Source organism: Photobacterium sanctipauli (genome assembly GCF_003026495.1).
In the GTDB taxonomy this organism is placed as follows: domain Bacteria; phylum Pseudomonadota; class Gammaproteobacteria; order Enterobacterales; family Vibrionaceae; genus Photobacterium; species Photobacterium sanctipauli.
In genome coordinates, this window is sequence record NZ_PYMA01000017.1 from 1 (window position 1) to 115,343 (window position 115,343).

At 51.3% G+C, this 115,343-nt stretch carries 99 protein-coding genes and 3 tRNA genes (1 of these 102 running past the window's edge); 52 read left to right on the forward strand and 50 right to left on the reverse strand.

Features of this window, described 5'->3' with window-relative positions; translation table 11 throughout:
• Positions 1-297 precede the first annotated feature (297 nt).
• The 6 genes from C9I98_RS20745 to C9I98_RS20770 all read right to left on the reverse strand — a co-directional run bounded on the left by C9I98_RS20745 (position 298) and on the right by C9I98_RS20770 (position 3,325).
• Positions 298-549 (reverse strand): hypothetical protein, encoded by a 252-nt coding sequence (locus C9I98_RS20745; RefSeq protein WP_051902552.1) that lies wholly within the window; start codon positions 547-549, stop codon positions 298-300.
• 93 nt (positions 550-642) lie between these two features.
• Complete coding sequence (locus C9I98_RS20750; RefSeq protein WP_245907212.1) at positions 643-2,091, reverse strand: aminotransferase-like domain-containing protein; 1,449 nt, start codon at positions 2,089-2,091, stop codon at positions 643-645.
• 196 nt (positions 2,092-2,287) lie between these two features.
• Positions 2,288-2,372, reverse strand: a tRNA-Leu gene (locus tag C9I98_RS20755).
• A gap of 191 nt (positions 2,373-2,563) precedes the next feature.
• A tRNA-Leu gene (locus tag C9I98_RS20760) sits at positions 2,564-2,650 on the reverse strand.
• A 130-nt stretch (positions 2,651-2,780) separates the two neighbouring features.
• Positions 2,781-3,122, reverse strand: a complete 342-nt coding sequence (locus C9I98_RS20765; RefSeq protein WP_146153898.1) for a hypothetical protein — start codon at positions 3,120-3,122, stop codon at positions 2,781-2,783.
• A complete protein-coding gene (locus C9I98_RS20770; RefSeq protein ID WP_036828189.1) occupies positions 3,122-3,325 on the reverse strand; it encodes a hypothetical protein in 204 nt (67 codons plus the stop codon). The genes C9I98_RS20765 and C9I98_RS20770 overlap by 1 nt, the downstream gene beginning before the upstream one ends.
• A 175-nt stretch (positions 3,326-3,500) precedes the next feature.
• Between C9I98_RS20770 and C9I98_RS20775 the strand changes: the two genes are divergently transcribed.
• Entirely contained in the window at positions 3,501-3,995 is a 495-nt protein-coding gene (locus C9I98_RS20775) for an RDD family protein (protein WP_036828190.1), read from the forward strand.
• Between the two features lie 96 nt (positions 3,996-4,091).
• Here C9I98_RS20775 and lptG read toward each other — a convergent pair whose 3' ends face one another.
• Together lptG and lptF are read right to left on the reverse strand one after the other, a co-directional pair.
• On the reverse strand, positions 4,092-5,162 hold the full coding sequence (gene lptG, locus C9I98_RS20780) for an LPS export ABC transporter permease LptG (protein WP_036828192.1): 1,071 nt from the start codon (positions 5,160-5,162) through the stop codon (positions 4,092-4,094).
• Positions 5,162-6,262 carry an LPS export ABC transporter permease LptF gene (gene lptF, locus C9I98_RS20785; protein ID WP_036828194.1) on the reverse strand — a complete coding sequence of 367 codons (1,101 nt, stop codon included), beginning with the start codon at positions 6,260-6,262 and terminating at the stop codon, positions 5,162-5,164. Before lptF ends, lptG begins: the two co-directional genes overlap by 1 nt.
• 194 nt (positions 6,263-6,456) lie before the next feature.
• Between lptF and pepA the strand changes: the two genes are divergently transcribed.
• The 5 genes from pepA (at position 6,457) to C9I98_RS20810 (ending at position 12,993) form a co-directional block, all read left to right on the forward strand.
• Complete coding sequence (gene pepA / locus C9I98_RS20790; protein ID WP_036828196.1) at positions 6,457-7,965, forward strand: leucyl aminopeptidase; 1,509 nt, start codon at positions 6,457-6,459, stop codon at positions 7,963-7,965.
• A 51-nt stretch (positions 7,966-8,016) separates the two neighbouring features.
• Complete coding sequence (locus C9I98_RS20795; RefSeq protein ID WP_036828198.1) at positions 8,017-8,469, forward strand: DNA polymerase III subunit chi; 453 nt, start codon at positions 8,017-8,019, stop codon at positions 8,467-8,469.
• A gap of 27 nt (positions 8,470-8,496) precedes the next feature.
• Positions 8,497-11,358 (forward strand): valine--tRNA ligase, encoded by a 2,862-nt coding sequence (locus tag C9I98_RS20800; RefSeq protein WP_036828200.1) that lies wholly within the window; start codon positions 8,497-8,499, stop codon positions 11,356-11,358.
• Between the two features lie 218 nt (positions 11,359-11,576).
• Entirely contained in the window at positions 11,577-12,050 is a 474-nt protein-coding gene (locus C9I98_RS20805) for a DUF2061 domain-containing protein (protein ID WP_036828202.1), read from the forward strand.
• Between the two features lie 37 nt (positions 12,051-12,087).
• On the forward strand, positions 12,088-12,993 hold the full coding sequence (locus C9I98_RS20810; RefSeq protein WP_036828204.1) for a bifunctional helix-turn-helix transcriptional regulator/GNAT family N-acetyltransferase: 906 nt from the start codon (positions 12,088-12,090) through the stop codon (positions 12,991-12,993).
• 68 nt (positions 12,994-13,061) lie between these two features.
• Here C9I98_RS20810 and rraB read toward each other — a convergent pair whose 3' ends face one another.
• Positions 13,062-13,460 (reverse strand): ribonuclease E inhibitor RraB, encoded by a 399-nt coding sequence (gene rraB / locus C9I98_RS20815; RefSeq protein ID WP_036828206.1) that lies wholly within the window; start codon positions 13,458-13,460, stop codon positions 13,062-13,064.
• A 923-nt stretch (positions 13,461-14,383) separates the two neighbouring features.
• Here rraB and C9I98_RS20820 point away from each other — a divergent pair.
• From C9I98_RS20820 to C9I98_RS20860, 9 genes are all read left to right on the forward strand, one after another.
• Positions 14,384-15,832, forward strand: coding sequence for a YfcC family protein (locus C9I98_RS20820; RefSeq protein WP_036827841.1), 1,449 nt, complete (start codon positions 14,384-14,386; stop codon positions 15,830-15,832).
• Positions 15,833-16,475: 643 nt separating this feature from the next.
• Positions 16,476-17,696, forward strand: coding sequence for an arginine deiminase (gene arcA, locus C9I98_RS20825; RefSeq protein ID WP_036827578.1), 1,221 nt, complete (start codon positions 16,476-16,478; stop codon positions 17,694-17,696).
• 126 nt (positions 17,697-17,822) lie between these two features.
• Positions 17,823-18,734, forward strand: a complete 912-nt coding sequence (gene arcC, locus C9I98_RS20830; RefSeq protein ID WP_107272442.1) for a carbamate kinase — start codon at positions 17,823-17,825, stop codon at positions 18,732-18,734.
• A gap of 128 nt (positions 18,735-18,862) precedes the next feature.
• A complete protein-coding gene (locus tag C9I98_RS20835) occupies positions 18,863-19,873 on the forward strand; it encodes an ornithine carbamoyltransferase (RefSeq protein WP_036824250.1) in 1,011 nt (336 codons plus the stop codon).
• A 461-nt stretch (positions 19,874-20,334) separates the two neighbouring features.
• Complete coding sequence (gene pyrB, locus C9I98_RS20840) at positions 20,335-21,264, forward strand: aspartate carbamoyltransferase (protein WP_036824247.1); 930 nt, start codon at positions 20,335-20,337, stop codon at positions 21,262-21,264.
• Between the two features lie 15 nt (positions 21,265-21,279).
• Positions 21,280-21,744, forward strand: a complete 465-nt coding sequence (gene pyrI / locus C9I98_RS20845; RefSeq protein WP_107272443.1) for an aspartate carbamoyltransferase regulatory subunit — start codon at positions 21,280-21,282, stop codon at positions 21,742-21,744.
• A gap of 215 nt (positions 21,745-21,959) precedes the next feature.
• Positions 21,960-22,943 carry a S1C family serine protease gene (locus C9I98_RS26930; RefSeq protein ID WP_245907213.1) on the forward strand — a complete coding sequence of 328 codons (984 nt, stop codon included), beginning with the start codon at positions 21,960-21,962 and terminating at the stop codon, positions 22,941-22,943.
• A 242-nt stretch (positions 22,944-23,185) separates the two neighbouring features.
• The gene (locus C9I98_RS20855) at positions 23,186-23,665 is read left to right on the forward strand and encodes an arginine repressor (protein WP_036822874.1); all 480 of its coding nucleotides are present in this window, start codon (positions 23,186-23,188) and stop codon (positions 23,663-23,665) included.
• A gap of 77 nt (positions 23,666-23,742) precedes the next feature.
• A complete protein-coding gene (locus C9I98_RS20860) occupies positions 23,743-24,129 on the forward strand; it encodes a Rid family detoxifying hydrolase (protein WP_036822877.1) in 387 nt (128 codons plus the stop codon).
• A gap of 108 nt (positions 24,130-24,237) precedes the next feature.
• On the opposite strand, the gene idi is transcribed toward C9I98_RS20860, so the two are convergent.
• The 8 genes from idi to nudF all read right to left on the reverse strand — a co-directional run bounded on the left by idi (position 24,238) and on the right by nudF (position 32,659).
• The gene (gene idi, locus C9I98_RS20865; RefSeq protein WP_036822898.1) at positions 24,238-24,765 is read right to left on the reverse strand and encodes an isopentenyl-diphosphate Delta-isomerase; all 528 of its coding nucleotides are present in this window, start codon (positions 24,763-24,765) and stop codon (positions 24,238-24,240) included.
• A gap of 97 nt (positions 24,766-24,862) precedes the next feature.
• Positions 24,863-25,588, reverse strand: a complete 726-nt coding sequence (locus tag C9I98_RS20870) for a 1-acylglycerol-3-phosphate O-acyltransferase (protein ID WP_036822880.1) — start codon at positions 25,586-25,588, stop codon at positions 24,863-24,865.
• A 135-nt stretch (positions 25,589-25,723) separates the two neighbouring features.
• Positions 25,724-27,985 (reverse strand): DNA topoisomerase IV subunit A, encoded by a 2,262-nt coding sequence (gene parC / locus C9I98_RS20875; protein ID WP_036822900.1) that lies wholly within the window; start codon positions 27,983-27,985, stop codon positions 25,724-25,726.
• Between the two features lie 86 nt (positions 27,986-28,071).
• The gene (gene parE, locus C9I98_RS20880) at positions 28,072-29,955 is read right to left on the reverse strand and encodes a DNA topoisomerase IV subunit B (RefSeq protein WP_036822883.1); all 1,884 of its coding nucleotides are present in this window, start codon (positions 29,953-29,955) and stop codon (positions 28,072-28,074) included.
• Between the two features lie 178 nt (positions 29,956-30,133).
• Complete coding sequence (gene yqiA, locus C9I98_RS20885; RefSeq protein ID WP_036822886.1) at positions 30,134-30,712, reverse strand: esterase YqiA; 579 nt, start codon at positions 30,710-30,712, stop codon at positions 30,134-30,136.
• 3 nt (positions 30,713-30,715) lie between these two features.
• Positions 30,716-31,540: a 3',5'-cyclic-AMP phosphodiesterase gene (gene cpdA / locus C9I98_RS20890; protein WP_036822889.1), complete on the reverse strand. Its 825-nt coding sequence runs from the start codon at positions 31,538-31,540 to the stop codon at positions 30,716-30,718.
• Between the two features lie 29 nt (positions 31,541-31,569).
• Positions 31,570-31,998: a DUF1249 family protein gene (locus C9I98_RS20895; RefSeq protein ID WP_081878950.1), complete on the reverse strand. Its 429-nt coding sequence runs from the start codon at positions 31,996-31,998 to the stop codon at positions 31,570-31,572.
• Between the two features lie 25 nt (positions 31,999-32,023).
• Complete coding sequence (gene nudF, locus C9I98_RS20900) at positions 32,024-32,659, reverse strand: ADP-ribose diphosphatase (protein ID WP_036822892.1); 636 nt, start codon at positions 32,657-32,659, stop codon at positions 32,024-32,026.
• Positions 32,660-32,950: 291 nt separating this feature from the next.
• Between nudF and tolC the strand changes: the two genes are divergently transcribed.
• Positions 32,951-34,243 carry an outer membrane channel protein TolC gene (gene tolC / locus C9I98_RS20910; RefSeq protein ID WP_107272445.1) on the forward strand — a complete coding sequence of 431 codons (1,293 nt, stop codon included), beginning with the start codon at positions 32,951-32,953 and terminating at the stop codon, positions 34,241-34,243.
• Between the two features lie 92 nt (positions 34,244-34,335).
• Here the strand turns inward: tolC and hldE are convergent, their stop codons facing one another.
• From hldE to C9I98_RS20925, 3 genes are all read right to left on the reverse strand, one after another.
• Positions 34,336-35,766: a bifunctional D-glycero-beta-D-manno-heptose-7-phosphate kinase/D-glycero-beta-D-manno-heptose 1-phosphate adenylyltransferase HldE gene (gene hldE, locus C9I98_RS20915; protein ID WP_036821204.1), complete on the reverse strand. Its 1,431-nt coding sequence runs from the start codon at positions 35,764-35,766 to the stop codon at positions 34,336-34,338.
• 115 nt (positions 35,767-35,881) lie between these two features.
• Entirely contained in the window at positions 35,882-38,749 is a 2,868-nt protein-coding gene (glnE, locus tag C9I98_RS20920; protein WP_107272446.1) for a bifunctional [glutamate--ammonia ligase]-adenylyl-L-tyrosine phosphorylase/[glutamate--ammonia-ligase] adenylyltransferase, read from the reverse strand.
• A 111-nt stretch (positions 38,750-38,860) separates the two neighbouring features.
• The gene (locus tag C9I98_RS20925) at positions 38,861-40,462 is read right to left on the reverse strand and encodes a methyl-accepting chemotaxis protein (RefSeq protein ID WP_036824863.1); all 1,602 of its coding nucleotides are present in this window, start codon (positions 40,460-40,462) and stop codon (positions 38,861-38,863) included.
• 178 nt (positions 40,463-40,640) lie between these two features.
• Here C9I98_RS20925 and C9I98_RS20930 point away from each other — a divergent pair, with 178 nt between their 5' ends.
• The gene (locus C9I98_RS20930; RefSeq protein ID WP_051902331.1) at positions 40,641-41,417 is read left to right on the forward strand and encodes a potassium channel family protein; all 777 of its coding nucleotides are present in this window, start codon (positions 40,641-40,643) and stop codon (positions 41,415-41,417) included.
• 88 nt (positions 41,418-41,505) lie between these two features.
• Here C9I98_RS20930 and C9I98_RS20935 read toward each other — a convergent pair whose 3' ends face one another.
• Positions 41,506-43,023, reverse strand: coding sequence for a CYTH and CHAD domain-containing protein (locus C9I98_RS20935; protein ID WP_107272447.1), 1,518 nt, complete (start codon positions 43,021-43,023; stop codon positions 41,506-41,508).
• 184 nt (positions 43,024-43,207) lie between these two features.
• On the opposite strand from C9I98_RS20935, the gene C9I98_RS20940 reads away from it, so the two are divergent.
• The 3 genes from C9I98_RS20940 to C9I98_RS20950 all read left to right on the forward strand — a co-directional run bounded on the left by C9I98_RS20940 (position 43,208) and on the right by C9I98_RS20950 (position 45,935).
• Positions 43,208-43,888, forward strand: a complete 681-nt coding sequence (locus C9I98_RS20940; RefSeq protein ID WP_036817480.1) for a TIGR00153 family protein — start codon at positions 43,208-43,210, stop codon at positions 43,886-43,888.
• A 31-nt stretch (positions 43,889-43,919) separates the two neighbouring features.
• Complete coding sequence (locus C9I98_RS20945; protein ID WP_036817479.1) at positions 43,920-45,188, forward strand: inorganic phosphate transporter; 1,269 nt, start codon at positions 43,920-43,922, stop codon at positions 45,186-45,188.
• A 129-nt stretch (positions 45,189-45,317) separates the two neighbouring features.
• On the forward strand, positions 45,318-45,935 hold the full coding sequence (locus C9I98_RS20950) for a TIGR04211 family SH3 domain-containing protein (protein WP_036817478.1): 618 nt from the start codon (positions 45,318-45,320) through the stop codon (positions 45,933-45,935).
• An 84-nt stretch (positions 45,936-46,019) separates the two neighbouring features.
• Here C9I98_RS20950 and C9I98_RS20955 read toward each other — a convergent pair whose 3' ends face one another.
• Positions 46,020-46,910 (reverse strand): general secretion pathway protein GspB, encoded by an 891-nt coding sequence (locus tag C9I98_RS20955; RefSeq protein WP_081878836.1) that lies wholly within the window; start codon positions 46,908-46,910, stop codon positions 46,020-46,022.
• Complete coding sequence (locus C9I98_RS20960) at positions 46,910-48,610, reverse strand: ExeA family protein (protein ID WP_107272448.1); 1,701 nt, start codon at positions 48,608-48,610, stop codon at positions 46,910-46,912. The genes C9I98_RS20955 and C9I98_RS20960 overlap by 1 nt, the downstream gene beginning before the upstream one ends.
• Positions 48,611-48,796: 186 nt before the next feature.
• Here C9I98_RS20960 and C9I98_RS20965 point away from each other — a divergent pair, with 186 nt between their 5' ends.
• Entirely contained in the window at positions 48,797-50,023 is a 1,227-nt protein-coding gene (locus tag C9I98_RS20965; protein WP_036828402.1) for a multifunctional CCA addition/repair protein, read from the forward strand.
• Between the two features lie 78 nt (positions 50,024-50,101).
• Here the strand turns inward: C9I98_RS20965 and C9I98_RS20970 are convergent, their stop codons facing one another.
• From C9I98_RS20970 to folB, 3 genes are read right to left on the reverse strand one after another with little or no spacing between them, the layout of a single operon-like run.
• Positions 50,102-50,905 carry an undecaprenyl-diphosphate phosphatase gene (locus tag C9I98_RS20970; RefSeq protein WP_107272449.1) on the reverse strand — a complete coding sequence of 268 codons (804 nt, stop codon included), beginning with the start codon at positions 50,903-50,905 and terminating at the stop codon, positions 50,102-50,104.
• A 7-nt stretch (positions 50,906-50,912) separates the two neighbouring features.
• Positions 50,913-51,398 carry a 2-amino-4-hydroxy-6-hydroxymethyldihydropteridine diphosphokinase gene (gene folK / locus C9I98_RS20975; RefSeq protein WP_036816201.1) on the reverse strand — a complete coding sequence of 162 codons (486 nt, stop codon included), beginning with the start codon at positions 51,396-51,398 and terminating at the stop codon, positions 50,913-50,915.
• Entirely contained in the window at positions 51,395-51,748 is a 354-nt protein-coding gene (gene folB / locus C9I98_RS20980) for a dihydroneopterin aldolase (protein ID WP_036816198.1), read from the reverse strand. Before folB ends, folK begins: the two co-directional genes overlap by 4 nt.
• Positions 51,749-51,962: 214 nt before the next feature.
• Between folB and plsY the strand changes: the two genes are divergently transcribed.
• Positions 51,963-52,586, forward strand: coding sequence for a glycerol-3-phosphate 1-O-acyltransferase PlsY (plsY, locus tag C9I98_RS20985; RefSeq protein WP_036816205.1), 624 nt, complete (start codon positions 51,963-51,965; stop codon positions 52,584-52,586).
• Between the two features lie 23 nt (positions 52,587-52,609).
• Here plsY and tsaD read toward each other — a convergent pair whose 3' ends face one another.
• Complete coding sequence (gene tsaD, locus C9I98_RS20990) at positions 52,610-53,635, reverse strand: tRNA (adenosine(37)-N6)-threonylcarbamoyltransferase complex transferase subunit TsaD (RefSeq protein ID WP_036816195.1); 1,026 nt, start codon at positions 53,633-53,635, stop codon at positions 52,610-52,612.
• A gap of 184 nt (positions 53,636-53,819) precedes the next feature.
• Here tsaD and rpsU point away from each other — a divergent pair, with 184 nt between their 5' ends.
• The 7 genes from rpsU to C9I98_RS21025 all read left to right on the forward strand — a co-directional run bounded on the left by rpsU (position 53,820) and on the right by C9I98_RS21025 (position 61,561).
• Positions 53,820-54,035, forward strand: coding sequence for a 30S ribosomal protein S21 (gene rpsU / locus C9I98_RS20995; protein ID WP_005301411.1), 216 nt, complete (start codon positions 53,820-53,822; stop codon positions 54,033-54,035).
• Positions 54,036-54,062: 27 nt separating this feature from the next.
• On the forward strand, positions 54,063-54,506 hold the full coding sequence (locus C9I98_RS21000; RefSeq protein ID WP_036816192.1) for a GatB/YqeY domain-containing protein: 444 nt from the start codon (positions 54,063-54,065) through the stop codon (positions 54,504-54,506).
• A gap of 166 nt (positions 54,507-54,672) precedes the next feature.
• Positions 54,673-56,433: a DNA primase gene (gene dnaG / locus C9I98_RS21005; RefSeq protein WP_036816189.1), complete on the forward strand. Its 1,761-nt coding sequence runs from the start codon at positions 54,673-54,675 to the stop codon at positions 56,431-56,433.
• 92 nt (positions 56,434-56,525) lie between these two features.
• Positions 56,526-58,361: an RNA polymerase sigma factor RpoD gene (gene rpoD / locus C9I98_RS21010; protein WP_036816187.1), complete on the forward strand. Its 1,836-nt coding sequence runs from the start codon at positions 56,526-56,528 to the stop codon at positions 58,359-58,361.
• Positions 58,362-58,558: 197 nt separating this feature from the next.
• Positions 58,559-58,634: transfer RNA gene (locus C9I98_RS21015), tRNA-Ile, on the forward strand.
• A 641-nt stretch (positions 58,635-59,275) separates the two neighbouring features.
• Positions 59,276-60,688 (forward strand): pyruvate kinase PykF, encoded by a 1,413-nt coding sequence (gene pykF, locus C9I98_RS21020; RefSeq protein WP_036816184.1) that lies wholly within the window; start codon positions 59,276-59,278, stop codon positions 60,686-60,688.
• Positions 60,689-60,937: 249 nt separating this feature from the next.
• Positions 60,938-61,561, forward strand: a complete 624-nt coding sequence (locus tag C9I98_RS21025) for a GntR family transcriptional regulator (protein ID WP_107272462.1) — start codon at positions 60,938-60,940, stop codon at positions 61,559-61,561.
• A gap of 16 nt (positions 61,562-61,577) precedes the next feature.
• Here C9I98_RS21025 and C9I98_RS27055 read toward each other — a convergent pair whose 3' ends face one another.
• The 10 genes from C9I98_RS27055 to C9I98_RS21070 all read right to left on the reverse strand — a co-directional run bounded on the left by C9I98_RS27055 (position 61,578) and on the right by C9I98_RS21070 (position 74,936).
• Positions 61,578-61,706, reverse strand: coding sequence for a hypothetical protein (locus tag C9I98_RS27055; protein WP_281260965.1), 129 nt, complete (start codon positions 61,704-61,706; stop codon positions 61,578-61,580).
• A gap of 167 nt (positions 61,707-61,873) precedes the next feature.
• Entirely contained in the window at positions 61,874-62,371 is a 498-nt protein-coding gene (gene ilvN, locus C9I98_RS21030; protein WP_036827523.1) for an acetolactate synthase small subunit, read from the reverse strand.
• Entirely contained in the window at positions 62,371-64,089 is a 1,719-nt protein-coding gene (locus C9I98_RS21035) for an acetolactate synthase 3 large subunit (protein WP_107272450.1), read from the reverse strand. Before C9I98_RS21035 ends, ilvN begins: the two co-directional genes overlap by 1 nt.
• Before the next feature lie 563 nt (positions 64,090-64,652).
• The gene (locus C9I98_RS21040) at positions 64,653-66,464 is read right to left on the reverse strand and encodes an AMP-dependent synthetase/ligase (RefSeq protein ID WP_036818693.1); all 1,812 of its coding nucleotides are present in this window, start codon (positions 66,462-66,464) and stop codon (positions 64,653-64,655) included.
• A 315-nt stretch (positions 66,465-66,779) separates the two neighbouring features.
• On the reverse strand, positions 66,780-67,736 hold the full coding sequence (leuO, locus tag C9I98_RS21045) for a transcriptional regulator LeuO (RefSeq protein WP_036818698.1): 957 nt from the start codon (positions 67,734-67,736) through the stop codon (positions 66,780-66,782).
• Positions 67,737-68,081: 345 nt separating this feature from the next.
• On the reverse strand, positions 68,082-69,191 hold the full coding sequence (locus tag C9I98_RS21050; RefSeq protein WP_107272451.1) for an MJ1255/VC2487 family glycosyltransferase: 1,110 nt from the start codon (positions 69,189-69,191) through the stop codon (positions 68,082-68,084).
• A gap of 7 nt (positions 69,192-69,198) precedes the next feature.
• Positions 69,199-69,705, reverse strand: a complete 507-nt coding sequence (locus C9I98_RS21055; RefSeq protein WP_036823573.1) for a phosphatase PAP2 family protein — start codon at positions 69,703-69,705, stop codon at positions 69,199-69,201.
• 125 nt (positions 69,706-69,830) lie between these two features.
• Positions 69,831-72,941, reverse strand: a complete 3,111-nt coding sequence (locus C9I98_RS21060) for an efflux RND transporter permease subunit (protein WP_036823576.1) — start codon at positions 72,939-72,941, stop codon at positions 69,831-69,833.
• Positions 72,938-74,296 (reverse strand): efflux RND transporter periplasmic adaptor subunit, encoded by a 1,359-nt coding sequence (locus tag C9I98_RS21065; protein ID WP_107272452.1) that lies wholly within the window; start codon positions 74,294-74,296, stop codon positions 72,938-72,940. The genes C9I98_RS21060 and C9I98_RS21065 overlap by 4 nt, the downstream gene beginning before the upstream one ends.
• Positions 74,283-74,936, reverse strand: a complete 654-nt coding sequence (locus C9I98_RS21070; protein WP_036827445.1) for a TetR/AcrR family transcriptional regulator — start codon at positions 74,934-74,936, stop codon at positions 74,283-74,285. Before C9I98_RS21070 ends, C9I98_RS21065 begins: the two co-directional genes overlap by 14 nt.
• Before the next feature lie 580 nt (positions 74,937-75,516).
• On the opposite strand from C9I98_RS21070, the gene leuA reads away from it, so the two are divergent.
• The 8 genes from leuA (at position 75,517) to thiQ (ending at position 84,632) form a co-directional block, all read left to right on the forward strand.
• The gene (leuA, locus tag C9I98_RS21075; RefSeq protein ID WP_107272453.1) at positions 75,517-77,067 is read left to right on the forward strand and encodes a 2-isopropylmalate synthase; all 1,551 of its coding nucleotides are present in this window, start codon (positions 75,517-75,519) and stop codon (positions 77,065-77,067) included.
• Between the two features lie 2 nt (positions 77,068-77,069).
• Positions 77,070-78,158, forward strand: a complete 1,089-nt coding sequence (gene leuB, locus C9I98_RS21080; RefSeq protein WP_036820259.1) for a 3-isopropylmalate dehydrogenase — start codon at positions 77,070-77,072, stop codon at positions 78,156-78,158.
• A 23-nt stretch (positions 78,159-78,181) separates the two neighbouring features.
• Positions 78,182-79,615 carry a 3-isopropylmalate dehydratase large subunit gene (gene leuC, locus C9I98_RS21085; RefSeq protein WP_036820262.1) on the forward strand — a complete coding sequence of 478 codons (1,434 nt, stop codon included), beginning with the start codon at positions 78,182-78,184 and terminating at the stop codon, positions 79,613-79,615.
• Positions 79,616-79,631: 16 nt separating this feature from the next.
• The gene (leuD, locus tag C9I98_RS21090; RefSeq protein ID WP_036820265.1) at positions 79,632-80,234 is read left to right on the forward strand and encodes a 3-isopropylmalate dehydratase small subunit; all 603 of its coding nucleotides are present in this window, start codon (positions 79,632-79,634) and stop codon (positions 80,232-80,234) included.
• Positions 80,235-80,378: 144 nt separating this feature from the next.
• Entirely contained in the window at positions 80,379-81,161 is a 783-nt protein-coding gene (locus tag C9I98_RS21095) for a DUF547 domain-containing protein (RefSeq protein ID WP_036820268.1), read from the forward strand.
• 192 nt (positions 81,162-81,353) lie between these two features.
• Complete coding sequence (gene thiB / locus C9I98_RS21100; protein WP_425440730.1) at positions 81,354-82,307, forward strand: thiamine ABC transporter substrate binding subunit; 954 nt, start codon at positions 81,354-81,356, stop codon at positions 82,305-82,307.
• Positions 82,308-82,320: 13 nt separating this feature from the next.
• Positions 82,321-83,916, forward strand: a complete 1,596-nt coding sequence (gene thiP, locus C9I98_RS21105; RefSeq protein ID WP_036822079.1) for a thiamine/thiamine pyrophosphate ABC transporter permease ThiP — start codon at positions 82,321-82,323, stop codon at positions 83,914-83,916.
• Entirely contained in the window at positions 83,910-84,632 is a 723-nt protein-coding gene (thiQ, locus tag C9I98_RS21110) for a thiamine ABC transporter ATP-binding protein (RefSeq protein WP_036822076.1), read from the forward strand. Before thiP ends, thiQ begins: the two co-directional genes overlap by 7 nt.
• Positions 84,633-84,724: 92 nt before the next feature.
• Here thiQ and C9I98_RS21115 read toward each other — a convergent pair whose 3' ends face one another.
• Positions 84,725-86,101: a PhoH family protein gene (locus C9I98_RS21115; protein ID WP_036822073.1), complete on the reverse strand. Its 1,377-nt coding sequence runs from the start codon at positions 86,099-86,101 to the stop codon at positions 84,725-84,727.
• 348 nt (positions 86,102-86,449) lie between these two features.
• Between C9I98_RS21115 and rapA the strand changes: the two genes are divergently transcribed.
• The 3 genes from rapA (at position 86,450) to C9I98_RS21130 (ending at position 91,350) form a co-directional block, all read left to right on the forward strand.
• Complete coding sequence (rapA, locus tag C9I98_RS21120; protein WP_107272455.1) at positions 86,450-89,368, forward strand: RNA polymerase-associated protein RapA; 2,919 nt, start codon at positions 86,450-86,452, stop codon at positions 89,366-89,368.
• Positions 89,369-89,546: 178 nt separating this feature from the next.
• Positions 89,547-90,266 (forward strand): bifunctional tRNA pseudouridine(32) synthase/23S rRNA pseudouridine(746) synthase RluA, encoded by a 720-nt coding sequence (gene rluA, locus C9I98_RS21125; RefSeq protein WP_081878880.1) that lies wholly within the window; start codon positions 89,547-89,549, stop codon positions 90,264-90,266.
• A gap of 103 nt (positions 90,267-90,369) precedes the next feature.
• Positions 90,370-91,350, forward strand: a complete 981-nt coding sequence (locus C9I98_RS21130; RefSeq protein WP_036819164.1) for a D-2-hydroxyacid dehydrogenase — start codon at positions 90,370-90,372, stop codon at positions 91,348-91,350.
• A gap of 158 nt (positions 91,351-91,508) precedes the next feature.
• On the opposite strand, the gene djlA is transcribed toward C9I98_RS21130, so the two are convergent.
• Positions 91,509-92,351 carry a co-chaperone DjlA gene (gene djlA / locus C9I98_RS21135; RefSeq protein WP_036819161.1) on the reverse strand — a complete coding sequence of 281 codons (843 nt, stop codon included), beginning with the start codon at positions 92,349-92,351 and terminating at the stop codon, positions 91,509-91,511.
• 190 nt (positions 92,352-92,541) lie between these two features.
• Between djlA and lptD the strand changes: the two genes are divergently transcribed.
• The 6 genes from lptD to apaH all read left to right on the forward strand — a co-directional run bounded on the left by lptD (position 92,542) and on the right by apaH (position 99,339).
• The gene (gene lptD / locus C9I98_RS21140; RefSeq protein ID WP_036820579.1) at positions 92,542-94,893 is read left to right on the forward strand and encodes an LPS assembly protein LptD; all 2,352 of its coding nucleotides are present in this window, start codon (positions 92,542-92,544) and stop codon (positions 94,891-94,893) included.
• Between the two features lie 64 nt (positions 94,894-94,957).
• The gene (surA, locus tag C9I98_RS21145) at positions 94,958-96,262 is read left to right on the forward strand and encodes a peptidylprolyl isomerase SurA (RefSeq protein WP_036820592.1); all 1,305 of its coding nucleotides are present in this window, start codon (positions 94,958-94,960) and stop codon (positions 96,260-96,262) included.
• On the forward strand, positions 96,249-97,241 hold the full coding sequence (gene pdxA / locus C9I98_RS21150) for a 4-hydroxythreonine-4-phosphate dehydrogenase PdxA (RefSeq protein ID WP_036820581.1): 993 nt from the start codon (positions 96,249-96,251) through the stop codon (positions 97,239-97,241). The genes surA and pdxA overlap by 14 nt, the downstream gene beginning before the upstream one ends.
• Positions 97,238-98,053 (forward strand): 16S rRNA (adenine(1518)-N(6)/adenine(1519)-N(6))-dimethyltransferase RsmA, encoded by an 816-nt coding sequence (rsmA, locus tag C9I98_RS21155; protein WP_036820584.1) that lies wholly within the window; start codon positions 97,238-97,240, stop codon positions 98,051-98,053. The genes pdxA and rsmA overlap by 4 nt, the downstream gene beginning before the upstream one ends.
• Positions 98,054-98,131: 78 nt before the next feature.
• The gene (apaG, locus tag C9I98_RS21160) at positions 98,132-98,515 is read left to right on the forward strand and encodes a Co2+/Mg2+ efflux protein ApaG (protein WP_036820586.1); all 384 of its coding nucleotides are present in this window, start codon (positions 98,132-98,134) and stop codon (positions 98,513-98,515) included.
• An 8-nt stretch (positions 98,516-98,523) separates the two neighbouring features.
• Positions 98,524-99,339, forward strand: coding sequence for a bis(5'-nucleosyl)-tetraphosphatase (symmetrical) ApaH (gene apaH, locus C9I98_RS21165; protein WP_107272456.1), 816 nt, complete (start codon positions 98,524-98,526; stop codon positions 99,337-99,339).
• Positions 99,340-99,403: 64 nt separating this feature from the next.
• On the opposite strand, the gene folA is transcribed toward apaH, so the two are convergent.
• The 7 genes from folA to rplU all read right to left on the reverse strand — a co-directional run bounded on the left by folA (position 99,404) and on the right by rplU (position 104,199).
• Positions 99,404-99,886, reverse strand: coding sequence for a type 3 dihydrofolate reductase (folA, locus tag C9I98_RS21170; protein WP_036825733.1), 483 nt, complete (start codon positions 99,884-99,886; stop codon positions 99,404-99,406).
• A 21-nt stretch (positions 99,887-99,907) separates the two neighbouring features.
• On the reverse strand, positions 99,908-100,381 hold the full coding sequence (locus C9I98_RS21175; RefSeq protein ID WP_036825730.1) for a threonine/serine exporter family protein: 474 nt from the start codon (positions 100,379-100,381) through the stop codon (positions 99,908-99,910).
• Positions 100,378-101,169 (reverse strand): threonine/serine exporter family protein, encoded by a 792-nt coding sequence (locus C9I98_RS21180; protein ID WP_051902390.1) that lies wholly within the window; start codon positions 101,167-101,169, stop codon positions 100,378-100,380. Before C9I98_RS21180 ends, C9I98_RS21175 begins: the two co-directional genes overlap by 4 nt.
• A gap of 126 nt (positions 101,170-101,295) precedes the next feature.
• The gene (gene cgtA, locus C9I98_RS21185) at positions 101,296-102,474 is read right to left on the reverse strand and encodes an Obg family GTPase CgtA (RefSeq protein ID WP_036825727.1); all 1,179 of its coding nucleotides are present in this window, start codon (positions 102,472-102,474) and stop codon (positions 101,296-101,298) included.
• Between the two features lie 146 nt (positions 102,475-102,620).
• Positions 102,621-103,547, reverse strand: coding sequence for a DMT family transporter (locus C9I98_RS21190; RefSeq protein WP_036825725.1), 927 nt, complete (start codon positions 103,545-103,547; stop codon positions 102,621-102,623).
• Positions 103,548-103,611: 64 nt separating this feature from the next.
• Entirely contained in the window at positions 103,612-103,869 is a 258-nt protein-coding gene (gene rpmA, locus C9I98_RS21195; protein ID WP_007467532.1) for a 50S ribosomal protein L27, read from the reverse strand.
• 18 nt (positions 103,870-103,887) lie between these two features.
• A complete protein-coding gene (rplU, locus tag C9I98_RS21200) occupies positions 103,888-104,199 on the reverse strand; it encodes a 50S ribosomal protein L21 (protein ID WP_036825723.1) in 312 nt (103 codons plus the stop codon).
• A 414-nt stretch (positions 104,200-104,613) separates the two neighbouring features.
• Between rplU and ispB the strand changes: the two genes are divergently transcribed.
• Complete coding sequence (gene ispB / locus C9I98_RS21205) at positions 104,614-105,585, forward strand: octaprenyl diphosphate synthase (RefSeq protein ID WP_036825719.1); 972 nt, start codon at positions 104,614-104,616, stop codon at positions 105,583-105,585.
• A 102-nt stretch (positions 105,586-105,687) separates the two neighbouring features.
• Here the strand turns inward: ispB and C9I98_RS26595 are convergent, their stop codons facing one another.
• Positions 105,688-105,924, reverse strand: coding sequence for a hypothetical protein (locus C9I98_RS26595; protein WP_158262706.1), 237 nt, complete (start codon positions 105,922-105,924; stop codon positions 105,688-105,690).
• Positions 105,925-106,006: 82 nt separating this feature from the next.
• Complete coding sequence (mdh, locus tag C9I98_RS21215) at positions 106,007-106,942, reverse strand: malate dehydrogenase (protein WP_107272457.1); 936 nt, start codon at positions 106,940-106,942, stop codon at positions 106,007-106,009.
• Between the two features lie 372 nt (positions 106,943-107,314).
• Here mdh and argR point away from each other — a divergent pair, with 372 nt between their 5' ends.
• The 4 genes from argR (at position 107,315) to C9I98_RS21235 (ending at position 112,342) form a co-directional block, all read left to right on the forward strand.
• Positions 107,315-107,785 (forward strand): transcriptional regulator ArgR, encoded by a 471-nt coding sequence (gene argR / locus C9I98_RS21220; protein WP_036828703.1) that lies wholly within the window; start codon positions 107,315-107,317, stop codon positions 107,783-107,785.
• A gap of 340 nt (positions 107,786-108,125) precedes the next feature.
• Positions 108,126-109,100, forward strand: coding sequence for a TAXI family TRAP transporter solute-binding subunit (locus C9I98_RS21225; protein ID WP_036819275.1), 975 nt, complete (start codon positions 108,126-108,128; stop codon positions 109,098-109,100).
• A 120-nt stretch (positions 109,101-109,220) separates the two neighbouring features.
• Positions 109,221-111,800 carry a TRAP transporter permease gene (locus C9I98_RS21230; RefSeq protein ID WP_036819276.1) on the forward strand — a complete coding sequence of 860 codons (2,580 nt, stop codon included), beginning with the start codon at positions 109,221-109,223 and terminating at the stop codon, positions 111,798-111,800.
• Positions 111,801-111,892: 92 nt separating this feature from the next.
• Entirely contained in the window at positions 111,893-112,342 is a 450-nt protein-coding gene (locus tag C9I98_RS21235) for a universal stress protein (protein ID WP_036819277.1), read from the forward strand.
• Positions 112,343-112,400: 58 nt separating this feature from the next.
• Here the strand turns inward: C9I98_RS21235 and C9I98_RS21240 are convergent, their stop codons facing one another.
• On the reverse strand, positions 112,401-113,015 hold the full coding sequence (locus C9I98_RS21240) for a flavin prenyltransferase UbiX (RefSeq protein WP_036819278.1): 615 nt from the start codon (positions 113,013-113,015) through the stop codon (positions 112,401-112,403).
• Position 113,016: 1 nt separating this feature from the next.
• Positions 113,017-114,381, reverse strand: a complete 1,365-nt coding sequence (gene mpl, locus C9I98_RS21245) for a UDP-N-acetylmuramate:L-alanyl-gamma-D-glutamyl-meso-diaminopimelate ligase (protein ID WP_036819279.1) — start codon at positions 114,379-114,381, stop codon at positions 113,017-113,019.
• A gap of 210 nt (positions 114,382-114,591) precedes the next feature.
• Between mpl and fbp the strand changes: the two genes are divergently transcribed.
• Positions 114,592-115,343 carry the 5' portion of a class 1 fructose-bisphosphatase gene (fbp, locus tag C9I98_RS21250; RefSeq protein ID WP_036827513.1) on the forward strand. It continues 265 nt past the right edge of the window, so only the first 752 of its 1,017 coding nucleotides appear in the window; the start codon lies at positions 114,592-114,594; the stop codon falls past the right edge of the window.

Sequence of the window (115,343 nt, forward strand, 5' to 3'; positions counted from 1 at the left end):
GTAATGAATGAATTGACTGTGCCGAATCTTGCGATTCGATTTGGTCACTCAGTTTCATTGATAAATCTTTTGACTATCATTTCACGAGTGCCCACACAGATTGCATGGTCAAATTGTTAAAGAACAATCCGATACGTTGCTGGCTAAGTTGCCGTGCTCCGTGTCGGTGAGGTGGCATTATAGAGACTTCGATCACATTGGCAATAGCTAAAATGAAATAATTTCACCAAAAACCACCAAGCGCTCAATTATCGAACAACACCACCCGCAACCGTATAAATAAGCAGCCAATTCATATCAAGATTTATCTTGAGCATTCGCTTCTAGCCTTAATGTGAACCAAACAGCCCAAGCACCAATAGCAAATAAAACAAAAGGAATAGCCGCAACGGTATATTTCACCCAACCTTGATTGACCAACTCCTTGGCTAATAGCAAGTGACCCCCTATCAGCAACAAGGCGCAAAGAATGGCAACCATGATGAGTTTAGCGTCTGTGGTGATCCCCCCGCTCTTAATCTGAGCAACTCTGCTGTTAGTTTCCGTCATATCCAGCTCCGTCATTAACTAAAATAGGTATTCAGTAAATCATGCAGGATAAAGCCGGGTGTAATACAGTTGGTAGAATAAAGGGATGAACAGTTATCGCTCACATCCCTTTTTTGCTCGGTGCAAAATATCACCAAGCTGCTTTAAAGCCTTTCGCTTCTCATCATTCAATTCGAAACTCGCATTCAGCCTCATACAATGCTTAAACTGGCGACTGCTAGCAAACAGGGTGCCAGGAGCCACACTGATTCGGTACTGACCCAAAAGTTGCTCTAATAACTTGGATGTATCAATTTCAATGGGCAAAGTCACCCATAAGAAATAGCCACCTTCCGGCATGGTGACCGTTGTTCCAGCCGGGAAGTCATTTTGTATGGCTGTCATTGTGGCTGATACCCGCTTTTCCAGCACCCGCCGCAACTGCCTTAAATGGTTATCGTATCCCCCAGCTTTCACAAAAGCCGCTAGCGTTTGCTGATTCGGTACTGCCACAGACAAGGTTGACATGAACTGCAACTCTTCCACTTGCTTGCTAAAGCGCCCAGCCAATACCCAGCCCACCCGAAACCCCGGAGCGAGGCATTTCGAGAACGAAGAACAATGAAGAACAAGTCCATGCTCGTCGATAGACTTAAATGAGGGCGGCTTATCACTGCCGAAATACAGCTCGCTATATACGTCATCTTCAATGAGCGGTATTTGCTTTGCTGCTAGCAATTGATAGATAAGAGTGAGTTGCTCAATCGTCATCGTCGTTGCCGATGGGTTTTGAAACTTGCTCATAAACCAACAAGCTTTCACATCATGCTGCTCGACTATGTTTGCCAAGGCATCAATATCAACACCGCCCCCATCGCCTAGGGGCAGTTCAATCGCTTTGAGGTGAAAGCGTTCAATAGCCTGCAAGGCACCATAAAAGGCAGGGGATTCAATAACGACAGTGTCGCCCGGCTGAGTCACAGCCGCCAAGCTCACCCCCAATGCTTCCGTGGCCCCCGTTGTGATCACGATATCATCGGCACTGACACTTAGCCCCTCGTTGGCATAACGCTGGGCTATCACCCGCCTTAACTCTAAACACCCCGGAGGGAGATCGGTAACCCCACTATTTAGAGGCATCGATTTAATGACACGGCTAAGACGCCGGCCCAGTTCATCAACAGGAAACAATACGGGATCGGGAAATGCCGATCCGAACGGGATAACGTCGGGCTGCTTAATCGCTTTCAACACATCAAAAACATGGCGATTAATTGAAATTGCTTGGTTCGAAACTTGGGGCAGACCTGATGCCGAGGATGGTTCAAGCTGATTGAAATGCGCAGCCACATAATAGCCGCTTTGCGGTTTGGCATAAATCCAGCCTTCAACTTCTAATAGCTCATAAGCCTTTGTCACCGTTGCCGGACTGACTTTGGCCAAACGGCTCATCTTCCGTATCGACGGTACCCGCTCACCAGGCAACCACACTTTTTGCCGAATTTGATATTTAACCCGCTCAATAACATCCGAATAGCGGTTAGGAATACTTGCTTGTGACACACTTTGTTCCCAATCATGCCGAAGACTAAAACATGATATATCGAAGTGTTGGCTTAAGCATGATTTTAGGGCGCTTTTCGATCCTAGCTAACATTTAGCTATAACGGCTCAATCAAAGACAGGATACAAGCAAGAAGAGAATAAACCCGCAGATACAACAAAGCCCCAATCTTTCGATTGGGGCTTTGTTTGAAAATGGTGCCCGAGGACGGACTTGAACCGTCACTCCCGAAGGAAACGGATTTTGAATCCGTCGTGTATACCAATTTCACCACTCGGGCTGATGTCGGTCATTATACGGATACGAGGTTGATACACAACTACTTTTCTAGATAAAAAAGTAAAAAAGCCAACAATCGAGCAGCTTTCAAGCAATATGGGCAATGTAAGAGCAACCCTGGCTCCAACTGGTGATTTTCCTCATCTAGAAACAACAAAGCCCCGACTTTCGTCGAGGCTTTGTTGTTGAAATTGGTGCCCGGGGCCGGACTTGAACCGGCACAGTGTCACCACCGGCGGATTTTGAATCCGCTGCGTCTACCAATTTCGCCACCCGGGCAGACTTTTTATTCTACGTATCTATTCCTCCAACGCAATAGAAAGAAATGGAATAAATACAGTTTTTGAATCGTTTGCTTTAGTTTTGACCAATCAAGGATGAAAATCGCAGACTCGAGAACAAATAAGGCTTAACGCTTTAGTCCCGCCCACAATAAACTGGGTAATATTTTCAACCAATAGCGTTTGTTGTTGAATGAAAAGCGCAGGGGAAATAGGCCGCATAGCCAACCTTGGCGGGGCTTAACCACTATAGAGGCCAATGAGCTAACCGCAAAAGTAAACTCTAAATCAGAGAACGGCCGAAGGGATATTAAAGAAGAAGGCAAGGGTAATTGGCGGTACAAGTGCCAAAACTGCCAAAGCATGGTGGCCTGGGATAACTCAACCACGAAATGTCGCCCGCGAGCGGACACGTGGGCGACTTGGCCGCCCACCTCAACTGTCAGCTCACCGCGACAATCCACCATCACTAATCAAGGTTCCGGCCACGGATACTGATTGAGCCGTTAATTTTCCATACTGAGTGATCAGGCTTATCGCCCGCAGAGCTGGGAACACTAATCTCTACATGGTCGAGTTCATAAGTTAGCTCAGCATGGCGCTCGGTTAACTTATCGTATAGTGCACCGGCTAGTTCAGGCCAATTGGTGGTGTTATCGTTACTTTCTGCCATGACTCTCTCCTGCTAATAACACGTCTGGTTATACATACTGGGTTAGAGGCTACGTTAAACATAGCCGCATCGCTTCGTATTGCACATCCCACTTTCAAGATAAAGGCAATTCACCGTTGGGTTGTTAGTTGCTACACTGCTTGCGCATTTTGACAAACAACGCATTGGGTAAACCGTGAACAAGAAAAAACAACAGGACGTTAAAACACAGAAGCAGTATCCGAGCCTATTTCGTCGCCTTGCAGCCTGGCTATATGACGGACTGGTCGTCGCGGCCGTGCTAATGCTGGCAGGCGGTGTCGCAATGGGGATTGCCGCCATACTAATGAGTATTGGTGCCATCGATATCACGGGCTATGAAGATGTCAGTGCCTACATGACCCAACATCCCGTTGCTGGACCAATTTATACGGGCTACCTCGCCTTTGTGATCATCGGCTTCTTTGCTTATTTTTGGTGCAAAGCAGGTCAGACATTGGGGATGCGTGCTTGGAAGTTACGTATTCAAAATAAAGACGGCTCGAACATCCGCTTCACCCAAGCCATTATCCGCCTTTGTACTTCGGCATTTGGCCTAGGGAACCTCATTGCTCCTTTCAGCCATACCAAGCAGTCATTCCAGGACATTATGGCCGAATGTGAAATGGTGCAGCTAGCTAAGGTTACCTAGTCCAGAACCTAGCCTAACGACTTGAGCGCTAAACCAGCCAAAGCAACGAGCAATAAAAAAGGAGTCTTTCGACTCCTTTTTTGTACGTTATTTTGGCTATAGCTTACGCCTTAGCAGATAGATAGTGATCATCAAGAACACCATACTCGGCCCCAGCGCCCCTATTATTGGATGCAGGCGGTAGACGATACTCATCGGGCCGAACACTTCATTGGATATATAGAAAGCGAAACCAAAGATCACCCCGGACAACACCCTCGCTCCCATCGTCACCGAACGCAGCGGGCCAAATACGAACGAGAGCGCGAGCAGCATCATTACCGCAATCGAGATAGGCTGAAGCGCCTTACGCCAAAAAGCCAGCTCATAACGGGAGGCATCTTGCTTCGAGTCTTTCAGGTAGGTCACGTAATCGTACACACCTGACAATGCGAGCTCTTCCGGCTTCACCGTCACCACCGCCAACTTGTCGGGCGACAATGTGGTCTGCCACGGCCTTTGGGCAAACTTCTCGTTGGTTTGCTGCGACTCGCCAATCGCGGTGACGGTCACATCTTGCAGCAGCCAACCTTGTTGATCATCATGTACGGCAGACTCAGCGAAAGTAGATTGGGTCAGGTTTTCCTGATCATCGAAGGTCCAGATATTGATCGCGTACAGCTCTTTTTGCTCATGCACCCGACCGATATAAATGAAGTCGTTATTATCTTTTGCCCAAACGCCCCGTTGCACCGACAGCATACTACCACCGGACGTCCACAACGCACGCAACTCACGCGCAGCCTTCTGCGCCTCTGGCGCCCCCCACTGACCCAGCAAGGTGATCAGCAACATCAAAGGCACGGCGGTCTTCAATACCGACAAACCTATATCGAGCTTTGAAAATCCGGCAGCCTGCATGACCACCAGCTCAGAGCTAGAAGCCAGCATACCCAAGCCAATCAAGGCGCCGAGCAGCACCGCCATCGGGAAGAACATTTCGATATCGCGCGGCACACTGAGCAGCACATAAATGAGGGCCTTCCATAAATCGTAAGTACCATCACCCACTTTTCGCAGCTGCTCTACATACTTAATGATTGCCGATAAGCCGACAAGGGTAGATAGCGTCAGCGCCGACGTCGAAACAATCGTTCGGCCAATGTATAAATCCAGAATCTTAAACATTAGCCACGTCTCCGAAACTTATCTCTCATTACCCTTAGCGGTAAGGTATCCCAGGTATTTAATGCAATGGCGATGAGCAACATCACCACATTGATCGCCCACATGCCAATCGCGGCAGGCAAGGCACCATCTTCAATCGCTGACTTCGAGGCACTGATCGCCAAGAAATAAGTCAGGTAAATCAGCACCGCCGGCACCAATTTGGCAAAGCGTCCCTGACGCGGGTTTACCGCCGAAAGCGGTACCACGACCATGGTCAATAATGGAATACACAATACCAACGACATTCGCCACTGGAATTCAGCCTTCGCGGCCAGCTCCGGCCGCTGCATCAGCTCCAGGGTCGGCAACGCATCCCAATCACGGTTCTTCTCGCGAATAGAGCGCTGGCCAATCAATGCCTGATAGTCATCAAAATCGGTAATCGAGTAATCAAGACGGGTCGGGATCCCCTCGTAGCGGGTGCCTTCTTTCAAGTCGAGGATTTGGCGACCGTCCGGCAGCTCGCTAACGTAACCGCGATCCGACACCATCACACTCGGGCGCAGGGTGTCTTTTGAAGACAACTGGGCAACAAACACTTTATGCAGGCGCGAACCGCTCTCGGTGATATCATCGACAAATACCACGGCATTGCCATCCGGCGAGCCTTGGAACTGCCCTTTCACCAACAGATCGAGCCCGGAGTCAGCCTCGACCCGCTCCATCACCTGGGTTTCTTTCTCTACGGTCCAAGGCGCGAGCCACAGGGCATTAAAGGCCGCAACACTACCGGTAATAATGGCCAGCCACAGCGCAGCCTGCACCAAAAACTTATTGCCGATCCCGGTTGCGTTCATTACCGTGATTTCACTTTCGGCATACAAACGGCCAAAAGTCAGCAAAATGCCGATGTATAAACTCAGCGGCAGCATTAGCAGTGCCATCGACGGCATGTACAGTCCCATCAGGGTGATAATCAAATCACTCGGGATAGAACCCTCGGTGGCAGACGCCAGAATGCGAATAAACTTTTGACTGATAAAGACAAGAAAAAGGACAAAAAGCACAGCAAATTGGCTCTTTAATGTCTCACGCGTCAAATACCTAACAATAATCACGCTTTAATTACCCATAGAAAACTTGTTTTTTTACCGGAATCACTATAATTTTTCGGTTAATTAGTTATTTTTTAATCTTTCGGTTAATTGTTAACCTGCACTTTAATCCTATACCGAATCTGCGGTCCAGCAAGTAAGTGCGGTATTATCTAACATTTAACTTTAATTGTCTTTATTAGGATGTAGGAGTACGCATGGAGTTCAGTGTAAAAAGTGGTAGCCCCGAGAAACAGCGCAGTGCCTGTATCGTCGTTGGCGTCTTTGAACCACGTCGCCTCTCTCCAATCGCCGAACAGCTCGACAAGATCAGTGATGGCTATATCAGCTCACTGCTTCGCCGTGGCGATTTAGAAGGTAAACCGGGCCAAATGCTGCTGCTTCACCATGTACCAAACGTATTATCAGAGCGTGTATTACTGGTTGGTTGTGGTAAAGAGCGCGAACTTGATGAACGCCAGTACAAGCAAATCATCAAGAAAACCATCAGCACCCTTAACGAAACGGGCTCAATGGAAGCCGTCTGCTTCTTGACCGAGCTACACGTTAAAGGCCGCGATACATACTGGAAGGTTCGCCAAGCGGTAGAAACCACCAAAGACAGCCTGTATACCTTTGATCAGTTTAAGAGTAGCAAGCCTGAGACTCGTCGCCCACTACGCAAGCTGGTATTCAACGTACCAACCCGTCGTGAGCTGTCGTTGGGTGAGCGAGCAATTTCCCATGGTCTGGCTGTCGCATCGGGTGTAAGAGCCGGTAAAGATCTGGGCAACATGCCACCAAACGTGGCTAACCCAGCTTACTTGGCATCGCAGGCCCGTCGCCTAGCCGATGACTTTGATACCGTCAGCACCAAGATCATTGGTGAGCAGGAAATGAAAGAGCTGGGCATGACCTCTTACCTAGCGGTAGGCCAAGGCTCAAAAAACGAAGCCATGATGTCGGTCATCGAATACAAGGGCAACCCGGACTCTGACGCGAAGCCAATTGTCTTGATCGGCAAAGGCTTAACGTTTGACTCTGGCGGTATTTCCATCAAGCCATCTGCCCAGATGGATGAAATGAAATACGACATGTGCGGCGCGGCAACCGTGTTCGGTGCGATGAAGTCGCTAGCGAAACTGAACTTGCCGATTAACGTCGTGGGTATTTTGGCCGGCTGTGAAAACATGCCGGGTGGCGGTGCATACCGTCCGGGCGACATCCTGACCACCATGTCGGGCCAAACTGTCGAAGTCCTCAACACCGACGCCGAAGGCCGCTTGGTATTGTGCGACGCGCTTACCTATGTTGAGCGCTTCGAGCCGGAGTGCGTTGTCGACGTGGCGACCTTGACCGGTGCTTGCGTCGTGGCACTTGGCAACCACATCAGTGGCTTGATTTCGAACCACAACCCGCTAGCACACGAGCTGATCAACGCCTCCGAACAGGCGGGCGACCGTGCATGGCGCTTACCAATGAGCGACGAGTACCAAGAGCAGCTGGCCAGCCCGTTCGCTGATATGGCGAACCTAGGCTCTCCGGGTGCCGGGACGATTACGGCAGGTTGCTTCCTGTCGCGCTTTGCCAAGAAATACAACTGGGCGCACCTGGATATCGCAGGTACAGCTTGGGTTGGCGGCAAGGCGAAAGGCGCAACGGGTCGCCCTGTCCCACTTCTAGTCCAATTCCTCCTCAACCGAGCTGGCCTAGAGAACGTCGAGTAAGACACCAAAATAGAGGGCCAAATGGCCCTCTTGTTTTATAGAGTAATACGAATGACTCATGCTACCTTTTATATAATCGATGAAAAGCACCTTGCGGCCGATAGCGAGTATCAGCTGCACTTTGCTTGCCATCAAGCAGTCATGAGTTACAAGCAAGGCCACAAAGTCTATCTGCTGGCTGAAAGCAAAAACCAAGCAGAACAAATAGATGAGTATTTATGGCAGCAAGACCCTGACAACTTTGTGCCGCATAATCTCATCGGGGAAGGCCCTCGCGGCGGCTCCCCTGTCGAGATTGGATGGCCGGGCCTCCGCCATAGCGGACGCCGCGGTGTGTTAATAAATTTGGCGCAAGATGCAGCAAATTTTGCCGTAACCTTCTCACAAGTGATAGACTTCGTCCCTTGCGACGAAAAACTCAAGCAGTTGGCGCGCGAACGCTATAAGGTGTATCGCCAAGCTGGGATCCAGCTTCAAACCGCCGCTGCCCCTGAGACGCCCTAATTCCACATAGATCCTTCTAAGAGCGCTATGGAAAAGACATACAACCCACAATCAATTGAACAGGCGCTATATCAGCGCTGGGAAGAGGCTGGTTACTTCAAGCCTCACGGTGACACATCAAAAGATGCCTACAGCATCATGATCCCACCGCCAAACGTCACAGGTAGCCTGCACATGGGCCACGCGTTCCAGGATACCATCATGGATACCCTGATCCGCTGTGAGCGTATGAAAGGCAAAAACACCCTATGGCAAGTCGGTACCGACCACGCAGGTATCGCCACCCAGATGGTTGTGGAGCGTAAGATTGCAGCCGAAGAAGGCAAGACCAAGCACGATTACGGCCGCGACGCTTTCATCGATAAGATCTGGGAGTGGAAAGGCGAGTCTGGCGGTACCATTACCAAGCAGCTTCGTCGCCTCGGTGCATCTGTAGACTGGGATCGCGAACGCTTCACGATGGACGAAGGTCTGTCGAATGCGGTTCAGGAAGTCTTCGTTCGCCTATACGAAGACGACCTGATCTACCGCGGCAAGCGCCTGGTTAACTGGGATCCAAAACTACACACTGCGATTTCTGATCTTGAAGTAGAAAACAAAGATAAGAAAGGCAACATGTGGCATTTCCGCTATCCGCTGGCAGACGGCGTGAAAACAGCAGAAGGCAAAGACTACATCGTTGTGGCGACCACACGTCCGGAAACCATGCTTGGTGATACCGGTGTTGCGGTTAACCCAGAAGATCCACGCTACAAAGATCTGATCGGCAAGGAAATCCTACTGCCAATCGTTAACCGCCGTATCCCAATTGTTGGCGACGAGCACGCCGACATGGAGAAAGGCACAGGTTGTGTGAAGATCACCCCTGCGCACGACTTTAACGACTACGAAGTTGGTAAGCGCCACAGCCTACCAATGATCAACATCCTGACGTTCAATGCTGACATCCGCAACGCGGCGGAAGTATTCACCACCAACGGTGAACCAAGCGATGCATACAGCACTGAGCTACCAGAGAAATACCACGGCATGGAGCGCTTTGCTGCACGTAAAGCTATCGTTGCCGAGTTTGACGAACTGGGCCTGCTGGACGAAATCAAAGATCACGACCTAACCGTCCCTTACGGTGACCGTGGTGGCGTGGTTATCGAGCCAATGCTAACTGACCAGTGGTACGTGCGTGCTGCACCGCTTGCTGAAACAGCTACTAAAGCGGTGGAAGACGGCGAGATCCAGTTCGTTCCTAAGCAATACGAAAACATGTACTTCTCTTGGATGCGCGATATCCAAGACTGGTGTATTTCTCGCCAGCTATGGTGGGGCCACCGCATCCCGGCATGGTACGACAACGACGGCAACGTATACGTCGGCCGTACCGAAGAAGAAGTACGAGCTAACAACAACTTGGCACCTGTTGTTGTACTGCGCCAAGACGATGACGTACTGGATACTTGGTTCTCATCTGCACTGTGGACATTCGGTACGCAAGGCTGGCCTGAGCAAACAGACGATCTGAAAACCTTCCACCCATCTGACGTGCTGGTGACCGGTTTCGACATCATCTTCTTCTGGGTTGCCCGCATGATCATGATGACCATGCACTTCTGTAAGGATGAAAACGGCAAACCACAAGTTCCGTTCAAGACAGTTTACGTAACGGGTCTGATCCGTGACGAAAACGGCGACAAGATGTCGAAGTCTAAGGGTAACGTACTTGACCCTATCGACATGATCGATGGTATCGACCTTGAGTCTCTAGTCGCTAAGCGTACTGGCAACATGATGCAGCCACAGCTAGCGGCGAAGATCGAGAAGAACACCCGTAAGACGTTCGAAAACGGTATCGAACCATACGGTACTGATGCCCTGCGTTTCACCCTTGCAGCCATGGCTTCGACTGGCCGTGACATCAACTGGGACATGAAGCGCCTTGAGGGCTACCGCAACTTCTGTAACAAGCTATGGAACGCTAGCCGTTACGTACTGATGAACACAGAAGAGAAAGACTGCGGTTTCGAAGCGGGTGCCGAGCTTGAATACTCATTGGCAGACAAGTGGATCGAATCTCAGTTCGAGCTTGCAGCGAAAGAATTCAATGCCCACATCGACAACTACCGTCTTGATATGGCAGCGAACACGATTTACGAGTTCATCTGGAACCAGTTCTGTGACTGGTACCTAGAGCTAACCAAGCCTGTATTGTGGAAAGGCAGCGAAGCTCAGCAGCGCGCTACCCGCCGCACGCTGATCTCGGTACTAGAGAAGACTCTTCGCCTAGCCCACCCAGTGATCCCTTACATCACCGAAACCATCTGGCAGAGCGTGAAGCCGCTAGTCAACGGTGTTGAAGGCGATACCATCATGACTCAGGCGCTGCCTCAGTTTGACGAAGCGAACTTCGACGAAGCAACCATTGCAGACATCGAGTGGGTAAAGGCATTCATCACCAGCATCCGTAACCTGCGTGCGGAATACGACATTGCCCCAAGCAAGCCGCTTGATGTCATGCTGAAAGTGGCAGATGAGAAAGATGCAGCACGCATCGAAGCCAACCGCGCGGTACTGGTATCACTGGCTAAGCTTGAAGGCATCAAAGTATTGGTTGATGGCGAAGAGACACCGGCATGTGCAACGGCACTGGTTGGTAAGTCTGAGCTAATGATCCCAATGGCTGGTCTTATCGACAAAGACGCAGAGCTTGCTCGTCTAGCTGGCGAAGTGAAGAAGACCCAGGGTGAAATCAAGCGTATCGAAGGCAAACTGGGTAACGAAGGCTTCGTAGCAAAAGCACCTGAAGCCGTTGTTGCCAAAGAGCGTGAGAAGCTTGAAGGCTACAAGGAAACCTTGGTTAAGCTAGAAGAGCAGCAAGCCACTATCGCTGCGCTGTAATGACGCCTAACTAACCGAAAGCAAAAAGCTGGTGATCTTCACCAGCTTTTTTTATGCCTGCAATACCCGCCTATCCTTTTAAAAAACAATAAACTAAATCCAGCCTCAGCGGCACTACTCCCCTTTCATTGCTTTTCCCTATCACAATTATTGCCCAAAACACTTGCAAATGATAACCATTATCATTACGATTTAGTTATTCAAGAGGGAGACGATTTATGAAAAAGACCATCAGCTTCGCCATCATTCACTTTATTGTCGCTTTTAGTGTTGCATACCTACTTACAGGCGACATCCTTATCGGTAGCCTAATTGCAATGATAGAGCCGATGGTCAATACCGTCGCCTTCTATTTCCATGAGAAGGCTTGGCAGAGTAAAACATTGGCACGTACCCAGCTTGGCAACCCAGCCCGCAAAACGGTTAGCTTTGCGGTGGTGCACTTCACCGTCGCCTTTAGCGTGGTGTACATCCTGACTGGCGATATCCTAATTGGCAGTATCATGGCGATGATTGAGCCTTGCATCAATACCATGGCGTATTACTTCCACGAGCGTGTATGGCAGAAGAAAACAGCCAAGCAGGCAGCCGCCCAGGCTATTCAGCACTTGGCCTGCCACCACAACGAATTAAAACAATGCGCTGAAGAAGCCACCGAAGCTCCCGTTGACAAGGTTGCGCTAAACAACTAATTTTGATTGCACTACACAACTAAATGAGTGCAATGACATGGATGCTTCGACGATACGTGCCCAGTCGCGACACCTAGTGCGTGAACTGGGCATGCTCGATCACCAATGCGGTGATCTTGACCTAACCCCTGTGCAAGCCCACGCCCTGATAGAACTGGAGCAAGGCCCACTCACCGTCAACCAAATGGCCGAACGACTCAAGGTTGATAAGTCCAATGCCAGCCGCACCAATGCCAGCTTGCTCAATGCCGGGTACGTCGAAACCAAGGCGGATCCCGAGGATCGGCGCAAGCAGCTTTCGTCACTGACCGCTTCTGGCCAGCAAACCCTCAATCAGCTTAACCAAGGCCTGAACCAGCATGTCAGCCACTTCCTCGAACAGCTTGATAGCGATGAGGTAGCCCAGCTTGAAAACAGCCTGAGGCGTTATACCAAGGCCATTAGTGCTAGCCGCCAGCAAAACGATTTCACGCTGCGCTTGCTCACTCCCCAGGATAATGCGGCCATGGCGGCGGTAGTACGCCGGGTATCGGCCGAGCATGGGCTAACGCCTGATAAAGGCTACGGTGTGTCGGATCCAACGCTGGACTGCCTGAGCGACGTATACGGCGCTAGCAACACTGCTTTCTGGGTTGTGGAAAAAGATCACCGTATTCTCGGCGGCGGCGGGATCGCCGCGCTGGAGGGCGAACAAGGGGTATGCGAACTACAGAAGATGTACTTCCTGCCGGAGCTAAGGGGCAAGGGCTTTGCCCGCCGAATTGCGGCAACGGCACTGAAGTTTGCCCGCCAGCAAGGCTACAGTGCCTGCTACCTGGAAACCACAGCCGATCTGAACGCGGCGATTGCCCTTTATGAATCACTGGGGTTTGATCATATCCCCCATGCAATGGGCAACACCGGCCATGACGCCTGCGAAGTAAGGATGCTCAAAGCGCTATAGTGGCACTTGGAAATGAAGCAAGACAAAAAAAGCTGGCCTAAGCCAGCTTTTTTATTCAATTTCAACGATTACTCTTCGTCTTCGTACTCTTCTTCGTCGTCTTCACCAGACTCGAAGTACGTCCCCCAACCGTCGTAATCAATGTTGTGCTTGTCGGCAAGCTGGATCATTTTATCTGCCTGCTCGTCGAGTAGCTCAACCTTCAGTGCCGATTCCATTACCGCATCAAAGCAGACAACCTTACCGCCACCGTCTTCTGGTGCAAGCTCTAGCTCTTCCGCTTCCTGAACTTCAAAGCCCATCTTGAATGCTTCTACCGCTGCAGCTTCCAGCTCTTCGAACGTATCCGCCGAAAAGTGGTGTTCAATGGTATAAAGCGCATCCGGATCGCTGCCGTCTTCAAGCAACGCCGCAATAATATCGCGAGTCTCTTCCTTCTGCTCTTCAATCAGTTCTGCAATAGACATGGGTAACTCCAACTAGGAATAAATTTGTTGGCAAATATCGCACGGATTGCAACGAATTACCATTATTCGAACGGCTTTATCTCACCTTCGCCAAAAACACGGTGCCAGTGCCTTTCGCTATCGGGAATTTGAGCAATACATGCAGCGAAAGAAACTTGATTTCTATCAAAAGAATGTCATTTGGCATTAGCTGCCACTTTCATCGAAAAAATGCATAATATTCCCAGATATGCACACGAGGTGAATGCATCGAGGCTCCCCCTGCTCCCTCCACGCTATGTAATAACAACGGGCGCCTGGCGGGGGACTAGGGCATTTCTCTATAAAAATGGCCTTAATATAGGACGGGCCATTATAAAAAAAAGCTAAATAGCATATTCACCCACTTATACCAGTGAAATACCCCAACCGAATTTCCTGGCCATTTTGCCCCACAAAACCAGTGCAAAAAAAATGTGAACAACCCCAAAGTTAAACCCAGCCTATCAGCATAAAATTCACCTGCACCACATAAAGAGCCGCGGCAAAGACTGCAGGCCTATTACACTATACGAGAGATACGATCATGAGTAACTTCTACCTCGGCCTTGAGCCCGGGCATCGGCGGCGCCAGCCGCTGCGCCGCCCACGTAGAGCACTCACCCATCTGACTACGGTGATATCCGATACCGGCAGCAACGGTATTCTGGATCCGACCCACCAGCAATCAGATGACGGGTACTCTAGCCTCACCCCGCATCACACCTTGGCATCTTTCTCACGCCCCTATAAGTCGTAGAAAGCGCCCCACAACGTTGTAGTCTTTCCGACTTGGCGCACAATTGTGTAAACCGGCTTTGCTGCTGGCGAGCTTTGTCATGTCCGGATTAAGGCTTGGTAGATGACCCTTTGCTGCCGTCGGCAACAAAGGCGAGGAGATAATAATGACAACCGAAGTAATCAAATCAGAAGAGAAAAGCGGCTTTTTTGCCAACTTCAAATTCCCTTCTGCCTACACCATCCTTTTTGCCCTTATTGCCCTTGTGGCGCTGATGACTTGGATTGTGCCAGCCGGCCAATATGACCGAGTGATGAACGAAGACCTTGGCAAGGAAGTCCCTGTCACGGGTACCTACCACCCCGTTGAGAGCAACCCGCAAGGCGTAGTTGACGTCTTGCTGGCACCGATTGACGGATTTTACGACCATACCACCTATGAAGCAGCCGCTATCGACGTGTCACTGTTTATTCTAGTGATCGGCGGTTTCCTTGGCCTCGTGACCAAAACCGGGGCTATCGATGCGGGTATCGAACGCGTCACCGCGCGCTTGCATGGCCGGGAAGAGTTGATGATCCCCATCCTGATGGCCCTGTTTGCCGCTGGCGGCACTATTTATGGCATGGCGGAAGAGTCGTTGCCGTTCTATACCTTGCTTGTGCCTGTCATGATGGCTGCCCGCTTCGACCCCGTGGTAGCAGCCGCCACTGTTTTGCTGGGCGCCGGTATCGGTACGCTAGGTTCAACCATCAACCCGTTTGCCACCGTGATTGCCGCCAACGCTGCAGGCATTCCATTTACCGACGGCATCATGCTTCGCGTCGCCATGCTGGTCGTTGGCTGGGTGATTTGCGTTGGCTACGTCATGCGCTATGCGAAAATGGTTCGCGCAGACAAAACCAAGTCTATCGTGTTCGATAAATACGAGGAAAACAAGGCCCACTTCCTTGGCAACCAGTCGGGCGAAATGTTGGAGTTCACCACCACCCGCAAGATCATCCTGGCAATCTTTGCAGCCTCTTTCGGCATCATGATTTATGGTGTGTCGGTAGCGGGTTGGTGGATGGCTGAAATTTCAGCCATGTTCCTCGCGTCGACGATTATCATTGGTTTGATTGCCCGAATGAGCGAAGAAGAGTTCACTTCTAGCTTTATCGACGGTGCCCGCGATCTGCTGGGTGTCGCCCTGATCATCGGTATCGCCCGAGGCATCGTTGTCATTATGGACCGCGGTATGATCACCGATACCATTCTTAACTCAGCCGAGCACATCGTCACGGGCCTATCGTCGGTAGTATTCATCAACGTCATGTACTGGTTGGAAATCTTGCTATCTTTCCTTGTGCCATCCTCTTCTGGCTTGGCCGTGCTAACCATGCCAATCATGGCACCGCTCGCCGATTTCGCCGGCGTCGGGCGGGATATCGTAGTGACCGCTTACCAGTCCGCTTCGGGTATCGTTAACTTGATGACACCAACATCGGCGGTGGTAATGGGTGGCTTGGCCATTGCTCGCGTTCCTTATGTACGCTGGGTGAAATGGGTCGCGCCGCTTCTAGGCATTTTGCTATTACTATCAATGGTCATGCTGAGCGTGGGTGTCATGATGTCGTAAGCGCTGCCTTATAGACCAATATAGACAATAAAAAACCGCCTTCGTGGCGGTTTTTTTATGGCACGATAAATACCAATAAATTTAACCCACATAGAAAAACATGTACTAAAGATAAAACAACCCCGTATTAAAGCCATGCTTTAAATATATTAAAAGCAAAAAACAAACCTCACAAATTAAATATATCACCTCGCTAAACATGACCAAGAACAAATAAAAAAGAAAAAGATTTGTTACTACGAGTATAACATTCTCGTTTATTTTATATAGACAAACACTTTTAGTGCATAACCATCAAAACACAACAAAAAATCAACAATAGAACAGATGAATATTATTCCTCCCTTTAGCTAACAACCATATAAAAACAACCATTTAAAAACAAAACATGTAAAAAAAACCGAATATCTCACATAAAAACCCAGGTGAATAACCAAGCATAATTTGCATTAAAAATGTTAACAAAAGAAAAATACCAGGTTATAACGATAATAATAAAACTGTGATGAAACTCTAAGACTCCACTTAGGTTAAGAGTAAAATAAATTCCAGATACGAAAGCGAAGAAATAAAAAACACAAACTTCGCAAAAAACAAATAAAGCCATACCATGGCAAAATAATATATAAAGAGAGATACGATCATGAGTAAGTTCTATGTAGGTTCTGAAATAGGCCAACTACGCCGCGTACTTCTTCATCGTCCAGAGCGAGCTCTAACACACCTTACGCCATCGAACTGCCACGAATTACTGTTCGATGACGTACTAGCTGTTGAGCGTGCAGGCGAAGAGCACGATGTGTTCGCTAACACGCTGCGCGAGCAAGGTGTCGAAGTTTTCCTACTTCATGACATGCTGGCAGAAACATTGGATGTCGCGGAAGCGAAAGCATGGCTACTTGATACCCAAATTTCTGATTACCGCTTCGGCCCTACATTCGCTAACGATGTTCGCTGCTTCCTAGCAGATCTGCCTCATCGTGAATTAGCTTCAATCTTGCTGGGCGGTTTGGCTTATTCCGAGCTACCAATCCAATCTTCATCTATGCTGCAAGGCATGCATGAGCCAAGCGACTTCATCATTGAACCGCTACCAAACCACCTGTTTACCCGCGACACCTCTTGCTGGGTTTACGGTGGCGTCTCTATCAACCCAATGGCGAAACCTGCTCGCCAACGTGAAACCAACCACCTACGTGCTATCTACCGCTGGCACCCAACCTTCGCTGGCGAAGACTTTATCAAGTATTTCGGCGACGAGGAAAAGCTGTACGACAACTCCACCATTGAAGGCGGCGACGTACTGGTTATCGGTAAGGGCTCGGTGCTTATCGGTATGTCAGAGCGCACCACGCCACAAGGTGTTGAGCAGTTGGCATCCAGCCTGTTCAAACACGGCGAAGCCAAACAAGTTATCGCCATGGAGCTGCCTAAGCACCGCTCTTGCATGCACCTCGATACCGTAATGACACACATGCGTGAAGACACCTTCTCGGTTTACCCGGAAGTGGTTCGCAAAGATGTGAAATGCTGGAGCCTAACCGGCGATGAGACGGGTGCCGTGAAAGCGAAAGAAGAAGGCTACTTTGTAACGGCTATCGAAAAAGCACTGGGTGTTGGCCAACTGAACCTGATCACCACAGGCGGTGACAGCTTCGAAGCTGAGCGCGAGCAGTGGAACGATGCCAACAACGTACTAACGGTGAAACCTGGCGTCGTGGTCGGTTACGAGCGCAACGTTTACACCAACGAGAAATACGACAAAGCCGGTATCACCGTTCTGCCAATCCCAGGTGACGAACTAGGCCGCGGCCGTGGCGGTGCTCGCTGCATGAGCTGCCCAATCGAGCGTGACGGCATCTAATTGGCCACCCGTTGGTAATCACGATGGCCGGCATCGCCGCCGGTCACACAGCAGAATACCTTCTCAGAATCTAATGGCTCAAGCCTACCAATAACAAGACTGAGAAAAACCGAGAGAGACGATCATATGACTAAGCAAACTGTTGTTGTTGCGTTGGGCGGTAACGCCCTGCTCCGCCGCGGCGAACCACTAGAGGCCGAGACCCAGCGCCAGAATATCGCCAAAGCCGCCCAAACCATTGCCGAAATCGGCAAAGAGTACAACGTGGTGCTGGTACACGGAAACGGCCCTCAAGTAGGCCTGCTGGCACTGCAAGGACTGGAATACAAAAAGGTAAACCCATACCCGCTGGATGTACTGGGCTCGGAAACACAGGGCATGATTGGCTACATGCTGATGCAAGAGCTGAAAAACCTGCTTCCAGAGCAAGACGTTTCTTGCATGCTAACCCAGATGACAGTTGATCCCAATGATCCTGCCTTCGCCGATCCAACCAAGCCAATTGGCCCAGTTTACCAAGAAGCTGAAGCCCGCGAAATGGCCGAGAAGTACCACTGGACCGTCAAACCAGACGGCCAATACTTCCGCCGCGTGGTGCCAAGCCCGCTACCGACAGGCATCGTAGAAAGCGATGCGATCAGCACCCTGATAAAGCAAGAGCACTTGGTGATCTGTACCGGCGGCGGCGGTATTCCGGTGAAGAAAGAAAACGGCAAACTGGTTGGGGTAGAGGCGGTGATCGACAAAGACATGTCGGCGGCTTACCTTGCCAAGCAACTTGATGCCGATGCGCTACTGATCCTAACCGATGCCGATGCGGTTTACCTTGACTGGGGCAAACCAACGCAAAAAGCACTGCGCAGCACCAATCCGCGTGAGCTTGCCCAATATGCCTTCGATGCTGGCTCCATGGGGCCAAAGATCGATGCATCTTGCGAGTTCATTAAAAAAGGCGGCAAGCTTGTCGGTATCGGCGCCCTTGAAGATGGTCTTGCCATCCTAAAAGGTGAAGCTGGAACAAATATTATTGCAGAATAACGGAATAGTTATTCACAAATACTCAATAATAAGTTAAACAATACATATAAAACCCAACTGGCTGCGGTGAGACGCCAATCAGCTTGCCCAGCCAGACAGAGAGATACAGATTCAGAGAGGATAACATCATGGCTTTTAATCTTCGCAACCGTAACTTCCTAAAACTACTAGACTTTACACCACGTGAAATTCAGCACCTGCTAGATTTGTCTGCCGAGCTGAAAAAAGCGAAGTACAACGGTTACGAGCAGCCTCGCCTAAAAGGCAAAAACATCGCATTGATCTTCGAAAAAACCTCGACACGTACCCGTTGTGCGTTTGAAGTAGCGGCATTCGACCAAGGCGCTCAAGTTTCTTACTTAGGTCCATCTGGTTCGCAAATCGGCCACAAGGAATCAATGAAAGATACCGCTCGCGTACTGGGCCGCATGTATGACGGCATCGAGTACCGTGGCTTTGGCCAGGAAATCGTTGAAGAGCTAGGTCAATATGCTGGTGTTCCAGTATGGAATGGCCTGACGAATGAGTTCCACCCAACTCAAATCCTAGCCGACTTCCTCACCATGATGGAGCACGGCCGCGGCAAGCAACTGCACGAAATGAAGTTTGCTTACCTAGGCGATGCGCGCAACAACATGGGTAACTCGCTAATGGTCGGCGCAGCGAAAATGGGCATGGACATCCGCCTAGTTGCCCCTAAGCAGTTCTGGCCAGAAGAAGCACTTGTTGCACAATGCCGCGACATTGCCGAGAAAACCGGCGCGAAAATCACCCTAACCGAAGATGTGCAAGAAGGCGTTGAAGGCGTTGATTACCTATACACCGACGTATGGGTATCAATGGGTGAAGCAAAAGAAGCTTGGGCTGAGCGTATTAAACTCATGCTGCCTTACCAAGTGAACATGGACATGATCAAGGCAACGGGTAACCCGCATGTGAAATTCATGCACTGCCTACCTGCATTCCACGGTGAAGACACCACTGTCGGCAAGCAGCTGGCGCAGGAGTACCCAGAATTAGCACAGGGCTGTGAAGTGACCGACGAGGTGGTTGAGTCTGATTGCTCAATCGTCTTCGACGAAGCAGAGAACCGCATGCATACTATCAAAGCTGTGATGGTTGCAACCCTAGGCGACTAATCGGCTCTCTTGGATTTAGTGCCTGTGATTGGAGAATAGGCATTATCTCTCAGCACCTATACCGGCCTTCGGGCCGGTATTTTTATGCCTACCATTTACAAGCACTGCTTTACTCCCGTGTTGTCACCATTATTAAAATCAACCAGTTAGACATAGTTTTCCTAGCCCGTTTTTCGCCCAATATTTTGCATAAACTTCCATGTTTTGAATAGTTTGCGCAAACGCTTGCGCTCTTGGAAAATGGGGGTATAATCCTTCGCAATTTGTCTAGAGAGAGATAGAAAATGCGCCAATCAGTCACTACAGACCTGATGCTATCCCACCGCTTCGCGGTGACGGTGCCGTTTTTTATTTTTCCTATTTTTAAAAAGAGCCTCCTTTTTTAAGGGGGCTTTTTTTTGGCTGCTCACCAGCGGCAGGTACGTAACGTTCATCATTGAGATATAGAGGGAATAGAAGCCATGGCGAATTCGCTGTTTCAAAAGCACATCATTTCCATTCCAGAGCTTAGCCGTAACGAGCTAGAGCTGGTTGTTGAAACTGCAAGCACACTGAAAGCTGAGCCAAACCCAGAGCTACTAAAGAACAAGGTAGTTGCTAGCTGCTTTTTCGAACCTTCGACCCGTACACGCCTATCATTCGAAACAGCTATCCAACGCTTGGGCGGTACCGTCATCGGTTTCGATAACGGTGGTAATACTTCACTAGCGAAAAAGGGCGAAACCCTGTCTGATTCGGTTCAGGTTATCTCGTCTTACGTTGACGCCTTTGTTATGCGCCACCCGCAGGAAGGCGCTGCACGCCTTGCCTCAGAGTTTTCCCACGGCGTGCCGGTGATCAACGGTGGCGACGGTGCTAACCAGCACCCAACCCAAACCCTGCTTGACCTGTTTTCAATCTACGAAACCCAAGGCCGCCTAGACAACCTGAACGTGGCCTTTGTTGGCGACTTGAAATACGGCCGCACCGTTCACTCGCTAACCCAGGCGCTATCTAAGTTCAATAACATCAACTTCTTCTTTATCGCCCCTGAAGTGCTGGCGATGCCTGATTACATCTGCGAAGAGCTGGATGAAGCCGGTATCAACTACAGCCTGCACAGCAGCATGGAAGATGTGATCCCGGAACTCGATATCCTGTACATGACCCGAGTTCAAAAAGAACGCTTCGATGAGTCGGAATACGCGCACATGAAAGCCGCCTATATCCTAACCGCAGACATGCTCAAGGAAGCCCGCGACAACCTGAAAGTGCTTCACCCGCTACCACGAGTGGATGAAATCACCGTCGACGTCGACAAGACCAAGCACGCCTACTACTTCCAGCAAGCAGAAAATGGCGTGTACGCTCGCGAAGCCCTATTGGCACTAGTTCTTAACGAAGCACTTTAAGCAGGAGAGAAAACAATGGCGAAAGAAACACAACTACAGGTCGAAGCAATCAAAAATGGTTCGGTAATTGACCATATCCCTGCCAACGTTGGTATCAAAGTGCTTAAGCTGTTTAAAATGCACAAGACTAACCAACGCGTCACTGTCGGCCTTAACCTGCCTTCATCTGCGCTGGGTGCTAAGGATCTGATCAAAATCGAGAATGTCTTTCTTACCGAAGACCAGGCCAACAAACTTGCCCTATACGCACCAAAGGCAACAGTAAACCAAATCGAAAACTACGAAGTGGTGAAGAAGCTGAACCTGACGCTGCCAGAGCAAATCAGCGCCATCTTCAAGTGCCCGAACACCAACTGTATTTCTCATGGCGAACCGGTCGACAGCGGCTTTACCGTCATCACCAAGAAAGAAGACGTGAAATTGAAGTGTAAATACTGCGAAAAAGTCTTCTCTCGCGAGATTGTTACCGAGCATAACTAATCCGCATAACTGAGATTAGCCAACAATATGCTGTCTTAAAGGCGCAGTTTGCTGACCAGCAATTAAGAATGCCGACTCAACCCTGAGTCGGCTTTTTTATTCTCATTTCTAGAGCGCTTCCTCCCCCTTCCCTCCCGCTACCTTTGAAAGACATCCACCAGCAGTAGGGAAAAAAACGAACAACAATCCTGCTGCCATAATAAAAGGTCAGTGGCATGAAGTTATTTGCACGCTCCCAGTCTTACCATGGTTGGCACCCCGCTCGCTCAACGTTAGGTATTTTAAGCCTCGGCTTCATTTTATCCGGATGTATCACCAGCAATGGCCCGGTCAGCTCTGCGTCTAACCACAGCGCCAACCATATGGTGGTGATTGGAGTTCCTATGCTGGTTGGCGGATTTGGCTCGGCAGTGCCTGTTAGCAAGGACTATATGATCACCGCCAAGCATGTTGCCCAACTATCCTGGGATATGGATGTGATCCACCACCCCAACTGCGACTTGTCATTGGTCAAGCGTGCTTCTGACTATATCCCCAAGTGGGGCTTGATCTACCCTGACCAACCCGTTTCCCACCACGGCCACTCGGTACTAGGCAATAAGATAAAAGGCAAAGGAAAGTACCTACAAGACGTCATCGACACCAATACCGACTGCCTTTACTCCCTCAGTGATGCGCCTGTCATGTCCGGCATGAGTGGTGGTCCGGTTTTCAACGAGCAAGGAGAAATAGCGGGGATCACTGTCGCCATCGTTCATAACCCGGAAGATCTTAGCAACCTCCGTCCCGCTGAACGCTATAGCCAATTTGTACCCGCCACACTGATTTTCGACTGGCTAGCATCGCTGGGGATCCATCCTCAATCAGCCAGTCCTGCGCTTGCTTCCATCCAGGTTTCGCAATACGTCACCGAGCTCAACCGCCAAGGGCAGCCATCCAACACCACTAGCGCTAACCGCTCAGACGGCAGCACAAACAACGCATTGGCACCGCTAACGGCGCAAAGCAACCAGGCGCCGGCTGCAACCTCAGCCCTCAGGCAATACCGTACGCCGGTATCCCCTACCTTTTTGCAACCCCAGTACCCAACCCCAAAAGATAGCTCGCAAGAGCCTGAGGAGATCGCAACAACATTACCTGAGCAACAGAAAAAGCAACGCCACCTACTCAACCAATCCGGATATAATTCGTTATTTTAACCACTTAGCTGGCATATTATTTTGGTGATAAGGGTCAAAAAAATATTGTTGCATTGCTGATATGATGCGTATGCAAGATTATGCAACAGCATAGGTATATCTTGCGGTACCCACCAGCTCAATGAACAAAGGGCGCGACAAGGGCTTAGCCCCGTACAACAACTAACGCTCCCAGTTGGTGAAATATAGATACGATCTAAAACCTACAAAACAACAAGGAGTTGCCCGTGAGTGGATTCAGTATGCACGGAGCGATTGATGCTTTTTGCCCTGAAGAGAGCATTACAACAGCCTGCAAGCGACTATTACAGCAGCAAAGTTTTTCCACCCAAGATGACATTCGTGCCCGCCTGATTGAATTGGGCTTCGAGGATGTCAGCCAATCTACCGTATCGCGCCTGCTTTCCCGCCTCGGCGTTGCCAAGGTACCGAATGCCTACGGTAAAAAAGTCTATTGCCTAACCGTCGAAAACGAGCCGGTACAGGTTGGTTCGTCCATTGCCTCGCAAATCGAGTTTATCACCCACAACCAGCTTGTTGTTGTTGTCAAAACCCATCCCGGCGGTGCCCAGTTGGTTGCGCGCCTTATCGATATTCAGCCCCACGCCGAAATCCTTGGCACTGTCGGCGGCAACGACACGGTGATGATTGCGCCAAAAGACATCAGCAGAATAGAGCAGTGTGAACAGGTAGTGAAAGCCCGGCTGGGGATCCCCGCCTAGCGGAAAAACCTTTGACCTGTGGGCCTCCGGGTTGCACACTATTGCTTCACGTAATAACGACTAAGTAAGGACATCCAATGACCCAAGTACTACATACAGAGCAAGCTCCTGCCGCGATTGGCCCATACGTCCAAGGCGTTGACCTTGGCAATATGGTGCTAACTTCTGGCCAAATCCCGGTGAACCCACAAACGGGTGAAGTTGCTGAAGATATTGCAGAGCAAGCTCGCCAGTCTCTAGAAAATGTAAAAGCGGTTGTTGAGTCTTCAGGCCTGAAAGTGGCCGACATTGTGAAAATGACGGTATTCGTCAAAGATCTGAATGACTTTGGTACAGTGAACGAGGTCTACGGCAAGTTCTTCGACGAGCATAACGCCCCTTACCCTGCGCGCTCTTGCGTTGAAGTGGCTCGCCTACCAAAAGACGTGAAAATCGAAATCGAAGCGATTGCAGTACGCAAGTAATACAGATTGAAGTCAAAAAAAGCTGCCAACGGCAGCTTTTTTTATTGATAAGACAAGGCCTTAAACCAACCCTATCAGTTATCTAATCAGTTTTTAACAGGAGCGGAATTAGCAATTTTCCGTCTCTGCCAGCACTTGCGGAAACCAAGCCGTGAACAGCTCAGGGGTATCAACTACGGCCTGCGCCAGCTCACCTGAAGGCCACCAACGGTAAGCCATCACTTCATCAGGGTGAGGGGACACGGTCAGCTCATCCACTTGTGCCACCAGGATATGATCCAACTCATGCTCAACCAGCTGGCTGTCGAGCTCGGCGCGATACACAAAGTGACCGATGTCTGTCAGCTGCTGGACAGCGGTGATCCCCATTTCTTCCTCTAACCGGCGGATCCCGGCTTGGGCAAAGGTCTCGCCAACACGGGGGTGGGAGCAACACGTGTTCGTCCACAGCCCGCCACTATGGTATTTACCCAGCGCACGCTGATGCATCAGGTACTCCCGCTGATCCGAACGATTGCGATAGAGCAATACCGAAAATGCCAAATGCAGATCACCATCCCGGTGCGCTTGCATTTTTTCTTTTTCGCCCAGCTCCCTGCCTTGCGGATCAACTAATATAACCTGTTCTTCAATCATGGCTTTCATTACTGCGTAAATAAAAAGGACATGCCATCGCATGTCCTTGTTGAATTTCTTTGCCGCTTTTATTATCGCTATCGATAATTATAACAGCTTAGCTTGCCGAACGCTGCGCGGCCTCGGCATTGAGCGCTTCCAGCTTGCTTTCCATCAATTGGTGAGCCTTAGCCGATAGGTCGCGTACGTCTTCTTTGGTATAGCCCTCGGTAGAGATAGGCGCCAAAACCTCAACGATAACCACACCGTTGTTCCAACGGTTAAGCTTAATTTTATCGGTCGAGCTACATACAATCGGCACCACCGGCACTTCTGCCCCAATCGCCGCATGGAAAGCACCTGTTTTGAACGGTAGCAAACCACGACCACGTGAACGGGTGCCCTCTGGGAACATCCAAATCGAGACATTGCGCTGTTTGATTTTCTCAACAACCTGGCCAATCGTGCCAACCGCCTTCGAGCGGTTGGCGCGGTCAATCAAGATATTACCGGTCAGCCAGTAGAGCTGGCCAAACAACGGCATCCAAGCAATGCTTTTCTTACCCACCGTCACGGTACGCGGTCGGATTGCACCCGATACGGTGAACATATCGTAGTTATTCTGATGGTTGGCAATATAAACGCTTGGTACCGGCTGCTCTTCACCGTAAGGAAAGCGTATCTCTAGCTTGACGCCGAAAATCCGTGCCATTTTACAAAAGTGGCGGCCAACTATATATACGTTTTTAGGGTTACGTGGGCTCAATAGGCAATAGCCACACCCGAATACAAACATGACAACAGCAAACACTGCTACAGCAATCATGCGCAATACAAATAACATCAGACTCTCCTCAGCGTACAAGCGTTCGCTAGTATACTTAGGCTGCGGGAAAATACACCTTTTATGTGCAGAAATTAGATCGCCCGCCAGATCAAAAAAGCCCTCCACTGGAGGGCTTGATGATAACTCTATCGATTATTCGCTGGCTGATTCCGGCGACTCAACTTCCATCCGGGTCACACGCTGCAACCCTCGCGGCAGCATACTGCCCCGGCGGCCCCGCTCACCACGGAAGTTCTCCAAATCAGACGGCTTGAGGCCAAGCTTGCGCTTACCGGCATACAAGGTCAACGTGCTGTTCTGCGGTAACACGACCAGCTGCGACAGGAACTCTTCCCTCGCCTTGGAGCGGGCGGCTGGGATATTGATTATCTTGTTGCCCTTACCCTTGCTCAGCTGCGGCAGATCCTTGATCGGGAACAACAACATCCGGCCTTCGTTGGTAATGGCCAGGATCTCATCGGTATCAATATTGCTGATTTGCTGCGGCGCCATGACTTCGGCACTTTCTGGCACAGTCAGCAGCGCCTTACCGTTCTTGTTCTTCGAAACCAGATCCGCGCCCTTACAGATGAAGCCATAGCCCGCATCCGAGCCCATCAACCACAGCTGATCGTCCTCAGACATCATCACCTGTCGCATCTGGCTGCCCGGGGTCAGGTTCAAGCGACCGGTGATCGGCTCGCCCTGGCTACGTGCCGACGGCAAGGAATGGGATTCCAACGCATAACTGCGCCCATCGCTGCCAAGGAATACGGCTGGCTGGTTGCTCTTACCGCGGGCATGCGCCATATAGCCATCACCCGACTTATAGCTCAGGCCGCTCGGATCAACCTCATGGCCTTTGGCGTGGCGGATCCAACCTTTTTCCGAAAGCACTACCGTGATCGCTTCACTTGGGATCAAGTCACGCTCGGTTAAGGCTTTCGCCTCTTCACGCTCCACCAATGGTGAGCGGCGGTCATCGCCGTACTTCTCGGCATCGGCCAAGATTTCCTTCTTGATCAGCGTATTCAGGCGGCGCTCAGAACCCAGGATCTTCTCAAGCTGCTCTCGCTCTTTCGAAAGTTCATCTTGCTCGCCACGGATCTTGATCTCTTCCAGCTTAGCCAACTGGCGTAGCTTGATTTCAAGGATCGCATCAGCCTGAATCGCACTCAGGTCAAAGCGGGACATCAACTCGGCTTTCGGATCATCCTCGGTACGGATGATTTCAATCACTTCATCAATGTTCAGGTAAGCCGCCAGCAAACCCTCAAGGATATGCAAGCGGGCATTCACTTTGTCCAAACGGTGCTGCAAGCGACGGCGAACGGTTGTACGGCGGAACTCCAACCACTCGGTTAGGATACGTACCAGCCCCTTCACCTGCGGGCGGCTATCCAGACCCAGCATGTTCAAGTTAACCCGGAAGCTTTTTTCCAGATCCGTCGATGCAAACAGGTGGTTCATCAACTGCTCGCAATCAATCCGGTTCGAGCGCGGTACGATCACGATACGCGTCGGGTTCTCATGATCCGATTCGTCACGCAAGTCATCCACCATCGGCAGTTTCTTGGCGCGCATTTGGCTGGCGATTTGCTCTAGCAGTTTCGACCCGGATACCTGGTGCGGCAATGCGGTGACAACGATATCGCTGCCTTCCTTATGCCAAACCGCACGCATCTTGATACTGCCGCGGCCAGTGCGGTAGACCTTCTTCAGATCCGACTTCGAAGAGATAATTTCGGCTTCAGTCGGATAATCCGGCCCCTTGACGAACTCCATCACATCGTCAAGTTCGGCTTTCGGGTTCTCAATCAAGTGCACCGCCGCCTGGGCAACCTCGCGGGCGTTGTGAGGCGGAATATCGGTCGCCATACCCACGGCGATACCCGTAACCCCGTTCAACAGGATATGCGGCAAACGCGCTGGCAGCATCAATGGCTCTTTCATGGTGCCGTCGAAGTTCGGCCCCCAGTCCACGGTGCCCTGGCCCAACTCGTTAAGCAGCACCTCAGAGAAACGGGACAAGCGCGATTCGGTATAACGCATCGCGGCGAACGATTTCGGATCATCCGGCGCACCCCAGTTACCCTGGCCATCAACCAGCGGGTAGCGGTATGAGAATGGCTGCGCCATCAATACCATGGCTTCATAGCAAGCCGAGTCACCGTGCGGGTGGTACTTACCCAGTACATCACCGACGGTACGGGCAGATTTTTTATATTTCGCGGTCGCCGACAGGCCAAGCTCTGACATCGCGTAGATAATACGGCGTTGTACAGGCTTCAAACCGTCACCAATGAACGGCAAGGCACGATCCATGATTACGTACATGGAATAGTTAAGGTAGGCGTCTTCGGTAAACTTCCTAAGCGGGAGCTGTTCTACGCCATCCATAGAGACATCAGTCATCGTTGGGTATTCCGTTAAGTCTTTTGCAGCAAGCCGGCAAGCAACCGGCTTACTCATTAAATCAATCTAAGCAACAAGGCGAAGCGTTACACTTCTGCCATATCACCTTTTTCTTGCAGCCAATGGCGACGGTCTTCGGCACGCTTTTTACCAAGCAGCATATCCATCATTTCATTGGTCTGCTCATCGTCGTCAATGGTCAGCTGCACCAAGCGGCGGGTATTCGGATCCATGGTGGTCTCACGCAGCTGCAATGGATTCATCTCACCCAGACCTTTGAATCGCTGCACGTTGATCTTGCCGCGCTTACCGCTGAGGCGATCCATAATGCCGTCTTTCTCGGCATCATCCAGCGCGTAGTAAACCTCTTTACCCAAGTCGATACGGTAGAGCGGCGGCATTGCGATGTAGACATGGCCGGCACGAACAAGCGCCTCGAAATGCTTAACAAACAACGCACATAGCAGGGTGGCGATGTGAAGACCATCGGAGTCCGCATCGGCAAGGACGCAGATTTTACCGTAGCGCAAACCGCTCAGGTCTTGGCTGTCAGGGTCGATACCCAGGGCAACCGAAATATCATGCACTTCCTGCGACGCCAGTACCTGATCAGCAGAGACCTCCCAAGTATTTAGGATCTTACCGCGCAGTGGCATGATCGCCTGGAATTCACGATCACGGGCCTGCTTGGCAGAACCACCCGCCGAGTCACCCTCCACCAGGAACAGTTCGGTACGGGAAAGATCTTGCTGCGAACAATCTGCCAACTTACCAGGCAGCGCCGGGCCGGAAGCAATCTTCTTACGCACCACCTTCTTGCTGGCGCGCATACGGCGGTGGGCATTGGCAATACAGACTTCAGCCAACTGCTCGGCAATTTGCGGGCGCTCGTTCAACCATAGGCTGAAGGCATCTTTCACCACACCAGAAACAAAAGCAGCGCACTGGCGCGATGACAAGCGCTCTTTGGTTTGGCCTGCAAACTGGGGATCTTGCATTTTTACCGACAAGACGTAGGCGCAGCGTTCCCAAATATCATCCGCGGTTAGCTTTACGCCGCGCGGCAGCAAGTTTCGGAATTCACAGAACTCACGCATCGCATCCAGCAAGCCTTGGCGCAAGCCGTTAACATGGGTACCGCCTTGGGCCGTTGGAATAAGGTTGACGTAACTTTCGGTCACCAGTTCGCCGCCTTCCGGTAGCCAGAGCAATGCCCAATCGGCCGCTTCAGTTTGGCCGCTGAATACGCCGGTAAACGGTTCCTCCGGCAGCAGGGTATACCCTTTAACGCCTTCAGCAAGGTAGTCCTTCAAGCCGTCTTCGTAGCACCAGCGCACGGTTTCTTCGTTGGCCTTATCAGTAAAGACGATCTCAAGCCCCGGACACAGTACCGCCTTGGCCTTAAGGTTGTTCTTTAAGCGTGAAACCGAGAATTTAGGGCTATCGAAATACTGGGCGTCAGGCCAGAAATGAACACGGGTACCCTTGGCACGGCGGCCACAGGTGCCGATAACCTCAAGCTCTGAAACCTTATCGCCGTTCTCAAATGCAATTTGGTAAACCTGCCCGTCACGCTTAACCGTGACTTCAACACGGGTCGACAGGGCGTTGACCACCGAGATACCTACCCCGTGCAAACCACCGGAGAACTGGTAGTTCTTACCCGAGAATTTACCACCCGCATGCAGCTTACAAAGGATAAGCTCGACACCTGATACCCCTTCTTCCGGGTGGATGTCGACAGGCATGCCTCGGCCATCATCAACCACCTCAAGCGACTGATCGGCATGGAGAATAACTTCGACCTTGCGGGCATGGCCTGCCAAGGCTTCATCGACACTGTTATCGATGACTTCCTGGCCAAGGTGGTTAGGCCTAACCGTATCGGTATACATACCCGGACGGCGGCGGACTGGCTCAAGGCCATTTAGAACCTCAATGGCTCCGGCGTTATAGCTTTGCTCTGTCATATTTACGGAAAGTTACGGAAAATTTTTGCCACAATAGTCAGTAACCCCAGCTCGGTTGTCAAGCAGGGGTCGGTGAAGAGACCCACAAATGTGAGTCGGGTTTGATCAATTTCATCCCTAAGCAGCCCGGTGTCACTTACTTTGAGCGCTCAAGCCAGCTCACTTAGGTATCAGGATCTTATAATCCCAAGAACTTGATGATGTCAGTAGGATAGCGTTCAAATCCGACAAAACTATGATCACCTTCCGGCTCAACAGTCTGTCGGCAAGCAGCGTACTTCTCCACTGCCTGACGATAATCGAGCACTTCGTCACCTTCTTGCTGCAGTAACCAGAATTGCTCGGGACGGGGAATAGCCGCAACATCAATTTGTCGCAGCTCTTCAATATGCTTTGGGGCTAGCCAATAGCGTTCACCGGTATACGGATTTTGCTGCTCGCCTAGGTAGTCTTGCAATAGCTCGTAAGGTTTTACCGCAGGGTTCACCAAGACTGCCGGCAACTGAAACCGCTCGTTGAGCCATGTTGAAATATAGCCGCCGAGCGAGCTTCCCACCAGCCCAATTTTATACTCGCCCGTAAACTGCTGGACATACTCTTCAATGAAAGCGACCGCTTCTGCAGGATAACAAGGCATTTGCGGCACCTCGACCCGAATGTCAGGCCGCTCGCGACGGCAATACTCGGCCATCACCTGCGCCTTATGCGATAGGGGCGAGCTATTAAAGCCATGAATGTAGAGTAAGAGGGGTTTCATCGCTTAGTATCCTGCTGAGTCGAACTGGGGGGTGAACTGGCTCCCCTCAATACGGTAAACCTGCGTCAATAGTTGGCCTTGCGCCGTCAATTCGAGCATTCGCCACCCAGGGTTTTGGCGGTCAAGGGCAAAATCATGGGAATCGGGCTGGAACTGGATACACGTCGATGGTGTCGCCAATACACGGACCCCATGGTAGATACGGTCTAATTCCTGGTGAATATGCCCGCACAAAATAGCTTTTACTTGCGGGTACTTATCGACAACCTGCCAAAATGCCTCGGCATTGTGAAGTTGGTGCTGATCCAGCCAGGTACTGCCCGCAGGCAATGGGTGGTGGTGGAGCAACACCAAAGCATGGCGCTCCGGGTGGGCTGCCAGCGCTTGATCAAGCATGGCCAGCTGCTGTTCGCTCAATTCTCCATGCGGCACCCCCTGCACCTGGCTATCGAGCAAAATCACCTGCCAGTGATCGCCAGCCATCACTTGGTGGCAAGGCTTGATCTGAGGGGACGGCAATACCGCCTGCATACTTGGTTGGTAATCATGATTGCCAGGCAACCAGAAGCAAGGCTGTGACCAGCGAGCAATACCGTCACAAAAACGTTGATAGGATTCTGCGGTATGATCTTGGGAAATATCGCCAGTCGCCACAATGGCCTCAAACGGGCGCGCAGCAACGTCTACCGCATCAAGCACGGCATGAAAGCTGTCTTTTGTCGCAACGCCCAACAAGCTACCGCATTCGTCGGCAAATAAGTGGGTGTCGGTAATTTGAAGTAAAACCACGCTATCGGGGTTCGCCTGTGGCAGAGTGTAGTTCTGCAAAACGTCAAAAACCTTGTCTATCTATACTGTTAACAAACCGACTGTCTACTGATCCCATTTTTCAGGCAATACGCCAACCAATCACCCAAGAAGCGATTCACTTGGTGCTTCTCGTCTTTTTGGTGCATCCGCAGATTCGGATAATCATACCTTGGCTGCAGCCGCGAAATCTGCTGTGCTGAGCACACTTCAGCGACTCTGGCATCATGGTAAAGCCTGACCTTCATCCGAGGTGCCATATATTCAGGCAATTCGGCGCCGCCCGACAAGCACAGCTCAACCATGGTGGTATAGCGGGTCGACTCAATAATGGTCAGATGGTACTCATGCTCAAAGACACAATAAATACACCTATCACCCACCTGATCGCTTTTTGGCAGTAATGGGAGCAGCTTCGCATAGTTCGTCTCGTAGAGACGCATGATACCAGCAAAATCAACGGAGTATCGTTTATTCAATCGGCGTCCTTATCAGTGGGTAACGTTAAACTTCGGCTTGCAACCGTTTATAGTTTAGTTGCAACCATTGTAGCGCAATGATTGAAGCCGCATTTTCAATTTTACCAGATTCTACCCACTGATAAGCGACCTCTCGCGATACAACATGAACGCGAATATCTTCGCCTTCCTCTTCCAAGCCGTGGATCCCCTTGGCCAGATTGCTATCAACCCGGCCCACGAAGATATCCAGCGTCTCGGAGCAGCCACCCGAACTCGAAAGGTAGCGGGAAATTTTTTCGAGATGGCTTACGCTCACCCCGGCCTCTTCAACGGCTTCCCGGCTGACCACCTCTTCCGAGCACTCGCCTTCTTCGATGATCCCGGCCACAATCTCTAATTGCCACGGGGCACAGTTGGCTGCCATCGCACCGACTCGAAACTGTTCTACAATAACTACACGGTCAGTGATTGGATCATAAGGCAGCAAGGCAGCGGCATGACCACGTTCAAATAGCTCACGCTCAATTGGCACACTCCAGCCACCAGCAAACAGCCGATGGCGGAAGCGGTATTTCACCATACTAAAGTAGCCTTGGTAGAGCGGCTCGGTGGATAACACTTCAATGTCATCACGCGTAAATGATTCTAATTCACTGTCCTTTGGGGAGTGATGCTTCATTACAATTTCCCTTTGTGTACCTGTTGGCAGTCTATGTTCGAACGGCTCTATACGATACGTGTTTGTATTTTTTCATTCATAATGCCTGCCAGCAATGATTTAATTCAACATTTATGACAAATATTGTGATTTTATTTAAGTCCATTTTTAGAGTTGAATAGATTACAATCACATATGTTGGAGTAAACCACGTAAAATAAAGTAAAACTGAAAAATGATCAGTTTCAGGCAAGGAAACATCAGGTACACTGATGTCTTGCTCGTTTTTTGTCAGGACCAGGATAGGCATTCATGAAAAAATTGCTTCCGCTTATTGTTAGCGTTGCGCTTGGCGGCTTCAGCCAGTTAGCACTGGCTGATGATTTAGCCGAAATATACCAACAAGCTAAACAAAATGACCCGCAGCTGTTGCGCTCAGCTGCCGACAAAGATGCCGCATTCGAGGCGATCAATTCATCTCGAAGTGCACTATTGCCACAGATTAACCTGACGGCAGGCTACAACACGGCTTTTCTTGATGGAAAAGACAACGATGATGGCTTCAACGGTGGTCTGACGCTAAACCAGTCAATTTACAACCGTGCCAGCTGGGTTAGCCTAGATATCAGCGAAAAGCAAGCTCGCCAAAGCGATGCGGCTTACGCTGCAACCCAACAGGGCTTGATCCTACGCGTATCTGACGCCTACTTTGCCGTGCTACGCGCTATGGACGACCTTGAGTTCGTTCGTGCCGAGAAAGCCGCTGTTGGCCGTCAGCTAGAACAAACCAAGCAGCGCTTCGAAGTGGGCCTATCGGCGATTACCGATGTGCACGATGCACAAGCCCAGTACGACAGCGTGTTGGCTGATGAGATCCTAGCGGAAAACTCACTGACCAACAGCTACGAAGGCCTGCGTGAAATCACCGGCCAAGAGCACACAGACCTGAGCATCCTTGATACCAACCGCTTTGCGGCAAGTGCACCACAAGCCCGTGTACTCGACCTTATCAAAGATGCGGAAAGCGAGAACTTGAGCCTATTAACAGCGCGAATCTCGCAAGATGTTGCCCGTGACCAAATCGCGCTTGCCGAGTCTGGCCACTTGCCAACATTGTCTTTCGACGCTGGTTACAACTACGACGAAAAAAATGCAGGCAGCCGTGACGACGGCACCGTTACAGCAGGTATCAACCTAGCGTTACCAGTCTACACCGGTGGCCGTACAACCTCGGAAGTGAAGCAGGCACAGTTCGCCTACGTGGGTGCTAGCGAAGATCTAGAAGGTTCATACCGTACCGTCGTGAAAGACGTGCGTGCGTTCTACAACAACATCAACGCCTCTATCGGTGCCCTGCGTGCCTACCAGCAATCTGTGGTTTCAGCGCAATCAGCACTGGAAGCAACAGAAGCAGGTTTCGATGTCGGTACCCGTACTATCGTTGACGTCCTAGATGCAACCCGTCGCCTATACGATGCCAACCGTCAGCTTGCCAACGCTCGCTACGATTACATCATCAGCCAACTTCAGCTGAAGCAAGCTGTCGGCTCGCTAAACGAGCAAGACGTGCTTGATGTTAACGCTGGCTTGATGACAGCGAAGTAATCTCGAATTACTGCCAATAAAAAAGCGCCTTTCGGCGCTTTTTTTGTCTCTGTCGAGCCAGTCTACAGCTCGCTGCAGGTTAAGCTTACGCTTTAACCTCGGCCACCTCGGATCGCCTCGATGATTTCCGTCGTCGAGCAGCCATCTTCAAAGTTCAGCACGCGTACTTCACCGCCCGCCGCAATGACCTCTTGGCCACCTGCGATCTCTTCCGGCTTGTAATCACCACCTTTCACCAACAGCGTCGGCAGAATTTCACTGATCAAACGCTGTGGCGTTTCTTCGCTAAACGGTACTACCCAATCGACTGCGCCCAAACCGGCCAATACCGCCATGCGGCGATCTTCCGGGTTTACTGGACGACCAGGGCCCTTCAAGGTTTGAACAGAGCTGTCCGAGTTCACCGCAACTATCAAGCGATCGCCGAGCTTGGCAGCTTCATTCAGATAGGCAACATGGCCTGCATGCAAGATATCGAAACAACCGTTGGTCATTACCACCGTTTCGCCACGGGCTCGTGCCGCTTTCACCGCCTGCTTCAGCTGCACTTCGCCAATCACGCCAAAGCCACTGTCCTGGCTACCATGAATAGCATCTGTCAACTCGATAGTCGAAAGGGTTGAGGTACCCAGCTTGCCTACCACAACACCCGCAGCGGCATTCGCCAGCTTACAAGAGTCAGCCAACGACTTACCCGCAGCCAATGACGCGGCCAACACTGAAATCACGGTATCGCCAGCGCCGGTTACGTCATACACTTCTTTCGCCAGCGTCGGCATATGCAAGGCTGGAAGGCCTTTTTGCAACAATGTCATGCCGTGCTCGCTGCGCGTTACCAGCAAGGCTTCAAGCTCAAACTTTTCAATCAAGCCAAGGCCTTTTTCGACTAAATCATCATCCGAGTGGGTCTTACCGACAACGGCTTCAAACTCGGACAAGTTTGGCGTTAACAAGGTTGCACCACGGTAACGCTCAAAGTCAGCTCCCTTAGGGTCAATCATCACCGGTACATTGGCCTTACGCGCCAACTGGATCATCGCCTGAACATGCTCAAGCGCGCCTTTGGCATAATCCGATAGGATCACCGCTTTCACTTGCGGCAGTGACTGCTCCAAGCGTGGCAAGATCAAATCAGCATCCACATCATGGAAACCTTCTTCGAAATCCAAGCGGATCAACTGCTGACCACGGCTCATTACACGCAGCTTGGTGATGGTTGGGTAATCCGGTAGTGATACAAAATCACAGCGGACATCCAGCGAACTTAACTTTTCTGTCAGCGCCTTGGCTGGTTCATCAATCCCGGTTAAACCGACTAAACGGGCATGGCCACCCAGCGCTGCAATATTCATCGCAACGTTGGCAGCTCCACCTGGGCGCTCTTCGATCTGATCGACCTTTACAACTGGTACCGGGGCTTCTGGTGAAATACGACCTGTCGGCCCATACCAGTAGCGATCCAACATAACATCGCCAACTACCAGCACACCTGCTTGATCATAATCAGGAAGCGTCAGTTTCATTTTTTTCTCCGGGATTGTGATAACCGCCAAATCTTAACATAAAGCCAACTTGCCATGCATTATTCACCCATTAAATAGTCAACAACTTATCGCCAATGGCTATATGCAAAACGAACTAACGGTTCTCATTCGCTTCTGGCTCAAGGTGCTGCTGCCATATCGCCTGCACTGCGGTACGTTCATCGGCAAATGCTGCCTCACTCACATAGGCCGACAGCCCAAGTAAATTCAAGCGGTGGATTTCATCGCGCATCGAGCAATAGGCCTGCTTGAGCATTGTCGCCTGCGACATATCTAAGATCTCGTAATCGGCCATCGTGTCAAACAAACGAACATTGTCAGACCAACGGGTCAATGCCTGCTCATCTTTGGCGAAGTTCAACACCAAATACTGGGCTAAAAACTCAATGTCGGTGATCCCGCCCTTGTCCTGCTTGAGGCCGAACATGCCGGCTTTCTTGCTACCCAGGTGCTCCCGCATTTTATGCCGCATCTCGACCACCTCGGTGCGCAGTTTTGCCTGCTCGCGAGGCTGCATCAATATCTGTTCGCGTGTTACTTTGAAAGCCTGTTGCAATGGCTGATCGCCATAAATCATCCGTGCCCTAACCAGCGCTTGGTGCTCCCAAGTCCAGGCTTCTTTCTGCTGATAGTCTGCAAAGGCTTCCATGGTACTGACCAGCAAACCCGAAGCACCGGATGGACGCAGACGGACATCGACCTCATACAGTACCCCTGACGCGGTTCGGGTCGAAAATAAGTGGACAATACGCTGCGCCAAGCGCAGGTAGAACTGCCTACCGTCAATCTCCTTGCGGCCATTGGTGTACACATTGTCTGGGCAATCATGAAGGAAAACCAAGTCTAAGTCAGAGCCGTACCCCAGTTCCCAACCGCCGACCTTGCCATAGCCAAGCACGCCAAATCCCTTGCCGTCGCGATCGACCAAGTGGCTTGGCTCGCCATATTTTTCAACCATTTGCAGCCAAGCCTGGTTGACCACCGCAGCCACAATCGATTCGGATAGGTAAGTCAGGTGATCGCTGACCTTCATCAGCGGTAGTGCCCCCGCGATATCAGCGGCGGCAATACGCAACAACTGCGTTTGCTTGAACTGGCGAATCGCCTCCATTTGCTGTTCCATATCCTCTTCCGGAATACGGGCTAGGAACTCACGCAGCTCATCGCCATAGCTTTGCAGCGGTGTTGGGTTATAAAGATGCTGCGGATCGAGTAACTCATCGAGCAGAATAGGGTATTGGGCCAACTGCCCCGCCACCATCGGGCTGGCAGCGCAAAGGCGGATCAACTGCTCCAGCGCCGCAGGGTGTTCACTCAGTAGTTCAAGGTAGGTTGTGCGGGTTGCTATCCTGACAATCAGCTTGCTGACCCGTTCAAGGACTTGGGCGGCATCGCTACGGGGGACAATCAACGCCAGCACTTCTGGCATCAGCTTAGCCAGCACTTCCCGCCCGCGAGGGCCGAGGGTACGCTTCGATAGCTCCGCCTTCATCGTGGTCAGAATATCAACTTGTTGCTGGGCATCTTGTGCCTCAAGCTCTTGCAGCACTGCCAGTACGACCTCGGGATCCTTAATCATCGCCCAAATTTCATGGTACTGGGCTGCGACTTCATTTGGCTTTTCGTCTTCTTCGGTACCGATAATGTCATCAAACACTGCATGGATCGCAGCCATATGCTGAGAGGTGGCGACAAGTAGCTCGTCCCAACTCGCAAAATTCATAGCCGATGCCAAGCGGCACTGATCCAGCGGTTTATCTGGTAGGGTCTGGGTTTGCTTATCATCAATCGCCTGAAGCAGATTTTCTAATCGTCTCAGGAAACAATAGCCTTGCTCTAGGGAGTCAACCTGCTCGGGTGGAAGTAGCCCTTGCTCACTTATCGCCTCGAGGGTTTCCAGCAGCCCACGCCCGCGCAAGTTCGGGGTTCGGCCACCACGGATCAGCTGGAAAGATTGGGCGATAAACTCCACCTCCCGGATCCCGCCCGCCCCAAGCTTGATGTTCTTGGTGAGGCCACGGCGGCGTACCTCGCTGCTGATCATCGATTTCATCCGGCGCAGGGCCTGGATCGCGCTAAAATCGATATAGCGGCGGAAAACAAACGGGCGCAGCATCTGGCGCAACTCTTGGTACTGGCTAAAACTTTCACGCCCCATCACCCGGGCTTTGATCATGGCATAACGCTCCCAGTCCCGGCCTTGCTCTTGGTAGTAATCTTCCAGAGCCGCGTAGCTCATCACGAGCGGTCCGCTATCACCAAAGGGGCGCAAGCGCATGTCGACCCGATAGCAGAAGCCATCGAACGTTTGCTGATCCAACGCCTTGATCAGACGCTGACCAAGCCGGGTAAAAAACTGTGCATTGGCCAGGCTGCGGCGACCACCTTGGGTTTCACCGTTCTCGGGATAAGTGAAGATAAGATCGATATCGGAAGAGAAGTTGAGCTCGCCGCCACCCAGCTTGCCCATGCCAAGGATCAGCATCGGCTGCGGTTCACCGGCCGCATTGGTGGGCGTACCCCACTCTTTGCAGCTTTGGGCATAAAGCCAATTATAAGCCTCCATAATGATGGCTTCTGCCAGCATCGACAGGTGCTCAAGGCTACTTTGCAAGGGAATAGTGCCCGCAAAGTCATGGCTTGCAATCCAAGTCATTTCCCGATGCCGGAAACGACGTAGAATACGCATCAAGCTATTTTCATCCGTTGCCACCGCTAGCTCGCCAGACAAGGCATCGCGATAGCTTTCACTGCGGGACTCATCTTCCATATGCTCAGCCAGCCAAGGCAGTAATGAAGCATCACGCACGATAGCCGAGGTAATGAAATCACTGTGCCCCAATACCTGCTGCAGAGCATCCAACTGTTGCTGCGGCCATGCCGCGACTGCCTCGGGCTGAGACTGCGCCACTTTTTCCCATGCTTTGTCTGCCGCAGATTGAATCATGTCTTGCTGGCTCATAGTGCTTCCTTTTGCTATTACCTGTCTGGCTGGGCTTTTTGTGATCCCCAAGATAGCACAACGCCCGCATATTGCGGGCGTTGAAGTGATGATTTGTTATCCCAATAACGCTTACACCGTAAAGGCTTGGATCTTGCCTTCCAGCTCCGTGGCATGGCCTTGCATCACGTCCGATGTTTCCGACAATTCGCTCACCACCACCACCGAGGCTTCAACCAACTCACGCACATTGGTCAGGTTCTGGTTCATTTCATCGGCGACAGCCGATTGCTGCTCAGCTGCCGATGCAATCTGGAAGTTCATGTCGTTGATCAACTTCACCTGATCCACGATCTTATCCAGCTCGCCGCCGGCATTGGTGACCAGCTCAACCCCTTCGGCCGCTTCAACCACGCTCTGCTCCATCAAATCGACCGCTTGGTTGGCACTGTTTTGCAACTGCGAAATCATTTCCTGGATCTCGACCGTGGCCGTTTGCGTACGTTGCGCAAGGTTGCGAACCTCATCGGCCACCACGGCAAAACCGCGCCCGGCATCGCCAGCACGTGCCGCTTCAATGGCTGCGTTCAATGCCAGCAAGTTGGTCTGCTCCGAAATGCTCTGGATAGTCACAATCACGCTGCCAATCTGCTCAACCCTTTCTTCCACTTGGTTCACCGCATTGGCTGATTGGCTAATGTCTTGTGACAGCTGATTAATCGTGCCGATAGTTTGGGTGACAAACTGCTGACCTTGCAACGCCTGCTCTGAAGTGCCCTCTGTCGCGCTGGATGCTTCGCGGGCATGGTCGGCCACGGTTTGAACCGTTGAGCTCATTTCACTCATTGCCGAGGCCAACTGATCGATCTCGTTGAACTCTTCCTGTGCCGATTCCTTGGTTTCCACCATGCTAATCGACATCACTTCAGCCAACCCGGACAACTCACCGGAAGCATCGCGTTGATTGCAAATGACATCACGCAACTGGAGGCGGGTCTTCTCCAGCTCTTGTGCCAATTCGCCATATTCATCACGGCAATCCATCTCGATAGGCTGCGACAAATCGCGGGCAGCCAAGCGCTGGATATTATCAGCTAGGTAGCGTGTCTGACGCAACATGACACTGGAGCCTCCCAGCAAAATCACCACAAAAGCGATGATCATCAAAGCGGTCTGCCACGCAACCTGAACCAAATAGCTTTGGTAATAGGCCTCTGCTTCTGACGCGGGTTGGGACGCCACCACTACCCAGTTTTGCGCAGGTACATTCACGGCATATTCAAACCGGGTTTGGTTATCAAGCACCAAGCTCTCGCTACCGCTGAACTGCTGCAGCACCTGGCTTAACTCACCACGCTCATCAACCTTACCGGCCAATGCGTTGAGCGAGGTTGCCCTTGGATGGCCGAACACCTTGCCACTATCGCGCTCAACCAGGTAGATGTAGGACCCCTGGTTCATGGTCGCCGCCTGAGCCGCAATCAATGCTTCGGCTTTTGCCGCCGTTTGATTGCCACCGGCCATCAACTCAGTCAGCATTGCCGCACTTGATTGCGCTTGCTCTTGCGCCCTACCTTTCTGAATCTCGACCACCGAAAGATAGAATGTATTTGCATCCCATAACTGCTTGCCAATCAGCAACAAGGTACTAAATACCATTAGTAGTACTAACTTAGGTACCAAGCGGATATTGGTTAATCTTTTCTCCCACGGCTTGAAAACCATTTTGGTCATGTGGAATCTCCATATATTCTATTACTGCCCGCCATCATTATCGGAATAGTCATTTGACGCGGGCAAGGGGAAGGTGCTGACGTTTTATCTCAACGCATGACTGTTGAGCGATTTATTTTACACCCCGAAACAACACCGCCTATTGTATAGACCAACCAGGGATTTCAGAAATCGAATGATAAAAAAGATCGATGACGTCAAACATGAACTAAATCCAATGAGCCTAATGTCGCTTGTTTTGTCGTTTCTATCACTGACCATTGTCACCTGCATGATTTTTATCAACAAAGCGAGCAATGCCTATACCCTGCTGCTTGGCATCGATACATTTATCTGCCTTATATTTTGGTGCCAGCTGTTGACTGATCTCTTTCGCAGCCAAGAAAAAATCCAATACCTCAAACGCCACTGGCCGGATTTTCTCGCCAGCCTTCCCATCATCGAGCAAGTCCGTTTTGCCCGGTTAATCCAAGTATTTCGGGTGGTGCGCTTGCTTCGCTCAAGCCAGCAAATCCTTGAGCAGTTGCGCCGCAACCGGCGTGAAGCCACGTTGGCTTCGATCTTTTTGTTATTGACCATTTTGGTATCCGTCGGCTCTGCCATGATGCTCATCTTGGAGGGGAATGTCGCCGAGTCGAACATCAAAGATCCGGCCGATGCCTTGTGGTGGGTGTTCGTCACCATTTCAACCGTGGGTTATGGTGATCATTACCCAGTGACACTGCTCGGAAAAATGCTGGCAGCACTGATCATTATTTGCGGTGTCGGGCTATTTGGTATGGTGGCAGGCTTGGTCAGTAACTTTATTTCCGACCCTAACCACCAGCAGGAAAAAGACGAGCAAAAGCGCGAGCAAGAATGGCAGATGATGCTAAACAACCAGCAACGCTTGCTGGAAAAACTCGATAGCCTGGAGCGGCAGCTGGCTCGGCAACACAAGAAAGAAAAGCCCTAGAGATAAACGCTTGCCAAGCCTTGCACCGGCACTGAAAACAAAATGCCCAGCAAAAGCCGGGCATTTAACAACGAATGTTTAGCGAAGCTTATGGCCAGTACGGCAACAGCTCGATACCCATTTGGCGAGTCTGATCCATGGCATGGATCAGCGACTCCTCCTTACGGGTTAGCCACTTTTCAAGTTGGCGACGATCTTCTTCATCTTCCTGCCCAGCCACCAAAGCATGGATCGGCTCAAGCTGACGCAAGTCTTCTATCCCACGCAACAAATCAAGCCAAGGCATCCGAAATACCCGACGTTTCTCGGCATCATAGAGGGCGGCAAAACTAAGCCCGCTGGTGAGGTTGCGCACCAGTCTTGGCTGCTGATCAAGGTAATCGATACGATTAAGCTGGCGCTCTGCCGGGAAGACATCCACCAGCTCCTGCCATGAACGCGACAAGGTGCTGTCAGAGAAGGCTTTGATCCCACCGGCAAGCCGGCTGCGCGACTTGTCATCTAGGAACGGCTGCCAACCTCGGCTTAAAATCCAACGGCTCAAATCAAGTAGCAAGCCGCAATAACGCGCGGATTCAAGTAGTTCCAAAATTTCTTGCGTGTCGGGAAGCTCAGATTGACGCAACTCAAGCTGCTTCATCAGTTCCTTGCGGGCATTCAGCTTCTTCAAGGCATGACCTTTTTCCGCTAACAACGCATCAATACTTGCCGCTTCGTCCAACCAATCGAGCTCGCCTTCGAGCCATTGAAGCTCTTGGCGTAGCAAGGCACTGGCACGACGCGGGATCATCCCGCCGAAAATCACCAGCGTTTGACGAATTAACCCCAAGGCCTGGAAGATTTGTTCCAGCGCCGCTGGCTCTTGGCGCTCCGAGAAAATCTGCTCATGGTAGTGCCAATGGCCCAGGGCATGCTCCAAGGTTTTAACGAATACCGCCTCGACACTTTCGTCTTCTGTCACCGGCACAAATTCCAACGGCTTCACGGCATCGCCCTGGTAATCCGCCGCAAGACGATAGCCACGGGCCGCCTTGCTTAGGTTGCCAAGTCGCATGCCGCCATCGGCACAAAGTTCGCGGGCAAGAGTAAAGAGTGCATCCGTCTGGCCTGACTTCAGCTCAAGCTCGACTTCACAAATCGGGGTGGTTTTTCCGTTAGCGCTGACGTCACCTTGGTCAAAAGCCAGTTCAACCTGGCTACCGTCAGGCATGGCAATCAACCATTGCTGACGTTCGAAATCAGTAGAGAACAACGGGGAAAGTTGTTGCTGGACTTGCTCGACGTCAAAGCCCTCAGGCCAGGCATCAGCCGGGTGCAAAGCCAAATTAGGCTCTGTACTGGTTGTCTCAGCATTGTATTCAGGGCGTTGGTGCAATCCGGCAACCACGCGTCCTGCTGTCTTTAATGTTTGAACAAACACATCATCAAAACGACGGACCCGAAGGCCGATATCGTGCTGGCGAAGAATTTGGTCTGGGGTGTCGAAGTAGACATTGCCTAACTTGCGACTACTTTGCTGCAGAATTTTCGCTTCAGCGATTTTGTGTAGCAATTGACTCGAAAATTCTGGTGAGACGAAAAACTTCAGTTCTATCTCGGTTTCCATAGTTATACCTATAAACAGTGGCAACCAAAGGATATTGGCAATTGCGCTTAGGGGCAAGCACGAAATATCAACAAAACCTTGATCGAAATTAGTTCCCCTATACTTACTTATGCGTTACCATGCGCGCCTTAATGACCATCGCTCAAGAATTAGCCATTTAAGGCACTTTCTAGGTTATTCGGCTATGCCAGTAAATACTATTATGGGGCTATTTGCTAAGTCCCCAATCAAACCGCTGCAACGTCATGTTACTCGCGTAAATGAGTGTTGCGAACTGCTTGTTCCTTTCTTCGAAGCCTGTAAGGCGGGTGATTGGGATAAAGCATCGACCTTACGTGAGCAAATCTCGCAGCTTGAAAAAGATGCGGATGTGCTAAAGCGTGAGATCCGTCTAAAACTTCCTCGTGGCCTATTCATGCCAGTCGATCGTACTGACATGCTTGGTCTACTTACCCAGCAGGATAAGCTTGCTAACCTGTCGAAAGACATTGCAGGTCGTGTCTTGGGCCGCCAATTGCAAATTCCTTCCGAAATGTACCCTGATTTCATTGCATACGTTCAACGTTGTCTTGATGCTGCCAACCAGGCAAATCGCGTGATCAACGAACTGGACGAACTGCTAGAAACAGGTTTCAAAGGCAGGGAAGTGACGCTTGTTGCCGAGATGATCAACCAACTGGACGTTATCGAAGACGATACCGACAGTATGCAGATCCAACTTCGTCAACAACTTATGTCTATCGAAGACCAATACAGTCCGGTAGATGTCATGTTCCTGTACAAGATCCTAGAGTGGGTTGGCGCTATTGCCGACCAGGCGCAACGCGTCGGCTCGCGACTTGAAATCATGCTATCGCGTTCTTAATGCGAAAAATGAAATAAAACAAGGTTTTACAATGGAAATCCTGGCTAACTACGGCACCATGATTATTTTGGTGGCGGCTTTCTTTGGTTTTTTAATGGCTGTTGGTATTGGTGCAAACGATGTTGCCAATGCTATGGGTACCTCTGTTGGCTCTAAAGCGCTAACAGTTAAGCAAGCGATCATCATCGCGATGATCTTCGAATTTGCCGGTGCTTACCTAGCCGGTGGTGAAGTAACAGATACCATCCGTAAGGGGGTTATCGAAACATCACTATATGCCGCCAATCCAGAAGTCCTAGTGTACGGTATGATGTCAGCGCTACTTGCTGCAGGTACCTGGCTGCTGGTTGCGTCCTTTATGGGCTGGCCGGTTTCAACCACTCATTCGATTATCGGTGCTATCATCGGTTTCGCCTGTGTTTCTGTCGGCCCTGAAGCGGTTGACTGGAGCTCAGTTCAAGGCATCGTCGGCAGTTGGTTGATCACGCCATTTATCTCTGGTTTGTTTGCCTACGCTATCTTTATCAGTGCCCAGCGTCTGATCTTCGATACAGACAACCCACTGGTAAACGCAAAACGATTCGTTCCGGTTTACATGTTTATCACTGCGATGGTCATCGCTCTTGTAACCATCAAAAAAGGCCTAAAACACGTTGGTCTGCACCTTTCAAGCGGTGAAGCTTGGGTCGCCTCTATCGTTGTTTCGTCTATTATAATGGCCTTTGGTTACATTTATATTAATCGCAAGTACACCGATGATGGATCGTCTGTAGATAGCAATGGCTATGCAGGTGTTGAACGCGTATTTAGCTTACTGATGGTTGTCACTGCGTGTGCGATGGCATTTGCACACGGCTCTAACGACGTTGCCAATGCGATTGGCCCACTGTCTGCTGTTGTTTCAACAGTTGAAAACTTGGGTGAAATCGCAGCGAAAAGCTCCATCGCATGGTGGATCCTGCCACTGGGTGGTTTTGGTATCGTTGTTGGTCTTGCAACCCTTGGCCACAAAGTAATGGCAACCGTGGGGACCGGTATTACCGAACTTACGCCAAGCCGTGGTTTTGCCGCTCAGCTAGCAACAGCCTCAACCGTTGTTCTAGCATCTGGTACCGGCCTGCCAATCTCAACCACACAAACGCTTGTTGGTGCGGTATTGGGTGTTGGTTTTGCTCGTGGTATCGCGGCGCTTAACCTGGGTGTTGTTCGCAACATCGTTGCCTCGTGGGTTGTCACCCTGCCAGCTGGTGCGCTGCTAGCAGTCATTTTCTTCTACGTAATGCAAGCGGTGTTTGGTTAAACACCGTCAAAGCGGGCTCAAGATCAAAAGAGGGAGGCGATGCCTCCCTCTTTTCTTGCACCCAACGCACAAAATTCTTAGACTTTGCCCCTTAGAGAAAAATCAGGCTCTCCCCCAAGGAATCTAATTGTGAAGCAGCTAATCAGCTTACTTATTTTAGCCTTCGCGGTAGTAACTCTACCTGCGAAAGCAGAGCAGACGCGTTATATCTCCGATGATCTGTTTACCTACATGCATAAAGGCCCAAGCACCCAATTCCGCATCATGGGCAGCGTGAACGCTGGCACCAAAGTCGTTTTGCTTGAGAGCAACCGCGAAGCCGGCTTTAGCAAAATCACCGATAACCGTGGCCGCACCGGCTGGGTTAACTCTGATTTCATTTCAAGCCAGGTAGGTCTGAAAGAACGCGTACCAGCCCTTGAAAAAGAGCTAACCGAAGTAAAAGCGTCTTTGGCTGAAGCCCAGCAGTCGGGTGATGAGAAAACAGCAAGCCTGCAGAACTCATTGGAAATCCGCACCAAGCAGATCACCGAGCTGGAAACCCAAAACAGCAACCTGAATGAGCAGCTAATGTCCTCTCAAGCGGAAATCCGCGAACTACGCGCACAAATCGATACCCAAAAAGATGACCTGCTTATGAAGTGGTTCACTTACGGCGGTATGGTCGCTGGCGCAGGCTTGCTATTCGGCCTGATTCTGCCACACCTTATCCCGCGCCGCCGCAAGCGCAACAACGGCTGGGCATAACCCCACCCGCTTTGGATACAAAAATGGCAGTCCTTGTGGCTGCCATTTTTCTTTCCGGCGATTTACCTTACCCTATCTAGCCGCTTACCACTCAGACAAAGCCGGCATGGCAATCAGGTAAGACTCGAAGTCAAATACCACTTGGCGTGGTTCAATCCGACGCAGCCTCACGCCAGGCGCTATCTCATCGCCTTCATAAGCTTCACGGCCATTGACCTTCACCCAGCGGCTATCAGCTATTGAGGAGTAGATATGGGCCTGGAAATCCATGCTCGGCAGCCGGTCTTGCACCGACGCTGGCAACTCGCCGAATGCAATCGCTTCGATTGGGCTTTCGACAATTTGCTCGCGCTCCTGCTGGATCAACCTTGGCAATGGCTCACCATCGCCAGTGGCCTCTATCGCCGAACGCAGCTGCTGGGCAATTTGCGGGGACAGCTCCGAGTAATCCAGCTGGGTCAAGTCCCAGCTATCTTCGATATCAGCGGTATTTCCGGCGCCATTTCCAACCTGGCTGCCTGGCGCTCCTTGATGCTCAGGGCTACCGGCAATAGGGCGCGACGAAGGATAGCGTGTTTGAGTGGCTGTTTGCTGAAATCGCGGCATGGGCTCAGTATACAGCTCAGGGTAGGCCAGCCGGGTGATCCCTTCAGGATAAACCACGGCAACAGCCGGCTCGAACGCTTCGGCCTCTTTCTCAACCGCTTGCGCTACCACAGTCTTGGCCTGGACGGGCTCAGCAGGAGCCGTTGCTATTGCCATCTCTTTTCCTGTAGAGGGAAGAGGTTCGCTGCCGCCAACAAGCACTTGGTATCCCAATACTCCTGCCACGGGCGCAACAGCCAACAACAAGGGGATCCCCCACCGCCTTGCTGCTGGCTTAGCGTAAAGGGAGGTCGCTTTAAACTGGGGGGGAGGCGCAGCCTGTGGCTGCTTCGATTCTGATTGTGCCAGCGCTGACATTAATTTCGACATTAGCTTTTCTCCGGCTGTAGTGTCGGCCCGGGTAAATTGAGTGCCGAATCAATCACCATCAGGGTTCGAGGACCGGCAATGCCATCCACGGTTAAATCCTGCGCCCGCTGGAAACGCCTAAGCTTATCCAGCAACTCTTGCTCAAAGGTATCTTTCGCGCCCGATGGCAGCCCCAGCAACGCACTGAGCTGGTTATCCAGCCAGCGCACCCTTGGCCCCTGCTGGCCATAGCGAATAGCCGTCTTATCCCCAAGCGGCGGGCGCCACAGCAAGGTATATCCTCCCTGCCAACGCAGATCAAGCCAATCGCGGCTTACTTCGATACGCTCTCCGGCCAAAAGCAATTGCACCTCCGTCCGGCCGATGGCGTAGATCACGGCAAAGTACTCCTGCCCCTGAGGTTCAGTCAGGCTAACCAATGCCGGACGATTGATAAGGCCAAGCTGCTCCAGGCTCCCCTTGCCTTCAAAGCAGGTTAGCTGGATCAATGCACCGCTGGCACAGTTGGCTTGGTTTAGCTGGGTATCATAGCCCCACAACTGGTATAGCGTCTGCATGGCACGGCGCTCAGATGCGGCTAGTTGGATCCGTTGCAGCCAGTTGGCCTCAGCTTGTTGCGCCGTTGTCTGAGCAACAGCCGGGGATGTTTGAACAGGCTGTGGTTGTACGGTATTGCTCTGTTGCGACTGGGTCGGCTCAGGCACTGCAGGCGCCTCGTTAGGCTGCGCTTGCAGCGCAGTTTGAGTACTCGTCTCTGTCTTGGCCGGGAACATGCCTTGCCAATAGGCGGCACCGGCTGCAAGGGCGATACCGGCGGCTAGGGCAACCAGTGGATTCAGGTTCCGGGGTTTATTGGCCAAGGCCGCACTTGCGGCGCTGCCAGCCACAGGCACTTGCCAGCTCATTACCTCATGGCAAGCTTGGCCGACCATGTCCTTGCTGATCTGATGGCTGGAGTGTTGGTAGCCCAACTGCATGGATTTATCACACACCAGGTTTATCAAGCGCGGGATCCCGCCGGTTGCCTTGGCAATCTGCTTGGTCTGCGCTGCCGAGAAGACTTGATGCAGGCAATCCACCGCCCGCAAGCGATAGTTGATATATTCGTTGACCTCTTCTTCGGTCAGCGGCAACAAGTGGTAACGCGAGGTGATACGCTGCGCCAACTGGCGTAGCCTATCTTGCTGGAGCAATTGCTGTAGCTCCGGCTGGCCAACCAACACCACTTTCAGCAACTTCACGCTGTCGGTTTCCAGGTTGGTCAGCAAACGCAACTGCTCCATCACATCCGGCATCAGGTGCTGGGCTTCATCGATCAGCAACAGCGTCTGTTTCCCTTGGCTATGGTTGGCCATTAGGTGCTGATAGATAGCATCGGTCAATACTTTCAAGCTTGCTTCGGCGGGGTATTCGATAGCCAGCTCGTCGCACAGGCTAGCCAGCAAGTCGTGGGTCGATAGCGAGGGGTTTAAAATGACCGCTACCTGGGTTTCCTGGGGAAGCCGGGCGATCAGCGCCCTTAACACCGTCGTTTTACCCGTTCCAACTTCCCCGGTAAGCAAGCCGAACCCACCGCCGCCACTCAGGCTGGCCAGCATATGGGTCAATGCTTCCCGGTGGCGCTCACTGAGATAAAGGAAACGCGCGCTAGGCACAATTGAAAACGGCGGCTCCGTAATACCAAAAAAGTCCTTGTACATACCGGTCTGTCCCACAATGTGCTGAAGCTAAAAGAAAGGAAGGCGCTAAATTACCTTTCCTCCGAACAAATGTATACCTCGACTCCCCCAACAATAACAATTACCAGCATCGGGTTCGTCTTAATTATCCAATTTGATATAATTCTTGCACAAAAGTAAGCAAAACCAGCAAAAAAGGTGAAGAGATTGCAGACATTTTTAGTCGGCGGAGCCGTTCGTGATGCCCTACTCGGACTTGCGGTCAAAGACAAAGACTGGGTGGTTGTGGGCTCAACCCCGCAAGAAATGCTCGACCAAGGGTATGCCCAAGTGGGCAGTGATTTCCCTGTCTTCCTTCACCCCAAAACAAAGCAGGAACACGCCCTAGCCCGTACCGAACGTAAATCGGGCCAAGGCTATACCGGATTTACTTGCTACTCGGCCCCGGATGTCACCCTCGAAGAGGATTTGCTCCGCCGGGATCTGACCATCAACGCCATCGCCCAAGCCGATGACGGGAGCTTGATTGACCCCTATGGCGGGCAGAGCGATCTCGAACAACGCCTGCTGCGCCATGTCTCACCGGCTTTTGTCGAAGATCCGCTCCGCGTATTACGCGTCGCCCGCTTTGCTTCGCGCTTTGCCCATCTCGGCTTTACCGTGGCACCGGAAACCATGGCGCTGATGCAAGAAATGGTGGTGGCCGGCGAACTCGCCGCCCTTACCCCGGAGCGGGTATGGATTGAGTGGGAAAAATCCCTGCACAGCCCAAACCCAGAAGTATTTCTAAAAGTACTGCGCCAGAGCGGGGCGCTTGCCGTGATCCTGCCCGAGATCCACAAACTCTTTGGCGTACCGCAACCGGAAAAGTGGCACCCTGAGATCGACTGCGGTATCCATACCCTACTCGTCGCCGAGCAAGCCGCCCAATTATCCGATGATACTGTGATCCGTTTTACCGCCCAAGTGCATGATCTGGGCAAGGCGTTAACCCCGCCCGAAGAGTGGCCGAGCCATAAGATGCACTGCCAAACCGGCCTGGCGGCTATCAAGGGCGTTTGCCAACGCTTGCGCGTCCCCAACGATTACCGCGACACCGCACTGATGGTGTGCGCCCAGCATACCAAGATCCACCATGCTGCCGAGCTGCGACCAGCAACATTTATCGATATCTTTAATCAAATCGATGCTTGGCGAAAACCGGAGCGTGTCAAACAACTGGCGATATGCTGCCGTGCCGATGTGAGAGGCCGCACCGGGTTTGAAAATGATCCCTACCCCCAGGCTGATATCTTATTGGGCGCCTTCGATGCCGCCCAATCGGTGGCGGTTAAGCCGATAGTCGAGGCTGGGTATAAAGGGAAGGAAATCAAGGAGCAACTGGCCATCCGCCGCACCGAGGCGGTCAAGCACGCCCTTTCGACCTTGCGCTAACCCGTCACCGGCCCATCGAATACAAAAAAGCCCAGCACGTTGCTGGGCTTTCTTATGTTTTGGCTTGCTCGCGTGGCATTACTGGCTCAGCAGGAAGGCAATCAAGCCCACGCCAAGCAACAGGCGGTAAATCACAAACGGCAGCATGCCCAAGCGCGTCACCAGCTTCAAGAAAACGTGGATACAGGCATAGGCGCTGACAAACGATACGGCCAAGCCAATGGCCAAGGCATCGAACTGGATCGGCGCGCCGCTTGATACTAGCTTCAGGCTTAAGTACCCACCCGCCAGCAAGATAATAGGAATCGACATCAAAAACGAAAAGCGGGCTGCCGCTTCGCGGGTAAACCCTAGGTACAGCGCTGCCGTCATAGTGGCACCAGAGCGCGAGGTACCCGGGATCATTGCCGCCGCTTGTGCCAAGCCAATAAACAGCGAACGCTTCCAGTCAGCCTGATATTCATCATCTTGCTGGGTGGCGCGCGAGTCGACCCACCATAGCAGCAAGCCAAAGAAAATGGTTGTCGCCGCAATCACCCACGCCGAGCGCAGGTAAATTTCAATGATGTCCTTCATGAACAACCCGAAGATACAGGCCGGGATTGTCGCCAGGGCTATCATCCACGCCAGTTTTGATTCCGCGCTATGCTGCTTCTTGAAAATCGACGCGACCCACGCCGACAGCAAGACAACGACTTCCTTGCGGAAGTAGCCTATAACCGCAGCCAGCGTGCCGACGTGCACGGCAACATCAAACGCCAAGCCCTGATCGTCCCACCCCAAGATCGCCGATGGCAATATCAGGTGGGCAGAACTTGAGATCGGTAAAAACTCAGTCAACCCCTGGATCAGGGCCAACACAAATGCTTCGAAGTGACTCATAACTTCCCTAACAAACACAAAGCTCTACAGGCCAAAGAGCCTGAGAACGTTCAAATGACTGCCATAACTGGCGGACGGTGCGACCATCACCAGGGATCACCCTGTCCGGGCACAGCTCCATCAACGGCAGTAAGACAAAAGCAAACTTATAGATATCAGCACGCGGCAAGCTAGGAGGCAACGCCTGCACCCGATCCCCGAAGAGCAATATATCAAGGTCGAGGGTACGGCTTTGGTTCTTTTTCGCTTGTGGCGAGCGGCCATAGTCAAGCTCGAGCTGCTTCAGCGCCTGCTGCAGATTATCAAGCGACAGTGACGTTTTCATGGCAACCACACAGTTGTAGAAGTTCGGCCCCTCGAAACCGACAGGCTCTGCTTCATAAATGGTGGATAGTTGGAAATCCGTGCCTAGCTGCTTGAGCTCACTGACCGCGGCCTGAATATGATACTCACGTTCAATATTCGAGCCTAGGCTGATATAAACAGTGGTCACTTGCTGCCCCGGGCAATAACGACACCAACGCCGCGCGCGTTGGCAACGGCACCCGGCTTGGTGACTTTCACCTTGATCCATGGCACCGAAAAGCGCGTCATGATCAGCTCAGCCACTTCCTCGGCAACACGCTCGACCAACAAAAAGCGGCCATTTTGAATATGGCTGGTTACCGCATCGCTAACCGCGGCATAGTCCAATGCATAGGCAACATCATCGCTTTTCGCTGCCGGACGGTTGTCATGTGCCATTTCCAAGTCAAGCACCAGTTTTTGCTTGATTTCCTGTTCCCAGTCATACACCCCGATGGTGGCGATAACTTCAAGATGTTCGATAAATACTGAATCCATGTTCAATCGCTAATAATGTTAGAGGTCGGATACCTAATTTGAGCAAAAACGCGTATTATCAGGTCGTAATCGTCGATATACTATGACGTTGATTTCCAAGCTCATCATCTAACCGATGCGCTTTGGGCTTGCACTATACCATATGCAAGCCAAAGCTGAATCTCAGCATTTTGATTTTATCGACGGATCCTATCGCCAGCAGCGGGAACTTTGCATGACGCCACTTGTTTTACTGATCATCATCGGGGCATACCTACTGGGTTCGATTTCGAGCGCAGTCTTGATTTGCCGCCTGTATGGTCTGCCCGACCCGCGGGATGCAGGCTCAGGCAACCCGGGCGCCACCAATGTACTGCGCATGGGCGGGCGAGGTGCCGCCGCTGCCGTGCTGATCTGCGATATTCTAAAAGGCATGCTCCCAGTCTGGCTGAGCTATTTTATCGGCGTAAACCCGTTCATGCTCGGCTTCATCGGTATTGCCGCCTGCCTAGGCCATATCTACCCGCTTTTCTTCCATTTCCGAGGCGGCAAAGGGGTGGCCACCGCACTGGGTGCGCTTGCGCCTATTGGCTGGGATCTTAGCGGTATGCTTATCGGTACTTGGTTATTAACCGTGTTGATCTGCGGCTACTCGTCACTGGGCTCGTTAATTACCGCCCTGGCCGCGCCATTGTTTACTTGGTGGGTCAAGCCGGAATACACCATGCCGGTCTCGATGCTGTCTTGCCTTATCGTCTTTCGCCATCACGATAATGTCAGACGACTGCTGGAAGGGAAGGAAAGTAAAATCTGGACCAAATTCCAGCGCAGAAACAAAACGGCCCCACCGCAAGAGTAGGGCCGCCAAAGCACTCATCGATATTACGACTCGGCATCAATAGGCTTGAGTTGGTCAATCGGCCAACGCGGGTGCGCCTTCACGCCCAAATCCATCGTTTCCTGGTTCTTCAAGCGCTGCATGCCCGCATAGGCAATCATCGCCCCGTTATCAGTACAGAACTCAGTACGCGGGTAGAACACCTCACCTTTAAGGCCTGTCATCAGCCTCTCTAGCTCTTGGCGCAGGTATTTATTCGCACTCACACCGCCGGCAATCACCAAGCGCTTGTAGCCTGTTTGCTTCAGTGCACGCTTACATTTGATAGCCAGGGTATCGACCACCGCTTCCTGGAACGCAAATGCGATATCGGCACGGGTCTGGTCGTCATCGCCGTTATCGCGGATCGTATTGGCTGCAAAGGTTTTCAAGCCCGAAAAGCTGAAATCCAACCCCGGACGGTCTGTCATCGGGCGCGGGAACTTAAATCGCCCCTGGGTGCCGTTTTCGGCCAACCTCGACAACAATGGACCGCCTGGATAATCCAATCCCATGAGTTTGGCCGTTTTATCGAATGCCTCACCCGCGGCATCATCGATAGACTCACCCAGGATTTCGTATTCGCCAATGCCCTTCACGTCCACCATCATGGTATGGCCGCCAGAGACCAGCAAGGCCACGAACGGGAATGCCGGGGGATTGTCTTCCAGCATCGGTGCCAGTAGGTGGCCTTCCATATGGTGTACCGCCACCGCAGGCAGGTTCCAAGCGTAGGCCAAGCTACGGCCAATGGTTGCGCCAACCAACAGCGCCCCCACCAACCCGGGGCCGGCGGTATAAGCCACACCATCCAGATCTTCATGGGTTAGGCCAGCATCGGCCAATGCCGCCTTGATCAACGGAATGGTTTTTTTTACATGGTCGCGAGATGCCAGCTCAGGCACCACACCACCGTAATCTGCATGCAGTTTTACCTGGCTGTAAAGCTCATGTGCCAAAAGGCCTTTTTCATCATCGAAAATAGCCACGCCTGTTTCGTCACAGGAGGTTTCGATGCCCAGTATACGCATAACAACCTCTATACTTATGGTAATTGAGGGCAATACTACCGCCCTTGACAGAAATTAACCAGTTCGGGGTTGCAGAATGCTTTACAAATGCCCCCAGATCAGATTAGAATTTCGCACCATTTTTAATCAGCTGACACTTTATTGAACGTCAGCGTTAACCGAATCACTCTGAGGTGAGTATTACATGCCAGTAATCAAAGTACGTGAAAACGAACCGTTTGACGTAGCACTACGTCGTTTTAAGCGCTCTTGCGAAAAAGCAGGTATCCTTTCTGAAGTACGTCGTCGTGAGCACTTCGAAAAGCCAACTACTGTACGTAAGCGCGCTAAAGCAGCGGCAGTTAAGCGTCACCTGAAGAAATTGGCTCGCGAAAACGCGCGTCGCGTTCGTCTGTACTAATCTAGCGATTAACAGAAGGAACGTGTTATGACTCTGATTGAATGTCTAAAAGACGAACAAAAAGCGGCAATGAAGGCGAAAGACAAACCTCGCCTTGGTACTATTCGCTTGGTAATGGCTGCGATCAAACAGCGTGAAGTCGATGAAAAGATTACTCTTTCTGAAGACGACGTGATTGCAGTACTCACCAAGATGGTTAAGCAACGTCGCGACTCAGTAGCTCAATATGAAGCTGCCGGTCGTCAAGATCTTGCCGATGCCGAGCTTGCTGAAATCGCCGTACTGGAAGACTTCATGCCTCAGCCACTGACCGACGACGAAGTCGCTGCGTTATTGGATGAAGCGATTGCAGCAACCGGTGCTGCCAGCATGCAAGACATGGGCAAACTGATGGGCGTGCTTAAGCCGCAAATTCAGGGTCGTGCCGATATGGGTAAAGTTAGCCAATTGGTGAAAGCCAAGCTAGGTTAATCCCAGCCCAAATTCTGCAACAAGCCGTGCTATCCTTTCCGGAATGCGCGGCTTGTTTGTATTATGCGGTTTCACTTTTTCGCATACATCAAATCAAAGGGTTATGGTTTATGATAGCCTTTCGATTTGATCACCACCTTCACCGACTCTCAGGTAACACTTCTTTATGGCAGGAAAAATCCCCCGTTCATTTATCGATGATCTGATCTCACGACATGACATCGTTGATATTGTTGACGCTCGGGTGAAACTGAAAAAGCAAGGCAAGAACTTTGGTGCCTGCTGCCCATTCCATAATGAAAAGACCCCTTCTTTTTCTGTCAGCCAGGAAAAACAGTTCTACCACTGCTTCGGCTGTGGTGCCCACGGCAACGTGCTTGATTTCGTGATGGAATTCGACCGGTTGGAATTCGTCGAGGCCATCGACGAATTGGCCTCGCAACTTGGCCTTGAAGTCCCAAGGGAGCAAGGGAGTGGAGGCGGCCAGCCCGTAGCACGCTCGAAAGAGAAGCTTGGCCTTTATGAGGTGATGGGGCAAATATCCCAGTTCTACCAATCCCAGCTGCGCACCCAAGAAGGCAAGGTGGCCATTGATTACCTCAAAGATCGTGGCCTATCGGGTGAAGTGGTGAAAAAATTCGGGATTGGCTTTGTTCCCGACCAGTGGGACCAAGTCCGAAACCGGTTTGGCCGTGACATGGAAGCCCAAAAGGGGCTAGTCACCGCCGGCATGCTGATCGAAAACGACAACGGACGCCGCTACGACCGCTTCCGGGGCCGGGTCATGTTCCCAATCCATGACCGCCGGGGCCGGGTTATCGGGTTTGGTGGCCGCGTGCTTGGCGACGGTACCCCCAAGTACCTCAACTCGCCGGAAACCCCGATTTTCCACAAGGGCCGCGAACTATACGGCCTATACGAAGTCCTGCAAGCCCATCGCGAGCCAGAAAAACTCCTGGTGGTTGAAGGCTATATGGATGTCGTGGCGCTGGCACAGTTTGGCGTCGACTACGCTGTTGCTTCGCTGGGCACCTCCACCACAGGCGATCACATCCAAATGATGTTCCGCCAAACCGGTACGGTCGTCTGCTGCTACGATGGCGATAGGGCGGGTCGCGATGCGGCATGGCGCGCCATGGAGCAAGCCCTGCCCTACCTCAACGACGGCCGCCAGCTGAAGTTCATGTTCTTGCCCGACGGCGAAGATCCCGATACCTACATTCGCCAATACGGCAAAGAAGGGTTTGAGCAGCAAGTCAACGAGGCCATGACCCTATCCGATTTCATGTTCACCACCTTGCTACAGCAGGTGGATACCACCAGTAACGAAGGGAAGGCCAAGCTCAGTACGCTGGCGGTTCCGCTTATTGATAAAGTCCCTGGTGGTACTTTGCGTCTATATTTACGTGAGATGCTTGGCAAAAAACTGGGATTACCTGACGAGGCCCAATTACAGCAACTAATCTCAAAGCAAGGCAAAGAAGAGCCCAAGCGAGCCGGGCAACCGGAAATCAAGCGAACGCCAATGCGTGAGGTTATCGCCCTGCTGATCCAAAACCCGCATTTTGTAAACAGCCTCGAATTTGATATGGCGGCATTTGAGGGGATAGATGTCGCGGGATTAAATTTATTGTTATCAATAGTTGAAAAGTGTAGGGCGAATCCCCATATCACTACAGGCCAGTTACTAGAGGGCTGGCGAGGAAGCAATCAAGAGAGCACCATGGCCCGTTTGGCCGCTTGGGAGCTTCCCCTCGCAAAGGACGAGGACAATACTCTAGATGTATTTCTCGACGCAATGGACAAAATCATTGATCAGTGCGTCAAACAACAAATAGAAAAGTTGCAGGCTAAATCGAGAACCGTCGGCTTATCAGTCGAAGAGAAGCGGGAGTTGCAGTTGTTGATACTCAACCGTCCCGGCTAGTAAGTAGTCATCAATTAAGAAATTTGTTATAATTATTGGTTTGCACATCTGCATACTACATTCTCAATCAGACCCTAAGTTGGATATCGTCTATGGAGCAAAATCCGCAGTCACAGCTAAAGTTACTTGTTGCTAAAGGCAAGGAACAAGGCTATCTGACCTACGCCGAAGTAAATGACCACCTACCAGAAGACATTGTCGATTCTGATCAGGTGGAAGACATCATTCAGATGATTAATGACATGGGTATTAAGGTGGTAGAAACTGCCCCTGATGCCGATGATCTGATGATGACAGAAGACAATGCGGACGAAGACGCGATTGAAGCCGCGGCACAGGCTCTTTCAAGTGTTGAAAGTGAAATTGGCCGTACAACTGACCCAGTACGCATGTACATGCGTGAAATGGGTACAGTTGAACTACTTACCCGTGAAGGCGAGATCGACATCGCTAAGCGCATTGAAGATGGTATCAACCAGGTTCAGTGCTCGGTTGCAGAATACCCAACCGCGATTGCCCACCTTCTTGAGCAGTTCGACAAGGTTGAAGCGGATGAGCTTCGCCTGACTGACATTATTTCTGGCTTTGTTGACCCTAACGAAGAGGCAACAACAGCACCAACGGCAACCCACATCGGTTCTGAGCTAAGCGAAGCTGATCTTGAAGACGAAGACAAAGATCTTGAAGAAGACGATGATGAGGAAGAAGAAGATACCGGCATCGACCCAGAGCTAGCGCGCGAGAAGTTCAACGAGCTGCGTGTGTCTTACGACAAAATGGCACTGGCAATCAACACCCACGGTCGCCAAGACCCGAAAACCGAGGTCGCGGTTGAAGAACTGTCAGATATCTTCAAGCAGTTCCGCCTGATCCCTAAGCAGTTCGACAAGCTGGTTAGCTCACTGCGCGAATCAATGGATAAAGTGCGTACTAACGAGCGCCTTATCATGCGTATGTGTGTCGACAACTGTAAGATGCCGAAGAAGACCTTCGTTGGCCACTTTGCCGGTAACGAAGCATCAAGCGAGTGGATTGACGAAGCACTTAACTCTGGCAAGCCATACGCCGAGCGCCTGAAGAACTACGAAGAAGATCTTCGCCGTTCAGCCCTTAAGCTACGCATGCTTGAGGAAGAAACCGGTCTGTCGATCGAGCGTATCAAAGACATCAGCCGCCGTATGTCTATCGGTGAAGCGAAGGCTCGCCGCGCCAAGAAAGAAATGGTTGAGGCTAACCTACGTCTGGTTATCTCGATTGCCAAAAAGTACACCAACCGTGGCCTGCAGTTCTTGGATCTGATCCAGGAAGGTAACATCGGTCTGATGAAAGCGGTAGACAAGTTCGAATACCGTCGTGGTTACAAGTTCTCGACCTACGCAACATGGTGGATCCGTCAGGCAATCACACGCTCAATCGCCGACCAGGCACGTACTATCCGTATCCCTGTTCACATGATTGAAACCATCAACAAACTGAACCGTATCTCTCGCCAGATGCTTCAGGAGATGGGCCGCGAACCGCTGCCGGAAGAATTGGCAGAGCGCATGCAAATGCCGGAAGACAAGATCCGCAAGGTACTGAAGATTGCGAAAGAGCCAATCTCGATGGAAACCCCTATCGGTGATGACGAAGATTCGCATCTAGGTGACTTCATCGAAGATACCACGCTTCAGCTACCAATGGATGCGGCAACGGCAACCAACCTGCGCATGGCAACCAACGACGTACTGGCAGGCCTAACGCCACGTGAAGCGAAAGTACTGCGTATGCGTTTCGGTATCGACATGAACACCGACCACACCCTAGAGGAAGTGGGCAAACAGTTCGACGTTACCCGTGAGCGTATCCGTCAGATCGAAGCGAAGGCACTACGTAAACTACGTCACCCAAGCCGTTCAGACGTACTACGCAGCTTCCTAGACGAGTAAATCAACTCGCTATAAAGCATTGCAAAAACGGGCCAGTTATTGGCCCGTTTTTTTATGCTCAACCCCAAGTGTGATCGGTTTCCCTATTTCCCCAAAGCCCAGCCCCAACCGTGCATTAACCGCCTAAAAAGCAAACAAAACAACCACTTTATTCGCTAGACAAGCCGCAAACCATCCCATATAATTTCTCGCACACTGGCCCCTTAGCTCAGTGGTTAGAGCAGGCGACTCATAATCGCTTGGTCCGCAGTTCAAGTCTGCGAGGGGCCACCAGATTCGTTCGCAAGAACAAGAAAAGGCTGATGAGGTAACTCATCAGCCTTTTTGCTTTCTGGCTCTTTATCCCTCACGAGTGCTCGCCTCACCGAAAATCCGCACTGGCCACGGCAGTTCAAGCAGCCCCCTGACAGCCTTGTAATACAAATAGAAAGGGCAAAGTCTATCCCTTTGATTTATTTCGAAGCCAAAAATTAATCAACTATTGATAAGAAACAAAAAAATTCTGTGAAATATGTAGATAATCTCACCTCTCGTTTGAAAAGAGTGAAAAAATTTGCACGTTATCACAAGGTGATAAAACAGTTGAACTATGCTAGTATACGTTGCTTGTTTGTTAGCCCGTTTTGTGTCTTAGCGACATATAACGTTAACAATATCGAAGTACAGTCTGTCATAGTAAAGCCAGATAACTTGTGAATGAAAAGCTGCCTTACCAAAGCAACCAATGCTTTGGTAAGGCAATATTTTTGGAAAAAATTTGTATTATCATTGGTGATTCGCCGGTGAAAGTTATCAATGTTTGAGCCGTGCCACACTTTGTAGGCGTATTTCAACATTAATGACCCTTCATTTTCGGGTATAACACTGTGATTCAAATTTCCCTTGGGTAAAAGTTCGTCCGGAGACCATTCTCAATGAAAAAGACCAAGATCGTATGTACGATTGGACCTAAAACTGAATCTGTAGAAATGCTTACTAACCTAGCTAACGCGGGTATGAACGTAATGCGTCTAAACTTCTCTCACGGTAACTTCGAAGAGCACGGTCAGCGCATCTCGAACGTTCGTGAAGTAATGGCGAACACAGGTAAGCAGCTTGCGATTCTTCTAGACACTAAAGGTCCAGAAATCCGTACTATCAAGCTTGAAGGCGGTCAAGACTTTTCTCTAGTTGCTGGTCAGGAGTTCACTTTCACAACTGACACTTCTGTAATCGGTAACCAAGACCGTGTGGCGGTAACTTACCCTGGTTTTGCAAAAGACCTAGCGAAAGGCAACATCATCCTAGTTGATGACGGCCTAATCGAAATGGAAGTACTAGAAACAACTGAAACTGAAGTTAAGTGTAAAGTACTTAACAACGGTGACCTGGGTGAAAACAAAGGTGTTAACCTACCAGGCGTTTCTGTGAAGCTTCCTGCTCTATCTGAAAAAGATAAAGCTGATCTAGTATTTGGTTGTGAGCAAGGCGTTGATTTCGTTGCTGCTTCTTTCATCCGTAAAGAAGAAGACGTGAAGGAAATCCGTGCGCTTCTAGCTGCAAACGGCGGCGAGAACATCCAGATCATCTCTAAGATCGAAAACCAAGAAGGTGTTGATAACTTCGACGCTATCCTAGAAGCTTCTGACGGTATCATGGTTGCTCGTGGTGACCTTGGTGTTGAAATCCCAGTTGAAGAAGTAATCTTCGCGCAGAAGATGATGATCGAGAAGTGTAACCGTGCACGTAAAGTGGTTATCACTGCAACTCAGATGCTTGACTCAATGATCAAGAACCCACGTCCAACTCGCGCAGAAGCGGGTGACGTTGCGAACGCAATCATGGACGGTACGGATGCAGTAATGCTTTCTGGTGAGTCTGCGAAGGGTAAATACCCAATCGAAGCTGTAACTATCATGGCTCAAATCTGTGAGCGTACTGATTCAGCACTGAAAGCAGAGCTAGGCTCTCGTCTAGACAGCCCTCGCCTACGCATCACCGAAGCAGTATGTAAAGGTGCTGTAGACACTTCTGAGAAGCTAAACGCGCCACTAATCGTTGTTGCAACTGAAGCTGGTAAGTCTGCACGCTCTGTACGTAAGTACTTCCCAACTGCAAACATCATCGCAGTAACAACTAACACTAAGACTGCTGCTCAGCTAGCACTGACTAAAGGTGTTACTCCTGTTGTTGTTGATTCTATCGACAGCACCGACGCATTCTACGGCCGTGGTAAAGAAATCGCTCTTGAAACTGGCCTAGGCGCGAAAGGCGACATCGTTGTTATGGTTTCTGGTGCACTAGTACCATCAGGCACAACTAACACTGCTTCTGTACACGTACTGTAAGACAGACTGTTAGAACAGCTATTTATAAACGGAAGCCTGCGGCTTCCGTTTTTTTATCTGCCATTCCTAGCTTTACCCTATTCCGTGGTAACTACTCACAAATCTGCTTGCTGCTATTCGCCGTTCATTTTGTTCAACGGTATACTCAAAATTCAGTGCATTCCTTCTGGGAATAGCGCTTGATATCGTCAATACCCGAGTTACACAGTGAGGAATGCAGTGTCTAGCCCAACCCTAACCAACAAAGTCATGGAGATGATCCGTCAGGATATACTGAACGGTGAGCTATCGCCTGGGCAAAAACTCGTCGTCGCAGAATTGAAGGATCGCTACAGTGTTGGCGCTTCGCCAATCAGGGAGGCTCTTGTTCAGCTGTCATGGCGCCGATATGTCGACTTTGCGCCACAAAAGGGGTGTTGGGTATCACCGGTATCGGTCGCCGAGCTGGAAGATCTGTTCGATTCATGCCAAGAGCTGTCAAAAGTATTACTCAAGCGCGCCATCGAAAAAGGCGACGAGGCTTGGGAGCTGGAGATCCTGACCAGCTTCCACAAACTCAGCCGTATTAACCCTGCCGAGTCTGAAACAAACTTCAAGGAGTGGGAGCTGCGTCATAGCGAGTTCCACCTTGCCCTACTGGCAGGCAGCCAATCGCCAACCATGCTGGGGCTTTACCGTGAAGTCTACGAGCAAATCGAACGCTACCGCCATATCTGGGTAAGCCAGCATCGCGCCTACGAAGAGCGCTATCACGATAACGGCGAGCATGAAGCCATGATGAAGGCAGTGCTGGAAAAGGACACTGAACGCGCCCTTGGGTTAATCAGCAAGCATTCCGACAGGGCAATGGAAATGATCAAGGCATACCTATAATTTCGCTGTTCTGTCGCTACCAGAAAATTTCCTTGTGGTGGGTATTAAGCAGCAGCACCGCCAACAGAAAATACAATGCGCTCACGTTGAACCCCAACATGAATAGGCTCAATACCGTAAGCCGAGCGAGAAACTTTGCATTCATGGCCTTCCCCTATACGCCGTTTCAGGCGCAACAACATAGAACTGCACCAACCAACCTTATTAGACTTTAGTCTAATAAGGTGAGGTTTTCCGTTGCAGGTTCATTTCAGGCCAAATAAAAAAAACCAGCACAAGTGCTGGGTTTTATAGATAGTTACAATAGGCAGGTTAGGCTTTAAGCGCGCGCTCCCCGCGTGCAATGCCCACTACCCCGCTTCTCGCGACTTCGACAATATCTGTCGCTTCGCCGACGGCAGAAATAAAGGCATCGAGCTTTTCACTGGTGCCCGCCAACTGAATGGTGTAAATCTGGCTGGTGACGTCCACAATCTGACCACGGAAAATATCGGCGGTGCGTTTAACCTCGGCACGGGCAAAGCCATTGGCCTTCACCTTCACCAGCATCAATTCGCGCTCGACATGCTCGCTTTCGGTCACGTTGCTCACCTTGAGGATATCAATCAGCTTATGCAATTGCTTCTCGATTTGTTCAAGCGAGGCATCGTCTTCCACGTTGGTTGTGATATTCAAGCGGGACAAGGTCGAATCGTCGGTAGGGGCCACCGTTAGCGATTCAATGTTATACCCACGCTGGGAGAACAAGCCCACAACTCGGGATAATGCGCCAGGTTCATTTTCCAATAGTACTGATACAATCCTACGCATTATGTTCTCTCCGTTTTACTTAGCCACATTTCACTCATTGAGCCGCCGCGGATCAGCATTGGATACACGTGCTCAGTTTCATCAACACTAATGTCAATAAACACCAACTTATCTTTCATTGCCAGTGCTTTTTCCAGCTCGCTTTCAAGATCTTTTGGATCTGAAATACGTACACCGACATGGCCGTAGGCTTCTGCAATCGCTGCAAAGTCCGGTACCGAATCCATATAAGAATGCGAGTGGCGACCTTGATAAATCATATCCTGCCACTGTTTCACCATGCCAAGGAAGCGGTTGTTCAAGTTGATAATTTTCACCGGAATGTCGTACTGCAATGCTGTCGACAACTCCTGGATGTTCATCTGGATACTGCCATCACCCGTGACACATACCACCTCAGCATCCGGCAGGGCGAACTTAACCCCCATCGCGGCTGGCAAGCCAAAGCCCATGGTGCCCAAGCCACCTGAGTTCAGCCAACGGCGCGGTTTATCAAATGGGTAGTACAGTGCCGCGAACATCTGGTGCTGGCCAACATCGGAAGCCACGTAGGCATCGCCGTCGGTTAGCTTGTGCAGCACTTCAATCACCTGCTGCGGCTTGATGCGCTCGTTGTCAGTCTGGTAGCTCAAGCACTTGCGGGAACGCCAGCTTTCAACCTCGCTCCACCAGCTGTCGATGGCAGCCTTGTCGTTCGCTGCATTTTGATCGTCCAGCATTTTTAGCATGCTGTTCAGCACGGTTTCGGCGGAGCCAACAATGGGAATATCAACCGCAATCGTCTTGGAGATCGATGACGGGTCGACATCAATGTGCATGATGGTCGCATTCGGGCAGTACTTCTCGACATTGTTGGTGGTACGGTCATCAAAGCGCACGCCGATACCGAAAATCAAATCCGAGTTATGCATTGCCATATTGGCTTCATAGGTACCGTGCATCCCCAGCATACCCAAGTTGTTCTTGTGGGTACCAGGGAAAGCGCCCAATCCCATCAGGGTGTTAACAACCGGGATGTTCAAGCTTTCAGCCAGCTTTAGCAGTTGCGGGCCGCAGTCGGCCATGATGGCACCGCCGCCCACATACAATACCGGTTTCTTGGCTGCCAGCAGCGCCTTCACACCGCGCTTGATCTGCCCCTTGTGACCATTGGTCGTCGGGTTGTAAGATCGCATGGCAATTTCTTCAGGGTACTTGTATGGGTAGGTTTCAGCCGGGTTTAGCATGTCCTTCGGAATATCGATGACAACAGGTCCAGGGCGGCCGCTAGAGGCAATATAGAAGGCTTTTTTGATGATCTCAGGGATATCTTCAGGCTTTTTCACCAAGAAGCTGTGTTTGACCACAGGGCGGGAGATCCCCACCATGTCACACTCTTGGAAGGCGTCGTTACCAATCAGGTTACTCATGACCTGACCGGAAAACACAACCATAGGAATGGAGTCCATGTAGGCGGTAGCAATACCGGTAATCGCATTGGTTGCCCCCGGTCCCGATGTCACCAATACCACACCGACCTCACCCGTTGCACGGGCATAGCCATCGGCCATGTGAACAGCGGCTTGTTCGTGGCGGACAAGGACATGCTCGATATCGCTTTTCTCATGCAGCGCATCGTAAATATCCAATACCGAACCACCAGGGTATCCGAAGATATGCTTCACGCCTTGATCGATCATCGAACGAACGACCATATCAGCGCCGGACAACATTTCCATATTTCTGCCTCCAGGTTGCGTATACCACCCTGCATAGCTAATTCATCCCGAAAGACATCCCTGAAGCCAGCATAACGGTATGTGTAACCGGAGGAGCATACACATGCGTCACCCTGCATGGGTTGTACAGTTCAGTCAGCCAAGATAAGCAGCATCAAGCAGGTTCGCTTTAGCTGCTGCGGTGGGGATTACCACACACCAATTAGCTATACAGGCTGATATAACATAGTTAGGGCTTATTTTTAGCCTAATAATGAAATCAAATAACGTTTTCATGCTATGTCATCTGTGGCGAGCCATAACAAGCCACAACAAACTGAAACAACTTTAACGCTTTTGCAGCAATCAAGTCTATTGCCTGAAAGCATTAAACGGTAATCATCTAAAATGGATAAATATTCATCATGATCATGACGGGGGAATTTTCACCAACAGAGTGATCATCCACATTGAAGATTATATCCAGATTATTCCGCTACTCAGTCCAGCACCATTTCGTATCCTCCGCGCATGAAAAAGGGAGCCAGCAGGCTCCCTCTAGTCGTTAGCAAGGTAAAGTACGGTTATGACGCCTTTTTATGGCTTTCTTCGTACATGCGCTCGATTTCCTGGTGGTAGCGATCTTGGATCACCTTACGGCGCAGCTTCTGGGTTGGCGTCAGCTCGCCCTTGTCCATCGAGAACGCACTCGGCAGCAGGGTAAACTTCTTCACCTGCTCAAAACGAGCAAGGTCTTTTTGCAGCTCAACCACACGCTTCTCAATCAGTTCAACGATCTGGCTGTGCTTAACCAACTCCAGACGGTCTTTATATTTGATATTTAGCTCGCGGGCATGCTCTTCCAATGTCTCAAAACACGGTACGATCAACGCCGACACAAACTTACGTGTATCAGCTACCACCGCGATCTGCTCGATGAAGTGATCTTTACCGATAGTGCCTTCAATCACCTGCGGTGCAATGTACTTACCGCCCGATGTCTTCATCAGCTCTTTGATTCGGTCGGTAATAAACAGGTTGCCGTTTTCATCAATATGGCCCGCATCACCGGTTTTAAGGAAGCCATCTTCGGTGAAGTTCTTGGCTGTTTCTTCCGGCATGTTGTAGTAGCCGCGCATCACCATTGGGCCACGCACCAAAATCTCGTTATCGGCACCAATCTTCACCTCGGCACCAGGCATCGCCATACCGATAGAGTCAGGGTTGAAGCACTTGTCATCCCAGCACGAAACCGTCGCTGTTGTTTCTGTCATGCCGTAGCCCAGCTTGACGTTAAGGCCAACTGCGTGGAAGAAACGACCAATGCCCTCATCCAGCTTGGCACCGCCGCATGGCATAAACTTGATACGGCCGCCAAGCAGATCACGCAGCTTAGACAACACCATCTTATCTGCCAAGGCATGGCTCTTTTTCAGCATCAATGATGGCTCACGGCCTTCTTGTTTAGCCAGTGCCATGCGCGCGCCCATGTTTACAGCCCAAGTAAAGATCATCTTGCGATGGAAAGGGGCACGGGATACTTTGTCGTGAACACCCGAGTAGATTTTCTCGTAGACACGCGGTACCGCCGCCATGACGTTAGGCTTAATTTCGGCAAGTGCCTCTTTCAGCAGGTTAGTATCAGCCAGGTAGCAGTTTACGCCGCCACGGTGAAGCACGTAGAAAGTCCAAGCACGCTCGAATACGTGGGAAAGCGGCAGGAAACAAAGCGAAACGTCGCCTTCTTCCAGTGCCAGCTTTTGGTCATGGCCTTCAATTTGCGAGCCAATATTCGCGTAATCTAGCATCACGCCTTTTGGCGTCCCTGTCGTACCCGAGGTATAAATCAGGGTCAGCAGATCGTCCATTGCCTTACCATCGAGGCGCTGGTTCAGCTCTGCTTGATGTTGCTCGCCACCGCTGGCAACAAAAGCATCATAGCTCATCACCAGTGGGTGTTCGGTAAGTTCGGCTTGGCTATCCATCACCACGATACGCTCAAGCTGAGGACAGTCAGCGGCAACAGCCAGCGCTGCGTCCAGCTGCTCCTGCTCGCCCACAAACAGAATACGGATATCCGCGTCGTTAATTATGTAAGCAGCTTGCTGCGGGGTATTAGTTGGATAGATTGGCACGGTAACAGCACGGTTATACAGAGTAGCAAAATCTGCAATAGTCCAGCGCGGCATGTTATTAGAGAAAATACCGACTTTATCCTGAACTTTCAGCCCGTGCTCGAGCATGGCTAACGATAACTGTTGGATACTATCACCAAACTCCGACCAGCTGATGTCTTGCCACTGACCTTCTACCTGATGACGCAATGCAACCCTATCGCCTAAGCGTGCGATTTGGGTACGAATTCTGTTAACAATATGAAATTCACGTTTAGCCATAACTACTCTGCCAAAATTTGGCTTACACCTGTAAGCTTATTGAGCAGGGAATATACCCGTGACAAGGAAAAACGCAACAACGCAACCTCACAAATTCGCCATTCCTCTGGTACGACCTCCATAGCAAAGCCAGTAATTACAAGGGACATACGTTTTGTAATAAAAACACTACAAAATGTAAGTAAATGCGTAATCTCCAGCACAATAAACCACAAAAATAGGAAAGGTAATAATTATTATAGCTGCCTATAAAAGCCGTTTTTCAGGCACAAAAAAACCAGCTTTCGCTGGTTTTTCTCTCTAAGGCACGCCGAATTAGTAAGAGCTATCGCCACAGACTTCCAGCAGCTGGTCGCGCATCCAGATATGGCCTTTGTCCTTTTGTGAAGACTCGTGCCAGCTCAGGTAACCGCTGATTTTCGATGCCTCGAATGGCAACGACATGATTTTAAGTTGCTGGGTGCTTGCAGCAGACTCAGCCAACCAACGAGGTACAACGGCAATCAAGTCAGACTGGCCGGCAACATAGATGATGTTGCTCAGGCTCGCGCCCTGATACGCTTCTTGGTAGGTCGTGTGCTGCTTGTAGATGTGGTCTGCAAACATCTTCACGCCTGGGATAGATTTCATTACCGCGTGCTTCTCAGCGGCAAATTCAGCCTCAGAAATCGTGCTGCCAAGACGCGGGTGGTTATCGGCGGCAATCACCACTAGCTCATCGCTAAATAGCTCGGTGCTGCAAAAACCTGGCTCATCGAAGCGAACATAGTCAATCACGAAGTCGATTTCCTGGTAGCGCATCTTCTGAGTTAGCTCTGCATCAAACTCGGCTTCAAGCTGCATACGCAGGTTAGGTGCTTGCTCTGATACGTTGCGAAGGATACGTGGCGCAAAACGCATATCAGATGGGCTACAAACGGCTAGCTTGAAAGTGCGTGTCGACGTCTCCGGCGAAAAAATGGATGAAGGTAGCTCGTTTTTCACCAACTGCAGTGCTTGGCGTAGTGGACCGAAAAGTTGCTTTGCACGCTGGGTTGGCTGAATACCGCGACCGTGACGAATGAACAACTCATCGTTGAACATCACTTTCAAACGCGCCACTGCATTACTTACTGCTGGCTGTGACATACCCAAACTGTGTGCCGCTCGGGTGATATTTTGCTCTTGCATTACAGCATCAAATACAGTCAGTAGGTTAAGGTCAACACTACGTAGATTTGATTCCATGCCATACCCATCAGCGGAATGAATAGATGAACTTCTTCTTGCCATGTTTTTGCCTCTATCTGAGCTAATTGTTGGGGCAAAATCCATTATGCCGCCGATGAATAATAGAGCTCATCCAAAGCCCTGATTCGAGTTCCCCGTTTCGGGATGAGGCAAGTATCATCGAAATAGATTGATGAAATAAATAGGCGGGTGAGAGCAAAAACTAACAGTGTTATATAAAAAAGTGAATTCAGAATACAAACACTTTTAAATCAACACCATAAGCCACATATAAAACGATCTAAAATATCTATAATTATAATAAAGGCTCAATTATAAGCAGTTTTCACGAATGAAATCGCAAAAAAAACTAAGGTGTAAGCGTTATCCTCGCGCAAAAAACAGCGTTTAATAACTTCCAGTGATTAATAACTTGTGGCGAATATTCCCCCTTACAGGTGGGATTTCCAGCACCGCATCTTCGACGGTTTCGGGGAATTCAACCTGCGACCAAAGCGCTTGCCACAATTCATCACAATGATACCAGTCCCCTTTCATGATCCACTGTGCTATTGCCATCGCGACATCGGGAATATGTACCCGGCCAACTGCATCACTGTTAAGCCATCGCCCCAGCGAAGATGAAGATAAGTAGGACATCGACTGCGCCAACCCCATCAACTCCAGCGTCATCACATTGCTTTGTTGCTCGTACTGGCCATGAAGCGGTTTCAGCAATAGTTTCTTGCCCAAGCTGATGGCTTCTGATGGCAGCTCGAAACCACCGTTGGCAACCACCCCGTTGCACTGGTGCATTCGTTGGTGGAAGTGCTCACGGTGTAGCTGATGCACGCTGACGTTCTCATGCTCGTAGTCATGCCTTGCGTCAGGGTGGAAGCAATAAAACTTGGTTTGGTCAAACCGTGTCAGCATCTCAAGCACCAACTCCAGCTGCTCGAAAGGCAGGTAAACCAAAATAGAACCGTCATTGCCAATCTTATGCTGGCTGGCCGGTACTATCGGTGGCAGGATCATTTGGTCAAAATGATACCAATGCACCCCCAGCGCCAAAGATGAAGGGGCAAAATACCGGGTGATCAAGCTATCACTCCAGCGGGCTTTCTGCTTGGGCACATCTTTTAAAAATGCATTTTGATGGCTCAGGCCGATGCAGTGTACATTCTGGCGGCGTGCCGCCCATGCCGAAACCGGCTCAAAATCGTTCAGCACAAGATCATAGCCTGATAAATCAAGCTGCTTTATATCTTTCAGTAAGGCCAGGGGGCGATTATTGATCAGGGTCTTCCATTGGTTCAGCTGGCCCTTTTCGGTCACGAACGTCAGCCCCCTGCGGGTTTGATAATCGCCAAAGCCTTCCATATCAAAGTATTGATCGGCTGGACGGCCGGAAAACAAGTAATCAACCTCCGCCCCCTGCGATGCCAGCGCCCTTGCCATTTCACGCGCCCGGGAGATATGCCCATTGCCCGTGCCCTGTACGCCATAAAGGATTTTCATACGCCACCTATGCCATGCTAACCAATTCGAAACACATCACGCCCAGCAACGCGCCAACAAAGATATCGCTAAGGTAATGCACCCCTAAGAGCACCCGGGATAAACCGATCGCTACCGCCCACGGCCAAATAAACCAAGCGGTATCGGGATAAAACGCAGTGATCAAAGAAGCCATGACAAATGCCGCGGCGGTATGCCCGGAAGGTAGGCTGTATTTATCGGATGGCTTGATAAAGCTCGGGAAGGATTGCGGACGATCGCGCTTAAAACTGTTTTTCAGCAACAGATACAACGGAAGCTCAATGGCGAACGCGAGCAACCCCATCTTTAGGACTTGCCCGCCCTGCTGTGAATCTAGCCCCCATACCAACAAGGCAAATACAACGTATAGGTGACCGTCGCCGGTATGCGATACTGCCCGGCTGAGCCTTGCCACTTGGTGGTTGAAGCGATGGCCAAGGCACAATGAAGAGAAAGCAAAGTCTAAGCGCTGGATCGGAGCCAATACAGTCATATTCAAATCCTCTCTGATGAGTTGGTGATCAGATTAGAAATGCGATATGACAGGCGAGTGAAGGTTAGAAGGTAAGATGGTGACAATCTTGCCGAGAGGAAACATCCTCCCGGCAATCAACAAGATCAGGCAGTCGCCAGCTTCTCGTGCCTATGAACCAGTTTAAAATCGGCCAAGATGACATAAGCGGCTGGGATCATAAACAAGACCAGTAGCGTCGAGGTGAAGATCCCGAACACAATGGAGATCACCAAAGGCTTGATCACTTGTGCCTGCAGGCTGGTCTCGAGCATCAGCGGCAGCAAACCTGCCGCGGTGGTTAGCGATGTCAGAAATACCGCCCTGAAGCGCTCTCGGCTTGCCAGTACCACGGCTTTTTTTATCTCGTCGCCATCATCGAGGTGGTGGCGGATATACTGTACCAACAAGATAGAATCATTCACCACGACCCCAGCCAGCGAGACAAATCCCATCATACTCGGCATACTGAGCGGGTGGCCCAGCAGCAAGTGCCCCCAGAATACCCCGATCAACGCCAGCGGGATAGCTAGCAACACCACGAAGGGTTCAAGGTAGCTGCGGAACTGGAAACTCAAGATCACAAATACCCCGAAGATCCCCAACATAAAGCCGGTCGCCATCGACTGTCCCGTTTCGGCAGTGTCTTTTGCGGCACCTTCAAAATCGAACCGAAGCCCCGGGTAATCCTGCTGCAGTTTCGGCATCAGCTTGGTTCTGAACTGACCCAGTACCTCCCCCGAGCTGATCACACTCTCTTGCAAGTCACCGTACACACTCAAGGTGCGCAATCCGTTGATCCGCTGGATCCGAACATAGTTACGCTGATGCTCCAAAATCGCCACCGATGCCAGTGGGATCTGGCTGCCGTCCGATAGAATAATCGGGAAGCTGGATAACGTTTGGAGGTCCGCCGCCCGCTCTTTATTGAACATGACTTCAATTTCAATGTTCTCCGGCCCGATCTGGATTTCATCGGCGGTCTGGCCGAAATACGCCGAACGAAGCTGGGAAGCGATCATCTGGCCGTCAACGCCGAACGCTTCCGCCCCCGGACGAAGGCGGATCAATACCTCCGGTTTACCCATTCGCATGTCATCCAATACCCCAGACACACCGGCAAACTCATTAAAGAATTGCTGGGTTTCGATAGATGCCGCCTTGAGCATCGCCAAATCATCATGTTGCATCCGCACTTCGATAGCACGACCGCCCGGCCCCATCATTGGCTGCTTGTAAACCAAGGCCACGGGGGCTGCCAATTCACCCACATCCTCGCGCCACGCATCGATAAACTCATCAATCAAGCTATGACGAATTTCGGCACTGAGTAAATCCAGCCTTACCGTTGCGACATGCGGGCCACTCTCGTCGGCATCGGCATTGAAGTTAAATTGCTCGGTAATGTTTTTAACTAGCGGCACACCGCCTTCGTTGCGATCGCTCCATTCTTGGTTAAGCCGCTTGGCTGAAGCAACAATTTCGTCGACAACGTCTTCAGTCTGGCCCAGTGTCGAGCCCGGCGGCAGAATGATCCTCGCCTCGGCAATATCACCGTCAAGCTCGGGGAAGCCGACAAACTTAAGCCCGCCACCAGCCAGCAAGGCGAAAGAGGCAAACAAGAGTCCAATCACCCCGCCGACAAACAAGTAACGCCACTCCACCACCAGCGCGACCATCTTGACTAGGCGCTCGTTGCGAAACTGTTCAAAGCGCGCCAAGAAGTTTTGCTTCCACTTTGGTGGCTGCCTTTCTTGCTTTTGGCGATGCAATGAATGGCTGAGGTGGCTTGGCAAAATCAGGAATGCTTCCACCAAACTGATGGATAACACCAGGATAAGTACCTGTGGGACCACACGAAGTACCGCCCCCATCTCCCCGTCAAGGAAGATCAAGCTACCAAAAATACAGATAGTGGTCAGGAACGAGGACACCACCCCCGGCAAGACTTTCCTCACCCCGTTATACACCGCATCTTGGATCTTCTGGCCCCGATCCAAATGCGACGCTATCGACTCGGAGATCACTATCGCATCATCCATCATGATCCCGATCGCCATTAATAGGCCAACCAGCGACATAATATTGATAGATAAAGAGAAGGTCGCCATCAAGTACATACTGCCAAGGAAGGCCACCGGCAATCCCGCGGCAATCCAGAACGAGTAGCGGAACGAGAAAAACAGCCACATTACCGCAAAGACCAAGATGACCCCCTGCCAACCGTTCTTCACCATCATAGTGAGGCGATCCCAAAGCAGCGAAGAGAGATCATTGGTCAAGGTCAGGGTGACCCCCGTTGGTGCGCGCTGGTTTTCGGCTTCGACAAAGGCAGCCACCCGCTCTTTGATCCGCAAGGCATCATCGGCCTTGTTCTTGCTTACCCGCAGCATGGCCGACGGCACCCCGTCGAACAACACCTTCTGCTCATCAAGGGCAAAGCGGTCGGTGATTGTGGCAACATCCCCAAGGCGCAGCACTGCCCCTTGGCTATCTGCCCCCACCACGGTTTTGGCAATGGTATCCGGGGTGATTTTCTGCTCATCGAATCGGATCAGTAGGTTGCGATCGGCCAATTCAATGTTACCACTGGGCAACTTGATATTTTGACGGCTCAGTTTATTGGCAATATCACTGACACTCAGGCCAAGCTGGCGTATCGCCACCTCGTCGAGTTCCACCCTGAGCTGATGGTCGGAGAAGCCACTGACCTCGACCAGCGAAACATCATAATCAAGCTTTAGGGTGCGTTTGAGCTGCTCGGCATAGGCTTTCAAGTGCGGCAAACTGGTATCGGCCTTAATCGCAACATCGACAACCGGCTCGTTCCAATCCAACTCGCGTACAATTGGCGACTCGATCTCGACCGGAAAATCATTAATGGCGTTAATCTGGGTCTGCACATCCACCAGCATGCGCGAAACAACATCGCTATTGGTTAGCTTGAGGATCAACGATGCCGAGCCTTCTACCGCCTCACAGCGGGTCTCTTCAATGTTTGCCAACCCATCGACGGCATCCTCCATCCGCATACAGATGCTTTCTTCCACTTCCTGCGGCGAGGCACCGGGATAGACCACCGAGGCGATGATGTAAGGCGGGGCAAATTCAGGGAACGTTTCGCGCTTGATCTTTGGCAACGACACCAGTCCCAACAGAATCAGTGCCAACATCATCAAATTGGCTGCGGTTGGGTGACGGGAAAAATAGCGGATCATGCTGCCGGCTCCTGATCTTGCTCTTGGTCTTGAACCCGGGCCTCTTCAACCGGATTACCGTTCAAGGTCACAACCTTCAAAGCCATTCCCGACACCGCAGGCAATAAGTCATTCACCACCAACTGGGTACCAGAAGCTAAGTCGCCGCTAATCGCGACATGGCCACCTCGACGAAATAGCACAGTAACAGTTTGAATTTTAAGGTTACTATCACTATCAACCAAATAAACCTTATCACCGTGCAACGCCCGCTCTGGGATCACCCAATGCGGATTGGGTTGACCCGAGAGCCTTGCTTCGACAAACATGCCATTGACCAGTGGCGGAGCCGACTCAGGCGAGAGCTGGCTGTAGTCTTGGTCCACTTCGAGGATCACCCCCACGGTTGCTTGGTTGGCACTCACCGTATCGCTGATACGGGTCACCTTCGCCGGCCATCGCTGGATAAAGCTGCCACTCGACAGTTGGATACTCGCACTCAGATCAAGCTGATCAGCTCTCGGCCGGCCATCGGCATGGGCGGTATACTGGGTGAGGCTTGCCGCCAGCACCTGCATATCATGGAGGGCTATTTGGGCATCAATTTCCACCGTGTCGATACCGTGCGCCACCACCATCACCTGTTGGGCGTTCACCACCTGATCCTGCTCGATATCAACACTGGAGATCCTCGCATCTACCGGTAAGGTGATCACGGTTTTTTCCAGGGCACGTTGTGCCTCGCTAACGCGGGAAAGGTTCACCTCCAACTGGGCAAGCGTAACCTTGCGCTCATTAGGCAACACAATCAGCTGGTTCTCAATTTCCTGCACCACTTTCTGGCTGGCCAAGGCGTTTTGCTGCTCCAAGTCTACCGTCGATTGCGAGGTCAGCCCCTTGGTACGTAGCTCCTGCTTGCGCGCCAGCTCCTTCTTGCTAATCGCAAGGCGGTTCTTTTCTATCTTGAGCGTGGTTTGCAGGTTTTGCTCTTCCTGCTCCAATTTGGCTAGCTGTGCCTGGCTCGCACTAACATCGGCTTCGGCCTGAGCCAGGCGCAATTCGTAATCAAGCGGGTCAATCTTGAGCAGTACGGTTCCGGCGTCGAGAACGCGCCCCTTATCAAGATCGGGATGACGATAAACTACCTTACCCGACACCTCGGCAATGGCCTGCCATTCCACCTTGGGCGCCACCCGGCCAAAGCCAGATGCTTCGGGTGCCAACAGTTGCTGCTCAAGGCTAATTACATCAACCACCCGCGCCCTTTCCAGCGCCGGCTTCACCTCGGGAGACGGGCGTAGATTCATTGCCAGTACCAACACCGCTATACCTACCGCAACCGCAGGAAATAGCAGCCATTTTCTATTTTTCAACATCCTCATCCCCATCTTGGTCTACCAGCAGCCCACGAGTCAGCAGCTTAATATTATGCTCGGCCAGCTCAGTCAGATAATCTTCATCGATATTAATGCCTTGCAATTCCAGCAAGGCTGGCGGCAGTAGAAATGGAAAAACCATCAAACTCACAAAACTCATTCGCGCTTTATCGGGGCAAATATCCGGGTGAAGCTTCCCTTGCTGCTGTAACTTTTTGAACATCAACTCGGTTGTAGGACGGGCAACCCGCCGAATTAACTTTTCGATTGTCTGGCGCTGGGGATCGCTCGGCTCCATTGTCATCGCCCGGGCAATCAACTTGGGCATATCCGGGTTTGGCGCCATGATCCGATAATAGGTACGCATCAAATCCCCGATCGAGTTGAAGTCCCCCTTGCGCAAGACCACTTCAAGCTGGTTGTGCATCGGCTTCGCCGTTTCGTGGACCATGGCTTCATAAAGCCCGGCCTTATTGGCGAAGTAATAGCGGATCAGCGCGACATTCACCTCGGCTCGCGCCGCTATCATCCGCGTCGATACCTTGCTGTAGGGCAGGCTCACAAACAACCGCCTGGCCTCTTCGATTAGCCGTTCCCGAGCATCAGACTCACCGGTAGGCCGCCCCGCTTTCCCAACCATCAATACACCTTTATCTACTTACTAATTAAGTAAAAATTTAATTAATCACTTGATGAATTTTAGCGCATTGCGGCGATGAAAAAACCGGATTAATTCACCACTATTTAATCAAATGATTAATTTTAATATAAGCAATAATCCCGGCCGGGCACGAAAGTAGTTAACAATTTTCAAACAGCCAAACCATTCACCACACCCACATAAACACCAAATGAATTCACAAGCCAAATACCTCGCGAGTGAATACAACTGGTCGGATATGTTGAGTTAACTATTAACAATCAACTGAATAACCACAAAAACAAAATAAACATGCAATTAGTGGTTGACGTTGCCACTGTCTATTTGGTATTCATTTGTTAAACAACTTTGTGGATATATTTCAATTATGAAAATGCGTTTCTCAACTCTCCTAAGCCTCCTCCTTATCGTGAATAATTCGCGCGGGTAGCTTATGGGTGGGAAACACCACTAAGAATTCAAAAAGACCCGCGCAGTAAGCGCGGGTTTTTTATATGACTAAGCCAGCGCAAGCGGATGCAGACAAGCCAAACAGGCAGGCGAAAGAAAGGAAGTAGCAATGAAAGATCAGGTCATTATTTTCGATACCACTTTGCGTGACGGCGAACAGGCCCTATCAGCCAGTTTAACGGTAAAAGAAAAACTGCAAATTGCCTATGCCCTAGAGCGCTTAGGTGTTGATGTCATCGAAGCTGGCTTCCCGGTTTCATCACCCGGTGACTTCGAATCGGTACAGACCATTGCCAAGCACATCAAGAACAGCCGCGTGTGCGCACTATCCCGTGCCGTAGCCAAAGATATTGATGTTGCGGCAGAATCATTGAAAGTAGCCGAAGCATTCCGTATCCATACCTTTATTTCTACATCAACGGTACACGTTCAGGACAAACTACGCCGTAGTTACGACGATGTGATCGAAATGGGCGTGGCGGCAGTTAAGCGTGCCCGCAACTACACCGATGATGTCGAGTTCTCTTGCGAAGATGCAGGCCGAACTCCTATCGACAACCTATGCCGCATGGTAGAGGCGGCTATCGACGCCGGTGCCAGCACCATCAATATCCCCGATACCGTGGGCTACACCCTACCAAACGAGTTTGGTGGTATTGTTGGCCAGCTATTTGAGCGCGTACCGAATATCGACAAGGCGATCATCTCGGTCCACTGCCACGATGACTTGGGTATGTCGGTTGCCAACTCGATGGCGGCGGTACAAGCCGGCGCCCGCCAAATTGAAGGCACCATCAACGGTATTGGTGAGCGGGCAGGCAACTGTTCGCTGGAAGAAATCGCGATGATCATCAAGACCCGTGCCGAATTCCTAGGCGTTCACACCAACATCAAGCACGACGAAATCCACCGCACCAGCAAAATGGTCAGCCAGCTGTGTAACATGCCGGTACAAGCCAACAAGGCTATCGTGGGTGCCAACGCCTTCAGCCACTCATCGGGTATCCACCAAGATGGCATGCTAAAGAACAAGAACACCTACGAGATCATGACCCCTGAGTCGATTGGCCTTAAGAACCAAGCGCTGAACCTAACTTCACGTTCAGGCCGTGCCGCCGTGAAGAGCCATATGGATGCGCTGGGCTACACCGAGAATGAGTACAACCTAGACGAGCTATACGCCGACTTCCTTAAACTTGCCGATCGCAAAGGCCAAGTATTCGACTATGACTTAGAAGCCTTGATGCATTTTGCCAATCTGCGCGAGGAAGATGACTTCTTCAAGTTGAACTACCTAAGCGTACAGTCGGGTAGCGTGATGGCGACCACCAGCATCAAGCTACAGTGCGGCGACGAAGAGAAATGCGAAGCGGCTGTGGGCAACGGCCCGGTTGATGCGCTTTACCAGTGTATCTACCGCCTAACCGGTTACGACATCGTATTGGACAAGTTTGACCTTACCGCCAAGGGTGAGGGTGAAGACGGCTTGGGCCAGGCAGACATTATCGCAAACTACAAAGGCCGTAAGTATCACGGCACGGGCTTGGCGACCGATATCGTTGAAGCATCAGGCCAAGCGCTACTGCATGTGATCAACAGTATCCACCGCGCAGACCAAATTGCAGAAATTAAACAGAAATCCCAGATGGAGACAGTATAACCATGGCAGGTACATATAAAATTGCCGTTTTACCGGGTGACGGTATTGGTCCAGAAGTAATGCAGCAAGCCCACAAAGTATTGGATGCTGCGCAAGAGAAATTCGGCTTCACCCTAACGTGCAACGAATACGATGTTGGTGGTATCGCCATCGACAACCATGGTTGTCCACTGCCGGAAGCAACACTGAAAGGCTGTGAAGAATCAGATGCGATCTTGTTTGGCTCTGTCGGTGGCCCTAAGTGGGAACACCTAGCGCCGAATGATCAGCCTGAGCGCGGTGCACTGCTGCCATTGCGCAAGCACTTTCAGCTTTTCTGCAACCTACGCCCAGCACAAATCCACAGCGGCCTAGAAGCATTCTCGCCGCTACGTGCCGATATCTCGGAGCGCGGCTTTGATATTGTGGTAGTGCGCGAGCTGACTGGCGGTATCTACTTCGGCCAACCAAAGGGCCGCGAAGGTGAAGGACCGGAAGAGAAAGCTTACGACACAGAGATTTACCACCGTTACGAAATCGAGCGCATTGCCCGCATCGCATTCGAATCGGCCATGCTACGTAACAAGAATGTTTACTCCATCGACAAAGCAAATGTGCTGCAGAGCTCTATCCTTTGGCGCGAAGTGGTTGAGGAAGTGGCGAAAGACTACCCGGAAGTCACGCTAAACCACATGTACATCGACAACGCGACCATGCAGTTGATCAAAGACCCATCGCAGTTTGACGTGATGCTTTGCTCGAACATCTTTGGCGATATCATCTCGGACGAATGTGCAATGATCACGGGCTCTATGGGCATGCTGCCATCAGCAAGCTTGAACCAAGACAAGTTCGGCATGTACGAGCCTGCGGGCGGTTCGGCACCGGATATCGCGGGCAAGAACATTGCCAACCCGGTAGCACAGATCCTATCTGCAGCCCTAATGCTACGCTACAGCCTAGGCGAAGAGCAGGCAGCACGTGCTATCGAGCAAGCGGTATCGCAAGCACTTGAAGCCGGTGAGCTAACCGCCGACCTAGCGGGCAACGGCCCGGCACTGAGCACCAGCGAAATGGGCGATAAAATTGCCCAGTACGTTCGCCAAGCCTAATCGCAACAAGGAGCAAATGAGCAATGTCTACTACTAAAGCGCCACAGACGCTATACGAAAAAATCTATGATGCCCACGTTGCGGTTGCCGCGGAAGGCGAGAACCCTATCCTATACATCGATCGTCACTTGGTGCACGAAGTGACGTCGCCGCAAGCCTTTGACGGCTTGCGTGAAAAAGGCCGTAAGGTTCGCCAAGTCGGCAAAACCTTCGCCACCATGGACCATAACGTCTCTACCCAGACCAAGGACATCAAAGCCTCAGGCGAGATGGCCCGCATCCAAATGGAGACACTGGCGAAAAACTGCGAAGAGTTCGGCGTTACCCTATATGACCTGAACCACAAATACCAAGGCATCGTCCATGTCATGGGCCCAGAGCTGGGCATCACCCTACCGGGCATGACGATTGTATGCGGCGACTCCCATACCGCCACCCACGGTGCATTCGGCTCATTGGCGTTTGGTATCGGTACATCGGAAGTAGAACACGTACTGGCCACCCAGACCCTGAAGCAAGCCCGCGCCAAAACGATGAAAATCGAGGTCAAAGGCAAGGTCACAGAAGGCATTACCGCCAAGGACATCGTGCTGGCCATTATCGGCAAGACGACGGCAGCTGGCGGTACCGGCCACGTGGTTGAGTTCTGCGGTGAAGCGATCACCGACCTAACCATGGAAGGCCGTATGACGGTCTGTAACATGGCTATCGAGCTAGGCGCAAAAGCGGGCCTGATTGCCCCTGACCAAACCACGTTCGACTACATCAAGGATCGTAAATTCTCGCCAGCTGGCGGCGATCTAGAAGCGGCTATCGAATACTGGAAGACGCTAAAAACTGACGACGATGCCGAGTTTGACACTGTTGTCATCTTGGATGCCAAAGACATCAAGCCACAGGTCACTTGGGGCACAAACCCAGGCCAAGTGATTGCCGTCGACCAGCCAATCCCGGGCCCGGCTGACTTTACCGATCCGGTAGAGCAAGCTTCTGCTGAAAAAGCACTGGCCTACATGGGCTTGGAAGCAGGCAAGAAGTTGTCTGATTTCAGCATCGACAAAGTATTTATTGGTTCTTGTACCAACTCGCGTATCGAAGACATGCGCGCGGCAGCTGCCATTGCCAAAGGCCGCAAAGTCGCTGCCAACGTGCAGGCATTGGTTGTGCCAGGATCGGAGCAAGTGAAGGCGCAGGCTGAACAAGAAGGACTGGATAAGATCTTCATCGAAGCTGGCTTTGAGTGGCGCCTACCGGGTTGTTCAATGTGTCTTGCAATGAACAATGACCGCCTAGGCCCAGGCGAGCGCTGTGCCTCAACCAGTAACCGAAACTTCGAAGGCCGCCAAGGCCGTGACGGTCGTACCCACCTAGTGAGCCCGGCAATGGCTGCAGCCGCCGCTTGTGCCGGTCACTTTGTTGACATTCGCGAACTAGAAAACGTTGCAGAAACGGCTTAAGAAAAGGAACGAGATAATGACAGGATTTAAACAACATACGGGCTTGGTCGTTCCATTGGATGCCGCGAACGTTGATACCGATGCCATCATCCCTAAGCAGTTTCTGCAGAAAGTAACCCGCACCGGTTTCGGCAAGCACCTATTCCATGACTGGCGCTTCCTTGACGATGCCGGTGAGCAGCCAAACCCTGAGTTTGTGATGAACGCACCACGCTACCAAGGGGCGAGTATCTTGCTGGCACGTGAAAACTTCGGCTGCGGCTCATCCCGCGAGCACGCGCCATGGGCACTGGCTGATTACGGTATCCAAGTGATGATCGCACCAAGTTTTGCCGACATTTTCTACGGCAACTCGATCAACAACCAAATGGTACCGGTTCGCCTGACCGAGCAGGAAGTCGACGAGATCTTCCAGTATGTCGAAGCCAACGAAGGCGCTGAAGTCACCGTGGATTTGGAAGCCATGCTTGTGACTGCCAACGGTAAGCAGTACAGCTTCGAAATCGATGAGTTCCGTCGCCACTGCCTATTGAACGGCTTGGATAACATCGGCCTAACCTTGCAGCACGAAGACAAGATCGCAGCCTATGAGAGCAAAATCCCTGCCTTCTTGGCTTAACGGCTAACGAAACCGCTACAATACCCCGGCCACGGCCGGGGTATTTTTTTATCTTCATTGTAATAAATCCGCCCGTCATAAGGTCTTTGTCTATCGAGGTAGTAACGCGCTTATATCCATACCGACCGAGAACGAGGAATCCCCATGCCCCGACTACTTGCTTGCTTATTGTTGTTTTTCTCCAGCCTAGTCCTTGCCGCGCCCAAAGCCGACCTGTGGCCATACTGGCAGCAGCATAACGCCAGCAGCCAGAAGGTGGTCGACCACCAGCGCTGGCAAGTGCTGCTTGATAAGTACCTGGTCGTCCAACCCAAGCAGACCCTGTTCCGTTACAAGGCGGTCAGTGATGCTGACAAGTACGAACTAGACCGCTACCTTAGGGATCTCGGCGCAGTGGATCCCCGCCAGCTAAACCGTCGCGAGCAGTTCGCCTATTGGGTCAACCTTTACAATGCCCTTACCGTACAGTTGATCCTTGATAACTACCCGCTCAAGTCCATCACCAAACTGGGGGGATTTTTCAGTTTCGGGCCATGGGACGAAAAACTCGTGACAGTCGACGGGCAAAAGCTCTCGCTTAACGATATCGAGCACCGGATTTTACGCCCGATCTGGCGCGATCCCCGGATCCATTATGCCGTCAACTGTGCCAGCCTCGGCTGCCCGGACTTGCAACCAACCGTCTTTACCGCCAGCAACCATCAGGCCCTGCTGGATAAAGCGGCCAACCGCTTCATCAACAGCAGCAAAGGCGTCAGCCCGTCAGGCAGCAGCACTCGCTTGTCATCAATCTATGACTGGTATGGCAGCGACTTTGGCAGCAAACGCCAACTGCAAGCGCATATCAACCAGTACCGGCAGGGCAGTCCCGTCACGCTCGGCAAGGTCAGCTACGATTACAACTGGTCGCTCAACGAGGCAAAATAATGGCAACCTTGAGGGTATTGATAGCGCCGATTAATGGATGGCGGCCGTTTTATGCTGGCAAGCAATAGGCTGTCACATTACAATAGCACTCGTTCTCATTCACGGTTACCACCGTTACCCACCTCCTCTTGCCGGATGCGAGAGATTCAGGAGCGCACAGTGAAAAAGCTATTACCTATCATTACTTTGGCAATGTCAGCTAATTCGGCAATGGCTGCCGACAATACCCTCACCGTATACACTTACAGCTCTTTTGCCTCAGACTGGGGGCCGGGCCCGGCCATTGAGCAGGCTTTCGAAGCCCAGTGCGATTGCGATTTGAACTTAGTGGCGCTTGATGACGGGGTATCCATCCTCAACCGTGTCCGCCTTGAAGGAAAAAGCAGCAAAGCCGATATTCTTCTCGGCCTAGACAATAACCTCTTGAGCGAAGCAAAGAAAACCGGCCTGCTCGCCGAGCACGGTATGGATACCGGCAAGGTAGCCCTACCCAATGGTTGGTCCGACACGACATTTGTGCCATACGACTATGGCTACTTTGCTTTCGTCTACGACAGCAGCAAGCTGGCCTCGCCGCCCAAGAGCCTTGACGAGTTAGTCACCCGCGATGATATCAGCATCATCTACCAAGATCCGCGTACCTCGACGCCGGGGCAAGGGTTGATGCTTTGGATGAAGTCGGTTTATGGCGACGAAGCAGCACAGGCATGGCAACAGCTGGCAAAGAAAACGGTCACCGTCACCAAGGGTTGGTCGGAAGCATATAGCATGTTCCTAAAAGGCGAGGCCGATATGGTGCTCTCCTACACCACCTCACCGGCTTATCACTTGATTGCGGAAAACGAAGCCAAATACAAGGCGGCCGATTTTAGTGAAGGCCACTACATGCAAGTTGAGGTTGCCGCGAAATTAAAAAATAGTCCGAACCAAAAACTGGCCGATGAGTTCATGGCATTTATTCTGACCCCGGCTTTCCAGCAAGCGATTCCGACGGGCAACTGGATGTACCCGGTTACCGACCAGGCATTACCGGAGGGATTTGAAAAGCTAACCATTCCATCAAAAACACTGGAGTTCAGTGCCGATGAAGTTGCTTCCCAACGCCGCAGTTGGATACGCGAATGGCAACAAGCGCTAACGCAGTAGTAGGCACTTACTTTTGAATACCCGCAACACCTCTGCTCTGCCCGGCTTGCTCACCGCCGGGCTGATCTTGTGCCTCGTGATCAGTGCTATTGCCACCTTGATTGGCGAGGCGCAAGTGCTCGATATCGGCTCCCTTTGGCATGATAGCTACCTGCGCCATGTAACAGGCTTTACCTTTAAACAAGCCTTGCTCTCGACCCTGCTCAGCGTCCTGCCTGCCATGCCGGTGGCCTATGCCCTATCGCGTCGCCAATTTCCAGGCAAAGCGCTGCTTATTCGGCTATTTGCCTTGACCTTGGTATTGCCGGTGTTGGTTGCCGTGTTTGGTTTATTGGCCATCTACGGTAAAAGCGGCCTACTCTCCCAGCTACTCCATTGGCTGGGCTGGCAAGGCACGCTCTCTATTTATGGCCTGAACGGTATCTTGCTTGCGCACGTATTCCTCAATTTGCCACTGGCTACCCGCCTGCTATACCAAAGCCTTGAGGGGATACCGACAGAGCAGCACCAGTTGGCAGCCCAGCTCGGACTGTCCAGCTGGCATACGTTCCGTTTTGTGGCTTGGCCACGGCTACGCCAGCAGCTTCCCCATGCTATCAGCCTTGTCTTCATGCTGTGCTTTACCAGCTTTGCGGTGGTCATGTCGCTCGGCGGCGGCCCCAAGGCAACCACCATCGAGCTGGCCATCTACCAAGCACTTCGCTACGACTTCGATCTTGCCGGCGGGGCCATACTCGCCTTGTGGCAAATGCTGCTGTGCGCCAGCTTGGTGCTCATCACCCAACGTTTTGCCAAGCCGCTGGCAACCAGCAGCCACAATACCACCCCGCAACGGCTCGCCCACTTCGATAGCCTGCGCTCAAAGTGCTGGGACGCCTGCTGGATTGTGCTTGTGATGGGCTTGGTGCTGCCCCCATTGGCTGCCGTGGTCGTCGCAGGGCTAAACCCACAAACCTTCCCCCTTCTGGTGGAGCCCAGCCTATGGCAAGCGATTACTCACTCACTTCAAATCGCTTTTCTGGCCTGTGTTTTATCCTTGCTAGCAGGCATCTGTATTTTGCTGACCAGCAGGCAATGGCGGCTCCATGCACAAAAATGGCGGGCAGACGGCCTGGAGCTTGTCGGCACCATTATATTGGTCACGCCAGGGTTAGTACTGAGCACGGGGATCTTCCTGCTGCTTCGCCAGCATACCGATGTGTTTGCAGCCGCGTTCTGGGTCGTCGTTGCCGTTAATGCCCTAATGGCACTGCCTTATGTGCTGAAGACGCTCAGCCAGCCCATGCTGCATATTGCCCAGCAATATGATCAGCTCTGCCAGAGCCTTGGCATGTCCGGTGTTGCGCGCCTCAAACTGGTTGAGTGGCGGGCATTGAAAAAACCGATAGCCCAAGCCATGGCAATTGGCTTCGTGCTATCGCTCGGCGATTTGGGGGCCATCGCCCTGTTTGGCAGCCAGGACTTTCAAACACTGCCCCTTTACCTATTCCAGCTACTTGGCAGCTACCAAATGGATGCCGCCGCCGTTGCTGCCCTGATCTTATTGCTACTCAGCCTTGGGATCTTCAGCCTTGTGGAAAAAATCGTGATCCGGAAACCGACATGCTAGAGCTAAAGCAACTTTGCCATATCTACCGCCCAGCGACATGCAGGGGCGAGGCCACCCGGCTTTGTTTCGACCTTGAAGTTAACAAGGGTGATATCGTGGCCTTGATTGGCCCTAGCGGTGCTGGCAAGAGCACCTTGCTGGCGATGGTGGCCGGCTTTTTGCTGCCTGATAGTGGCCGCTTGCTTATCGAGGGCAGCAATGTCGAGCACCTTCACCCGGCAAAACGTCCGCTCTCCATCTTGTTTCAAGAGCACAATCTTTTTCCCCACCTGAGCGTGTTTGAAAACATCGGTTTGGGCCTGCATCCCGGGCTTAAGCTTGATGCCAGCCAAAAAGAAGAGATTGTCGTCGCGGCCGCCAAGGTGGGGTTACAAAATTACCTTGAGCGCCTACCCGAGCAACTTTCCGGCGGCCAGCGGCAACGTGTCGCGCTGGCCCGTTGCCTGCTGAGAAAACGACCATTGCTATTGCTCGACGAGCCCTTCTCGGCACTGGATCCGGCTCTGCACCAAGAAATGCTGGAACTCGTTAGAAAACTTGCCAACGAGCAAGGGACTACCGTATTAATGGTCACCCACAGCCCGGATGACGCCCTGAAGATTGCCGATAAGTGTGCCTTTATTGATCAAGGCACCATCAAGGTTTTCGGCTCCGCGAGGGAGCTGATAGAGGCACCGCAGGATGACGCACTCAAGCGCTACCTTGGGCAGCGTTAACCATTTAGGCGAACAACATTCGATGATGGAAAAAGGGCTGGCTATCACCAGCCAGCCCCTTGTAATTGGGTCGTGAACCTACAGGGTTGGGATTAAAGGTTCTCTTCCGCAAATTCTGCCAAACGGCTGCGGACGACGCCGTTGAGATAAATATTGGCACTGCCCTCGAAGTTTTTGAAACGCTCGACAATGTAGGTCAAGCCCGAGGTAACGGGAGAAAGGTAACTGGAATCGATTTGCGCCAAGTTACCGGAGCAAACAAGCTTGGTGCCTTCCCCACAGCGGGTAATGATGGTCTTGATCTGTGAGGCGGTTAAGTTCTGGCACTCATCCAACAGCACAAAGGCATTCTGGATTGAGCGTCCACGCATAAAGTTTATCGACTTGAACTGGATATTCGCTTTGTCGTAAATGTATTTCATCGAGCCATCGGTGCACACGTCGTTCTTGTGCAATGCCTCCATGGTGTCCGTCACGGCCGCGAGCCATGGCATCATTTTTTCTTCTTCGGTACCCGGTAGATAACCAATCGACTCGGCAATTTCCGGGGTGTTGCGGGTCACGATTATCTTGTCGTACATCCCTTTTTCAATCACCTGCTCCAATGCAGCAGCCATGGCCAGGATGGTTTTACCACACCCCGCAGGGCCGGTCAGAATCACCAAGTCGATACTCGGATCCATCATCGCATCGAGCGCCATCCCCTGGTAGATATTCTTAGGGTGGATGCCCCATGCCTGGCGGTGCATCATACGCTCGTGGCCAATGTCTTTCAGAGTAAGGGTATCCTCGTTTATTGACTGGACACGGCCGGCAAAGTCAGACTCCTCATCGATTAAGTACTGGTTGATAAAAGGCGTATCGAAAAGATCAGCCGGTAGGGTGTGCAGGGTAGAGCGGCCACGGCTTTCCGAGTGGCATTCGCCAACCCCTTCCCAGAAGTTGCCTTCGAACTTGTAAAAGCCCTTGGTCAGCAATTTCACGTCATCAATCAGCTGATCCGAGCGATAGTCATCGACATGGTATACCCCCGCCCCCTTGGCGCGTAGGCGCATGTTGATGTCTTTGGTGATGAGCACCACTTCTCGGGGTGCATAGTGTGCCTGTAGATACAGGACACCATTGAGGATCCGGTTATCCCCGGCCTTGTCGGCAAAGGCATGTACCGTCTCGGTTACCTCATAATCGGCAAAAATAGCGATGGTCCCGGCGTCTTCTCCTTGCTTGTGAAATGGGATCCCTTCGGCAATTTGCTCTGGTGTTGCATCATGGAAGATATCCTCCAGCGCACGGATGGCCACACGGGCGTCGCGAGAAACATCACGCTTGCTGTCTTTGATGCGATCGAGCTCTTCAAGCACCGTCATCGGAATAACGACGTCATGCTCTTTGAAGGAGTAAATGGCGAGGGGTTCGTGAAGTAGAATATTGGTGTCCAGTACAAAGACTTTCCGTCCAACTTCATCCATAGGTACCTCCTTGGTATCAAGTTAACGGTAAAAATACCGTCGTTTTCTAAGCATCAGCCAAATCGCTGCTGTTACTATTAAAGACCGGAGATAATGAAATAAATGTGACACTTAGATAATGCGAGTTTCTTGCCACTTTAGCCGTGACCTTGCTCACAGCATGCAGTAACATTACTCCCCTTTTTTACCGGTGCGATTTCTGGCTTACACTTATATACCGACAACTTTGCCAATCGGCACATAGTTTTCTTGCTGTTGTACGGTATTACTTTGAGTGTAGTTCAATAATGCCAGCACATCGGTTTAGCATTCTCCTTAATATCAAATAATTAGAAGGTTTTAACCACTATGCCATTTGCTTTGGGTCAACGTTGGATCAGTGATACTGAAAGTGATTTGGGTTTGGGAACCGTTGTGGCAGCCGATGCCAGAACCGTTACCCTGATGTTCTCCGCCTCAGAAGAGAACCGTCTCTATGCCCGAAATGATGCTCCCGTTACCCGCGTAATGTTCAATGTCGGTGATGTGGTTGAAAGCCATGAAGGTTGGTCGCTCAAGGTCGAGCGCGTCGACGAAGACGGCGGTGTTTTCACTTATGTCGGTACCCGTACCGATACCGAAGAAGAAAACGTTGCGCTGCGCGAGATTTTCCTGAGCAACCAGATCCGTTTCAACAAGCCGCAAGACAAGTTGTTCGCAGGCCAGATCGACCGCATGGATCGCTTTGCCCTGCGTTACCGCGCCCTGAAAAACCAATACGAGCAGCACAAAAGCCCGCTGCGCGGTTTGTGCGGTATGCGTGCAGGCTTGATCCCCCACCAGCTGTACATCGCCCATGAGGTCGGCCGCCGCTATGCGCCCCGCGTTTTGCTGGCTGATGAAGTTGGCCTGGGTAAGACCATCGAAGCTGGCATGATCATCCACCAGCAGGTGCTATCGGGCCGTGCCGAGCGTATCTTGATCTTGGTGCCTGAAACCCTACAGCACCAGTGGCTGGTCGAGATGATGCGCCGCTTCAACCTTCACTTCTCAATTTTTGACGAGGAACGCTGCGTCGAGGCATTCGCCGACTCTGCCAACCCATTTGATACCGCCCAGTACGTACTGTGTTCGCTGGACTTCCTGCGCAAGAGCCGCCGCCGCTTTGAACAAGCACTTGAAGCCGATTGGGATCTGATGGTTGTCGATGAAGCCCACCACCTCGAGTGGAGCGAAGACAAGCCGAGCCGCCAGTACCAGGTTGTGGAAGAGCTAGCAGAAAAAACCCCAGGCGTACTGTTGCTGACGGCAACACCTGAGCAGTTGGGACACGAAAGTCACTTTGCTCGCCTTCGCCTGCTCGATCCAGACCGCTTCTACGACTACGATGCCTTTGTTGAGGAAGAGCGCCAGTACGCACCGGTTGCCGATGCGGTTTCACGACTGCTATCTGGAGAAAAACTGGATAACGATGCCAAGAATACCCTGGTCGAACTGCTGCCTGAGCAGGATATCGAACCGATGCTGCGCATTATCGAATCAAATGATGTCGATACAGAGCAGCAAGAAACCACGCGCCACGAGTTAATTGATAACCTGATGGATCGCCACGGTACCGGCCGCGTGCTATTCCGCAATACCCGTGCCGCGGTCAAAGGCTTTCCCCAGCGCCACCTCAACATGTACCCATTGGCGCTGCCCGCCCAGTACCAAACCGCCATGCGCGTTGCCGGTATGATGGCAGGCAAAATGAGCGAAGAGCAAAAAGCCGTTAAGCTATTGTACCCGGAAGATATCTACCAAGAATTCGAGGGCGACTCGGCGACCTGGTGGAACTTCGACCCTCGCGTCAACTGGCTGCTGGATATGCTAAAGGCCAACCGCCAGGAAAAAGTACTGGTGATCTGCTCCCGAGCACAAACCGCACTGACCCTCGAGCAGGCGCTGCGCGAGCGCGAAGGCATTCGGGCCACCGTGTTCCATGAAGGCATGTCGATTATCGAGCGCGATAAGGCTGCCGCCTATTTTGCCCAAGAGGAAGATGGCGCCCAGGTGTTGCTTTGTTCAGAAATTGGCTCCGAAGGCCGCAACTTCCAGTTTGCCAACCAGCTGGTGATGTTCGACCTGCCAAATAACCCTGATCTGCTGGAGCAACGTATTGGCCGCCTTGACCGTATCGGCCAAAAACGTGATATCGAAATCCATGTTCCGCACCTGCAGGGCACATCGCAAGCCCTACTTGCCCGCTGGTACAACGAAGGCCTGAATGCCTTTGAAGAAACCTGCCCAACCGGCCGCGCCGTCTATGATGCGTTCAGCGCCGACTTGGTCGCGTTGCTGGCAAGCGACAAACCAGACGGTGAACAGCTTGAACAACTGATCGCCGATAGCGCCGCAATGCACCAGGAACTAAAAGGCAAGCTGGAACAAGGCCGTGACCGCCTGCTTGAGATCCACTCCAACGGCGGTGACAAGGCCCAGCAGTTGGTCGAAAAAATTGGCAGCAAGGACGGCGATACCAACCTGGTGACCTTCGCCCTTGGCCTGTTCGACACTATCGGCCTAAACCAAGACGACAAGGGCGAAAATGCCATTGTTGTTACCCCGTCTGAGCATATGATGGTGGCAAGCTACCCGGGCCTACCATACGATGGTTGTACTATCACCTTCGAGCGCGATACCGCCCTATCCCGTGAAGATCTACACTTTATCAGCTGGGAGCACCCAATGATCCAAGGCGGTATCGATCTGCTGCTATCAGAAGGTGTCGGTACCACAGCGGTATCACTATTGAAGAACAAGGCACTACCGGCCGGCACCTTGCTGCTTGAATTGGTATACGTTGTCGATGCCCAGGCGCCGAAGCAATCGGGCATTGGCCGCTTCCTGCCGAAAACGCCGATCCGGGTCCTGCTGGATGCCAAAGGTAACAACCTGTCGGCCAATGTGGAGTTTGAAGGCTTCAACCGCCAGCTGAGCCCGGTAAACCGCCACCTTGGCAGTAAATTGGTTAACTCAGTGCAAAAAGATATCCACGTCCTTATTGAGCACGCTGAAGCGGCGGTTGCCAAAGAACTGGTGTCCGTACGCGAAAACGCGCAAACAGAGATGGAAACCACCCTGCGTGCCGAGCTTGATCGCCTACAGGCACTGAAGGCGGTCAACCCGAACATCCGTGATGACGAGCTAGTACTGCTGGAGAGCCAAATCACCGAGCTGTCCGGCTACATTGCCAAGGCGCAGGTTCAGCTGGACTCGCTACGCTTGATTGTCGTTAGCCACGGCTAAGGTGGAAGCAAGCTAGGCTGCCTGCCTTGCTCATACATACCTTGCCTATGCCTTGAAGAGCTAGCCGCCACATTCGTGGCGGCTTTTTTATCCGTCAACCTAGCTGACTGGCAAATTAGAGCCCATACACTGGCTGTGCTATTATCGCTCCCTTCGCAAAGACATGATCAGGCCAGCAATGAAACCCTTGCCCGTTTTAGACTACCATCCCCCAACCGAACCATGGCTAGATATCCTTTATCTCGATGACGATATCATTGCCATCAACAAACCCTCGGGCTTGCTTTCCAACCCAGGCCGTGATCCTATCCACTATGACAGTGTGTATAGCCGGGTGATCCGCGATTACCCCGAAGCCCAACTGGTACACCGCCTTGATATGGCAACCTCAGGATTAATGATCCTTGCCTTGCACAAGGACGCCGAGCGCCACCTGAAAATCCAATTTCAGGACCGGAAAACCGAAAAAGTCTATTACGCCAGAGCCATGGGGGTTCCCGCGCAGCCAAGCGGCACCATCGATCTCCCCCTGATCTGTGACTGGCCCAACCGACCAAAACAAAAAGTCTGCCATGAACATGGCAAACCCTCGGTCACCCATTACCAATATCTTAGCCATGATGACAACACCAGCCTGATTCGGCTTCGCCCGGTCACCGGACGCTCCCACCAGCTTCGGGTGCATTTGCTGGCGCTGGGCCACCCCATCCTCGGCGATCGTTTCTATGCCGACGACCAAGGCAGGGCAATGGCCGAGCGGTTGCAACTCCATGCGGCAGAGTTGTCATTCTTTCACCCCAGTACAGATGCTCCCATGCACCTGTTCGCACCTTGCGAGTTCTACCCCGATGCACCGTGCAACTCGTTAGCCGATGAGCAGTGCCATTGGCAAAAATAACGAAAGAAAGCTAACCGCTTCAAAAAATCCTATCCCGCATATTGTGGCTGGGTATCGTTCTAAGGTTTACTAGATCTCACCTTCAGATACCCAGAATAAAACCATGCCAGCACATACGCCCAATGCCGAACCCCAAACCATCGTCTTTCTCGATCGCGACACGATCCCGAGCCATATCCAGATCGCCAAGCCCAATTTTGAGCACCAATGGACCGAATACCCAACCACCGACATAAGCCAAGTTGTTGAACGCCTAGCTGATGCCACTATTGCCATCACCAACAAGGTCGTGCTGGATGCCACAATCTTGCGTCAGCTGCCTCTGCTGAAAATGGTCGCCATTTCAGCCACCGGCACCAACAATGTCGACCTCGACTACTGCCGCCAACACGGTATCGTTGTCAGCAATATTCAAGGGTATGCGGTAGACTCCGTCCCCGAGCATGCCATTGCCATGATGTTTGCCCTGCGCCGCAACCTGATGGGCTACCATCAAGACATTCGCAATGGCGTATGGCAAGAAAGCGGCCAATTCTGCTTCTTCACCCATCCCATTGGCGATATCCAGGGCGCAACCCTAGGGATCATCGGCAGTGGTGGGCTGGGCCAGGCCATGGCTAACCTAGGAAGGGCACTTGGCATGTCGGTGATGTTTGCAGAGCGCAAAGGGGCGACAGCCTACCGAGACGGCTACCACCGCTTTGAAGACGTGCTGGCACAGGCTGATGTGGTTAGCCTGCACTGTCCCCTAAGTGAACACACAGCCAACCTCATTGCCGAGCCGGAACTCGCCTTAATGAAAAGCAGCGCCCTGCTCATCAATACCGCCCGCGGGGGCTTGGTTGAAGAACAAGCCTTGGTCGATGCCCTGAAGGCAGGTTCGATTGGCGGCGCGGGTGTAGATGTGTTTACTGAAGAGCCAGCCCCTGCTCACAACCCGCTCATTGCCAATGCCTATTTACCCAACCTATTGCTGACCCCGCATGTCGCATGGGGATCCGATAGCGCAATCCAGGGGCTGGCCGATCGGCTGATAGACAACATCAACGCCTATGCGGCAGGAACACCCAAAAACCAAGTTTAGCCGCTAGCCCCAGACGATAACCAAGCTCAACAACCAAACGTCAAACATGAAAAAGGCGAAATCATCGATTTCGCCTTTTCGCTCTATCTTCCAAACCGCCCTATTCATCAAGCCGGCTCTATCCATCAAGCTACTATCAACCCTAGCATCGCTCGGCCTTATTTAAACCCTTTTTCCTTGCGGATCAGATCATAGGCTGCCTGCAGCTCTTGGGTCTTTTGCTTGGCCAGCTCCATCATCTCGGGAGGCAAGCCCTTGGCTGCTAACTTATCGGGATGGTGCTCATTCATTTGCTTACGGTAGGCGCGCTTAAGTTCTTGCGCCGAAGCAGACTCCTTTACCCCGAGCAACTCATAGGCATCCGCCAGCTGATCACGGGTAGGCGCCTGTTGGAACCCGCCCTGCTGCTGGTACTGCTGGTTAAAGCCGCCCTGTTGGAAACGAAAGGCTGCTTCTTGCATATGCAGACGCTGCTCTAGCTGGCGCTCCGAGAAACCCAAAGCTCGGGCTATCACATGCAACAGCTGCCTTTCGCTAGGGTGCAGGCTGCCATCGGCGAATGCCGCTTGAATTTGCAACTCCAGAAAGAACTGCAACAAGTCGGCCCGGCCAGCACTGCTAACCCGTACCTTCCCCAGCACCTCTTGCAACGGGAAACCCTCTTCCTTGCCATCACGGAAGGCATTTTGTGCCTGGCGGCGAGACTCGCCTTGCAAGCCCATGCGATCCATGTAGGTGCTGGCGACCCGGATTTCTTCTTCTGTCACCCGGCCTTTGGCTTTTGCCACATGTCCCATCACGGCAAATGCCGCATGAAAAAAAGCCGCTTGGTTCTCTTCCGATCTCTGTCCACCAGAAAAGCCGCCAAATCCGCCACCATAATAAATTTTTGCGCGTGCTTTATCGAACTTATGCCCCAAAAAGAGACCTAATAACAAACCAAATGGTCCACCAAGGAGGAAACCAAAAAATGCCCCTAAGATTTTGCCCCAAACCTGCATTCGCTACTCTCTGGTAATTTGCTAAATTTAGAAATATTTATACTGCGTGAAACCCGATACAATAAAGCCAAAAGATGCCGTCGGGTAGAATTTGCATTATGATAGCTGGCATTTATCGGGAATGCTTGTGAAAACCCGGTCAGCTATAACAAATGCGCTAAAAAAAATTAATACAGGAATGTTTATTTAGATGTCATCCACTTCTCGCAGCTTATTGGCAACCATGATCAGCCTCGCGCTATTCGGCCCGGCAATGGCCTATGCAGCACCTGCATCCGATAAAGCGACTCAAGACGATTCTACGGTCAGTGATGACACTGATGAACTCGCGATGGTTCGCGGCGTTTGTATTGCCCCACAAGACCGGCCGGTAGACCCAAACAACGAGCCGATTCATGTCACCGCCGATCATGCTGAAGCCAGAACAAACCAGAAAGTGACCTATTCTGGTGATGTGGTGCTACAGCAAGGCAACCGAACCGTGGCGGCAGATACCGCGACCCTGCGCCAACCGGAAAATATCGTCACGGCTGAAGGCAATGTCTATTTCCACGACGGCTCCATTGAGGTGTACTCCGATCGCGTCCAAAGCAACCTGGATACCGACGATGCCGAGATGAACAACGCGGTCTATAACATGACCTGTGAAGCAGGCCGCGGCGAGGCAGAAAGAGTCACCAAGAATGGTCTTTCTTACTACCGCCTCAAGAACGGTACTTATACGACCTGTCCGCCGGGCGATAAAAGCTGGCAGTTCTCGGCCACCAGCATTGAGCGGGAAAACGACTCGCCGTTCGCCGATATGTACAATGCCCGCTTTGAAGTGGCAAACGTACCGGTTTTCTACATGCCCTACCTGCGCGTGCCTGTCGGAAAAGAGCGCTTGACCGGTTTCCTATACCCAACGGCAAGCTTTGGCTCCCGTGACGGTTTCGAACTGGAAACACCGTTCTACTGGAATATCGCGCCCAACTACGACATGACCATCACACCGAAGTACATGAGCAACCGTGGCCTTCAGCTAAATTCCAAATTCCGTTACTTGACCGACCTTGGCAGCGGTAGCCTAGAAGGCGAATACTTGGGTAACGACAAGGCGGCCGACGATGACGAAACTCGCTGGGCGTTTAACTGGTCGCACCGTGGTACTTACCAAGGCCACTGGCTGTTTGAAATTGACTACAGCAAGGTAAGCGATCCTACCTACTTCTCGGATGTCAGCTCCAGCATCGGTGAGCGTGAAGACAACAACCTGCTCCAAACCGGAGAGGTGTCTTACCGCGATCTCAATTGGAACTCCACCCTAAGGGTACGTAGCTTCCAGCCGCTAACACTCGGCGTCTCCTCCAACTACCGCCTGATGCCGCAGCTGGAGTTTAACTATTATCAAGATGACATGCCCTACGGCCTTGATTTTAGTATGAATAGCCATATCAGCCGGTTTGAAAACGATGATCCGGAGAAACCATCGGCTGATCGTGTCCACTTCGAGCCAACCCTAACACTGCCTTATGCGACGCCATGGTGGTCGGTAACGTCCGAAGCCAAGCTGATGTATACCTACTACAACCAAGACTTTGACTCAGGAGTGAGCGGACTTGAGGATCTAGAAGAAACGGCGTCACGCACCGTACCAAGTATCCGTATCCACAGCGGCCTTTACCTTGAGCGCGACACGAGCCTTTGGGGCGAACATTACACCCAAAGCCTTGAGCCTCAAGTTCAGTACCTGTACGTAAAAGATGTCTACCAACAAGATATCTTTGATGCGTACGATACCACCTTGATGCAAACTGACTTTTACGGTTTGTTCCGCGATAAGCGCTACTCAAGCGTCGATAGGATTGCAGCAGCCAACCAGTTTACCGTCGGTGCGACCACCCGCTATTTCGACAGTGATTTTGTTGAGCGCTTCAACTTGTCATTCGGTCAGATATTCTACATCAACGAATCGGGCCGAAACCTCGAAAGCAATGACGAGGCGACACCGAACTATTCGGCATCGGCTTTTGAAACCGACTTCAACTATGATGGCTGGCTGTTCTTCCACGGCGGCCTGCAATACGACGCCAGCAAGAAAGACCTGCAGTTTGCCAACGGTGCTATCGAGTACCGCGAAGGGGGGTTATTCAGCCAAATTAACTACCGTTATGTATCCAAAGAGTACCTGGAAGAAAGCCTGCCGGATAATGACCGCCTTGATGATTACACAGAGGAAGGCATCTCCCAGCTTGGTTTCTCCACCGGATTCCCGGTCTACGATGGCGTGACACTGCGCGGTGATTATTACCACGACCTAACCGAGAACCAGATGCTGGAAGGGCAAATCAGCCTGAACTTCCGTACTGCATGTTGGATGATCAGCCTTGGCTATAACGAATACCTCAAAACCCGAGGCAGCGTCTCAAGCAGCCCAGCGGAATACGAGCAAAACTTCAGCATCTCATTTAGCCTGCTTGGCTTAGCCGGGGTGCCTGCTATCGGCTCGGTATCAGATGGCAACTCGATCAAATACGGTCGACCATTTTACCTAAACAACTAATGTGGCAGGCGGCCTTTCGCCTGCACCTGATTTACTGCGCCCTGGCGCTATATGGAATAAAGATATGAAAAATTGGAAGTCTGGCCTGTTAGGCATGGCTCTCTGGGGCTTGGCAGCTGGAAGCATTGCCGCCCCGCAAGAATTGGATCGTGTTGTCACCATCGTGAACGAAAGCGTGATCCTGCAAAGTGACGTTGATGCCATGCTCAAAACGGTTCGCATGAACGCAGCCGGCCAAAACCAGCCATTGCCGCCGGATGATGTGCTCGCTGAGCAAGTAATGGAAAAACTGATCATCGAAACGTTGCAGATCCAGCAAGCTGAACAGTTTGGTATCCGTATCGACGATAACCGCCTGGATCAAGCGATTGCCCAGATGGCGGCAGAGCGCCAGATCACCGTTGCCGACATGCAGCAGGAGCTGGCACAGTATGGTATCAGCTTCCCGATGTTCCGTGAGCAGATGCGCCGCGACATTACCGCCAGTGAAGCCCGCACCATTCAGGTTCGCCGTCGTATCAATATTCTTCCTCAGGAAGTGGAGTTGCTTGCCGGCCAGCTGAGCCAGCAAGAGCAGCAAGGTGTAAGATATAATATCAGCCATATCCAGCTTCGCGTGGAAGAAGGCGCCAATGCCCTAGAGCGTGAAGAAGTGGCCAAGCAAGCCCAGCAGCTTATCAAAGAATTGGAAAGTGGGGCTGATTTTGCCAACTTGGCCTACAGCTATTCGAAAGGCCCTAAAGCACTGCAAGGCGGTGAATGGGGTTGGATGCGCAAGGAAGAGATGCCAACCATTTTCGCTGACCAGATCAGCTCTCAAGGCTCGGGGGCGATCATTGGTCCATTCCGCAGCGGCGTGGGTTACCACATCCTAAAAGTCAACCAAGTCGAAGGCTTGGAAACTGTCTCTGTTACCGAGGTGAATGCCCGCCATATCTTGGTGAAAACGTCAGTTATCTTGAGTGACGAGGGTGCGCAAAGCCAGCTAATGGAAGCTCGCCGCGCCATCATGGCTGGCGAACGCAGCTTTGCCGATGCCGCGCAGGCCCTCAGTGCCGACCCTGGCTCGGCAGCCAATGGTGGTGAGCTGGGCTGGCAAACACCGGACCTTTATGTACCAGAGTTCAAAGACAAGGTGGAAACACTGCCAGCGGGTATGATCAGCGAACCGTTTAAGACTGTTCATGGCTGGCATATCGTGGAAGTACTAGAGCGCCGCGATGTCGACCGTACCGATGCCGCCGTCAAGAACCGTGCATACCGTATTCTATTTAGCCGTAAATTCAACGAAGAAGCCCAGGCCTGGCTGCAAGAGCTACGTGCGGGTGCATTTATTGAACAACCGGAAGGTACCAATGACCAAGGTTAAACGTATTGCCATCACCCCCGGTGAGCCTGCGGGCATCGGGCCGGATTTGGTGCTGTCTCTTGCCCAGCAAGACTGGCCGCACCAATTAGTTATTTGTGCTAATGCTCAGCTTATGGTAGAACGTGCAGCCCTGTTGGGGTTGCCGTTGGAAGTCATCGAGTACGATGCTTCGGCAAGCGCCCAGCCGCATAAAGCCGGCACCTTGGTGGTTGCCAACCATGAATTGGCCGCTCCAGCGGTTGCTGGCGAGCTTAACGAGCAAAATGGCCATTATGTACTGCAAACGCTAACTCAAGCGGCCGAGGGCTGCATGAATGGCGAATTTGCAGCGGTTGTGACCGGCCCGGTACACAAGGGGGTTATCAACCGCGCAGGGGTAGCCTTTAGCGGCCATACCGAGTTTTTTGCCCAGCAATCCGATACCGCACAAGTGGTGATGATGCTGGCAACAGAAGGGTTGCGCGTTGCCCTGGTCACCACACATATCCCTCTGGCTTATGTGTCGAAGGCGGTTACCGAGGAGCGCCTACAGCAAGTAATCCGAATTCTGCATGCAGATCTTGTCAGCAAATTCGGCCTTGCCAACCCGAAAATATACGTATGCGGCCTTAATCCGCATGCCGGCGAAGACGGCTGCCTGGGCACAGAGGAAATCGATGTGATCAGCCCGGCACTTGAGCAACTTCGCCAACAGGAAGGGATGGATTTGATCGGCCCGTTGCCGGCAGATACCATTTTCCAAGAAAAATACTTGGCCGATGCCGATACGGTTCTGGCCATGTATCACGATCAAGGGCTACCAGTGCTGAAATACAAAGGCTTTGGTAAATCAGTCAACATCACGTTAGGCTTACCCTTCATCAGAACTTCAGTAGATCATGGTACCGCACTGGAACTTGCTGGTACCGGACAGGCGGACACCGGTAGCCTTTGGACAGCGCTATCGCACGCCCTTGAATTGGTAGACAAACAAACATGAGCAGCGATCAGGTCCATTTAGGCCACCGCGCGCGTAAGCGTTTCGGTCAGAACTTTTTGAACGACCCATACATCATTGACGGCATCGTATCGGCAATCAACCCTCGCCCGGGGCAAAACCTGGTTGAGATTGGCCCTGGACTTGGGGCGATCACCGAGCCTGTCGGCAAAATGGTTGATAAGTTCACCGTTATCGAACTCGACCGTGACTTGGCCGAGCGCCTTCGTAATCACCCGGATTTAGCTGACAAGCTAACCATCCATGAAGGTGATGCAATGCGTTTCGACTTCACGCAGCTTCTAAAGGAAAACAACAAGCTACGTATTTTCGGTAACCTGCCGTACAACATCTCTACACCGCTGATCTTCCATTTGCTGTCATTCCACGAGCACGTAGAAGACATGCACTTTATGCTGCAAAAAGAAGTGGTTAACCGCCTTGCTGCAGGTCCTGGCAGCAAAGCTTACGGTCGCTTGACCGTCATGACCCAATATTACTGCCGTGTCATGCCAGTACTGGAAGTGCCGCCAGAGTCATTCAAGCCGGCGCCGAAAGTAGATTCTGCAGTGGTTCGCCTAACGCCATATGAAACCTTGCCTCACCCATGTACTAACCTTAAGTGGCTAGACCGTGTTTGTCGCGAAGGCTTCAACCAGCGTCGTAAGACAATTCGTAACTGTTACAAGTCATTGATGGCAGTAGAGCAGCTAGAAGAGCTAGGTATCAACCCTAGCATGCGCCCTGAAAACCTGACCCTTGAGCAATTTGTTGCCATGGCCAACTGGCTGGATGCCAATCACAGCGCCAAGTAAGGGCCCGCTGTCACACGTTGATGAAAGAAACCCGCGCACCGGGCTCCCTGGTGCGCAGTTTTAGAAAGGATGCTGACTATGACAACCCATGTGACACCCACCATCAAATGCCATGTAGTGACCCACTACATCGAAGATCAATCCGAGCCGGATAACCAGCGCTACGTCTTCTCCTACACCATTACCATTTCCAACCTTGGCAATGGCGACGCCCAATTGCTCAGCCGACGCTGGCTGATCACCGACGCCAACGGCAAGAAACTGGTCATCGAAGGCGAGGGCGTTGTGGGTGAGCAACCGACAATCCCGGCCAATGAAGAGTATACCTATACCAGCGGCACGATCATCGAAACGCCCCTGGGCGTGATGCAGGGCCACTACGTTATGGTTAACGAGAATGGGGATGAATTCACTGCTGAGATCTCGCCATTCCGCTTATCTATCCCCAATATCCTCCACTAAGGAACACTATGGCAACTTACCTTGTCGGTGATATTCAAGGTTGCTTTGACGATCTCTGCCAATTACTGGAACAAGCCCAATTCGATCCTAACCACGATGAGCTTTGGCTCGCCGGCGACTTGGTTGCCCGCGGCCCCAAGTCACTCGAAACGCTGCGCTTTGTCAAAAGTTTGGGGAGCCAGGCAACCACCGTACTGGGTAACCACGACTTGCATTTGCTGGCCGTCGCCAATGGCATCGCCAAAAATAAGCCACGCGACAAGATCCAGGCTATCCTCGACGCACCGGATAGCGAAGCGCTGCTAACCTGGCTGCGCCAACAGCCCTTACTGGCAGAGCATCCCACGCATCCTTTCGTCATGAGCCATGCCGGTATTACCCCCGTCTGGGATTTAGACACCGCGCGCAGCTGTGCCCGGGAAGTGGAGCATATCCTGCAAGGTGACAACTACCTCTGGTTGCTCAAAGAAATGTACGGCAATGGCCCAGACCAATGGGATCCCGGGCTGGAAGGGATTGAGCGCTACCGCTATACCATCAACGCCTTTACCCGGATGCGTTTTTGCTACCCCGATGGCCGGTTAGATATGGAATGCAAGCTGTCCCCCCGGCAAGCCTCATCCACCGAACTTAAGCCCTGGTTTGAACTGACGCGACAACCCATAGATAAAAAAATGATCTTTGGTCACTGGGCAGCCTTGATGGGCTACCAAGACCAGCAGGTTATCGGTTTGGATACCGGCTGTGTTTGGGGCAACAGCATGACGCTATTGCGCTGGGAAGACGGGGCGCGTTTTGAGCAACCCTGCCCGGTACACGCTTAGCATATAAAAAAGACAGGCTTAGCCTGTCTTTTTACTATCAAGGTAAGCTCCCCAAAAAACGCCCTTAACCGCGCTCCAAGATCACAAAACGCATATCGTGGGCATTTTTCTCGTCGGCAGTATAGGACTCGGTGTGGGTTTCGTGCCAACCTTCTCCCCAATCAGGAAAGCAGGTATCGCCATCAACGTCCAAGTCGATAAAGGTCAGGTACAAGCGATCGGCCTCGGGTAAGCAGGCGGAATAAATGCTGCCACCGCCAATGATCATTAGCTCATCGGTATCACCGGCAGCTTGCTTTGCCTCGGCAATATCCGCCACCACAGTCACGCCTTCCGCCGTGAAACCCGGATTGCGGCTGATCACAATATTCAACCGTCCCGGAAGAGGACGGCCTATTGACTCATAGGTCTTGCGGCCCATCACAATCGGCTTACCCATGGTTGCTTGCTTGAACCAAGCAAAGTCAGCGGGTAAATGCCAAGGCATCGCATTGTCTTTGCCGATGATACGTCCCTTCGCCATCGCCGCGATCATACTGATCTTCATTCTTTCGTCCTTCGTTCTTGGTTAAACCACTGGTCGGCGACGATAAAACAATAATCCCGGCATTGCCAGCCCTATTGCTAAAGCAGCAACCACAAATACGGCCTTCAAGACATTCTCAACCAATAGCGCCCATAATTCCGGCGTGAACCCACGGTGGTTGATTTCAACTAATGCAATCATTGCCTTAAAGGCAAACACCCCCGGCACCATGGGGATCATCGCGGCCACCGTGAACACTTTGGGGTGGGCTAAAAAACGGTGCGACCAATGAACGCCGATCATCCCCACTAAGGTCGCCGCACAAAGTGTTGCCCACTCAATCGATAAACCATAGTGCATTAATACAAAACGGCAACCATGCCCCAATGCGCCACCAATCGCGCAATATTTTAAGGCCTTGGCCGGCACGTTAAACGCCAAGGCAAACCCGACCGCGGGGATTGCGGCAAAAAACATGTCGTGACATAGCGCCAGAAGAAAATCCACCGTTATCATGACAACCACCCCCAAACATCAAGCACGTTCATTGCCGCTACTATCCCCATGCTGGTTGATAGCGTCAATAACGTTGCCATCGTCCAACGGGCTATCCCCATATTGGCAAACCCCTTTACCATATCTGAAATGGCATTGATCAAAGGGAAGCCCGGCACCAGCATCAGTACCGAAGAAGCCATGGCAAGAAACGGGGCTTCCCCTATCTGGTACACCTGGCCAAACCCCGAAATCAAAGTGGTCACAAAGGCCGTCACCCCAAAGTTAAGCAGCGGATTAAAATGGCAATGGGCAATTTCCTGGCGAACAAACATCCCAACGGAAGAGGCAAGAAAAGTCAGCGCAAAGACCGGCCAGTCACCTCCCGCCAAACGGCTAAAAGAAGCACAGGACAAACCAATCATAAATATCACCAGGTAGCGGTTGTAACGCAATGGCTTGATCTGCTCTAGACGGCGGTGGACCCCTTCCAAGTCAAGCATGCCGCGCTCTGCCATAATACACACCCGCTGGATTTCGGTTACAACCTGCATATTGATACCACGATCCTGGCAACGCCTTGTCGTGGTGATACAGCGTCCATGGCTCAAGGTCGTCAATACCATCGAGCTGGCCGATAACGACACTTCAACACTCTCTGCCCCCAGCGCCAGCCCTAACCGCCTTGCAACATCCATCACCAACGTACTTTCTGCACCATGCTGTAATAAGCGTTGCCCTGCTAATACTGCCAGTCGCGATATCTCCCGTTGTACCGGCTCTGTCAGGGTTTTACCTTGCGCCAACATTCTTGCTCCTATTGATATTTGCCAACCAGGCTGAATTATCATACAAATCAAGCTATCCATGCTTGATTAGGCACAAAAAAACCGCTCAACAGAGCGGCTTTTTGTATTTAGGTCAGACAGCTAGGATTACGGCTTGTAGATGATTTCTACATCGTAGTCATCTTCGTCCCAGTCATCCCAATCATCATCGTCGTCATCTTGATCAGCTTGCTTAACTTGCTGCTCGTGGTAATCATCCCACTTGAACTCGACTTTCTTCTCTTCCGATTCTTCTTCATCATCTTCGAAGACAACCGCAGGCATCGACTCAATCTGCTGCATCAGATCATAAGTCAGCTCCTTGGTTCCCATACGGTTCAGGGCCGAGATGCAGTAGTAATCACCTTCCCAAGCCAACGCCTCCAAGATCTCATCGATCTTCGCTTGCGCTTCTTCCTCCGGCATGAGATCAACCTTGTTGAATACAATCCAGCGTGGCTTGTTCGCCAGCTTGTCACTGTACTTCTCAAGCTCGTTCAAGATAGTAAATGCATTCTCAACCGGATCTGAACCATCGGCTGGCAGTAGATCAATCATGTGTAAAAGAACACGGCAACGCTCAAGGTGTTTCAGGAAGCGAATACCCAAACCAGCGCCATCAGCAGCACCTTCAATCAAGCCCGGAATATCAGCGACCACAAAGCTGCGTTCGCTGTCGATACGCACAACCCCGAGGCTCGGTACCAAGGTGGTAAACGGGTAATCTGCAACTTTTGGCTTCGCAGCAGATACAGAGCGGATAAAGGTTGATTTACCGGCATTAGGCAGGCCCAGCATACCAACATCAGCCAATAGCAATAGCTCAAGGCGAAGGTGACGAACCTCACCCTTGGTACCCATGGTTTTCTGGCGCGGAGCGCGGTTTACCGAGGACTTGAAGCGAGTATTACCCAAGCCGTGGAAACCACCTTTTGCAGCCATTACCTTCATACCGTGCTCAGTAAGGTCGGCAATGACCTCACCGGTTTCTTCGTCAACGGCACGGGTACCCACCGGCACTGACAATACACAGTCCTCGCCGCGCTTACCCGTACAGTTGCCACCACGGCCATTTTCGCCACGCTGTGCAGCATGGAATCGTTCAAAGCGGTAGTCGATCAGCGTATTTAGGTTTTCATCGGCCAGTAGGTATACATCACCGCCGTCACCACCATCACCACCGTCTGGGCCACCCTTTGGCACATACTTTTCACGACGGAAGCTTACTGTACCGTTGCCACCATCACCGGCATCAACTCGGATTACCGCTTCATCTACAAACTTCATCTCTTTCTCCGCACTGTGGCGTTAAAACTTGTCATCCCGGTAGGCATGCCTACCCGAATGCTATTAACCTATTGTAATACCAAACACCGCCCTTATCAGTCCTTCTACGCAAGAAAGCTGCCTGTCGGTGCTGGGGTGACCTCTGGCTAGGTACGCGCTCGAAGCAGTTTATGGCCAATGGCACAAAACATGGCTCCGCTCACCACCACCACGGCCCCGATATAGCCCAAAGCATTAAGCGATGCTGCCGCAAAAAACTCAGGCCAAACCAGGCTGGCAAGGTCAACAAACAAAATAGTAAATAAAGGAGCCAAGGTAATGACAGCACTCACTTGTGAGGCCTGCCATCGCGCCATCGCTTCGGCAAAGGCTCCGTAGCCAACCAGCGTGTTGATGCAGCAAAACAACAACATACCCAATTGGCGTTGATCCATTAACAGGATCTGCTCAGGTACCGCAACAGGGGTAAGGATCAGCGCACAGATCACATACAGCATAAACAAGATCTGCGGCGAGCTATAGTCTCGCAACATGACCTTCTGGCCTAACCCGTACATCACCCACACAACAGCAGCCAGCACGGCAAGCAGCACACCGGTTGTATAGCCGCTCAAGCTCGTAAATAGCTCAGCCAGGCGCTCGTTAAAGAATAGTAATAAGCCAACCAGCAGGCAGGCCACACCAATCACCTGGTGCTTTCCTAGTTCTTCTTTAAACAACCAAACACTGGCAATAAGCAGCATGACTGGCGCGAGCTGAATAATCACCTGCACCACTGGCGGGTTTAAATATTGCAGCGCGCTATTAAACAGCACAAAGTTACCCGCTAGCCCCAAGCTCGCCAGCAACATAATGGTACTGCCTTTCGCCCCCAGCCGTTTGACTGATGGCAATTGCTTTCTGAAGCCTAGCCATAAGCCAAGCCCAACCGATGCAGTGAGAAAACGGTACCAAACGATGGTAAACGGATCCATCACCTCAACAGCCTGCTTCATCGCAATGGGTAGGGCTCCCCAAAAGACTGCGGTCAGCAATGCCAGCATAATGCCCATTGCAGGGTTGTATTGCGGCATAGTGCCCCCATAACAAAAAGCCCCGCCTAGTAGGCAGGGCTTTGGAATTCGTTACGAGACTGAATTATTCAGCTTCGATAGATACGAATTTACGATTCTTAGGACCTTTAACTTCGAACTTCACTTTACCGTCAGATAGAGCAAATAGAGTGTGGTCTTTACCTAGGCCTACGTTGTTACCTGCGTGGAACTTAGTACCACGCTGACGTACGATGATGTTACCTGCTAGTACAGATTCGCCACCGAAACGCTTAACACCAAGACGTTTACTTTCTGAATCACGGCCGTTACGAGTAGAACCGCCAGCTTTTTTGTGTGCCATCTTTAAATTCTCCTGTTATTAAGCGCTGATGCCAGTAATTTTGACTTCAGTGAACCACTGACGGTGGCCCGCTTGCTTACGAGAGTGCTTACGACGACGGAACTTAACGATTTTTACTTTATCGCCACGACCGTGAGTAACTACTTCAGCAGTTACTTTACCGCCAGCTACGAAAGGTGCGCCTACAGTTACTTCTTCGCCGTTAGCTACTAGAAGAACTGAGTCAAATTCAACGCTAGCGCCAGTTTCAGCGTCTAGTTTTTCTAAGCGTAGGGTCTGGCCTTCGCTTACACGGTGTTGTTTACCACCACTTTGGAAAACAGCGTACATGTCTTACTCCGCTTGTCCGCATAGGCCATTTACCACATATATTTTGGGCAATGGGTATGCGCTTAATCTTGTCATCAATAGGGCGCGAATGTTACGCGAAAACGGGGCCACTGGCAAGCCATTAAGCAAAGAAAATTGGCGAAAAGCTGCTCAGTAATAAAAGTCGTTGATTTAAACGCAATCGAGATTATGAAGATGGTAGTCTTTTAGTGTAATATTCGATAATTATTTTTAGCAGCAGATTAACAATTCTAGACTAAACAACCTACTCGTGGAGCGGTTATCATAGATTTTAGGCGATGCTCACAGCCGTTGCATAACACTGATTGATAAACACAGTTTGTTGTAGGTACACTGTGAATTTGCAGACTTAACATTCCGCCGATGTGCGGCAAACTATTTGCTGGATGTACAATGGATTTCAAAGCTATCCAAGCGCTCACTGCTGATGATATGGCAGCGGTTGACGCGAAGATACTGGCTCAACTGAACTCAGATGTAGCCCTCATTAATCAACTAGGCTTCTACATTGTCAGCGGTGGCGGAAAACGCCTTCGCCCAATGCTTGCTGTTCTCGGTGCCCGTGCACTTGGCTACGAGGGTGACAAACACACCACAGCCGCAGCCTTTGTCGAATTTATCCATACTGCGACCCTGCTACACGATGATGTCGTGGATGAGTCAGACATGCGTCGCGGCAAAGCCACCGCCAACGCCATGTTTGGCAATGCGGCCAGCGTACTGGTTGGTGATTATATTTACACCCGCTCATTTCAGATGATGACCAGCCTTCGATCCTTAAGGATCCTGGACATCATGAGCGAAGCAACCAACGTGATCGCCGAAGGTGAAGTTCAGCAGCTAATGAACTGCAACGATCCAAACACCACCGAAGCAAGCTACATGCAGGTGATCTACTCTAAAACAGCCCGCCTGTTTGAGGCTGCGACACAAATTTCAGCCATCCTTGCAGAAGCCCCATCAGACATCGAAACAGCAATGCAGGACTACGGCCGCTATCTTGGCACGGCATTCCAGTTGATCGATGATGTACTGGACTACAATGCTGATGGCGAAGAAATGGGCAAAAATGTGGGTGATGACCTTGCCGAGGGTAAACCAACTCTTCCCCTGCTCCACGCCATGCACCACGGTAATACCGAGCAAGCGGCAATGATCCGCGAAGCTATCGAGAAAGGAAACGGCCTTGATAAGCTAGAACCGATTTTAGCCTGTATGAATGAGGTTGGCTCGCTAGAGTACACCCAAAAACGTGCGGAAGAAGAAGCAGAGAAGGCCATTGCCTGCCTCTCGGTGCTGGAAGACAGCGACTATAAGTCAGCCCTTGAAGCCTTGGCCCACTTGGCGGTAAACCGCAACAAGTAGGTAGCAACCTAGCTGTAACCAAAGCCTGCCATTGTGCAGGCTTTTTTGATCCCGCCGCCAGCCTAGAGCGTTAAATACTTCGACATGACCTATCAGCTATAGTTAAGTTATGATCGTTAGGATCAAAGCAAGGAGATCATCATGCAAGCCAAAGATCTTAAGCCCGGAATGCGGGTAGAATGCCAACAAGGTGTTGCGGAAGTTATCGATGTAGATCAGGAGCACAATACCGCGATCATCGAAAACATGAGTGATCACCGGCGCGTCAATATCAACTGTGATGATCTCATCGATCAACCACAGCTCCACACTGGTTGCGATAGCTACTATTAACAGCAACGCTCATCCCGTTGCTGCCAACGCAGATCAAAAAAGCGGCCATCGGCCGCTTTTATCTATTATATGGTGTCGCTACCAATATTTACTTAGCGAACTCTTCACCTTTTTCGATATCGCCGTGCAAGGTGTCTAGCATGCCTTCCAATGCATCTTGCTCAAACGCACTTAGCTTGCCGTAATCCATCACTTCTTCAACACCTTCTTTGCCTAGTAGTACAGGCTGTGCAAAGAAGCGTGCGTGCTTGCCGTCACCTTCGACATAAGCACACTCAACGATACCGCCTTCACCTTGAAGCGCCTTAACCAACGAAAGACCAAAGCGACATGCTGCCTGACCCATAGAAAGTGTCGCCGAACCGCCACCCGCTTTCGCTTCAACAACCTCGGTACCCGCATTCTGGATACGTGGCGTCAATGCTTTAATTTCTTCTTCGGTGAACTCAACACCTTCAACTTGTGATAGAAGAGGAAGGATTGTCACGCCAGAGTGGCCGCCAATAACAGGTACGCGTACCTGGCCCGGATCGACATCTTTTAGTTCCGCAACAAACGTTTCCGAACGAATAACATCCAGCGTCGTTACACCAAACAGCTTACGCTTGTCGTATACACCCGCTTTCTTCAATACGTCAGCCGCAATCGCAACAGTAGTGTTAACAGGGTTAGTGATGATACCCACACATGCTTTAGGGCAAACTACCGCAATTTTCTCGGCCAGTGACTTAACAATGCCTGCGTTTACATTGAACAGGTCCGCACGGTCCATACCAGGCTTACGTGCAACACCAGCAGAAACCAGAACAACATCAGCACCTTCTAGTGCCGGTGTTGGATCCTCACCACCGTATCCCTTGATAGATACAGGAGTTGGGATGTGGCTAAGATCAGCAGCAACACCTGGTGTGACTGGCGCGATATCATACAGAGCCAAATCTGAACCTGCAGGCAGACGGTTTTTCAGCAACAATGCCAACGCCTGACCGATACCACCGGCCGCACCAATTACAGCAACTTTCATGTTCGTTCTCCTTTACGATAGAAGTATATAATTTCAGACCTAATCATATGAAATCACAATATTTTAAGAATATGATTTGATATCACCAGTAGGTATTGCTGACGTTATAGCAACCCCACTGCAAATACAATCAAACACGGCTAGCTTTGCGAAGTTGCGCATAAGCAAGAATAAAATGTGCTACATCTGTATAACATTTACAAGCGATAACTTGACCACAAAAAATTCAAAACAATGCATAAAAGTCGGTAATTATTCATTTGCGACAACTATAATGGTGATACAAGCACCAGTTTACTTGAACACTGTTTGCTAGTAGCCAAAAGGTTATGCCAGAATACAGCACCTCGTCCCTGCACATAAAATTTACTTATGCGAAATTCAGATAAACAAGAACGCCTTGTTAAGGCATTCAAAGCAATTCTAAAAGAAGAGAAATTCAGCTCTCAAGGCGAAATCGTCGATGCGTTGAAAGCTCAGGGGTTCGACAACATCAACCAATCCAAGGTTTCACGTATGCTCACCAAGTTCGGTGCCGTACGTACCCGTAACGCCAAAATGGAAATGGTTTACTGCCTACCTGTTGAGCTAGGTGTGCCGACCACCAGCAGCCCACTGAAAGAGCTAGTAATGGAAATTGGCCACAACAGCGCGTTGGTTGTTATCCATACCGGCCCAGGCGCAGCGCAGGTCATTGCCCGTTTGCTTGATTCTTTGGGTAAAGCCGAAGGGATCTTGGGCGTCGTGGCAGGCGATGATACGATTTTCATCACCCCGACCAATGCGATTTCAACTGAAGAGTTATACGACTCAGTTTGCGAACTGTTTGATTACAGTAAATAAATCGCTACCAAAACCTCGAAATACCGGGTAGGAAAGCCTTTTTTCCTCTGCTCCTGCCTGGTATTTATGAGAGTTACATCACAATCAAGAAAACTTTTCCCGTTCAGATTATCCCTCCGCAAATCATTGATTGGTTTATATAATTATTCTTAGTTTTCATTCTGTCAGCTCCAATTTCCACTCATTTCACACAAAAAACCATTAACATAATTTTAATTTTATTCTGCTATTTTGGTATCATCTAGTTGATTTAGATGTGTAATACCTTTTGGTATGTGCCTTTTTCCACCGATGGAAAGACGCCTTAAACAGGAATAACAACAATTAGGAAGGGACAAACATGGCATTTAAGCAACTTGTCAAAGTGAGTGCACTTGCAGCAGCGGTTATGGCAACCGGCATGACTACCGCGCAGGCGCAAAGCTTTATCACTATCGGCACCGGCTCTGTTACTGGTGTTTACTACCCAACAGGTGGTGCAATTTGTCGTCTTGTTAATGCAGATCGCAAAGAGCACAACGTTCGCTGTTCGGTAGAGTCCACAGGCGGCTCTATCTACAACGTTAACACTATGCGTGCTGGCGAGTTGGATTTCGGTATCGTTCAGTCTGACTGGCAATACCATGGTTACAACGGCACCAGCAAATTCGAAGAGCAAGGCCCTTACAAGAAACTGCGTGCTGTATTCTCACTTCACACCGAACCGTTCAACATCATTGCCCGCACCGATTCAGGTATCAACAACGTTGAAGACCTAAAAGGTAAGCGTGTCAACATCGGTAACCCAGGCTCAGGCGACCGCGCGACCATGGGTGTGGTCATGGACGCTATGGGTTGGACCAACAAAGACTTCAAACTGGCATCGGAGCTAAAAGGCTCAGAGCGCTCACAAGCTTTGTGTGACAACAAGATTGATGCCTTTGTCTACGTAGTGGGCCACCCGAACGGTTCTATCAAAGAAGCAACCACGTCATGTGACGCCAAGCTAGTTTCTGCGACAGGCGAGAAAATCGACCAAATCGTTGCAGACAACCCATACTACGCGACAAGCACAGTACCAGGCGGTATGTACAAAGGTACAACTGACGATGTTAACAGCTTCGGTGTTGCGGCAACGCTGGTTTCATCAACCGATGTTTCTGATGATGTTGTTTACGCTTTGGTTAAGTCGGTATTTGAAAACTTCGATACCTTCAAGCGCCTTCACCCTGCCTTTGCCAACCTGAAGCCAGAAGACATGGTTAAAGACGGATTATCTATCCCTCTTCACCCAGGTGCGGTGAAATACTACAAAGAAGCTGGCTACCTTAAGTAACTAGCCCTGCTTCACTGCGGCATTTATGCCACTCATGCGCCGCATTCGCGGCGCGTGTTGTTTTTAAGTAACCCTATTACGATAATTTTCACTACCTAGTCCATCGAAGAAGGATTATGCATGACGAAGACAACCCAATCGTCGACAGATGTGCAAGATATGGTGGCTCAGGCTGATACAGGGGCACGAAGCCCCGTGGGACTGGCTGGAAATATCTTGTGGCTGGTGCCACTTTGCTGGTCACTGTTCCAGCTTTGGTACGCATCGCCGTTACCGTTTATTTTAGATTTTGGTGTGCTCAACGACACCGAAGCCCGTTCGATACACCTCGCATTTGCTATTTTCCTTGCGTTCACGGCCTACCCTGCCTTGAAGCGCTCACCAAGAGATAAGATCCCTGTCGTTGACTGGATCCTGGCGTTGGCCGGTAGTTTTTCTGCCTCCTATCTTTTCTTATTCTATACCGAGCTGGCAGGCCGCTCTGGTGCCCCAACCCAGTTCGACATCATTGCCGCCGTCACTGGCATGGTGCTATTGCTTGAAGCCACACGCCGTGCCCTCGGCCCCCCGCTAATGATCGTCGCCGCAGTATTCCTGCTGTATACCTTCGGCGGCCCTCACATGCCGGATGTTATTGCCCACAAGGGTGCCAGCCTGAACAAGGCAATGTCGCACCTATGGCTAACAACGGAAGGGGTATTTGGTATTGCTGTCGGGGTTTCGACCTCCTTCGTATTCTTGTTCGTACTCTTTGGTGCCATGCTGGATCGTGCGGGTGCCGGCGCCTACTTTATTAAAGTCGCCTTCTCACTGTTGGGGCACATGCGAGGCGGCCCAGCCAAGGCGGCGGTTGTAGCCTCGGGTTTATCTGGCTTGGTTTCCGGCTCATCCATTGCCAACGTGGTAACTACAGGCACCTTTACCATTCCGCTGATGAAAAAAGTGGGCTTCCCAAGCCATAAAGCGGGCGCGGTTGAGGTTGCAGCATCGACCAATGGCCAGCTCACACCGCCTATCATGGGGGCTGCCGCCTTCTTGATGGTGGAATATGTCGGTATCTCGTACGTGGAAGTGATCAAGGCAGCCCTTCTGCCTGCATTGATCTCCTACATCGCCCTGATTTACATCGTTCATCTTGAAGCTTGCAAGGCTGGTATGTCTGGGCTTGAGCGCCGCTACAAGCCGACGCTGGCTCAAAACCTACTGTCGTTTTCATCCACTATTGTCGGGCTTATCGTACTTAGTGCCATCATCTACTACGGCGTGGGTTGGACCAAAGACGTGTTCGGCGCGGCTGCTACACCAATGATCGGAACCATCATTGTTGTCGCCTACGTAGCCTTGGTGAAATACTCGGCAAACTACCAAGATCACACCTTAGAGGATCCTAATGCCGAGATCACCGAAGTACCTGATCCGGGCCCGACGGTAAAATCTGGTTTGTACTACCTATTGCCAATCGTGGTACTGGTATGGTGCTTGACCGTTGAACGCTTCTCTCCGGGGTTATCAGCATTCTGGGCGACCGTGTTCATGATCTTCATCCTGCTCACCCAGCGCCCGCTATTGGCTCTATTCAACAAAGAGAAGCCACTATCGCAGGCGACGATGGAAGGGGTGCATGATCTGCTAGAGAGCTTGGTATCTGGCGCCCGCAACATGATTGGTATCGGCGTGGCAACCGCCGCCGCCGGTATTGTGGTCGGCGTGGTCACCCTCACCGGTATCGGGTTGGTGATGACCGAGTTTGTCGAGTTCATCTCGGGCGGTAACATCATGCTGATGCTGCTGTTCACCGCATTGATCAGCTTGATCCTTGGTATGGGGCTACCCACCACGGCTAACTACATTGTTGTTTCCACCCTAATGGCACCGGTTATCGTTACTCTGGGTGCACAGCATGGCTTGATCATCCCGCTTATCGCCGTTCACCTCTTTGTGTTCTATTTCGGTATTTTGGCTGATGATACCCCTCCAGTGGGGCTTGCCGCCTTTGCTGCCGCAGCCATCGCCAAGAGCGACCCAATCCGAACCGGTATCCAAGGTTTCACCTACGATATTCGTACCGCGATTTTGCCGTTTATGTTCATCTTCAACACCCAGCTGCTGATGATGAACATCGATTCCTGGTGGCATCTCATGCTCACGGTGGGCTCCGCCATTATTGCAATGCTGACTTTCTCGGCGGCAACCCAAGGTTGGTGGTTCACCAGAACGAAGTGGTGGGAAGTCGCATTGCTACTACTGATCACTTTCTCGCTATTCCGCCCAGGTTTCTGGTGGGACAAGGTATACCCAGCTAAAGTTGAAATGGCCGGTACGGCGATCACCGAAACCGCCGAGCAGCTTTCGGTAGGACAACCATTTGAGCTTCAGGTAAGCGGTCAAAACCTTGAAGGCAAGTTTGTTTCCAAGCACGTCCTGCTGCCATTTGACGAAGATGCCGTAACAGCAGAAGAGCGTATCAGTTCAACAGGCTTGATGCTGCGCCAGGACGGCGACAAGATGATTGTCGACATGATTGAGTTTGGCAGTCCTGCAGAAGCTGCAGGTATCGACTTTGATTGGGAAATCACAACCGTTAGCCTACCGGCAGATCGTCCGATGAAGGAGTGGGTATTCATTCCGACCCTGCTCATTCTTGGGGGGCTGGGATACAACCAGCGCCGACGGGCGAAAAAGCTCGGCCATATCGCTTAAGCTTCACAAGATGATCCCTTCGTCACGAAGGGATCTTTTTCCCTGATGTACACTATAGGGAGAAGCGCTCCCTTTTAGTTAAGAGATACCTTATGTATAAACAAATTTTGGTTCCTGTCGATCTGAACGAACAAGGATTCGCAGACAAGGCCGTTGAGCTTGCGGTGTGGCACGCCAAACATTCCAATGCCACCATCCACTTGCTGAACGTACTGCCGGGGATCCATATGGCAATGGTTTCCAGCTACTTCCCCAAAGATGCAGCCCGCAAAATGATGCAGGATGCGCAAAAGCAACTTAAAGCCTTTGCTGAAGACTACATTCCTGCAGAAGTCGTGCACCACCAGTATGTGTCTGAAGGCAAAACATGGACGACGATCCTCGACCACGCCGAGCGTGTCGGTGCAGATCTAATCATCATGCCAAGCCACAAGCGCTCCAAGATAGACAAGGTAATGCTCGGCTCGGTTGCGGCCAAGGTTGTTGAAAACTCCCCTATCAATGTCCTTGTGCTCAAACCCCAAGCTCACCTTCACGAATAACCAAGCAGCCCGCAATATGCGGGCTGTTTTTTTAGGCTATTCTTTCACGCTCAGTTAATTAACGGTGATCGTACCCCCAACGCGGCACCAAGCCTTGCTCAACGCCAAGGTGGTCCAAAATACGTGCCACCATAAAATCCACCAAGTCTTCAATGCTCTGAGGTTGGTGATAAAAGCCAGGGGCAGCAGGCATAATGGTTACCCCCATCTGGGATAGCTTCAACATATTCTCCAGATGCAAGGTCGAGAATGGTGTCTCGCGTACCACCATCAGTAATTGCCCGCGCTCTTTCATCACAACATCGGCAGCCCGCTCAAGCAGGTTATCCGACAAGCCATGGGCAACCGACGCCAAGGTGCCTGCCGAGCATGGGCAAACCACCATGGTCTTCGGGGCTGCAGAGCCTGAAGCAACAGGCGAAAACCAATCCTCTTTGCCGCAGACCTCCAATTTGTCAGTCTGGCAATTGAGGTGCTTACACAGTGCAAGCTTGGCAGCATCAGGGCCTGCCGGTAGCTTCAAACCGTGCTCGGTTGCCAATACCACCCGCGCCGCAGAGGAAATCAAAAGATAAACATGGTAGTCCGCGGCCAGAAGGCACTCCAGCAAACGCAAACCGTATGGCGCACCCGATGCCCCAGTCCAGGCCAGTGTGATCCGCTTATCCTGCATATTACTTCTCGCTCTCATCAGAAAGCGCGGCCAATAACTTATTGTGGATCCCACCAAAGCCACCATTGCTCATCACCAAAATATTGTCGCCGGGACGTGCCGACGCAACAATTTTTGCCACCAGTGAATCAAGATCGGCATCAGTGTAGGCGGGTTGTTGGCAATGATCTGCAATTTCTTCCACCGACCACGGAATAGTATCAGGCTGGAAAAGATAAACCTCATCTGCCGCAGCAAGGGCAGGTGCCAAATCCAGCTTATGCACACCCAACTTCATGGTGTTAGAACGAGGCTCAAGCACCGCAAGAATGCGCTGCTCACCCACCTTTGCCCGCAACCCTTCTAGGGTCAGTTCAACGGCCGTCGGGTGGTGGGCAAAGTCATCATAAACCTGAACTCCGTTTTGCTCGCCTTTGAGCTCAAGACGGCGCTTGGTATTAACAAATTTAGCCAAGGCTTCACAGGCCAAGTCCGGGGTTACCCCAACATGGCGCGCGGCGGCAATGGCCATCAGTGCATTCTGTACGTTATGCTCACCGATCAACGACCAATTAACCTGCCCAACTTTGTTACTTTCAAAGTAGACATCAAAGTGGCTACCAGCTTGATCTCGCTTCTTCGCCTGCCAATCACCGTCGTCACCGCTGTATTCAAGCTCACTCCAGCACCCCATATCGAGTGTCTCGTCAATGGCTTGCACGCCTTTAGGTGCAAAAATACGCCCATTGCCAGGAACAGTACGCACTAAATGGTGGAATTGGCGCTGGATCGCTTTCAAATCATCAAAAATATCTGCGTGATCGAACTCCAGGTTGTTCATTATCAGCGTGCGTGGTCGATAATGAACAAACTTAGAACGCTTATCGAAAAAAGCACTATCGTATTCGTCCGCTTCAACGACAAAGAACATACTTTCGCCTAAACGTGCAGAAACACCGAAGTTTCCCAGTACCCCGCCAACCAAAAAGCCGGGCTGATAGCCACAATCCTCAAGGATCCAAGCCAACATACTTGCCGTTGTTGTCTTGCCATGGGTACCAGATACCGCCAGCACCCAACGGTCATGCAACAAAATTTCCTGCAACCACTGCGGGCCCGAGGTATAGCGTAGGTTATTGTTGAGTACATACTCAACACACGGGTTGCCACGGCTCATGGCATTACCCACAACCACGAGATCGGGTGCAGGCTTTAGCTGAGACGGGTCATAACCTTGAATTATTTCAATACCTTGCGATTCAAGCAGAGTACTCATTGGCGGGTATACATTGGCATCGCATCCGGTCACTTTATGCCCAAGCTGACGCGCTAGAATTGCTGCGCCGCCCATAAATGTGCCGCAAATACCGAGAATATGGATGTGCATAACTGTCAGCCCATTGGAGATGTCATAAATAAATCACGCAAATGCGTTACTTCAGTACCATAAAAAAGATCTTTATATACAATTCTTTATACACAAATAGACCACACTCTATAACATAGGCGAAAAGCCGACATGGGTATATAAATTGTCCGTTAGAGACATTGTACCTGACTTAACTGCCCCAATGACAACTTGATGCAAGGATTGTATATGTCCGATATTAGAACCCTTGGTGAGTTCATTGTCGAGAAACAGACTGACTTCCCCCATGCCAGCGGCGAACTTTCTTCACTGCTAGGCTCGATAAAGCTTGCAGCTAAAATCGTCAACCGTGAAATCAACAAAGCAGGCTTAGTTGATATTACCGGCTCGATCGGTGGTGAGAATATTCAGGGTGAGGAACAGCAAAAGCTCGATGTGTACGCCAACGAAAAATTCAAAGCAGCCCTAGAAGCCCGCGACCAAGTTTGTGGCGTAGCCAGCGAAGAAGAAGACGAAGCCGTTGCCTTCAACAAAGAGCTTAACCGCAACTCGAAGTACGTTGTATTGATGGATCCACTTGATGGTTCTTCGAACATCGACGTAAACGTTTCCGTCGGTACTATTTTCTCCATCTACCAGCGAGTATCGCCAGTTGGCACGCCAGCGACCGAAGAAGACTTCCTGCAACCTGGTAACAAGCAGGTTGCAGCAGGCTATATCATTTACGGCTCGTCAACCATGCTGGTTTACACTACCGGTAATGGTGTTCATGGTTTCACCTACGACCCTTCACTGGGTGTGTTCTGCCTTTCCCATGAGAACATGACCATCCCTCAGGATGGTAAGATTTACTCAATCAACGAAGGCAACTACATCCGCTTCCCGATGGGTGTGAAGAAGTACATCAAGTATTGCCAAGAAAATGTACCAGAGGATAGCCGTCCCTACACGTCTCGCTACATTGGTTCGCTGGTATCTGA

Bases quoted from the DNA above. Each gene is read 5' to 3' on its own strand.
- C9I98_RS21055 (WP_036823573.1), bottom strand. From the start codon at position 69,705: ATGACTGTATTGGCTCCGATCCAGCGCTTAGACTTTGCTTTCTCTTCA.
- C9I98_RS20960 (WP_107272448.1), bottom strand. From the start codon at position 48,610: ATGTACAAGGACTTTTTTGGTATTACGGAGCCGCCGTTTTCAATTGTG.
- rraB (WP_036828206.1), bottom strand. From the start codon at position 13,460: ATGTCTATTGCAGAACTGATTGAAGAGCAGAAGGAAGAGACTCGCGAT.
- parC (WP_036822900.1), bottom strand. From the start codon at position 27,985: ATGACTGATGTCTCTATGGATGGCGTAGAACAGCTCCCGCTTAGGAAG.
- C9I98_RS21190 (WP_036825725.1), bottom strand. From the start codon at position 103,547: ATGCCGCAATACAACCCTGCAATGGGCATTATGCTGGCATTGCTGACC.
- C9I98_RS21130 (WP_036819164.1), top strand. From the start codon at position 90,370: ATGCCAGCACATACGCCCAATGCCGAACCCCAAACCATCGTCTTTCTC.
- C9I98_RS20810 (WP_036828204.1), top strand. From the start codon at position 12,088: ATGGATGCTTCGACGATACGTGCCCAGTCGCGACACCTAGTGCGTGAA.
- C9I98_RS20835 (WP_036824250.1), top strand. From the start codon at position 18,863: ATGGCTTTTAATCTTCGCAACCGTAACTTCCTAAAACTACTAGACTTT.
- leuO (WP_036818698.1), bottom strand. From the start codon at position 67,736: ATGGCAAGAAGAAGTTCATCTATTCATTCCGCTGATGGGTATGGCATG.
- folB (WP_036816198.1), bottom strand. From the start codon at position 51,748: ATGGATTCAGTATTTATCGAACATCTTGAAGTTATCGCCACCATCGGG.
- pepA (WP_036828196.1), top strand. From the start codon at position 6,457: ATGGAGTTCAGTGTAAAAAGTGGTAGCCCCGAGAAACAGCGCAGTGCC.
- C9I98_RS21095 (WP_036820268.1), top strand. From the start codon at position 80,379: ATGCCCCGACTACTTGCTTGCTTATTGTTGTTTTTCTCCAGCCTAGTC.
- C9I98_RS21035 (WP_107272450.1), bottom strand. From the start codon at position 64,089: ATGGAAATGTTGTCCGGCGCTGATATGGTCGTTCGTTCGATGATCGAT.
- cgtA (WP_036825727.1), bottom strand. From the start codon at position 102,474: ATGAAGTTTGTAGATGAAGCGGTAATCCGAGTTGATGCCGGTGATGGT.
- arcC (WP_107272442.1), top strand. From the start codon at position 17,823: ATGACTAAGCAAACTGTTGTTGTTGCGTTGGGCGGTAACGCCCTGCTC.
- thiQ (WP_036822076.1), top strand. From the start codon at position 83,910: ATGCTAGAGCTAAAGCAACTTTGCCATATCTACCGCCCAGCGACATGC.
- arcA (WP_036827578.1), top strand. From the start codon at position 16,476: ATGAGTAAGTTCTATGTAGGTTCTGAAATAGGCCAACTACGCCGCGTA.
- djlA (WP_036819161.1), bottom strand. From the start codon at position 92,351: ATGCAGGTTTGGGGCAAAATCTTAGGGGCATTTTTTGGTTTCCTCCTT.
- C9I98_RS27055 (WP_281260965.1), bottom strand. From the start codon at position 61,706: ATGAATGCAAAGTTTCTCGCTCGGCTTACGGTATTGAGCCTATTCATG.
- C9I98_RS20745 (WP_051902552.1), bottom strand. From the start codon at position 549: ATGACGGAAACTAACAGCAGAGTTGCTCAGATTAAGAGCGGGGGGATC.
- apaG (WP_036820586.1), top strand. From the start codon at position 98,132: ATGACAACCCATGTGACACCCACCATCAAATGCCATGTAGTGACCCAC.
- C9I98_RS20925 (WP_036824863.1), bottom strand. From the start codon at position 40,462: ATGACCAAAATGGTTTTCAAGCCGTGGGAGAAAAGATTAACCAATATC.
- mdh (WP_107272457.1), bottom strand. From the start codon at position 106,942: ATGAAAGTTGCTGTAATTGGTGCGGCCGGTGGTATCGGTCAGGCGTTG.
- C9I98_RS20855 (WP_036822874.1), top strand. From the start codon at position 23,186: ATGCACGGAGCGATTGATGCTTTTTGCCCTGAAGAGAGCATTACAACA.
- lptG (WP_036828192.1), bottom strand. From the start codon at position 5,162: ATGTTTAAGATTCTGGATTTATACATTGGCCGAACGATTGTTTCGACG.
- C9I98_RS21230 (WP_036819276.1), top strand. From the start codon at position 109,221: ATGACGAAGACAACCCAATCGTCGACAGATGTGCAAGATATGGTGGCT.
- C9I98_RS20770 (WP_036828189.1), bottom strand. From the start codon at position 3,325: ATGGCAGAAAGTAACGATAACACCACCAATTGGCCTGAACTAGCCGGT.
- parE (WP_036822883.1), bottom strand. From the start codon at position 29,955: ATGACAGAGCAAAGCTATAACGCCGGAGCCATTGAGGTTCTAAATGGC.
- C9I98_RS20935 (WP_107272447.1), bottom strand. From the start codon at position 43,023: ATGGAAACCGAGATAGAACTGAAGTTTTTCGTCTCACCAGAATTTTCG.
- C9I98_RS20870 (WP_036822880.1), bottom strand. From the start codon at position 25,588: ATGTTATTTGTATTGCGCATGATTGCTGTAGCAGTGTTTGCTGTTGTC.
- plsY (WP_036816205.1), top strand. From the start codon at position 51,963: ATGACGCCACTTGTTTTACTGATCATCATCGGGGCATACCTACTGGGT.
- ilvN (WP_036827523.1), bottom strand. From the start codon at position 62,371: ATGCGTAGGATTGTATCAGTACTATTGGAAAATGAACCTGGCGCATTA.
- surA (WP_036820592.1), top strand. From the start codon at position 94,958: ATGAAAAATTGGAAGTCTGGCCTGTTAGGCATGGCTCTCTGGGGCTTG.
- tolC (WP_107272445.1), top strand. From the start codon at position 32,951: ATGAAAAAATTGCTTCCGCTTATTGTTAGCGTTGCGCTTGGCGGCTTC.
- leuA (WP_107272453.1), top strand. From the start codon at position 75,517: ATGAAAGATCAGGTCATTATTTTCGATACCACTTTGCGTGACGGCGAA.
- C9I98_RS21115 (WP_036822073.1), bottom strand. From the start codon at position 86,101: ATGGATGAAGTTGGACGGAAAGTCTTTGTACTGGACACCAATATTCTA.
- rsmA (WP_036820584.1), top strand. From the start codon at position 97,238: ATGAGCAGCGATCAGGTCCATTTAGGCCACCGCGCGCGTAAGCGTTTC.
- C9I98_RS21175 (WP_036825730.1), bottom strand. From the start codon at position 100,381: ATGATAACGGTGGATTTTCTTCTGGCGCTATGTCACGACATGTTTTTT.
- leuD (WP_036820265.1), top strand. From the start codon at position 79,632: ATGACAGGATTTAAACAACATACGGGCTTGGTCGTTCCATTGGATGCC.
- nudF (WP_036822892.1), bottom strand. From the start codon at position 32,659: ATGAAGCATCACTCCCCAAAGGACAGTGAATTAGAATCATTTACGCGT.
- C9I98_RS21225 (WP_036819275.1), top strand. From the start codon at position 108,126: ATGGCATTTAAGCAACTTGTCAAAGTGAGTGCACTTGCAGCAGCGGTT.
- rluA (WP_081878880.1), top strand. From the start codon at position 89,547: ATGAAACCCTTGCCCGTTTTAGACTACCATCCCCCAACCGAACCATGG.
- mpl (WP_036819279.1), bottom strand. From the start codon at position 114,381: ATGCACATCCATATTCTCGGTATTTGCGGCACATTTATGGGCGGCGCA.
- folA (WP_036825733.1), bottom strand. From the start codon at position 99,886: ATGAAGATCAGTATGATCGCGGCGATGGCGAAGGGACGTATCATCGGC.
- C9I98_RS21180 (WP_051902390.1), bottom strand. From the start codon at position 101,169: ATGTTGGCGCAAGGTAAAACCCTGACAGAGCCGGTACAACGGGAGATA.
- C9I98_RS21025 (WP_107272462.1), top strand. From the start codon at position 60,938: ATGGAGATGATCCGTCAGGATATACTGAACGGTGAGCTATCGCCTGGG.
- C9I98_RS21240 (WP_036819278.1), bottom strand. From the start codon at position 113,015: ATGCAGGATAAGCGGATCACACTGGCCTGGACTGGGGCATCGGGTGCG.
- C9I98_RS20800 (WP_036828200.1), top strand. From the start codon at position 8,497: ATGGAAAAGACATACAACCCACAATCAATTGAACAGGCGCTATATCAG.
- rapA (WP_107272455.1), top strand. From the start codon at position 86,450: ATGCCATTTGCTTTGGGTCAACGTTGGATCAGTGATACTGAAAGTGAT.
- C9I98_RS20795 (WP_036828198.1), top strand. From the start codon at position 8,017: ATGACTCATGCTACCTTTTATATAATCGATGAAAAGCACCTTGCGGCC.
- pyrB (WP_036824247.1), top strand. From the start codon at position 20,335: ATGGCGAATTCGCTGTTTCAAAAGCACATCATTTCCATTCCAGAGCTT.
- rpmA (WP_007467532.1), bottom strand. From the start codon at position 103,869: ATGGCACACAAAAAAGCTGGCGGTTCTACTCGTAACGGCCGTGATTCA.
- lptD (WP_036820579.1), top strand. From the start codon at position 92,542: ATGTCATCCACTTCTCGCAGCTTATTGGCAACCATGATCAGCCTCGCG.
- leuB (WP_036820259.1), top strand. From the start codon at position 77,070: ATGGCAGGTACATATAAAATTGCCGTTTTACCGGGTGACGGTATTGGT.
- C9I98_RS20820 (WP_036827841.1), top strand. From the start codon at position 14,384: ATGACAACCGAAGTAATCAAATCAGAAGAGAAAAGCGGCTTTTTTGCC.
- C9I98_RS21060 (WP_036823576.1), bottom strand. From the start codon at position 72,941: ATGATCCGCTATTTTTCCCGTCACCCAACCGCAGCCAATTTGATGATG.
- C9I98_RS21040 (WP_036818693.1), bottom strand. From the start codon at position 66,464: ATGGCTAAACGTGAATTTCATATTGTTAACAGAATTCGTACCCAAATC.
- C9I98_RS20970 (WP_107272449.1), bottom strand. From the start codon at position 50,905: ATGAGTCACTTCGAAGCATTTGTGTTGGCCCTGATCCAGGGGTTGACT.
- C9I98_RS20940 (WP_036817480.1), top strand. From the start codon at position 43,208: ATGCCAGTAAATACTATTATGGGGCTATTTGCTAAGTCCCCAATCAAA.
- leuC (WP_036820262.1), top strand. From the start codon at position 78,182: ATGTCTACTACTAAAGCGCCACAGACGCTATACGAAAAAATCTATGAT.
- glnE (WP_107272446.1), bottom strand. From the start codon at position 38,749: ATGAGCCAGCAAGACATGATTCAATCTGCGGCAGACAAAGCATGGGAA.
- yqiA (WP_036822886.1), bottom strand. From the start codon at position 30,712: ATGAAACCCCTCTTACTCTACATTCATGGCTTTAATAGCTCGCCCCTA.
- argR (WP_036828703.1), top strand. From the start codon at position 107,315: ATGCGAAATTCAGATAAACAAGAACGCCTTGTTAAGGCATTCAAAGCA.
- pdxA (WP_036820581.1), top strand. From the start codon at position 96,249: ATGACCAAGGTTAAACGTATTGCCATCACCCCCGGTGAGCCTGCGGGC.
- C9I98_RS20805 (WP_036828202.1), top strand. From the start codon at position 11,577: ATGAAAAAGACCATCAGCTTCGCCATCATTCACTTTATTGTCGCTTTT.
- hldE (WP_036821204.1), bottom strand. From the start codon at position 35,766: ATGAAACTGACGCTTCCTGATTATGATCAAGCAGGTGTGCTGGTAGTT.
- tsaD (WP_036816195.1), bottom strand. From the start codon at position 53,635: ATGCGTATACTGGGCATCGAAACCTCCTGTGACGAAACAGGCGTGGCT.
- C9I98_RS21050 (WP_107272451.1), bottom strand. From the start codon at position 69,191: ATGAAAATCCTTTATGGCGTACAGGGCACGGGCAATGGGCATATCTCC.
- dnaG (WP_036816189.1), top strand. From the start codon at position 54,673: ATGGCAGGAAAAATCCCCCGTTCATTTATCGATGATCTGATCTCACGA.
- ispB (WP_036825719.1), top strand. From the start codon at position 104,614: ATGGATTTCAAAGCTATCCAAGCGCTCACTGCTGATGATATGGCAGCG.
- rpoD (WP_036816187.1), top strand. From the start codon at position 56,526: ATGGAGCAAAATCCGCAGTCACAGCTAAAGTTACTTGTTGCTAAAGGC.
- thiB (WP_425440730.1), top strand. From the start codon at position 81,354: ATGTCAGCTAATTCGGCAATGGCTGCCGACAATACCCTCACCGTATAC.
- C9I98_RS21065 (WP_107272452.1), bottom strand. From the start codon at position 74,296: ATGTTGAAAAATAGAAAATGGCTGCTATTTCCTGCGGTTGCGGTAGGT.
- apaH (WP_107272456.1), top strand. From the start codon at position 98,524: ATGGCAACTTACCTTGTCGGTGATATTCAAGGTTGCTTTGACGATCTC.
- C9I98_RS21000 (WP_036816192.1), top strand. From the start codon at position 54,063: ATGACTCTGATTGAATGTCTAAAAGACGAACAAAAAGCGGCAATGAAG.
- idi (WP_036822898.1), bottom strand. From the start codon at position 24,765: ATGATTGAAGAACAGGTTATATTAGTTGATCCGCAAGGCAGGGAGCTG.
- rplU (WP_036825723.1), bottom strand. From the start codon at position 104,199: ATGTACGCTGTTTTCCAAAGTGGTGGTAAACAACACCGTGTAAGCGAA.
- rpsU (WP_005301411.1), top strand. From the start codon at position 53,820: ATGCCAGTAATCAAAGTACGTGAAAACGAACCGTTTGACGTAGCACTA.
- C9I98_RS20955 (WP_081878836.1), bottom strand. From the start codon at position 46,910: ATGTCGAAATTAATGTCAGCGCTGGCACAATCAGAATCGAAGCAGCCA.
- C9I98_RS20860 (WP_036822877.1), top strand. From the start codon at position 23,743: ATGACCCAAGTACTACATACAGAGCAAGCTCCTGCCGCGATTGGCCCA.
- C9I98_RS20945 (WP_036817479.1), top strand. From the start codon at position 43,920: ATGGAAATCCTGGCTAACTACGGCACCATGATTATTTTGGTGGCGGCT.
- pykF (WP_036816184.1), top strand. From the start codon at position 59,276: ATGAAAAAGACCAAGATCGTATGTACGATTGGACCTAAAACTGAATCT.
- pyrI (WP_107272443.1), top strand. From the start codon at position 21,280: ATGGCGAAAGAAACACAACTACAGGTCGAAGCAATCAAAAATGGTTCG.
- C9I98_RS21070 (WP_036827445.1), bottom strand. From the start codon at position 74,936: ATGGTTGGGAAAGCGGGGCGGCCTACCGGTGAGTCTGATGCTCGGGAA.
- C9I98_RS26930 (WP_245907213.1), top strand. From the start codon at position 21,960: ATGAAGTTATTTGCACGCTCCCAGTCTTACCATGGTTGGCACCCCGCT.
- C9I98_RS21235 (WP_036819277.1), top strand. From the start codon at position 111,893: ATGTATAAACAAATTTTGGTTCCTGTCGATCTGAACGAACAAGGATTC.